Raw genomic sequence first — 105,048 nt, forward strand, 5'->3', positions numbered from 1 at the left:
AACATCCCGGTTCGTTCGCCGAGGCGATCGCGCGCCTGCGCAAGCAGTTCCCTGACGTCCCGGCGGACGATGTCGCGGCCGCGGTCGAGGCCGTCCGGCCCGAGTTCGAGCCCAACCCGATCCGGGATTTCGTGCCGCTGTTCGTGGAGCGCGGCGCGAAGGACCGACTCCGGGGCCGGGTGCCCAGCTGACGCCGCCCCCTCCATCACGATTCGGTCCGACCGCTTGCACGGCCGGGCTACCTCTGGTGGGGTCCGTAGATGGTTGACTGTGGCGATGGATGACGCTCAGTACGGCCCGCATCGGTTCTCGGGTGGTGGCGAGGAGACGGATGCCTTCCGCGGTGCGACGTTCCGGGTCGCGGATCTTCGCGAGGCCCGCTTCACCGACTGCGATCTGTCCGGGGTGAAGATCGTCGACGGCTGCCTGGTCGACGTCGACATCTCCGGGTACGTCGAGCGGCTGCTCGTCAACGGAGTCGACGTGACCGGGTACGTCGACGCCGAGCTCGACCGCCGGCATCCCGAGCGCGTCCAACTCCGCGAGATCCAGGACGCCGACGGCTTCCGCGCGATGTGGGACACGATCGAGAAGCTCTGGTCCGACGCCATCGCGCGCGCCGGGCGCCTGCCCGAAGCCGCCCGGAACGAACGCGTCGACGGCGAATGGTCCTTCGCCGAGACCTTGCGCCACCTCATCTTCATCGTCGACGCCTGGCTCAGTCGCACGGTTCTCGACCAGGAACGCCCGTACCACCCGCTCGGCGTCGTCCAGTCCTGGTACGCCGACCAGGATGCGGTTGCCCTAGGCATCGACCTCGGGGCGGCTCCGGCGTACGACGAGGTCCTCCGGATCCTCGCCGACCGGATGGCCCTGGTCCGCCGTACCGTCGATGCCCTCACCAACGCCGACCTCGGCCGGACCAGCAACCGCAACCCGGCTCCCGGCTACCCCGACGAACCCTTCGCGGTCGCCGAATGCCTCGCCGTACTGATGGAAGAAGCCTGCGAACACCACCGCTTCGCAACCCGCGACCTCACGACACTCGAAGCCCGGTCGGGTCGTAGCGGCGGCGAAGGGTGAAGGCTTTGGGGGATGGGCCCCAGCGGCGCAGGTAGTCGAGGCGGGCCAGGGCGGTCCTCGACGGTCGGGGGCTCGCCGGCCGGCAGCCACCAGAGTGCCGTCGACGGCTGCTGCACCTTCTCGAACCAGCGGCTCCGCTTCAGCACGAAGCGGCCGTGCGCGCTGCGATAGACGAACGCGTGCAGGTCCTCGTACGACGACCACACCGACAGGTTCACCACCTCCCGCGCACCACCGGGGCCGTGGGTCAGCACATGCCCCTCGGCCGCTGGGAGTCGCCAGACGAAGCCCGCGCTCTGGTCCGCCAGCCGGTTGACCGGATCCAGCGCCGCGACGAATTCACCGACGAGAGGCGAGCCGGCCTCCGCACGCATCCTCGCGACATTCACCTGAGCAAGGTTGAACTCCACCAGATCCCTTCCGCCGATCGGTTCACCGATCATGCCAGCGGAAGTCGCGGCTCACCGCTCAGCGGTCGGATGGGAAGATGATCAACCACCAAGAACCGCTGAGCTGTGCGGCCGGTTGCGGGGTTCGAGCGGCTTCTGGCCGCCGCTCGGCTCGTGGTGTTCCGGAGACTTCGGCGCCGGGCACACCGGTCCGCGACGAATCGGTCCCCCGCCGAGTCTTCGGCTCTTCCACTGCTTCTCGTCGTAGTCGTAGTACGTGTCGACACCACCGACGGTCATCATTCCTCCAGCCACAACCCGAATCCCACCTCGGCTGCTGACTGCTCAACAGGCCCACCCGGGGCAAGCTTGCCACCCTTGCGGTATACCGCACTAGTCCCCTGTGGCACTCAACCGGATTACGGACTCCGCTCGGTCGTCGGAGTCTTACTTCGGCAACTTGCGGGTGTCGACCAGGCGCTGGGCCACGTCGCGGAGCTTGGTGTTGGTGTCCTGGGAGTAGCGCCTGAGGATCGCGAACGCGCGATCACCGTCCACGCCGTACCGCTCCATCAGGATGCCCATCGCCTGCCCGACCAGCTTGCGCGCGTCGACCGCCTGAGCCAGGCTCGCCTCCTTGCGCGCGGTCGCCACCGCCACCGACGCGTGCCTGGCCAGGATGTGCGCGACCGCCTCGTCGTCAGCGTCGAACGCATCCGGGGACGTGCTGTACAACCCCAGTACGCCGACTGTGCCGGCCGCTGTCGTCAGGGGAACGTCCAGAACGCTCCGGACACCCAGCGACAGCACCTTCGCCGCCCAGCCCGGCCATCGCCCGTCCGTCGCGGTGTCTCGCACCAGCAGAGTGCTGTGCTCCTGCATTGACACCACCAGCGGACCTTCACGACTCGCCATCTGCCACTGGTAGATCTCCCCGACCACCGGGTCCGTCACCGCCGGAACCTCAGGCTGACCGCGGGCGGCCAGCGCAACGCCGGCGTGCGAACAGCCCAGCGCCTGCAGCGCAAACTCCACGACCGCCTGCACCGTCTCCTCGACCCCCGCCGAGTCATGCAGTTCCAGCGCCAGGCGGGCGAACCCTTCAGCCACCGCGTCCGTGTCCGGGGCGAGCCCCGATCGGGCAGGTCCCCGGTCGAGGACGCCTGCCTCCTCCGCGTCATCCACCTCACCGCGTTCCATGGCCCTTATTTTGCCCCGAGGTCCCACCCTCAGGCCAAGACCACACCAACACCGTTCGACGGTCGATCACGCGCTGTCAGTCTTTGAACGCGTCCTTCGCCTTCTCGCCGGCCTGCTTCAGGTCGGCCTTCGTCTTCTCTGCCTGCCCCTCCGCCTGCAGATCGCGATTGTCGGTCGCGTCCCCGGTCTTCTCCTTGACCTTGCCCTTGGCCGCCTCGGCCGCGTTCTTCATCTTGTCTCCAACACCCATCGAACTCTCCTCCTCCAGGCTCCGGACTTTGTCGCGCTCCGGGTGCCCCGGATCCGGCGATCCATGCACATCCGGCCGGGGATCACAGGATGTAGCGGTCGCCCGGCCGGATGATGCGCAGCCAGCGGGAGCCGTGCGGATCCACGTCGAGGCAGATGACGCCGTCTTCCTCGACGTCCGTGGTGCCGTCGCGCAGGAGGTCGACCGCTCGTACGCCGACCCCCGCGCCGGCCACCGCCAAGGTCACCCGAGCCGGTTCCACCCCGAAGTTGTGGAGGGCAACGATCGTCCCGCCCTCATGGTCGGATCGATGCGCGAAGACCGACGGCGACTCGTGCTCGAGGACCGTGCATTGCCCCCACGACAGCTCAGGACACTCCCGATACCGCCGGATCAGGAGCCGCATCCAATTCAGCAACGAGTCCGGATCACGCCGCTGCGCCGCCACGTTGACATGCTCAGGACCGAACTCCCCCTCGGTCACCGGAGCGGCCAGCGCAGAAGGGTCCGCGGTCGAGAAGCCGCCGTTCACGCCGGCCGTCCACTGCATCGGTGTGCGTACGGCGTTGCGCCCTTCCGCAGCGAGGTTCTCCCCCATACCGATCTCCTCGCCGTAGAACAAGACCGGCGTACCAGGCAAGGAGAACAGCAGGCTGTACACCATCTTCAGCCGAGCAAGGTCGTTGCCCAGCATCGGCGGCAGTCGCCGGCGCAGGCCGCGGCCGTACAGCTGCATGTCCTCGGCCGGGCCGAAGGCGTCGAAGACCTCCTGGCGTTCGTCGTCGGACAGCTTGTCCAGTGTGAGTTCGTCGTGATTGCGGACGAACGTGCCCCACTGCGCCTCCTCGGGCGGATCCGGTCGCGATCGCAACGCCTGTACCAGCTCGGCCGGATCGTTGCGCGCCAAGGACAGGTAGAGCCGTTGCATCCCGATGAAGTCGAAACACATCGTCAGCTCGTCGCCGTCCTCGTCGCCGAAGAAGCGCCGTACGTCGTCATAGGGCAGGTTGACCTCGCCGAGCAGCATCGACTGACCACGCCGCCGGTCCAGGAACGCCCGCAGATCTCGCAGATAGTCGTGCGGATCCGGCAGACCGGACGCATCGAGCGCGCCGGCGGTGTCGAGCAGGAACGGTACGGCGTCGACCCGGAACCCGGACATCCCCAGCTGCGACCAGAACCCGATCACTCGCTCGATCTCCTCACGCACCTCCGCGTTGGCGATGTCGAGGTCCGGCTGGTGCTTGTAGAACCTGTGCAGGTAGTACTGGCCGGCCTGTTCGTCGTACTGCCAGAGACTGTCCTCCTGGTCCGGGAAGACGATGCCCTGGTCCGCGTCCGGCGGCGGTTCGTTCCGCCAGACGTACCAGCCCCGGTACGGCGATTGCCGCGAGGCTCGCGCGCTCTGGAACCACGGATGCTGGTCGGAGGTGTGGTTGACGACCAGATCGGCGATCACCCGGATCCCGCGGTCCTGCGCGAGCGTGATCAGCTCGACCAGATCGCCGTGCGACCCCAGCCGGGGATCGACCCCGTAGAAGTCGGTGATGTCGTACCCGTCGTCGCGGTCCGGTGTCGGATAGAACGGCATCAGCCACAGGCAGGTGACACCGAGCTCGGCCAGATGATCGATCCGCTGACTCACGCCCTGCAGATCACCGCGCCCGTCCCCGTCGGTGTCGAAGAACGTCTCGACATCGAGGCAGTACACCACCGCGTTCTTCCACCAGACGTCAGCAGTCTCCGTCAGCCGCATGCCTTCCCGTGCCCCGACCCAAACCCCGTGCATCCGGCCCGGCGATCGGGGTACCGGTCGGCCGAGTCCGGATCGAGTCGAGGAGGCGGAGGGCGTGACGGAGCAGGTCGTGGTGGTGACCGGCGCGAGTGGTGGAATCGGTCGCGCGAGTGCGATCGCGTTCGCCCGGCGGGGAGCCAAGGTCGCGTTGCTGGCGCGGGGCGAGGAAGGTCTCGACGGCGCGGCTCGCGACGTGGAGGCGGCCGGCGGGACGGCGCTCGCCATCCCGGTCGACGTCGCGGAATACGAGCAGGTCGAGGCGGCCGCCCAGCGCGTCGAGGACGAACTCGGGCCGATCGATGTCTGGGCCAACGTCGCGTTCACCTCGGTGTTCGCGCCGTTCACGCAGATCGAACCGAAGGAGTTCAAGCGGGCGACCGAGGTGACGTACCTCGGCTATGTCTATGGCACCCGCGCCGCACTGGACCGGATGAAGCCGCGTGACCGTGGGGCGATCGTGCAGGTCGGGTCCGCGTTGGCGTACCGCGGTATCCCGCTGCAATCGGCGTACTGCGGTGCGAAGCACGCGATCCAGGGATTCCACGACTCGTTGCGGTGCGAACTGCTGCACGACAAGTCCAACGTGCACGTCACGATGGTGCAGATGCCCGCGGTGAACACCCCGCAGTTCTCCTGGGTCCTGTCGAAGCTGCCCAAACATCCGCAGCCGGTGCCGCCGATCTTCCAGCCCGAGGTCGCCGCCGACGCGGTGGTGTTCGCCGCGGACCACCCGCAGCGCCGCGAGTATTGGGTCGGTATGCCGACCGTCGCAACACTGATCGCGAACAAGTTCGCCGCCGGCCTGCTGGACCGCTACCTGGCGCGCACCGGCTACAAGTCCCAGCAGACCGACTCGGTCTCCGACCCTGATCAGTCCGCGAACCTCTGGCACCCGGCCGACCAGAAGGAGGGCCACGACTACGGCACCCACGGCGTCTTCGACGACCGCTCGACCTCACGCAGCTACCAACTCTGGGCGTCCCAGCACCGCGGTCTGGTCACCACGGCGCTCGCCACCTGCACAGCAGCCGCGACCGCCGTCCTCACCGCTCGCCACTCCCGAAACCGCTGACGAGCTAGCTCACTCGGTACCGTCGAGGTCGATCGCGTTGCCGGCCACCGTGATCTCACGCGTGATGTTGCCTGGCTGCACGTACAGAGTCAGACTGGCTTCGCGGAGGCCACCGGCGGACGGCCGGAACTCCACCCGCACCGAGCATCCGGTCCCCGGCTTCAACCTCCCGTCGCACCGCTGGGTGATCAGGAAGTCGTCAGCGTGAGCCCCGCTCATCTCCCCGGTGGCGATCTCGACCGTCTTGGTCCCGGCGTTCCCGACACCGATCTGCTTGCAGATCTTCACCTCGCCCACGGCGATCTCGGGGCACTCCCGCAGGTCGGGCATCTCGATCTCGGCGCCGGCCTGCGAAGGCTCCGGCGGCTCCGGCGAGGCGGGCGGCTCCGACGGTTCAGGCACCGGCGTGGTGGGTCTCGTCGCCTGGCCGGCTTGCGGAGGGGTCGGCGTCGGCCCCCTTTTGGTGTACACGAAGGTGCCGGCGCGGTCCGAGGTCAGTGATCCGTCGCCCGCGATCGCCTCGGGCAGGGTGAACCCGCCGAGGCTGATCACGAAAGCGATGGCGGTCACTGACGCGATGCCGACGGTACGGATCAACCCTGGTCCCCGCGTGGTGAACATCGCCACCAGCAACGGGCTCAGCGCGGCGCCGATCACGGTCGCCATCCGTCCCGCGCCCAGCGCCGGAATGATCGCCGCGCACACGACGGACGACAGCACGCCGAAGAAGAGCGACGTAGCGCTGAACGCGTTCGTCTCTCTGAGCTGCCGTCTGATGCGATGGTTCTGCTGCGTTCCCATGTCCGTCTCCCCCCGGAAGTGGCCATGCCAACCGGAGGCAGAACCGCCGGATCTGATACCACCGCGCGGACAGGAATCCGCATGTATCCGGGCGCGACCTCGCGACTCTGGTTCGGGAGGGGAAGAGAACGAACCGGAGGGATCCAGTGACCACCACAGCACGTCCTGGCATTGCGCGGCCGCGGAACAAGGCCGCGATGAAGCCGATGACCCGGCGGATGATCGGCGCGATCAACTTCGCCGAGGCGATCATCACGCTGATCGGTCTGATCGCCGCGTACGGCATCGCCGAGCGGCTCGTGTCCGACCAGGAGATCACCGGGCCGGCCGGCATCGCGACCCGGACCGTGCACTGGTGGGGCCCGGACTTCACGACCACGTTGAACATGTCGCTGCTGATCGTCGGCGCGGCGGCGGGCGCCGTCGGCAGCGTCATCCATCAGAGCATGGTCTTCGCCCAGCGTGCCGGTCTGGAGACGCTGGAGCGAGGGTTCGTCTGGTGGTACCTGCTGCGTCCGGTCTGGTCCGCTCTGCTGGGCTCGGTGGTCGTCGTCGCCGTCAACACCGGACTGATCAGCATCGGCGACGACACGACCTCATCGGCCGGCGTGACAGTGCTCATGATGACGGGCTGCCTGGCCGGTCTGTTCACCGATCAGGCGATGGTACGGCTGCGTCCGCTGCTGGGCGTCACTCCGCCCGAGGACTCCCAGGTCCCGGACGAAGAGACGACCCCGAACGACGACCAGCGCTGACCACCAGGCAACCAACGACCCCGGGGCAACCGACTACTCCGGCAGCAGCACGGCTCCGACACCGGGTTGTGCTGCCTGCCGGGCCTCGGCGATGAGAGCGGCCGCCGCGTCCCGGCCGTTCTCGCCGGTTCGCGACATCCGCGCCGCGATCAGCCCGGCGACGAGCGGCGTACTGAACGACGTACCGCTCCATCTGGCCATACCGTGGAAGACCTCTTGCCGCGGCGGGCGTCCGGGACCCACGTGCGGCGGCTCGCGATACGTGTAGTTCCCGACCGGGAACGCGTTGACGAGGTCCTGCCCGGGCGCGTAGACGTCGACCCAGCCGCCGAAATCGCTGAAGCCGGCCCTTCCGTGCCAGTACGTGTTCAGCGCTCCGACGGACACGGTGTACGGCGCCGCGGCCGGCCAGAACGCCTTCCGGTCGGCATAGTTGCCCGCAGCAACCACAAAGGCGACCCCCTTGTGGTGGCTGAGCCGTCGTTCGTTGAAGACCCCGAAGGTGGGCAGACCGGTCGCGTCGTGGCAGTACGTGCCCGCTGACATGCTGATGATGTCGGGGTCGTCCTTCTCGATGATCTCGTCCAGCTTCGCGACCAGGTCGGACTCCACCACCGTGCCCTCGGGGCCGAACCCCTTCCGGACGCAGACCTCCGCGAGCGGGGCGACGGACCTGATGACTCCCGCGATGAACGTTCCGTGGCCGGCGTAGAACTCCAGGGTCGTGCCAACGATCCCGTCGTCGCCGTCCCCCGTCACCCCTGTCAGCCAGTCGCTGCGGTCCGGTGCCGTCGCATCGAAGCCCGTGTCGACGACGACGATCTTGACCCCCTCGCCGGCGGATCGATCCGCTGTGTACCCGGGGTAGGGGGCGCTTCCGCCCGGCACCGGCTCGGGCTCGGTCGCCGGACACCCGGCGCCGTTGCCCCGGCCACCGGTGATGGACACGAGATGATTCGGCGTCCCCACCCCCGGACCAAGCCCGGTGACGAACAACGTCTGCGGCACAGTGCCCGGCGGCCGCTCACCTTCCTCTGATCCCGCACTCTCGGCCGGCGTCTCCACGTCGCCGGGCTGGTCCGCCGGGCGGTTGATGGTGACTTCGCCGCCTTCCCGGAGCAGCTTCAGCGTCTCGAGCGTGCCGAGCTGCGGGTTGAGCTCCGGGTTCAGGCGAATCAGCCGGATGCCCGCGATCACCGGCTGCGACACGGGCTCCCGGTCACCAGAGGGCAGCAGGTGCAATTGCTCCAGAATCCTGCGCACATGCTCGAAATGCTCTTCCCGCACCAGAATCGTGCCGGCCTCGTAGAAGAAGTCGATCCCGGAATCGGTACCGGCTCCCCGGCCCGGCTCCAGTTTTCGCGGATGCTCGGATTCGCGGTCGAAACGGCTGAGAATCAGGGCACGTTGAGCATCCTCCGGTGTGTCAGGCACCGCTGTTGCTTCCTCAGTGCGACCTTCCGGACTCGTTGCGTCGTCTTGTGACATGACCCCTCCCGATTACGCAGTGAGTTTCTTAGACTCCTTGAATGTCAGCCGGTGACCGTCACGACGATCCCGACCGACTCCTGCCGCTGGCGGTGTCCCGCCCGTCCGAGGCCCTGGCGGCAGCCGCCACGGTGCTGGCGGAAACTCCCGACCCGCGGACCGCATCGATCGCTCGTCAGGCGCGGGCGATCGTCCTGCGCGACTCCGGCCACCAGGCCGAAGCGGTCACCGAACTCCGCCGCGCGTTGCGCCTGGCCAAGACCTCCACCGAGCCCGAACGCATCGCGGACGTCCAAGCAACCCTCGGCCTCACGCTCGGCCTCGGCGGCAAGCACGTCGAAGCGCTCAACCTGTTGGAACAGGCGATCGCGAACACCAAGGGCGCTGCCGCGGGAAGGGCCTTGACCCGACGTGGATACCTGCTCCGAGTCCTCGGACGGTACGACGAAGCGCTCTCCGACCTCCGCCAGGCCGTCATGCTCCTGCATCGCGGTGGCGACCAGGTCTGGGAGGCTCGCGCACGCACCCACCGATTCCTGGTGTACGCCGCCCTGGGACAGGCTGCCCATGCCGACCGGGACCTGGTGGTGGCCGAGCAACTGTCGGCTGCCAACGGCCAGGAACTCGAATCGGCCATGCTCGTGCACAACCGCGCCGACGTGGCGTTCCAGGCAGGCGACCTGCCCGCGGCGCTGGGCTTCCTCGACGAGGCCGCGGCACGTTACACGGCATTGCACACGGAGTGGCCGAGTCTGGCGATCGACCGCTGCGCCGTACTGCTCGCCGCCGGCCTCGCAACCGAAGCTGTCGCCACGACCGAACAGGTCCTGCGCGACCATCTGCGTCGCGATCCGGGCGGGACCGGGACCGCCGAACTGCTGTTCGCCGTGGCACAAGCCGCACAGGCCGCCGGACGACCAGCTCTCGCCGAGGAACGTGCTGTACAAGCCGGTCGGCTGTTCCGCCAGCAAGGCCGGAAGGGCTGGCTTGCGCGGACGACGTACCTCACGCTCCAGGCGCGGTACGACGCCGGTCAGCGTGGCGATCGGCTCTGCGCCGAGGCCCAGCGGCTGGCCGATCAGCTCGATGAGTTCAGCTCCCCGGACGCACTCTCGGCACATCTTCTGGCCGGCCGCCTCGCTGCAGACCAGGGACGCGGGGCGGACGCCGAACGGCATCTCGCCCTCGCAGCGCGCTTCCGTCATCGCGGTCCGACGTTCGGGCATGCGGCCGGCTGGCTGGCCCACGCGCTGCGGGCCGAGGGACGTGGCGACACTGCTGCGACCCTGATCGCCTGCCGGCACGGTCTCGATGCCGCGGCCGATCATCAACGCTCCTTGGCCGCACCAGAGTTGCGTGCCCACGCTGCGACGTACGGCGTCGAACTCGCTGCCCTGGCGCAGCGTCACGCCGTACGACGGAACGACGCGCGGATGCTGTTGCGCTGGAGCGAGCAATGGCGCGCCGGTGCGCTCGCGTTGCCGCCGGTCCGCCCTCCCGACGATCCCGAACTGGCGGCCGAGCTCACCGCGCTGCGCAACGTGGCTCGACGCGTCGAGGCCGCTCAGCGGGCCGACGAGGACACCGATCGACTCCAGCTCGAACGGAGCCGCCTCGAGTCCTCCATCCGGTCCCGCACCAGGCGGCTCAGCAACAGTTCCGGCACCTCGACCGATCCGCGTCGCCGTGATGACGCGGCTGACCTCGGCACGCTGATCGACGGTCTGGGCGAACATTGCCTCGTCGAGATCACTGCGCTCGACGGCGTGCTCCATGCGATCACGGTCGCCGGCCGACGAGTACGCATGTATCCGATCGGCCCGGTCGAGGTCGCCGTACGGGAGCTCGATCTCGCACTGTTCATGCTGCGCCGGCTCGCGCACGGTCGCGCGCACTCCGGAGCCGTCGAGCGAATGGACGCGGTCGGTCTCCGGCTGCAACAGGTCCTGCTGGGACCGGCCGCCGCGGATCTCGGCGACGGACCTGTCCTGATCGTGCCGCCGGCGGCTCTGCATGCGGTGCCCTGGGCGATGTTGCCGACGTTGAGACCGGCCCCGGTCGTCGTCGCGCCGTCGGCGTCGATGTGGTTGCGGGCCGGGCGCCTGCACCCGCCGCGAGAACGCCGCGTCACTCTCGTCGCAGGACCTGGTCTCCGCAGCGGTGACGACGAACTGCGGCAGATCAGAGGCAACTATCCGACCGCGGACGTCCTCGCCAACGGGGAGGCCACTGCCGACAAGACCTTGGCCGCGTTGGACGGCGCCTGGACCGCACACATCGCGGCCCACGGGCGCTTGCGCCGCGACAACCCGTTGTTCTCCGCGTTCACTCTCGACGACGGGCCGCTGACTCTCTACGACCTCGGCAGACTCCGCCGCGCGCCGCTGCGATTGGTCCTGTCCAGTTGCGAGTCCGGCGTTGCGGCTCCGATCGGTGCGGACGAGCTCCTCGGCGCTGTGTCCGCGCTCGTCCCGCTCGGTACGGCGAGCCTCCTGGCCAGCGTCGTACCGGTCAACGACACCGCCACCGCTGGGTTGATGGTCGATTTCCACCAGCTCTTGCGCGCTGGGGACTCCTTCGGCGTCGCCCTCCAGAAGGCCCGGGCCGGCGTCGGCGACGACCCGATCGCCGTCGCGACTGCCCTGTCCTTCGTGGCTCTCGGCCGCTGACTCGGTCACAGGTTGACCCATGAGGTGATCACCGGGCTGCCGTCGACCGACCGGCACCGGATCCGCACCGGCCCGCTCCGCCTCCTGTCGACCAGGAAACGTCCGAGGTCATCCAGCGGCAAGGTCTCGCGGCGGCCATCGCCGTACTCGAGCTCGCAGCCCTCCGGCGATGCACCGATGACCTGCCCGATGACAGTCAGCTCACCGTCGTCCGGCACGATCTCCAGCTCGACCCGGACACCTCCACCTTCGAACGACAGCAGGCGGTCCGAGGCCTCCGTACGCCGTACCGCGTCGTACTCCGGGGTCGACCCGGCGGAGTCTGCGATCAGCTCGGCCAACTGCCCGTCGAGGTCGTGCAGGCCGATCGCTTCGCGCGCAGCGGCGGTGATGTCGCCAGGCATCGGGTCGGCCTCTGCCGCGACTCGCTTCAACCACGCCAGCAGTGCGTCGTCATCATGGTCGGCGTTCATCTCACTGATCACCGCCAGGCTCCGCGGCCGTGGACTCGAACGGATACGGGTCGGCCGCCATGATCTCGCGCAGCGCCGCGAGACAACGCTTACGGGTCGGCCCGATGCTCCCGACGGGCATGTCCAGCGCCGACGCCACCTCGGTGTAGCTGGGCGGCGGATCGGTCATCAACACCCGCAGCAAGGTCTGGCAACGCGGCTTCATCGAGCGGAACGCCCGCCACAACGCGGCATCCTGCTCTCTTCGCAGCAGCGCGTCGTCGAACGGATCGGCGTGGTCCGGCAGATCGTCGAAGATCTCCAGCACCACCACCTTGGACCGGCGCCGCAACGCCGCCAGGCATTCGTGCCGCATCGTGGTGGCCAGCCAGCTTCCGATGCTCTCGGGCTGCCGAACGGTGTCGACACGCTCCATCAGCCGGAGCCAGGTGGTCTGGACGGCGTCCGCCGCATCGTCCTGGCTCAGCCGCATTCCGCGGGCGATATGCCACAGAAGATTGGTGTAGCGATCCGTCAGTGTCCGCCAGGCGACTGGGTCGGCGGAACGCACCAAAGCGACGAGCGCCTGATTGTCGGCATGCCGTTGCTGGTCCATCGCCCGCCCCCCACGGCATTCTCGCCGAGGTGGGCGACGCAGTCCACAGCCCGCACGCCTTTCGCGGTTCCTGCCGTGCGCCGGGAGTAAATGGGTGGTGAAAGTACCTGTCGCCATCTCCGCCTCCTTCCGATCGACGTGATGCCGACAAGAGCCCGGGACCCGGATTCTGATACCGAAAGGTATTTACCGCGCCGGCCGATTCTCTGACCTCAGAACGCACTGCGGAGGGAGGAGAAATGACTACACCGAACGGGAATCCCGGCCGCGAGAGCTGGTGGACCCGCCTCGGCACCTTGGGCCAGACCCTGACGGCCCTGATCGGGCTACTCGCCGCCCTGATCCCGATCCTCGCGAAGACCGGGCTTCCCGGTCAGGACGGTGACGTCACCAAGACCGACGCGATCGTGACGACCGCGCCGTACGTGCCGCCGCGCACGTCACCGCCCACGTCGCCGCCCACATCACCGCCCACATCGCCGAACCCACCGCCCACCCGGACGACGACACCGCCCGAACAGCCCCGTCCGATCAATCTCACCGTCTCCGACCAGCTCACCGAAGGCGCGCTGGAAGAGGTCATCGTCATCAGCCTCGAAGGAACCCGGGTCGCCACCCTGCACGCCACCAGTGCACAGCCCGTGGTGAGCCGGCGAGTCACCGCAACGAAGCCGGGAAACTACAGCTACGTGGTCGACGCCGCCATGACGGTGTACGACGAGATCGGCGACGTACAGGTCATCGAGGCCACCGGCCGCGGCAGCGTGATGATCGACGAAGGAACCCGCCTCGACGTCTACGTCCACCAGGAACCCAACGGCCTCAGCCTCTCCCTGCAGTCCGCCGCCCCCTGACGGGCATGCTGGACTTTCCGGGGTGGGCGCAGTTCCCTTGGAGGGTGGATCGGGTCGATCGGGGGTTGCATCGGCGGCACGAGGAGTTCCTCGAGGGTGGGGAGCGGCACGTGCGGGGGCTTGTCGCGGCCTCCTGGGGGCGGTCCATCGCGGCAGGGCTGGATTCCGCTACGGCGGCGCCGTTCGCGTTCCGGGCCGACGAGTTGGCGGCGTACCGGGCCGAACATCCACTCGCTGCCGTCTTCCCGATGCTGTACGACGTACTGGGCCGGGCCGCTGAGGACAGTGACAGCGTGATGGCGATCGGTGACAGTGACGGACGGCTGTTGTGGGTGTGCGGGCGTCCCGATGTACTGCGCGCCGCGGACGGCATCCACTTCAGCGAAGGCGCGTGGTGGGCCGAACGACAGGTCGGCACCAACGCCCTCGGTACGTCGCTGGAGGTCGCCGGGCCGGTCCAGATCCGATCGGCGGAACACTTCACACTCCTGGTCCAACCGTGGTCGTGCGCCGCCGCGCCCATCTACGACCCCGAGACGCACCGAGTGCTCGGCGTCGTGGACGTCACGGGCGGCGCCGATGCCAGCTCGCCCCAGTCGCTGGCCCTGGTACGCGCCGCCGCCCGCATGGCCGAGGCCGAGCTCGGCCGGTTGACGATCCTTCGCAGGATCACCGGCGACTCGGGCCATCGAGTGCACATCTCCGCCCTGGGCCGACCGGACGCCGAGGTACGCGTGGACGACCGCGACCTCCGGCTCAGCCGGCGGCACAGCGACATCCTAGTTCTGCTGGCCGAGCACCCTGAGGGCCTCAGCGCGGAGGAGTTGTCGGACGCGCTCTACGGCGCAGCGGATCACCGGTCCTCGTTGCGGGGCGAGGTCACCCGGCTCCGTGCCCTCCTCGGCGCCGACATCGTCGAGTCCCGTCCCTACCGGCTGCGCCGGGACATCGCCGCCGACTGGCTCGAGACCGCCAACGACCTCGATTCCCACCTGCTGTCGTCAGCGCTGCGGCGGTACGTCGGCCCGTTGCTGCCGCAGTCCGACGCCCCCGGTGTCGTTGCCTCTCGCAACCGTCTCGAGAACCGGATCCGGGCCGCCGTACTGCAGACACAGGACGTCGACCTGGTCGTGGCATGGACTCGTTCGTACGCCGGGGTCAACGACCTGGCCGCGTGGGAACGCCAACTGACCTTGCTGTCGCCGACCTCTCCGCTGTGGCCGGCGGCCCAGTCCGAGGTACGACGCCTCCGGACCGACTACGGCCTGAACGCTGCGGGGACCGAGGGCTGACCACCCCCGATCCCCGGCGAACGTCAGAACACGCGGATCGCGATCTCGGCCGGTGCGGACAGCAGACCGTCGATCTCGTCGTCCAGCTTGACCAGGGTGACCGAGGCACCGGCCATGTCCAGCGACGTGCAGTACTCCCCGACGTAGTTGCGCCGTACGTTGATGCCCCGGTCGGTGAGCACCTGGTGGGCGCGGCCGTAGAGCAGGTACAGCTCGCTGATCGGGGTTCCACCGAGGCCGTTGATCATCAGCGCGACGTTGTCGCCGGACTCGTACGGCAGGTCGGACCGGACCGCCTCGAGCATTTGATCGATGATCTCGTTGGCCGACGCGAGCTTCTCCCGACTACGCCCCGGCTCGCCGTGAATACCGACGCCCATCTCCATCTCGTCGGCGCCGAGGTCGAAGAGCGGGGAGCCCTTGGCCGGCGGCGTACAGGCCGTGAGCGCCATCCCCATCGTCCGGGTGACCGAGTTGACCTTCTCGCCGATCCGGACCAGCTCGTCCAGATCCGCGCCCTGTTCGGACGCCGCGCCGACCGCCTTCATGACGAAGAAGTTGCCGGCCACCCCGCGCCGGCCGACCGTGTACGTCGAGTCCTTGACCGAGACGTCGTCGTCGATGATCAGCGTGCGGACATTCAGACCATCGGCCGCACTCATCTCCTGCGACATGTCGAACGCCATCCGGTCGCCGGTGTAGTTGTTCACCAGCAGCAGCACGCCCTTCTGCGACGCGAGCAGCTTGGTGGTCTCGTACACGTACTCCATCGGCGGCGCCGCGAACACGTCACCCGGACAGGCGGCGTCGAGCATGCCCTTGCCGACCGTCATCACGTGGGCCGGCTCGTGCCCGGACCCCGATCCCTGGACGATCGACACCTTGTCCTCGCGCGGCGCGTCGGTCCGCATGATCAGGTTGTACTCCGGGATGTACTTCAAGGTCTCCGGGTTGGCCAGCGCGATCCCCTGCAGCATCTCCGGCACGTAGTTCTTCGGATCGTTGACGAACTTCTTCATCAGGACTCCCTCCCCTTCCAGTTCTTCGCGATCTGCTCCATGAGTACGGCGACGGCGGTGGCCCCGGCGTCGACCGATCCACGGCTGCGCTCGCCGGTATAGGCGGCGCGGCCGCGCTTCGCGACCATGTCCACCGTGGCGTCGGCGGCTGACCGGGCGGCCGCCGCGGCCCGGTCGACGATCTCGTCACTGCTCGCCCCCGCGGCGAGCGCCTCCTCGATGGCGTCGGTCATCGGGACCAGAGCGTCGAGCAGCGTCTTCTCCCCCAACTCGGCCCCGCCGCGCGCCATGATGCCCGCGACCGCCGACCGCAGCATCGCCACGACGGTCGCGCCGTCCAGGGAGGTCGCCGTACCGGCGGTCATCCCCGCGCGCAGGAACCCGGTCCCCCAGATCGGGCCGGACGTCCCGCCGATCCGCGACGTCACCAGCATCCCGACCTTCTTCAGGAAGGTGCCGATGTCGGTCCGGTCCATGTCGGCGTACTGCGCCTGCAGCTTCTCGAAGCCGCGGGCCAGCGAGTACCCGAAGTCCCCGTCGCCGACCACCGAGTCCAGGTCGCCGAAGTACTTCTCGTTGGCGAGGCAGGTGTCGATGATCGTCGTCATGACGAGGTCGACCTCGTTCCAGCTGTCCGTCATGTCTGCCCTCCTTGGGTTTCGTCGTGCGGTGGCCGGCCGGCCAGGCGGGAGAGCTCGGTGAGGCTGAGCGCATCGACCGGTTCGATGTCCCAGGGATCCGCGAGAACCTCGAGCCGCTCACCGCCCGGGTCGCCCAGACTGGTGACAACGAGCGCTGCCCCGGTGAAGTCCTCGTCGCGGGTATAGCCGCTGACGGTCACGACCGTCGCCAGTCCGGCGCCGCCGGCGGCGAGCAGTCCGTTGTGCGAGTCCTCGACGACAAGGGTTTCGGCCGGATCCAGCCCGAGCTCCTTGACGGTCAGCTCGTAGACGGCCGGATCGGGCTTCTTCCGCGGTACGACGTCACCCGCGAACACCGGAATGGTCTCCGCCACCTCGGCACCAACAGCTCCGGCAAGAACGGCGCGAACTGACGGCTCAGCCGACGTAGACGCCACCGCGACTGTCCACCCGGCCGCCAGTGCATCCATGATGATCCGTCGTACGCCGGGACGCGGTGGGATGACCCCAGCGGCGACCAAGTCGGTGAACGCCTTCGTCTTGGCCCGGTGCCACGTCGCCACAACCTCGGCACGCTCCTCGGGCGTCGCAGGCGACCCGGCCGCGCGCCACACCTCAGGGTCGTCCAACACCGTGGCCAGACGCTCCTTGCCGCCGCCGATCCGCAGCAGCCGGCCGTACTGCTCGACCGACCATCGCACCGGCAGCCCGAACTGTTCGAACGTCGCGTTGAACGCCGGCAAGTGCCCGTCGCGTTCGGTATCACCCAGTACGCCGTCGCAGTCGAAGATGATCGCGGTCATGCCCGGCCGCCGCTGCCGAAGATCTCGATGTGCTCGGCGGCCATGGACTTCACAGCCGCGTGGATGTGGGTGAACAACGACGGCGGGTCCCATTTGTTCGTGGCCCGCGCCTGCTCGAGGTGCTCCAGCGACGACGTCATGTAGGCGACCTTGAGAGCCGTCGAGATGTTCACCTTCGAGCAGCCCCGGCCGATCAGGTCCTGGAACTGCTCACGGCTCAGCCCAGAACCACCGTGCAGCGCCATCGGGATCCCGGTCGCCGCCACGAGGTCGGTGATCCGCTGGTAGTCCAGGTCCGGCAGAGAGTGGTAGATGCCGTGGGCGTTGCCGATCGCCGGGGCGAAGACGTCGACCCCGGTCGTCTCCACGAACCGCGTGGCGATCTCGAGGGACTGACGCGCCGACTCGGTGTCCGATCCCACTCCGTCCTCGACACCGGTGATCCCCTCGATCTCGCCCTCGACATGAGCGCCGTACGTCCTGGCCTCGGCAACGACCTCGACGGTCTGGCGCTGGTTCTCCTCGACCGGGAGTGCCGACGCGTCGAACAGCACGGAGTTCCAGCCGGCTGCGAGGCACGAGCTGATCACCGCACGGTCCGGGCAGTGGTCGAGATGCAGAGACACCGGCACGGGCACCGGGGCGACAGTCGCGTCGAACATCGCCTTGAGGACGTCGCGGCCGACCGCTTTCACGGTCTTCACCGACGTCTGGACGATGAGCGGCGAGCGCAGCTCCACGGCGGCGTCGACGACGGCACGCAGGCTCAGCTCGTCCACCACGTTGATCGCGGGAACGGCGTACCCCTTGGCCAGAGCCTCGTCGACGAGTTCCTTCAGGGGCGCGACGGGCATGATCCCTCCTCTCGGCGGCAACGCCACCGCTCCCTGCCAGCCTGCCTCGCCGAACGCTGCAGAAGTGCTGCACGCCTAGGCGTAGGTACTGCGCTTGAGGCGGCGCTGGGCGATCAGGCTGGCGAGAGCGAGGACAACGGTCAGGGCGGTGTACGACGTGACCGCGGGAACCTCACCGATGGGGCCTGCCAGCTGGCCGGCGACGACCACGGGAATGCCGAGCGCGAGGTACGACACCAGGTAGATGCCGGCGATTACGCCGGCGCGCTGGTGTGGGGGCGCGAGCGGGAAGATCAGCTGGAGGGCGGCCGTGAACGCCGCGCCGAAGCCGACACCGGCGATGGCTTGCCCGATGATCATGACGGCCAGACTTCCGCCCAGGACGCCGGTGATGATGCCGATGGCCCCGACGATCGATGCGTAGATCCCCCACGTCATCGCCCGCCGCGAGTCGACGCGGGCGAACGTCAGCCCGACCACAGCGGAGGTGGCCGGCGCGACGAAGCCGGCCAAGCCGTTGAGAAGCCCACTGTTCAGGTGGAAGACGCTGCGCACCATGCTCGGCGCGAGCCCGCCCGACAGACCCGCGAGCATCCAGACCGCGGCGACCACAGGCGCGGCCGCGGCGAACTCCCGGCGGGTCGCCGGCGGAAAGGCGATGCGTGGGACCAGCGAATGCAACGCCCCGGGGACCCGGGTGACGGTCTCCGGCGACAGGACCACCACGATCGTTCCGAGGATCGTCACGATGGTCAGTACGACGAAGATGATCGAGTTCGCTGCCGGCGTGAGCTGGATCGCGAGACCGGCCAGCAAGGAGCCGAAGCCAAGACCTCCGGTCAGTCCGACACTGCCCAGGATCGTGCCCAGCCGTTTCCGGTTCGGCGCCGCGAGTTCCACCAGCGCTGCGGTGAAGGCGGCCGTCGCCGCACCACTGGCGACGCCTTGGATGATCCGGCCGGCGATCACCCAGCCCACGCTCGAAGCGGCGAGAAAGGTGAGGTTCGAGGCGATCTGGATGACCAGGGCACCGATCAGCACCGGACGCCGGCCGATGTGGTCGGACAGCGAACCAACGGTCAGTACGGCGGCGAGGAAGCCGACCGCATAGACCGCGAACGCCAACGCCAGGAGGGACGGCGAGAAATCCCACCGCTCCTTGTAGAACACCAGCAACGGCGTCAGCGCCCCGGCCGCGAGATACAGCGCGGTGAAGGTGATCGCCGCACCTGCCATGGCGAGGCCGGCAGGGATGGTCGGCCGCCGGCGGACAACAGGCCGCTCGGCCACCACGTGAGAGGATGACATCGGAAACTCCTTGTAAAGGACGAGGTATGGCGATCACGTTCGAAGGGGTGCTGGCCGATCGGAGCACCTGGACACTCGAGAACTGCTCGATCGCGATGACGATGGATCTGATCGGCACCCGGTCGTCGATGGTGATCCTGCGCGAGGCCTTCTACGGCACCACGAGGTTCGACGACTTCACCCGGCGTACGCGGCTGACCGACGCGATCGTGGCCGCCAGGCTCAAGGACCTGACCGAGATCGGCCTGTTCAGCCGGCGGCCGTATCGCGAGCCGGGCCAGCGGACCCGCTCCGAGTACCTGCTGACGGACAAAGGCCGGGACCTGTTGCCTGCGGTCTTCGCGCTCATGCAGTGGGGGAACAAGTACGTGCAGGACGAGGAAGGCGGGCCGCTGAGCCTGGTCGAGCGAGGCACCGGCGAGCCGGTGATCATCGGCCCGCGGACCGCGTCCGGCAAGAACCTCGAGCTCGAGGACCTCGCGATCGTCGCGAACGGCGACTGGGCCGGCCCACGGGACAGCTGACGATCAGTCGGTGATGACGACGACGCCGCTCGGCTCGCGCAGTGCCTGCACTGTGCGCTCCGCGGCCCGGTCGATGTGAACCCGCGGCTCCGCGGGCACCTGCTTCTCGTTGTACGTGCCCGGCCCGTAGAACTGTCCATAGCTCAGGACGACGCCACCCTCGGCGAGAACCGATCGCTCCAGCTCCGCGACCGCCAGGGCATCGGGGCCGTCGGGTAGCTGCCAGGCGACGGTCTGGGCCAGGATCTTCGGCGACCCGGTCCGCCGCCCGGCCTCGATCAGGTTCTGGTTGCCCTCGGTCCGGATCCTGGCGTTCAGCTCCGCATGCGCGCCGATCCGCGTCGCATCGTCCGGCAGGTCGGTCAGCTCGTTCAGGATCACGTCCGGCTTGAAGTCATCCACCGCCTGGATCAGCGCGTCGCGATCGAACACGTCGCACAGGATCGGCTCGGCCCCGAGTCCCTTCACCAGTTCGGTCTTCGCGACCGATCGCGTCATCCCCCCGACCACATGTCCGTCGGCCACCAGACGCGGAATCAGCGCCCGCCCGATCACACCCGACGCTCCGGCAAGAAAGATCCTCATCGCTCCAGCTCCCATCCATCTTTGTTCTGGATGTTTTATATCCAGAATCTGTTCCTGACACTAGAAGCTGACTATCGAATCGTCAAGTCAGATGGTGTGTGACAGGGCTAACGCAGCACGAACCCGGTGCCGAGCGGATCGCGCGGATCCAGTGTGAACGTGGCCTGGCCGGTCTCGTACGCGGCGCCGGTCACTTCGGTGACGACGGCCTGATGACCGTCGGCCTCGACGTGCTCGACAACCCGGCCGAGGAACGTCGTACCCACGATCGAATCATGCTCGAGGGTGCGGCCGATCGGCAGCCGGCCGTCCTCGGCCAGCAACGCGATGCGTGCGGAAGTGCCGGAACCACAGGGCGAGCGATCCAGTTCACCGTCCGCGAAGATCGTGACGTTGCGCTGGCGCGGACCGTCCTCGGTCCCGCCGAGGTCGTCGTACAGGATCGTGCCGTAGATGCCGTCGAGGCGGCTGTCGGTCGGGTGCCGCGCCCACTGCGTGTCGTTCAGCGCCCACTTGATCTCGCGCCCGACAGCGATCAGGTCGGTGCTGTTCTTCGGCGTCACCTCGAGGCCGACCGAGGACGCGTCGACGGATGCGTAGAGGGCGCCGCCGTAGCTGATGTCCGCCCGGACCTTGCCGCGGCCGATCGCGACTTCGATGCCCCGGGCAACGACGTACGCCGGGACGTTGCGGAACGAGACCTGCTCGACCTCACCGCCCACACAACTGACGCGGGCCAGGACGCGGCCCGAGGGTACGTCGATCACCACCTCGGTGTCGCCGTCCGGTGCGGCGGGGATCTGTCCGGTCCGGACAGCCCACGCGCCGAGCGCGATGGTGCCGTGGCCGCACGCCGTCGAGTAGCCGTCCTTGTGCCAGAACAGGACGCCGAGGTCGGCACCGTCGTCATCGGGCGGCACCAGGAATCCGCCGTACATATCGGCATGCCCGCGCGGCTCGTTCACCAGAAGTTGCCGCACCGCGTCGACCTCAGGCGACGTCTGCGCGTACGCGCGGCGTTCCAGAATCGTCTGTCCCGGCACATCGGGAAGGCCGCCAGTCACGATCCGGAACGGCTCGCCGGCCGTGTGGTAATCGGTCACGCTGACTCGCATCCCAGCTCCCAACCACCCGGTGGCATGTGCCACCTATTTTACTGATCGGGGTCAGCGGGACTTCCAGTTGTCGGCCAGTGCGCGACGTTCGTCTGCGGGGATGGTGGTCCAGCGGACTCCGCGGATCGCTCCCTCGACGGCAAGGACCGCGTGGGTGCAGTCGTGGAAGCCGCGGGCCTCCAGCCGGCGGCCGACCTCGAGCGAGCCGAGTTCGCTCAGTTGGTCGACGGTCTCGAGTCCGAGTGCTTGCAGTTCTCCGGCCAGGACGGGGCCGATGTTCGGCGCCGAGGTCAGGTCGCTCATGCCCATTTCTCCAATCCGAACAACTCGATGGCATCGTCGAACGCATCCGCCAACCGGGCCAGGCGATCCGGGTCAGCGTCAACCGCCCGCAGCCGCACCGGTCCCGCCAACGGAATCTCGGCCAGCAACTCCCGCCCCGCGTCGGTCGCCGCGACGTTCCGGCGACGCCCATCCGACGGATCGGGCTCCACCAGCACCAACCCGCGCCCCGCCAGCCGATCCACTGCCTGCCCCAGAGTCGCCGGATGCATCACCAACCGCCCCCGCAACTCCTCCATCCGCCAACTCTCCTGCTCACCAACGATCCGCAGCATCGCCAACTGCTCCCCCGTCAGCCCGTACTCCCGCCGCACATCCCGCCCGAACGCCCCCAAAGCCAACTGCAACCGATACCAAACCCGAATAACCCGCAGAGCGTCCGCCGAGACCACTCTCAGATATTATGCACCACATAATATCTGCGCAAGACCTCCGACGGCGGGTCGGGTGGTCGACCCTTCGGCGGGCAGGATGTGGTGGGTTCGCGATGGAAGGGATGCGTGGGATGAAGGGCAAGTGGGCTGGGCTGCTGGCTTTGCTTGGTGCTGCGTGGATGCTGTTCTTGTTCTTCAACTCCGCCGATGTGAAGTACTCCGGGTTCGACGGCGATCCGGTGGGCGTCAAGTGCCCGGCGCTGGGCCGCCTCAGTTCCGAGACGCAGGACCTGGACGAGCCGCTCGCTGAGGACGAGTCCGACGCGTTCTCGGCGTACATGGACAAGGTTCGCGCGTCCGACGAGCCCCCGGAATACCAGCAGAAGCGGGAGGTCGATGCGCGGCAAACCATCCTCGCCGACTGCCAGCAGGCCCGCACCGACCGCGTGGCCCTCCTCATCCTGGTCACCTTCGCGACCGGCTTGCTCACGTTCGCGCAGGTCCTGCGCTCCCGCCGCAAGTCAGTCGACGAGTGACGCCGCGGCGGCCGACGGCGGCCAGTGCGCCATGGTGACGAGGTCACGGCTCGCCTGGCTGCGGATCACGGCGTGGCTGGTCGATTGGCTGTGCATTCTGGTACTGGCGTTGGCCCTGGTTCCGATCGGGTTGGCGGTGCGCGGGCTCGAGCTGCCGGTCTGGGCGCTCAACCTCGGCTCGTTTCTGCTGCTGGTTCTGCCCGCCACACTGTGGCTGGCTTGGCGGGAGTCGGCGCGTGGGGCTACGCCCGGCAAGCGGCTGCGCGGGCTGATGGTGGTGTCGGTTCGGACTGGCCGGCGAGTGTCGTTCGGGCGGGCGCTGGCGCGGAACGTTCTGAAGGTGACCGTGCCCTGGGAGCTCGGCCATACGGTCGCCTATGGGTTCGCCACCGAGGCCGAGCCCGGCGGTTGGCTGATCGTCGTGAGCATTGTGCTGTACGCCGTTGTCCTGGTCTGGATCGCAGGGTTGTTCGCCCGCGTGTCGCCGTACGACGCGATGGCCGGCACTCGCGTGACCCTAACGTCTAATCATCCTGCTACTAGTTAGATTGGTCGCTTGTGATCCCGTGATCTAATGCCTAGACTGCCCGCATGCCCATTATGCCGACGATCGATGCGATGCAGGATGCCGGGTTCCCGATGGGTGGGGAGCCGCTCGCGGCGCTCGATCTCGTGGATACGGCGATCCTGGTCGTCGACCCGCCACGCGACCTGCTGTCGGAGCGGCCCGACGCCTGGTGGGAGCTCCAGTCGGATCGCCTCCCGAGCGGCCCCCGCCCACCCGATGCCGCGGTACTGCGCCTTCGGTCCGCGATCCGCGACCTCTTCGACGCACACCTCGAAGGCCGCGCGCCGCAGGCGACCTCAGGAGCCGACGTCAACGCGTACGCCGCCGCGGTCCCGACGAGCCGACAACTCAAGCTGGGGCCCGATGGACCGGTGGCGGAGACGCGGTGGCACACCGAGCTCGGCGGGAACGCGATCCTCGCCGCGCTCGCCCGCGAGGCGATCGATCTGCTATCGGACGCCGATCGGCTGGCAACGCTGCGCCGATGCGCGTCGTCGTCGTGCTCGATGCTGTTCCTGGCGGAGAACAAGCGCCGGATCTGGTGCTCGAGCGCCGGCTGCGGGAACCGCGCCCGCGCGGCACGGCACTACCACAAGACCCACCGGGGATCCGGAGACGCACGATGACCGCCGCACCGAAGCCGACCACTGGATTCCACGAGGGCGAGTTGGCTGTGCAGGCGCGAGCCGGACTGCGGGACGCAGCATCGCGCCTGGAAGGCATGCTCGCACCGGTGTCGCTGACAGGCGGCCGGGCCGCGATCCTGGCGTTGCAGTCCTTCGCGGTTCTCGTCGCGCGCGACGAGCAGCACCGGCTGTGGGCTTCCCCGTTGGTCGCCCAGCCAGGGTTTCTCGCGGGTCAGGGCCAACTGTTGCTGGTGAAGACCAAGCCCGCACCGGCGGACGCATTGCACAATCTCGCGCCGGACCAGTCAGGAGGCGTACTGGCGATCGACCTCGAGCGTCGCCGGCGAGTCAGAGTCAACGGCTGGATCACCGACGTGGCCGAGAACGGTCTCACCCTCGATGTCCGCGAGGCGTTCGGCAACTGCCCGTCGTACATCCAGCCGCGACAGATCACGCAAGGCCCTTCGCGGCCGGTCAGCCCGGCGCATTCGGCGCTGACTGCGCGCGGCCAACTGACGGACGAAGCGCGCCGGATCATCACGACTGCGGACACGTTCTTCCTGGGGACGGAACACCCCACCCGCGGAGCGGACGCCTCGCACAAGGGCGGCTCCCCCGGATTCGTGCAGGTCGACGGCGCCGACGTGATCTGGCCCGACTACGCGGGCAACAACATGTTCAACAGCATGGGGAACCTCGCCGTCGATCCCACGGCTGCGCTGCTGTTCATCGACTTCGAGAGCGGCGACGTACTCCAGCTCACCGGGAGGGCAACTCTAGAGTGGGCATCTAACGATGCTACGGGCAACGACTTCGCCACTGGTCGCTCGGTCCGTTTCCACGCAGCCGCCGGTGGGCTGTGGCCGTCCGCCATCACCCAGCAGATTGCTTGACCGATTCGATCAGCGCGTACGACGTCTTGGCCGCGGCCTCCGGATCGCCGTCGCGGATCGCCGCCAGCAACGTGAAGTGGGCATCGCGGACCATGGGGTCCTCGGGGATGGTGGCGGTCTGGTGGATCGAGTCGGTCAGCACTTCCGCAAGAGCGTCGTACAGACGGAGCAACAGCGGGTTGCCGCTGGCCTCCACCACACCTCGATGAAAGCCCGCGTCCGCGGCAACGTAACCGGCCAGATCGCCGGCTTCATGCGCAGCGCTGCGCGCCTCGAGTGCCGCGTCAAGCCCGGCGACTCCATCGGGTAGCTGGGCGGCCAGCCGCGCGGCCGCGGCCTCGATCCCGGCCCGCGCATCGAGGACATGCGTCAGTGACGCCGACAACTCGTCGCGGACGAGAACACCGCTGATCTCATTGGTCGCGCGCACGTACGTGCCGTCGCCGACCCGCGGCTCCAACAGACCGGTCAGGCTCAGCGACCGCAACGCCTCGCGCACGGTTCCCCGGCTGACCCCCAGCTCGACGGCGAGCTGGTTCTCGCCGGGAATCCTGCCCCCCACCGGCCACGTGCCGGACTCGATCAGCCCCCGGAACTGCTCGGAGACCTGCAGCACCAGCGGCACCTGACGCACCGGTCCACTCAATGACACCGCGACAACCTCCGTTCTCCGCCCAGGCTACAGTGTAAATGTAGGACATCTAGTCAGGAGTGAGGATGTGCTGAAACCGCCGGCCGAGCCGCCGTCCGGACGACGGGCCGCCCTGCTGACCGCGACCGTCTTCCTGGTGGCCCTGTGCCTGCGTCCGGCGTTGACCGCGGTCGGCCCGGTGCTGCCGCAGATCGGTGCCGACGAGCAACTCGGGGAGGGAGCGCTCGGCCTGCTCGGCACGCTGCCGCTCATCGCCTTCGGACTGGCCTCGCCTCTCATTCATCGACTTTCCCGGCGCCACGGGATGGAGCGGGCCGTGTTCGTCTCGCTGCTCGTCCTCGCGGTCGCCAGCGTCGCCCGGTCCTACACCGGGCTGCCCGGACTGTGGCTCGGCACGATCGTGGTCGGTGCCGCGATCGCGGTCGGCAACGTCCTGGTCCCCGTCATCCTCAAGCGCGACTACGCGGGCAACGTGTCCCGCGCGACCGGGGTGTACACGGCCTTCATCACCGGCGGCGCCGCGATAGCTTCGATCTCGGCCGTGCCGATCGCGGACGCGGCCGACTGGCGGCTCGCGCTGGCGGTCTGGGGAGGTCTTGCCGCGGTCGTCGCCGTGATCTGGCTGCCGAGGCAGTCCGCGTCCGTGCCGATGCCGCCGCCGGACCTCGACGAGGGCGCTGCCCCAGTGAGTGTCTGGCGGCAGCCGATGGCCTGGCTGATCACCGCGTTCATGGGCCTGCAGTCGACGAGCTTCTACCTCCTCGTCAACTGGCTGCCCACGATCGAGATCTCGACCGGTGTCTCGGAGCGGACCGCCGGCGTCCATCTGTTTCTCTTCCAGTGCTTCGGCCTCGTCGGCGGACTGGCGATTCCCCGGCTGCTGAAGCATCCGACCGATCAACGCGCCGGCACGATCACCGCCAGCGTTCCGATCCTCGTTGCCCTGCTCGGAATCCTGCTGGCGCCAGGTCTGATCGTCGTCTGGGTCGTCCTCGCCGGGCTGGGCCAGGGCGCTGCCCTGGTCGCCGCGCTCTCCCTCATCAGCATCCGTGGCCGCAGCCACCACGAGGCGACCCAGTTGTCCGGTATGGCGCAGGCCGTCGGCTATCTCCTCGCGGCCACCGGCCCTGTCATCGCCGGCTTCCTCGCCGAACGCACCGGCAACTGGGATGCAACGCTCATCCTGTTCGCGACCCTGGCCGCCGTACAGATCGTCATCGGCATCATCGTCGGCCGCGACACCCGTACGGCGTGACGCTCGAAGGCCCGGGTCACGCACCCGGGCCTTCGAGTCCGTCGGTCAGCGCACGGGGACCAGGTCGAGCACCGTCTGGTCGACCGAGTTGCCCGCCTTGTCCGTGATCGCGGCACGGACCGACAGGGTGTGCCCGGGCAGCAACGACCACGGAGCGATCATCGTCCGGTAGCCGTCCTTGGTGCGGAGCAGCGGCGCCGGCGTCCAGTGCTTACCGCGGTCGGACGAGATCCACAGCCGGGCCGACTTGACCGGTGCGGTCGTCGCACGGTCCTGGGCTCCGACCCGCAGATCGAACACCATCGGCCGCCCAGCGGGCGCGCTGCCGTCCAGCGAAACGTACGGGTCGTAGTCGAGCCTCAGCATCGACGGCCGGATCGGGTTCGCCCACTCCGCCGGTGGGGTGGCCGTGAACTCCCAGGTCGTCTTCGCCTCCGTGGAGCTCGGGAGCTGATCCGTCTTCCAGCTGTGCTCCACTCGATAACGCGCCGTACCGCTGGGGACCTGGAAGAAGCCCGACGTGTTCTTCTGTTCTCCGAGCTTGACGCCGTTGCGATAGAGCGCGAGCCGTACGTCGTCGATCAGCGCGGTGTCGACAACACCCAGGTGGCCGGGATCGGCCACGCCGACCTGGATGTTGAAGTCCCCGTTGAAGATCTCGCCGATGTTCAGCTGCGGATGCATCGCCGTACCGAAGACCGAACGCACCTTCTCGCCGGGCTTGTAGGTTCGCTCCGGGTTGTCGCAGACACCGGCGGTCCCGGTGGCCGGTGAATCCAGACACTGCCACCACTGGATCCCCGGGCCCGCGGACAGCATCTCCACGCGGTGGGAGGGCGTCTCGACGGTCTGCCAGAGCTCTCCGCCGAAGGTGGTCACCGAGCTTCGGACTCCGCGGCCGAGGCCCGACTCACCGCTTCCCCAGACGCCGCCGAAGGTCGTGTCGACCCGGGCCATCGCGCGGACGGCCTTGCGGTCGAGGTTCTTCGCCAATGGCACGGTGAATCGGTTCGCGCTCTGGTAGACCTGGTACAGATCCGGAGCGTCGTGGCCCGCCTTCTTGGTCGAGTCCAGCCGCCAGCGGGTGACGGCTTCGACGATCCCGTCCTTGGTTGCGCCGGTCGGTTGCACGTACACCTTGCCGGCGGCGATGTCCGCGACCGGCGGATACACCTCCTCCGCCTGCCACTTCGCCGGATCCGACGCGCGCAGGGCGGTGACTCCGGCCTCGGTCGCCTTGGTCGGCTGCCCCTCGACCACGGGCACGTTCAGGCGCACCGTCTTCCGGGCGTCCAACGTGAAGTCGGTGTCTTTCGCGACCGTGAAGTCCGTACCGCCGGTCATCGCGACGGTGTCGCCAGTGGTCACGAAGGTCCACATGCTCCACTCGCCTGGCGAGATCCGGCGGGTACTGCGGCCCTGGTCGTCGAGCGTGAACTGGACGAAGTCCCCGTTGCTGCCGTTGAACCCGTTCACCCACCCGCCGGACACGGCCGTGCCATCACGGTCGAGCACCTGGACGGAGACGTCGTACGCCGGCGGCTCGTCGTAGGCGTTCAGGGCGAGGCGCAGGAGTTCCTTGCCGTCGGCACCGAGCAGGTCGACCGAGCCTTGCCACATGGCGTCGGCGACGGTCGCCGGGTCCAGAGTGACGGTCAGGCTCGCCGTACCGCCGGCCGGAACCGTCAGCGTGGCCGGGGACACGACGACGGCTGCGTCGGGTGCCGTCGTGGTGTTGCCCGACAGCACCTCGTGGTCGGCGGCCGTGACTGCCAGCGGCTCGCTGCCCGGATTGGTCAGCGTGACGGTGCGGGTCTGCGGGGCGTCATCGGGATGGCGGATCGCGCCGAAGTCGACGACGCCGACGTCAGCGGACAGGCTGTTGGAGGTCGCGGTGGCGAGGTTCAGCCGCCCGCTGCCGGACCACGAGGTGTACGTACCGGTGTCGTCCACGGCGCTGCTCAGGCGCGCCTTGAGCTGCTGCCAGGTCAGTTCGGGGTGCTGCTGGAGCAGCAGGGCCGCCGATCCGGTCACCTGTGGCGTCGCTTGGGACGTCCCGGAGTACGCGACGTACAGGTCGCCGTCGCGGGCACCGGCCCGGGCACCCAGGATGTTCACGCCCGGTGCGGACACCTCTGGCTTCTGCACGTACGACCAGGTCGGACCCTCGCTCGAGAACTGCGCCTTGTGGTCGGTGGCGTCGACCGCACCGACGGTGAGGGCGGACGCGGCGGTCCCCGGCGACTCGATCGAGAACGGGGTGGGGAGGAACGACCCGCTGTTGCCGGCAGCAACTACGAACAGAGCGCCGGTCTTGTCGGTCAGCCGGTTGACCGCGTCCGCCATCAGGTCGTCGCCGAAGCGCGGCGCCCAACCGCCGAGGCTGACGTTCACCAGGTCCGGGTGCTGGTCGGCCGCCCACTCCAGTCCGGCGATGACGCCGGACTCGCTGCCCTCGTTCGCGGCGTTGAGGACCTTGCTGGAGATCAGTTCGACGCCGGGCGCGACACCCTGCCGGGCGCCGTCCGATCCCGCGCCGTTCCCGGCGACCAGCGACGCCACGTGAGTCCCGTGGCCCAGGTCGTCCTGGGTGCCTTCGCCGGTGAAGTCGGCGGTGGCCGTCACCTTCCCGGACAGGGCCGGGTGATCCGCATCGATGCCCGAGTCCACGATCGCGACCTTGACGCCACGCCCGTCGAGTCCGCGGTCCCAGGCGGCCGGTGCCTTGATCTGGTCCAGGTAGCCGTCCCGCGGCGCGGCCTCGACTGCTGTCGTCGACTCGCCGTGCACGGCCGCATCCAGCCAGATCTTGGCCGGCCTGGCCGCCCTCGCCGTGGTCAGCGATGCACCGAACGTCGTCGTACGGGACTTCTCGATCCGGCCGGCCGTCGCATCCACACTGGCCAGTTCGCGGGTCGCGGTGAACCCGTTGCTCGCCATCGTGCGCTCACCAGCACCCTGGCGCACAATCACCGGCAGGTCCGCGCGGTGCGCGTCGTCGTACTTCATCTCGACCAGGCCGCTCACGTCGAACAGCGCAGGATCGAGTACGTCGGGCACCAGCGTCGCGACGTCATGCGGTACGACGCTGATCCGGCCGTGGTCGTTGCGGACGGAGAACCCGTTGGTCCCGCTCTTTCCGTCACGAGAGCGGACGTTGACGCGCGGCGTACCGCTCTTGTCCGGGGTCAGCGTGACGCGGTCACCTGTCAGCAGGGTGACAGTGGCCGGGCCGGACAGCGCTGGGGCGGCTGGTGCGGCTCCGGGCGGTGGCGGATTGGCGGCGGACGCGAGGCCCGGAACGGTCACCGCGGACAGCACCAGCGCGCCGGTGAGCAGCAGCGCCATCCGGGTCGGAAGTGGTTTCGACAAGGCCACGAGGGCTCCATCCTTGCTCCAGGCACCGATCTGGTGCGTCCTGATGCACCTGTCGTATCCGATCTCTCACCACTCCGGCCACGGACCACCGTGACAAGTCCCGGACATGACGGAAACCGGTCAAGCCGTCGAGCGGCCGGGCTGGGCGTCGATCCAGGCGCGGAGGCGGCGGGAATGGCGGGCCATCAGGTCGGGCTGGGCGAGCGTGGAGGCCAGGACAGCGGCGCCTTCGTAGGCGGCGACCAGGTCGATGGCCAGGTCGCGGGCATCGCGGCGTACCAACTGCTGGAATTGTCGCTCGGCCCAGCTGATGAGGAGCTCCATCAGGTGGGTGGCGAGAGGATTCGTGCCGTCGGGCCGCTTCGAGAGCTCAGTGGCCAGGGTGCCGTAGGGGCAGCCGTAGAGAGCGGTCTCATCGGCTCGGTCGGCCAGCATGTCGACGAGGGCCTTGAGTCGCGTCTTCGGGGTGCGGTGACGGGCCTCGATCTCGGCGAGTGTCGCTTCCAGTTGCTCCGCGCGGGCCTGGACGACGGCGCCGACGATGTCCTCCTTCGTCTTGAAGTAGTAGTACACGTTCCCCAGCGGTACGTCGGCCGCCTCCGCGATGTGCGCCAGCGTCGTCGGCGCCACTCCCTGGCGGTACACCATCTCCGCCGCGGCGGCCACCAACCGCTCTCTTTTCCCCGGTCGCGTCTGGCTCATGGTCCCGAGTATAAGAAACTGTCGGAGGCGAGTTCTAGGTTAGTTACCTAACTAACTCGCCGGTCCGCCAGGGACCGGTCCGATCGAAGGAGACAACCATGCAACGCACCGCCGTCAACCCGTGGAACTGGTCCGTCGGCCTGGGCTTCGACCAGGCCCAGCTCGTGGAGAACCGCCGCCGTGAGCTCATCTGCAGCGCCCAGGACTCCGTCGACGCCAACGGCAACGCGCAGCACCCGGGCGACATGGCAGCCCAGCTCCGGCTTGCGCTCGACAACCTCGAAGCGGTCCTGGCCGGTGCCGATATGACGGTGGCCAACGTGGTCCGGCTCAACATCTACACGACCGACGTCGGCGAACTACTCCAGCAGTTCGGCGTCCTGGCCGAGCGGTTCGCCGGCACCCCCGACCGCTTCGCCAGCACGGTCCTTGGCGTCGCGGCCCTCGCCGGCCCGGACCTCCTGGTCGCCCTGGAGGCCACCGCCATGGACTAGCGCGAGAGGTCCAGGAGTTCCAGTACGCCGTTGACGTGCGCCTCGGCCTGGGCCCGTGAGGGCGGAGCGTCCAGGCCGAGGAGGCGGCGCCGGTGGGGCTCGCCGAGGAGGAGTGTGAAGAGCTCCTCGGGGCACGGGACGAGGTCGCTCAAGGCGTCGATGTAGTGCTGCGGGCCTGCCGCGTAGAACCCTGTGGCCAGATCCGGGAACTGGTGCGCCTCGGCGATCACCATCCGGTGCAGACCGACGGCGACATCCGAGTGCAGGGTGATGACGAGGCGGACGGCCAGCGCGTCGAGGGCGTTCGCACCGGGCGTCCGGACCTGTCGGTCGACTGGCTCCGCCTCAGGTAGGACTTCGCGGTTCAACCGGGCGACCGCGGCGGTGAAGACCTCGGTCTTGTCGCCGACGTAGCTGTAGATCGTCCGCTTGGTGACCTTCGCCTCCGTCGCCAGCCGGTCCAGCGAGACACCGCCGTACCCGTGCTGGAGGAACAGCCGGACGGCCGCGTCCAGGATCTCCTCCCGCCGCTGCTCGCGTTCGGACTCGGTCGGCCGTCCACGTTTGCGCGGACCACCGTCGGCAGCTCTGGTCATGGCGCTATCCTCCTTCATGACAGAATGACACGATCTAGTATCATTATCCTCGTGAGGAGAGCCGACACGATGTCCGCACCGCCCGACCTGCTGGGCCACTACCGGCAGATGCTGCTGATCCGGCGCTTCGAGGAGCGGGCCGCCCGGGCCTACACCGAAGCCAAGATCGGCGGCTACTGCCATCTGAACCTCGGCGAGGAGGCGACGGTCGTCGGGTTGATGAGCGCGCTCGACCCGAGCGACTACGTCTTCACGAACTACCGCGAGCATGGCTACGCCATCGCACGCGGCATCGACCCCGGCCGCGTCATGGCCGAGCTCTACGGCCGCAGCGACGGCGTCTCCAAAGGCTGGGGCGGCTCCATGCACCTGTTCGACGCCCAGGCCCGGCTGCTCGGCGGGTACGGAATCGTCGGCGGCCAGTTGCCGCTGGCAACCGGGGCGGCGCTGGCGATCGCCTACCGCGGCGGGCCGGAGGTGGTGATGTGCCACCTGGGCGACGGTACGACGAACATCGGTGCCTTCCACGAATCGCTGAACCTGGCCGCGCTGTGGAGACTCCCCATCGTGTTCGCCGTGGTGAACAACCAGCTCGGCATGGGCACCACCGTCGAGATGTCCTCTGCCGAACCCGAGCTGCACAAGCGTGCCTCGGCGTACCGGATGTACGGCGAACGCGTCGACGGCAACGATGTGGTCGCCGTACGGGATGCGGCCGTACGTGCGGTCGCGATGGCACGTGAAGGGCGGCCGGTGCTGCTGGAGGCTGTCAGCGGGCGGCTGCGTGGGCATTCGGTGGTCGATCCAGCGGCGTACCGCTCGAAGGAAGAGGTGGCTGCGCTCAGGACCGCGGATCCCGTGCTCGCGTTGGGCGATCAGCTGCGTGATGCCGGGACGTTGAGCGCCGAGGACCAGGAACACATGGAGCAGTCTGTCGCGGAGGAGGTCGGTGCGGCGGTCGCGTTCGCGGATGCCAGTGCACCACCGGACGTGAAGACATTGTTCGACTACAACTACGCGACACCGGTGCCGAACGATCTCAAGCGACTGCCGGGGCAGCCTCTCTTCGCGGTGGCCGGCGCATGACCGTGATGTCCTACCGGCAGGCGATCAACGAGACCCTGCGCGCCGAGATGCAGCGCGACGACCGCGTCTTCCTGATCGGCGAGGAGATCGGCGTCTTCGAGGGGTCGTACAAGATCACCGCTGGGTTGCTCGCGGAGTTCGGCGAACGACGGGTGCGGGACACGCCGATCTCGGAGGAGGGGTTCACCGGCGCCGCGATCGGTGCGGCGATGCTCGGGCTCCGGCCTGTGGTCGAGTTGATGACGATCAACTTCTCGTTGCTCGCGCTCGACCAGATCGTCAACCATGCGGCGAAGATCCACGGCATGTTCGGTGGTCAGCGCAGTGTTCCGATGGTGATCCGGACGCCCGGTGGTGGCGGTCAGCAGCTTGGCGCCACGCACTCGCAGAACGTCGAGCTGTACTACGCCTTCGTGCCGGGATTGAAGGTCGTTGCCCCGAGCAACCCAGCTGATGCGAAGGCGCTGCTGCTCGCGGCGATCCGCGATGACGATCCGGTCCTGTTTCTGGAGAATCTCTCGCTGTACAACACGAGGGGCGACGTACCGGACGACGACGTACCGGCCGAGATCGGGCGTGCGGCGGTGACCAGACCCGGCAGTGACATCACGGTGATCGGTTACTCGCGGATGGCGTCGCTCGGTCTGGCCGTGGCGGAGGAGCTGGCTGCTCGGGAGGGGATTGATGCCGAGGTCATCGATCTGCGCAGTCTGCGTCCGCTGGATCGGGAGACGATCGTCCGGTCGGTCCGAAAGACGCACGCGGCGGTGGTGCTGGAGGACGACTGGCTGACGTACGGGATCGGCGCGGAGATCGCGGCGACGATCTCGGACGGTGCGTTCGACCAGCTTGACGCACCGGTACGCCGGGTTGCGATGGCCGAAGTACCCCTTCCGTACGCCAAGAGCCTGGAGAGCGCCGCCCTGCCCTCGGCGGGCGATGTCGAGACGGCGATCAGACAGACCCTGGCCGCGGTCGGCCGGCTGCGCTGAGAGGAGACACCATGAGCACGATTCTGATGCCACGTTTGTCGGACACGATGGAGACCGGCGTCGTCGTCACCTGGCACAAGCAGACCGGCGACATGGTCGAGGCCGGCGAGATCCTGGCCGACATCGAAACCGACAAGGCCGTGATGGAGTACGAGGCCTACGAGTCCGGCGTCCTCGGCCGGATCCTGGTGGCCGAGGGCGAAGAAGCCGCCATCGGCCAACCGATCGCAGTCCTCGGCGACGAAGACATCGAAGGCGACGCGGCCACACCGGACGCGGCTGCGATGTCCCGATCGTCCACGCCGGCCGCGCAGTCAAGCCCCGTCGCGGACGCGGCACAGCCCTCCGTCGCGGATGCGGCACAGCCGTCCGACGCGGTGCCGGCCTCGGGGCCGGCGATCGAGCGGATGCCCGCTTCTCCCTTGGCGCGGCGGGATGCTGTGGAGCTCGGGGTGGACCTGACGCAGGTTGCCGGGACCGGGCCTGGTGGGCGGATCATCCGCGCGGATGTCCGCGCGGCCGCCGAGACACTCCAGCCGACAGAGACAGCCGAGTCGGCACCAGCCGTCTCCCAGGAACTGAGCCCTGGCGAGGAGGTCCCGCTCAGCTTGCTGCGCAGGACGAGCGGCAAACGCCTGGCCGACAGCGCCCGGACCGCACCGCACTTCTACCTGACCGCGAGCGCCGACCTCGAGAACCTCGTCGACCTGCGGTTCGAGCTCAACGCACAACTGACGGAGGCCGGACGGCAGAAGGTCAGCATCAACGACCTCGTCATCCGCGCCTGTGCACTGACACTGCGCCAGCACCCGGACGTCAACTCGTCCCTCTCCGGCGATAATCTCCTACGCCATCACGACATCAACGTCGGCGTAGCAGTCGCGATCTACGACGGGCTTCTGGTCCCCGTCATTCGCAACGCCGACCACAAGTCGGTCGGCGTGATCGCAGAGGAGTCCGCGTCCCTCGCCGTACGAGCGAGAGAACGCCAACTGACGAGCGATGAGATGGCCGGCGGGACGTTCACCATCAGCAACCTCGGGATGTACGGCGTCGAGCAGTTCACCGCCATCATCAATCCCCCGCAGGCCGCGATCCTCGCGGTCGGCGCCTCCCGCCGCGAGGCCGTCGTCCTCGACGACGGATCCCTCGCCGCCCGCACCAGGATGCGCTACACCCTCTCCGCCGACCACCGAATCCTCAACGGAGCGGACGGCGCCAGCTTCCTCGCCGACCTCACCAAACTCCTGGAGAACCCCTGGCTCATCATCGCCTGAGACGCGTGACCACACCTTCGCCGCCTGTGATGTACGGATCGACAGGTAGTGCACCTGCGAGACACCGTACACAGACCGTCCCCACGCTCAACTGCACTACCTGTCGACCCGACACCTCCTGTCCAGCTGCACGCCTCAACGCGTCAGACGACCAGCTAGCGCACGTTGAGGGTGTATTCGGTGAGGGTTGGGTGGGGTGGGAAGGCCGTTCGGGTCTGCCGGCCGGTCGGGTGCCAGCCGAGCTTCTCGTAGAAGCGCCTGGCCCGAGTGTTCTCGGTGAAGACCCGCAGCCGCAGAGTCCCCAGCGTGGAGGGAAAAGTGGCGAGCAAAGCGTCGTGCAGGTACGTCGCCAGCCCTGAGCCCCAGGTATCGACGGCGGTACCGAAATGGAAGACCTCGTCATCCCGGCGGGCCGCGAATCCGGTGATCCGGTCGTCCTGATCACAGGAGACGTAGACCGCGATCGACGGGTCGGCGAGCTCGACCGCCCAGCGGTCCAGGATGTCGGCGCGTGGGAACGGATGCGTCTCCTGCGGGAAGATGTGACCCAGTCCTTCCACCGCGCCGCGTTCCTGCAACTCCACCAACTCGGGCAGATCGGACTCGTGCGCCTCCCGGAAGACCCAATCCATCCTTTAGTGTCCCGGGCCGATGCCGGCGGTGCTCTCGCGGACCACCAAGGTGAAGGGTGCTCGGAGTCGGACCGGATCTTGGCCCGGCTGCTGGTCGCGGAGGGCCTGCAGGGACAGCCGGGCGATGGCGACGCGGTCCGGTGCGACGGTGGTCAGTGTCGGGAGCGTGGCGAGGTCGTACGGAATGTCGTCGAAGCCGACGACGGCGACCTGCTGTGGCACCTTCAGTCCGCGCAGCATCAGGGCCCGGATCGCGCCCATCGCCAACCAGTCGGTGCCTGCGAAGATCGCGTCCGGAGCGGGATTGCCGGCGTCGAGCCAGCGACCGAGAGTCAACTCGGCGTCCTCACCGCGGACGCCTCCGGCCGGGAGCACGATGTCCTCGTCGACGCCGATACCCGCCGCCACCAGGGCATCGCGATAGCCGTTGGTCCGTCCGTCCGCTACCCCCGGCCCAGGCACCAGCGCCATCACCCGGCGCCGCCCCATCGCCAGCAGATGCTCGGTCGCCACCCGCCCGGCCTCACGGTTGTCGATCCCGACGTGGTCGGCGCGGTGGCCCTCACCGGCCTTCTCACCCAGCAGCACCAGCGGCAGCGCGGGGTCACGCCGCTGCACGTCCTCCGGACTCAGGCTCAGCGGGCTCATGATGATCCCGTCGAGGCGGGCCGGATGCCGGTCGGTGAGCAGGCCGAGCTCGGCCTCGCGGCGGCCACCGGTCTGGTGGAACTGCACGATCCAGCCGAAGGTCTCCGCCTCGTCCAGCATCCGCGCCGCGAGCGAGGCGAAGTACGGGCGATCGAGCTGGGGCACCGCGAACGCGATCACCCCACTGCGGCCCTGGGCCAGGTTCCGGGCGGCGATGTTCGGCCGGTAGCCGAGCTTGTCGATCGCAGCGAGGACCCGCAGCCGCGTCGCCTCGCGGACGTGTTCCGACCCGTTGACGACGTTCGACACCGTCTTCATCGATACGCCGGCCGCCTCGGCGACGTCGATCAAACGAGGCCTCATGGGTGGTAACGATCTCACTTCAAGCCGGTGTGTGCCATTCCGGCCAGGATCCGCCGCTGGAACACCACGAACACCACCACGACCGGGACCAGCGTGACCACACTCATCGCGAACAGCGCTCCCCATTCCGAACTGCCGGTGGCGTCGAGGAATCCGCGCAGAGCCACCGGAACCGTCAGTTTGGTCCGCGTCGACAGGTAGATCAGCTGGCTGAAGAAGTTGTTCCAGGTCCAGATGAAGGAGAAGATCGCGGTCGTCACCAGCGCCGGGGTCAGCAGCGGCAGGATGATCCGCCGGTAGATGCCCCACGCCCCGCACCCGTCGATGCGGGCGGCGTCGTCCAGCTCGACCGGGATCGACCGGATGAACTGCACCATCAGGAACACGAAGAACGCGTCGGTGGCCAGGAAGCTCGGCACGATCATCGGCCAGAACGTGTCGATCCAGTTGAGGTTTCGGAAGATCGAGTACTGCGCGATCAGCGTGACGTGACCGGGCAGCATGATCGTGGCCAGCATCAGCGCGAACAGCGTCTTGCGCCCGATGAACTTGAGCCGCGCGAAGGCGTACGCCGTGAGCGAGCAGGTCAGCACGTTCCCGATCACGACCGCGGTGCAGATGATCAGCGAGTTGGCGAGGTACACCCCGAAGTTGACGCCGGTCGAGTGCCAGCCCAGCGCATAGTTGCCCAGGGTCGGGTGCTCGGGCACCAGGCCGGCATCTTTGAAGATCTCGGTGTTCGGCCGCAGCGACGCGGTGATCATCCACAGCAGCGGATACAGCATGATCAGCGCGCCGACGGTCAGACCGGCGTGTGCGAAGACGCGGCGAGTTCTCATCGGCGGACCCCTTCGTCTCCGTAGAACACCCAGGTGCGGCCGAGGACGAAGTTCAGCCCGGTGAACACCGCGATGATCAGCAGCAGGACCCAGGCCATCGCGGCGGCGTACCCCATCCGGAAGTTGCCGAACGCCTGCTGGTACAGGTACAGCGTGTAGAACAGCGTCGAGTCCGACGGCCCGCCCTTGCCGCCGCTGATGATGTACGCCGGGGTGAATGCCTGGAACGCACCGATGATCTGCAAGACCAGGTTGAAGAACACAACCGGCGACAGCAGCGGCAGTGTGACCCGCCAGAACCGCTGCCACCTGTTCGCGCCGTCCATCTCGGCCGCTTCCATCACGTCCTCCGGGATCTGTCGCAGCCCGGCCAGGAAGATGACCATCGGAGCGCCGAACTGCCACACTCGCAGCACGATCAGCGTCCACAGCGCCGTACCCGGCTCGGAGATCCAGCCATGTCCTTCGATGCCGAACAGGCCGAGCACGTGGTTGAGCAGACCGTCACTGCCGAAGATCTGCTGCCAGAGCAGGGCGATCGCGACACTGCCGCCGAGCAGGCTCGGCACGTAGTACAGGGCACGGTAGACGGCGAGACCACGCAAACCACGGTTGAGCAGTACGGCGATCGCGAGGGCGAAGGTCATCTCCAGCGGCACCGACACCGCGACGTACAGGAACGTCACCCGGAGCGAGTGCAGGTAGCGGGCGTCGTGGAACAGCGCCGTGTAGTTGTGCAGTCCGGTCCAAGCCGGGGTGTTGAACAGCGCATAGTCGGTGAACGAGTAATACAGCGACAACACCATCGGGCCGACGGTCAGACCGAGGACGCCGATCAGCCAGGGCAGGAGGAACAGGTAGCCCGGGACGCTCTGGCGCAGACGCGTTCCGAACGAGTCGGCAGCGGATCGGCTCACTGGCCGAGCGTCTTCCCTGCCAGCTCGACGAACTCACCCGCGCCGGACGCGGGCGTGGCCTTGCCGAAGCCGATGTTCTCGGCGATGCGACCGAAGCCGGTGAGCAGCTCGCCGTACCCCTTCGGCCAGGGCGGCGGCGGCGGACCGACCTTGCCGGCGAGGTCCTCGACGTACGCGATGGCCCGGGCGCCGGCCGAGTCGGCGTCGGCCGAGACCACGTCGCGCGCCTTCTTCGACGGCGGTACGCCGAGCAGGATGCCGATGGTCTTGATCGCGGTCTCGTCGTTGAGCAGGAACCCGATCAATTTCGCGGCGTCCTCGGGGTGCTTGCTCGCGGCGGAGATGCACCACAGGTCGAGGGCCTTGATGAACTGGCCCTTGAGGTCGCCGGCCTTGTCCTGGGGCACCGGCAAGACCGTCAACGGGCTCTTGACCAGCGGCTGGTAGAAGGTGACCTGCTGCACCCAGCCGAACTGCAGCGGGGCCTTGCCGGTCGCCACCAGGGACTTCTCGATCGCGGTCGTCTCGCCGCTGACGTTCTGCGGCGGGGCTGCCTTCGCCTTCCGCAGGTCCGCCCAGTACTGGAACCACTCCTGGACCGTGTCCTTGCTGGTCGCCAGCTTCGACCCGTCCTCGGCGAACGCCCCGGTCCCGTGCTGACGGGCGAACACCTCGAACAACTGGAAGTTGCCGGCCTGGTCGCTGGACCCGAACGCGCCCTGCACCGATCCCGCATAGTCCTTCGCGAACTCGGCGAACGCGTCCCACGTCCACCCCTGCTTGGGGACGCTGCCGCCGGCCCTCTTGACCGCGGCCTCGTCGACGTACATGGCATAACTGATCGAGCTCTGGCCGATCCCGAAGTTCTTGCCGTCCGCGGTGCCGCTCCCGGCCACGTCCGGGTCCAGTCCGGAGGTGTCGATGCCGAGCGATCCCAGGTCCTTCAGGGCACCGCGACCGGCGTAGTCGCTGAAGTAGCTCATCGACATCCGCAGTACGTCGGGCGCGTTGTTGCCCGAGGTCTGCGTGGCCAGCTTGTCCCAGTAGTCGTCGAAGGGCGCGCTCTCCGGGGCGAAGTCGGCGCCACCGTTGGACTTCCACGCGTTCAGTGCCTTGTTGATCGCCTTGGTCACGGGGTCGGGCCCGTACCACGCGACCCGCATCGGTCCCGGCTTCGCGGAGCAGCCGGGCAGCATGGTGGCGGCGGCCGTGGCGGCACCGAGACCCAGCAGGGTACGGCGGCTGAAGGTGGACGGATTCATGTCAGTTCTCCCTGCTCGTCGGCGTGGTGGAGTGGGCCCAGCGCCAGTTGTGTTCGAGGCGAAGCGGGACGTAGTTGCCGGTCGGCAGGTCGTCGGTGAGTCGTGCCTGCCAGCGGGCCAGTTGGTGCAGCAGCCGGGCGCGGACGGCCAAGTGCTGCTCGTTCTCGAAGAGGTTGTCGAGCTCGGCCGGATCGGTGGCGAGGTCGTACAGCTCGCCGGCGAGATCGGCGTGGACGATGAGCTTCCATCGGCCGCTGCGCAGCATCCGAGCGGAGCCGGACTGGGTGACCGTGTTGAGTTCGTCGAACGTCGGGCCGTCGTACGAGAAGTGCAGCGGTGGGCGGTCAGTGACGTCGCGGGCGCGTCCGCCGAATCCCTGCTCGGCGATGATGCTGCCGAACTCGGCTTCCGGCGCCTCCTCGCCGTAGGCGAGCGGCAGCAGGCTCCGGCCCTGGACGCCCTCAGGCAGAGGCTGACCGACTGCCTCGCAGATGGTCGGCAGAATGTCGACAATCGACACCGGCTCCTCGCGCCGCTGAATCGCGACACCGTCCCCCGCGACGATCAACGGGATCCGCATCAGGAACTCGGAGAGCCCGGCGCCCTTGCGCTGCAGGCCGTATTCACCGACGTAGTCGCCGTGGTCGGCCAGCACGATCGTCAACCGCGGACGCGTCCGCTGGGCGAGACCCTCGTGCAGCCGCTGGATCTGGTCGTCCAGCAGTCGCAGCATCCCGAGGTAGTTGGCAGCGTACCGACGCCATCCCGCGTCGTACCCGGGCCGCTTCTCCTCTTGCAGCCGGCGCAGCCACGCGTAGCTGCCGCCCTTGGCCTCGGCGCCTACCGGGCCGGTGATCCGGTCCGGGACATCGTCGGGCGCGACCATCGAGAAGTACGGCTCCGGCACCTGGTACGGGTTGTGCGGCTCGGGATACGACACCCAGAAGAGCCCGGGCTGGTCCGGATCGGCAGCGTCCACGGCGGCCAGTGCGTCAGTGGTGATCCGGTAGGGCAGTTGGCACCGCAGCTCGTACGGCGTGGGCTCCTCGGAGACGCCGTGGTCGAGTCGCTCGAGCCACCGATCGAAGGCCTTCTCCTGCTCGTCGCGCTCCGGACCGTGGGTGTGGAAGTAGGGACCGTTGTAGGTGTCGAAGTCGCCGGCGCCTCGCGGCATGTGGGGCTTGCCGGCGAAGTGCAGCTGGTACTCCGCCGCCCGCAGTACATCGACGAGGTCGCCGGCGAACCGGGCGTGGGCGGGTGTGCTGTTCTGCCGGACCTGGTGGGCGCTGGGAAAGCGTCCGGTCAGCAGGCTGGTGCGGGCCGGGACGCAGGCGGGCGCCGAGGTGTAGGCCTGGGTGAAGTCGGTTCCGCCGGCCGCCAGCCGGTCGACGAAGGGCATGGTGTCGACCGGGTAGCCGCTCCGGCGGGTGAATCCGGCGCGTTGCTGGTCGGTCATCACGATGACGATGTCGGGACGCATTCCCTGGTCTCTCCTGGTCGGCCGACGACATTTGTACAGCGCTGTAATACAGCGCTGCAAAGATTGGCGTACGCCGCCTGCCCGCGTCAAGGGCCGACGACGGTGGCCACGATTCGGTAAGGAGGTTGCTTAACCGGTCGGCGCGATGGTCGACTAGGCGCGTGACGGCGACGGAAGGCCCGGTCTCGGGAGTGCAGCAGGATGCCGGGTTGTCGTACCGGACCCTGATCTGGCTTGCGGTGGCGACGTTCTCGATGGGGATCGACGGCTACGTGCTGGCCGGGTTGCTGCCCGCCATCGCCGGCGATCTGGAGGTGAGCGCGGCAGCCGCGGGGCAGTTGGTCTCGGTGTTCGCACTGACCTCGGCGCTCGCGGCTCCGGTGCTCGGGACTCTCACCAGCCGATGGGAGCGTCGTACGACGATCGCGCTGTCGCTGGCTGTGTTCGTGCTCGGCAACCTGGTGGTCGGTCTCGCGCCCAACTACGCGACCGCGCTCGGCGGCCGCGTGATGGCTGCGCTCGGTGGGGCGCTGCTCAACGCCGCCGTGACCGGGTACGTGATCGCACTCGCGCCACCGCAGCACCGCGGCAAGGCGCTCTCGTTCGTGCTCGGTGGCTGGATGACCGCGACCGCGCTCGGCGTACCGGTCGGCCTGGCGCTCGGCCAGACCAGCTGGCGATTGCCGATGCTCCTGGTCGCGGTGGTCGGCACGATCGCGTTGGCCGGAATCATGCTCAAGCTCCCGCGCCTGCACCTCCCGGCCGGGACGCTGGCCGAGCGTCTGCGTCCACTCGGCCAGCCGCGGCTGTTGGCGGGTCTGCTCGTCACCACCGGCATCCTGTGCAGCAGCTACACCTGCTTCACCTACGCCACGCTGATCTTCGCTCCGACCTTCCGGCTCGACTGGGTGATCATCGTGGTCATGTTCGGGTACGGCGTGGCCAGCATGCTCGGCAACGCGGTCACCGGCCGGCTGACCGACCGCTTCACGCCACTGCGCGTCCTGACCGTCGTGCTGATCGGACTGCTCCTGAACTCGGTGCTGGGGATGCTGACCTTCCTGACCGTGCCGCTCGCGGTGACCGCGTTTACCGGCCTGGTGTGGTTCTTCGCCGCCGGCGTCGGCAACGGCGGAGCCGCCGTACCTCAGCAGGCACGGCTCGCGGCCCTCGCCCCGAACTCGGCTGCCATCGTGATGGCCTTGAACGGCAGCGCCATCTCGCTCGGTTCCGCCCTCGGCAGCGGCCTCGGCGGCGTCTCGCTGGCCGCCGGCGCCTCGCCGTACGGACTCCTCGGCATCGCAGCCATCATCCTGGCGATCACGCTCACCCTGCACCTGCTCGTTGCGAGGGCCCGGGCCTAGCCACTCAGGACTCGTCGGTGCCGGCAGTGTTCAGGCGGTGCATCGTCTGCTCGTCGAGGTGGAGGTCCACGGCGCCGAGCTGCTCGTCCAGCTGGGCGACCGTTCCGGCCGCACTGACCGGGATCACCGCCGGGTCGCTCTGCATCATCCAGGCGAGGACGACCTGGTTCGCGGTGGCGCCGGTCTCGGCTGCGACCTGGTTCAGGACCTCGAGGCGGACGGCGCTCGTGGGGTGGTCGTAGCCGCGTTCGAACGGCCGGTCACTGCGGGTGTAGGCGCCACGCAGCAAGGGCTTGTAGCCCAGCAGGGTGAACTCGGGCTCCGACTTCGCGTAGTCGATCAGCTCGGGCGTGACCACGTCGAACCCGGTCCGCTCGGGCCGCGGCCACAGGTACGTGTGAAGTTGCTGAACGCAACTGTACGCCGGAATTCCGGCGGCACGCGCCAGCTCGCGGGCACGCTCGATCCGCCACACCGGGGTGTTGCTGCACCCGATGGCGCCGACCACGCCCTCCTTGACCAGGGCCCCGAACTCACCGACCGTGTCGGCCAGATCCGGCTCGCGGTCGTCCCAGTGGGCGTAGTACAGATCGATGCGGTCGACGCCGAGCCGTTCGAGGCTGCCCTGCACCGCACGACGAACCGCCTTGCCGGACAGGCCCTCCCAGTTCTCCATCGCCGGATCGCCGGGCGCCTTCGTCGCGTGTGCGCCGGCCTTGGTGGCGACGACGACCTGGTCCCGCACCCCGCGGCTGCGGATCCACCGGCCGATCACGACCTCGCTCTCGCCGCCGAGACCGCCGTCGGCCCACTGGCCGTAGCTGTTGGCCGTGTCGATGAACGTCCCACCGGCCTCGAAGAAGCGGTCCAGCAGCGCGAACGCCGTCGTCTCGTCCGTCTCGGTCCCGAACGGGATCGTCCCGAGGCAGAACTCGCTGACCTCCACCCGCCCGTCGCCGTCACCCAGCCACCGTGTGCGCATCACAACTCCTGTACGAGGCGGGTCCTTCCCACCACCGGCGCCCAACGTACGGCGGGATCGGCCGGAATCCGCGGCCAATCAGCGGGCGGATTCGCGGACCAATGCGCACGTCCGGGCCAACGATCCGATCGCCGCATCGACATCGCCGTCGGCCAGATTGCCGTAGCCGAGCACGATTCCGCCCGAATCGTTGCCGGCCCGGACCTGGTACTGGCTCAGTGCGACGAGCCGGATCCCGGCACGCCGCGCTGCCGCCACCACCGGACCTGCCGCGAGCTCGTCCGGCAGCCGGGCGATCAGGTGCAGCCCGGCCGCCGCTCCGTCGATCGACCAGCCCGGCAAGTCCCGGCGTACCGCTGCGACGACTTGCTCACGCCGGCTCTGATAGCGCCGGCGCAGTGCCCGCAACTGACGGTCGTAGGCACCCGCGCGCAGCAGTTCCGCGAAGGTGGCCTGGTCGAACGTCGACGGACCCGGACCGATCGATCGGGTCAGCGCCTTCCGCCACGGCCCGCGAACGACGTACCAGCCGAGGCCGATGGCCGGGGACAACGTCTTGCTGACGGAGCCGAGCAGGACGACCTGCTCGGGCGCCATGCCCTGCAGAGTGGTCACCGGATTGCGGTCGTACCGGAACTCGGCGTCGTAGTCGTCCTCGAGGATCAAGCCGTTCGTACGCCGGGCCCACTCGATCAGCTCGAGCCGCCGGCCTGGCGAAAGCACCACACCGGTCGGGAACTGATGCGCGGAAGTCACCACCACGGCCCGCAGGTCCTGCTGCTGCACCAGCGCGTCGACCCGAAGGCCCTCAGAGTCGACAGGCACCGGCACGGCCTGTACGCCGGTCCCTTCGATCACGTCGCGAAGCCGGGTCCAGCCCGGATCCTCGATCCCGATGCGGTCGACACCGGCGGCCCGCAGATCCGCACACAGCTGGGCGACGGCGGCACGCACCCCACTGCGGATCACCACATCGCCTGCTGCGGCGACGGCTCCCCGGCTGCGTTGCAGATAGTCGGCCAGCAACTCGCGCAGGGGCAGGTACCCGGCCGCATCCGGATGCCCGAGGTCGGCGGTCGGCAACGCGCGCGCGGCCTCGCGGGCTGCCTCGCCCCAGCGGGCGCGCGGGAACGCACGCAGATCGGGAATGCCCGGCGTCAGGTCGAAGCGGTAGGTGCTGCCCCGGTCGACCTCACCTGTCCTCTGGACGGCTCCCGTCGTACGACCTGACCAGCTGACCCAGGTCCCCGAGCCGACCCGCGTGGACAGGTAGCCCTCGGCGACAAGCTGGCCGTACGCCTGCGTGACAGCCCACCGGGAACATCCGAGCTGTTCGGCCAGTTCACGACTCGGCGGCAACACCGAGTCGTGAATCAGACGCCCCGACCGGATCGCACCGCGAAGGCCGCGCTCCAGCCGCCGGTGCAGCGGGCCTTCCCCGTCCAGCACCAACGCCGTCGTCCAGGCTGTCCGGGTCGTCACCGACGTCAGCGGTTGAAGCCTGAGAGCAGGTTGTACGGGTACACCGACGGCTTCTCGCTGACCTCGGTCAGGCGGGCGAGTTGCTCGGCGTCGAGCGACCAGCCGGCCGCACCGACGTTGTCGGTGTAGTGCTCGAGGGTGCGCGGACCGATGATCGGTGCGGTGACAGGATCGGTCTGGATGAGCCAGCGCAGCGCGACCTGCGCAACGCTGCGACCGGTGTCCGCCGCGATGGCATGCAACGCGTCCAGGACGTTCCAGGTGCGGTCGTTGTCGTAGTAGTCCCAGGCCTCGTAGAGCCCTTGCTTGGCGGCCTCCGCGACCCGGGTCCCCTCTGGCGGCGCCTCCATGCCCCGGTGGAACCGGCCGGACAACCAGCCGGCACGCAGCGGACTCCACGGCATCACACCAAGTCCCTCGTTGCGGCAGATGGCGAGCAGTTCCCACTCGGCTTCGCGGTCGAGCAGGTTGTACAGCGGCTGTAGTGCGCTGTACCCGTTGATCCCGGCCTGCTTCGCCACGTCCACAGCCTTCTGGAGCTGCCAGCCGGTGACGTTGCTGGCGCCCAGGTACCGAACCTTGCCCGACGACACCAGTACGTCGAGCGTCGCCAGCGTCTCCTCGATCGGTGTCGCCGTGTCCCACACGTGGGTGTAGTACAGGTCGATGTAGTCGGTGCCCAGCCGGCGCAGGCTGGCGTCCACCCCGGCAAGGATGTGCTTGCGGCTGAGGCCGTCGTCGTTCGGGCCGTCGCCCATGCTGCCGTAGACCTTGGTGGCGATCACCAGTGAGTCGCGGTCGCGGCCCTTGAGCCAGCGGCCGAGCACGGCCTCCGACTCACCGGCGTTGTACACGTCGGCGGTGTCGATGAACGTGCCACCGGCCTCGACGAACTCGTCCAGGATGCGCACGCTGGTCTGCTCGTCCGCCGGGCCACCGAAGTGCATCGCGCCCAGGCACACCTCGCTGACCTTCAGGCCGGTCCGGCCCAGATTGCGGTACTCCATCGTCCTGTCCCTTCGTTGCAGCAGCCGGATCCGCTATCCGTGATCGACGCTGACCACGATCTTGCCGACCTGACTGTTGGATTCCATGTGCTCGTGGGCCCGAACGACCTGCTCGAGCGGGAACACTCGATCGACCACCGGGCGGAATGTGCCCGCCAGCAGGCCCGACGAAACAAAAGCAGTTGCCCGGAGCAACCGCTGCGGATCGCGGGTGATCTCGTGCACCGTGTAGGTGCGCAGATTCAGCGCCGGCATGCCCAGATCGAAGCCCGGGTACGGCGTCGGTTGCCCGCTCTGCGCGCCCCAGAGGAACAACGTACCGCCGGATGCGACCACGCGCGCGAGATTTACGACCTCCGGCCCGGCCACCGCGTCGAACACGTACTCCGCGCCGCGGCCCGCGGTCAGGTCGAGAACGCGCCCGGCCACGTCCTCCTCGTCCGAGACGATCACCTCGGCCGCGCCCTCGTCGAGCAGTCTCTGCCGCTTGGCGCGGGTCCGCGTGACGACCAACGGCGTGGCGCCGACGCGGTTCGCGGTCTGGATCGCCGCGAGACCGACGCTGCTGGACGCCGCGTTGAGGACGACGGTCTCCCCCGCACGCAATCCGGCGATCTCGACCATCGCGCCGTACGCCGTGAGGTACGGCATCCACACGGCTGCGCCGGCGACGGCATCGATGCCGTCAGGTCGATTCACCAGCGCGCTCGCGGGGACGACCGCCTGCTCGGCGTACACGCCGTAGTCGTTCTGCGAGAACGCCGGGATCACGCTGATGGCCTGGCCAGACGCGAATCCGGTAACGTCCGGGCCGATCGCCTCGATCACGCCCGCTGCCTCGGCGCCGAGCCGGGACGGGAACTGCTTCACCGGCTCGATGTACTGGTCCCGGCGGAACAGCACCTCGGCCCGGTTGATCCCGATCGCGTCCACCCGGACCCGCACCTCACCGGGACCCGGCTCGCCCGGATCGACGTCGTCCAGCCGCAGCACCTCCGGCCCACCGGCCTGATGGAACCGCACCGTCCTCGCCATGCCATGACCTCCCGCTCGAATAAGTTCGATCACCGTCAAACTTGGCGATGATCATACTATTGACCTCATGGGACGTACGCCGCAGCACCCGGAGGTCTCCGATTTCGACGTCCAGCGGGTGCTGGAAGCCTTGGTCGACCCGGTCCGGCGCAGCATCGTCACGCAGCTCGACGCGCTCGGCGCGGACATCAAGTGCGGCGGCTTCGACCTGCCGGTCGGCAAGGCCACCGCCACCCACCACTTCGGCGTCCTGCGCGAGGCCGGCCTGATCCGCCAGTACTACGTCGGCACTCTGCGGATGAACTCGCTCCGCCGCGCGGACCTAGACCAGGCCTTCCCCGGCCTGCTCGACGCGATTCTTGCCGCCCAGAAGCAGCCGGCCTGACCAGCTCGTCACAACCACCCCGCGCGGGCGGCGTACAGCCCGGCCTGGAATCTCGTGTCGGCGCCCAGGGTCGACATCAGCGTGGCGATCCGCCGCCTGGTGGTGCGATGGCTCCAGCCGAGGTGGTGCGCGATGGCCTCGTCCTTCAGCCCACTGGCCAGCAGGGCCAGGACCCGCCGGTCGTTGTCGCTCGGCTCGGCGACGCCGTCCTGCTCGATTGAGCGCAGCGGCCCGGCCGCGGTCAGCGGCGTCGCCTCCGCCCAGAGCTGGTCGAAGACGAACAGCAGGACGTCGAGCAGACTGCACGGGTGCACCACGATCGCGCCGGCGATGTCCCGCTGCGCGATCGACTGCGGGATGAAGGCGACCTTGCGATCGAAGGTGGCCAGCTTCAACGGCAGCTCCGAGGTGACCCGGGCCTGCTCGCCGGCGGCGACGTACCGCAGGATCGCGGTCACCGCGTTCGGCGACTGTTCCAGCGCGGCCCGGGCGTAGATCGCCCGGCAGGTCACCCCTCTGGCCAGCACCTCGAACTCCGCGTCGTTCGTGACCGGCCCCGCGTCACCGGCGTACGGCGGGGTGTCGAGCACCTGCACCTCCTCCATCGCCCCGCGCTGCAGCTGATCGAAGCGGCTCAGGACCGTGTCGGCCCCGGTGACCACCTCGATCAGCTCGGTCGGCGCGGCATTGCCGCCGGAGCGGAACTCCGGGACCCAGGACGCGGCCAGCGCCCGGATCCGCTCGAGCTCGGATTCCTGCCGGCGCACCAGTGCCTCGATCGCCGCATCCGGTGCCACCGGCAACAATCGCGGCGTCGGCAACGGAGACCGGCTGACCAGACCCGACTGCTCGAGCACGGTCACCGCGCGGCGCACCCGGCCGGCCGGCGCACCGATCCGGTCCGCCAGCCCGGTCACCGTGAGTCCCGGTGAGCGCAGCAGGATCCGGTAGGCCCGCTCCTCGAACTCCTCGACGCCGAGGATGACCAGGTTCGCCGCCGCCTCCGTCCATGGTGATTGCACGTTCCGGCGCCTACCCGCCCGGCTGGACCGAGCACGGTCCTGCCTTGGCCAGCAGGAGGTCTCCGGTTGTCGTCTGCTGCGGCCGTACCTTGACGACGCCCGCCGCCGGCAGCCAGCCGGGCGCGGCTGCACTCACCTGGACGTGCCCGTCCGCCTTCAGCCAGTACGAGTACCGTCCGTCCTCGTCCGCGACCAGATGCACCGCGTCATGCCCCGTGCCGATCGTTAGGGCTGCTCCTGGCAGGGCGGACGTCTGACCGGTGCACCGATCCTTGCCGGTGACGGTTCCGGTGATCTGGCCCCAGTCGGGCGGCGCGACCGCATCCATCGTCACGGTCAGCGGCGCGTTCCGGAACGGAGTGTCCTCCATCAGCAGCAGCCGTGCGCTCACTTCGCGCGGCTGGCTCGTTGCGGGGGTCCGGGCGTCGAGAGTGACCCGGATCCGTGTCGACTGCCCCGGTGTGAGGGTGCCGGCCGGCTTGTCGGCCCTCAGCCACGGCACATCCCGGCCACCGGGTGCGCACTGGTCGTTGCCGGTGAGCTGCTCGACGTACGGCTTGGCGCCGAGGATCCCCTCCGCTCCGCCCACCTTGAAGAATCCGCAGGCGCCGGCGACCCGGGTCACCGCGAACTGGGAGTTGGGCAACGACCTCCAGCTGTCCGAGGCCGGGCTGTAGGCGAAGCCCAGGTTGCTTCGATAGCCGGACACCATCCCACCCGAGAGCAGGAGCTCACCGTTGGCCGCGGAGTACGCGGCACCCCAGACCGTTGCCGGCAGATCGCTCAGCCGCAGCCAGCGGTTGGTCACCGGGTTGTAGCTGTACGCCGTCCGGAGCGCATGATCGACGCCCCCGTTGTCCCCTCCGGCGCAGTAGATGCGCTCACCGATGGCACCACAGTGCTGCCAGGACACCGGTTCCGGATAGTCCGCCGCTCGCGTCCAGCCCTTCGAGACCGGGTCGTAGACCATCACACCGCGGCTTCCGTGCGCGTCGTCGGCGTTCGTGCGCCCACCGATGACGTAGAGCTTGCCGCCCAGGACGGCGGATGCGGCCGCGGCCGTGCCGATCGGGGCGTCCGGTCCGGACAACCACTTGTCGGTCGCGGGGTCGTAAACCGTCAGCCGTGAGGCCGGGGCGCCTCCGCGCGGCCAGCCACCCACGACGTACAGATTGTCGCCGACGAACCCACCGGCAGGTCGCTCCAGCGCATCGGTGGTCCGCGCGATCTCCTGCCAGGTCTTGGTCTTCAGGTCGTAGACGTAGTTGCGTTGCTCGGTGTGGTTCAGGTCGGCGACGCCGCCGACCTTGTACAGCTTCCCGTCGTGGTACGTCGCCAGTGCATCGAAATCTCCCTCCGGCAGGTTGGTCTCCTGCTGCCAGGGCGCGATCTTCGCACCCGTCGTCCGCGACGCCGCCGCTTGACTGGTTGCCTGCAACGGACCGCCGTCGTCCAGACTCAGGTACCGCCGTTCCGCAACAGTGGAGACGGCTGCCGCCTTCGTCTCCGGCTTGTCCTCGAACGGCGTCAGTTCGTACGTCGCCCGGCCGGTGCCGACGTTCTTCACCGTCAGCTCGATCGTCCGCCGGTCGCCGATCCGCACCGACTGGGTGAGATCCTTCGTCGTCACCTTCAGTTCGGCCATGCCGAGCGCGAAGTCGGCCCGGACCACCGTGTCCGGCCGGACGTCGACAGTCCGCGTCCTGGCCTCGTACTGCCCGGCGTCGTACTGCGCGCTGAACCGCTGCCGGCCGATCGGCGCGAACATCCAGTAGAAGCCGTCGCCGAGGCTCGGGTCGGCCGGTGTCGGTCCTGCGGTCGCGACATCGGCCGGCCGGGAGAGATTTCGCACGGTCGCATCGTCGACGGCCCGGCCGAATCTGTCATCCGTCACGTTGCCGAGGACGAGACCGCCGGCCACCGGAGCGCACCTGGTCGTCCCGATCACCACGTCGTCGATCTGCAGCCAGCCGTTGCCGGAGACCTCGGTGCTGTAGCGGAACCGGGCCTGGACCTTGTCATGCCCGGCGGCCGTGGGGACCGGCACCTGCACAGGCCGTGGGCCCCGCAGGCTCCCGTTCTGGTGCCAGACGTTGGTCCAGGTCGCGCCGTCGTCGACGGACAGGTCGACCTCGACCGCGGCCCGGGTGCCGAGCACGTCCGTCCGGAACGCGATCACCGGCTGGTCCTGCGAGCTCAGGTCGACACTGGGCGAGATCAGCCGCGAGTCCTCCAGCCGCTTCCCCGAGCCGCTGTCGATGCTCGCGAAGCCGCCGGACCCGCCGGTCAGGTTCGTGTTCTGTCCCGGGTCGTCGAACTCCCAGCCGTCGCCGATCACCGTCTCCTGCGTCCAGCCGGCCGGGATCGACGTACCGTCGAACGATTCGGCGAGCCCCTGGTGCTCGCTGTGGTAGCCGGGCGCCGTACAGGGAGCCGCGATCACAGGTACGGCGAAGTCCACCGACTGGTCACCCTGGACGAGGACCTTGCGGGTCATCGCCTGGTAACCGGCCGCATCCGGATCCAGCTCGATGCGGTACGTCGACCCCACCGGCAACTGGATGCGGTACGAACCATCCACCGGTGACGTGTAGATCGGCGCCAGCGGCGTACCGGCGACGGTGAGAGCGGCGTACAGCGGCCAGCCGTGGCCGGAGCCGTCGGTCACCTTCCCACGAACCGTTGCCATCGGCACCTGGGTCAGCGTGGCATCGCGCACCGTCCGCTGATCCTTCGTCACCACTACGTCGTCCGCGGTCGCGTTCTCGAAGCCGAAGGCCGAGACCGCCAGGTCATAGGTGCCAGCTCTCACCCGGACCTCGAAGGTGCCGTCGGCTGCGGTCGTCGTGCGTCGCTCGTACTCCGCGGCGGTGGCGACCACTGTTGCGTCGGCGACGGGCTTCCCGGCGTTGTCGGTGATCCGTCCGGCCAGCGTCCCGGTGTCACCCCGTGGCGAGGCCTCGACCGCGGCCAAGGCGTTCAGGCGGCCCTCTCCGAAGGTGTTGTTCCGTTGGACGGTACCGCCGCAGGACAGGTCACCGGTGTCGACAGCGGTCTGGTTCAGCAGCTCACGCGTGCCGTCGATGTCCCCGATCAAGGAGGGCGCGGCGGACCACATCAGAGCGACCGTGCCAGAGACGTGTGGTGAGGCCATCGACGTACCCGTGCCGGTGCCGAAGGCGCCGCCCGGAACCGACGAACCGACGGCGACACCAGGGGCGGCGATGTCCGGCTTCACCCGGCCGGACACCCCCGGACCACGGCCGGAGAAGTCGCCGATCGCACCGGCCTCGTCGTATCCGCCGACCGCATACGTCGATCCGCCGTCCGCCGGCGAGGCGGTGGTGTCACATCCGGCCCGGCCGTCGTTGCCGTTCGAGAAGACCGCGAAGATGCCGGAGGCGTTCCACGCCGCGACCACGTCGTCGTAGAAGGGATCCTCGACGGCGCGATTGTCGTCCCCCCACGAGTTGTTGAGGACGTTCGGCCGCAGGTCGGCGCGCGGGTTGGCGCCGGACAGGTCGGTCGGCGCGAGCATCCACTGGCCGGAGGCGAGCAGGGCGCCGAGCGAACACCCTCGCTCCTCGTCCTCGCACCCCTTCGCGGCGATCCACCGCGCGTCCGGCGCGACGCCGATCTTCCCGCGCGGCCCGTCACCGCCGACCATCGTGCCCATCGTGTGGGTGCCGTGCCAGATGTTGTCGCAGGGCGCCGCCGACGGGCAGATCTGGGACGGGTCGAACCAGTTGTAGTCGTGGTCGAAGACCCCAGGGCTCAGCGTGCCGCGGTAGGAGTTCACCAGCGCCGGGTGATCGAACTGGACGCCGGTGTCGATGCTGCCGACGACGATGCCCTGGCCACGATCGTCCAGCTCCGACCAGACCTTGTCCGCCTGGATGTCCGCGAGTCCCCACTCGACCGCTGCCGCCGTCGCCGCCTTCGGTTCGGCGGACGGCGCCGGTTCGGTCAGGTCGTAGGCCGGAGCCTCCTGCAGTCCCACCACCTCTGGCCGGGCCGCGAGCGACTGCGCCAGCGCCGCGGATCCGCCCTTCACCAAGATGGCGTCGGTGATCCAGAACGGCGTGTAGTCGTTGCCAGCGGCATCGAGCGCCGCACGGGCGTCGCGCTGCCCGCTGGCCGCGGCCTGTTGCAGCTGCTGGACGACGTACTCGCCGCGCTCGTTCCAGTCCTTGATCGTGGCCGCCTTGCTCAGGTCGGCACGGTCGGCGAACCGGACCATGAAATCGCTCGTCCTTCCGGCGACCAGCCCCGACCGCAGGCTGGACGACACCTTGTCCTGCCAGGGCGCCGGAGGCGGTGGCGCGGCGGACGCCGCCGTCCCGGCCGGAAGCATCAGCAGCCCGGCCAGGACGGCCAGCACGACGCCGAGCACGGTCCGGCGTCGTCCGGATCCAGAGACCACAGGGTGCATGCGGAACCCTCCCCAGGATGGTGTGCACCGGGATCCTCACCGTCCCAGCACGACGTCCAGCAGTGTTGTCAGGGCTGCGTGGGGCTGTCCAGCATGCTCCGTGGCCTGATCTGGCCACGGCCAGAACTGGCCGCGGCCAGCTACGAATTCGAGCGGCGGACGGCGATCGAGGTCAGCACACTGGTCGGCACGGCAATCAGCACGGCCCACGCCAACCGGTTCACCTGGCCGGCCTTGCAGGTCTCCACCGCGGTCGGATCGAGGACGCCGCGAACGGGAATGGCACCACCCGTCCGTAGCACCGACTTGCATTCGGTCAGCGGTCCGCCGCCGTTGCTGGGCCAGCTGTTCTTGCTGCCCGAGGCAGGTGCGCCCAGCAACAACCACAGAACGGCGGCGATGCCGGCAACCGACAGGACCCACACAATCGCTCGTTTCATGGCCACGACCCTAGGTGAGACCGGCGGTCAACTCGCAGGACCTCCCCTTGCCTGCGGCAACCATTGCTCACGACCGGGCGGCGATGGCACGCAGGCCCTCGACCAGCGGGATGGTCGGGCGGCCGATCAGCTTGTGCAGCTCACCGGTCGCGTCGGCTGACACGCCATGGGAGACGTCCGCGTCCAGCTGGACAAGGAAACTGACGGTCTGCTCGTCGACACCGTTGGCTCGCAGCGCCTCGGCGTGCTCCTCGGACGAAAGGTCCTGGTAGACCACGGGCTTGCCACTCACTTCCGCGATAGCGGCCGCCAGCTCGGGATAGGTCCACGCCGTGTCGCCGGCCAGCTCGTAGGCCACGTTGTCGTGGCCGTCGGTGCTCAGCACGACCGCGGTCGCCTCGGCGTAGTCGAGGTGATCGGCGCTGGCCACCCGGCCCTCGTGCACGCTGCCGATCATCACCCCGGTCTCGGGCGCCGAGGTCAGGAACGGGACGTAGTTCTCGTGGTACGAGTTCATCCGCAGCATCGTGTAGGTCAGGCCGGACTCGCGGATCAGCTGCTCGGTGGCCTTGTGCTCGGTCACGATGAACGTCGGGCTGGTGTCGGCGTGCGCGGCGCTCGTGTAGACGAGCCGGGAGACGCCGGCCTGCTGGGCGGCACGGATCACGTTCTCGTGCTGGACCATCCGCTTGCCGAACTCGTTCCCCGAGATCAGCAGCGCAACGTCGACACCGTCGAGGGCGGCGTCGACCGCCGCACGGTCGTCGTGGTCGGCGATCCGGACCTGGACCTTCTTCGCCTCCAGTGCGGCCGCCTTGGCCGGGTTCCTGGCGAGGGCGACGATGCGCTCGGCCGGGACACGGGCGAGCAGTTGGTCGACGACCAGAGTGCCGAGGGCGCCGGTCGCGCCGGTGACAGCGATGAGATCGGACATGATGGGTTCCTCACGTGACGGCCGATGCCTGGACGCATCAAACTTGTTCGTAGTACGAACTGTATTAGTTCGTACTACGAACTGCAAGCCTGAATCCAGGAATTCAGGCTTGCTCCATGAAGACCACCGGGACCTCGTTGTCCAGGACGACGCGGCCGAGCAGACCGGCGAGCGTGTCGCGCTCCGCCGCGTTCAGGCCGTCCGGCAACCGGTCGATCCGCCGGCACGTCTCGGCGTAGAACTCTTCCGCGACATCTTGCCCGCGCGGGGTGAGCGCGACGCGGACGGCCCTGGTGTCACGCGGATCCGGCTCGCGGCGTACCAGACCGTTGCGCTCGGTGCGGTCGACGAGTCCGGTCATGCTGGACTTGGCGAGCCCCAGCATCTGACCCAACTCACCCATCCCAAAAGGCTGGGCCATCAGGACGCAGAGCAGTTGCCCCTGCTGCGGGGTGAGGCCGCGTTCACGACTCGCCTCGGCGTACACCGCATTCACCAGGAACGCCGACCGGACGAGTCCGGCCACCACTCCGATCTTGCCGTCCTCATTCTTCGCCACCCTGCCAAGTTATCATTCGCGCCCACAGAAGTTCGCGACACGAACCATCACGGACGATGCAGGTCCTGGAGGATCTGATGCACCTGATCGCACCGCCCGAGCGGCGGCGGGCGGCCGGTGCCGGCGAGGTCGACACGTCGTGCGGACCCGACGCATGTCTAGGGTTGGGCCGCATGGTGCTTGATGAGGTCGCGCGGGCGTTGATCGATGGGGACAATCCGGCCGTGCTGGCCACGACGAACGCGGATGGGAGTCCGCAGACGTCGGTGGTGTGGGTCGGGCGCGACGGTGACGACGTACTGATCTCGACCGGACAAGGCCGCAAGAAGGACCGGAACGTGCGGCAGGATCCGCGGGTGAGTGTGATCGTCATCGACAAGGACGACCCGCTGCGGTACGTCGAGATCCGCGGCACCGCGGCCGTCTCCCCCGACGTCGACCGCGAACTCGCCCAGCAGCTCGCCGAGAAGTACGAAGGCGAAGGCGCCGGCCAGGAGTACGTCGACCTGCCACCCGAGGTGATCCGGATCGTCATCCGCGTCACCGCGGAGAAGGTCCACGTCCGCAGCTGACTCAGTCCCAGCCTTGACGGCCGGCTTGCAGACCGGCCTGGAAACGGCTGGTGGCGCCGAGCTGGTCCTGGACCTGGGCGATCCGCCGCCGCAGGGTTCGGCCGCTGATGCGGAGCTGACGTGCGATCGCTTCGTCCTTCATCCCGCTGGCCAGCAGGTTGATCAGGTTGGTGACCGGATCGGCATTGGCTGACTCGGTCAGACGTAGCGGTGTGGCCTGCCCCCACAACTGGTCGAACAGGACCTGGAGCGCACTCGTCAGCGCCGAGTCGGTGACCACCACGGCCCGCGCCTGCCCAGGCCGTGACGGCCCATCGCCCGCGAGCGGCAGGATCGCCGTCGTCCCGTCGACGATCAGCAGCTTCACCGGCACCTGCGGAAGCACCCTGGCCTGCTCGCCCCGCTCGGCCATCGACGTCAACCGCGCGACCCAGCCGGGATGGTCCAGCACCTCGGCCGCATAGATCGCCCGGAACCTGACCCCGCGCTCGAGCAGCGCCAGCTCGGCACTCGACACCTGATGGCTGCCGTCCGCGACGTACGGCGGGGTGTCGGTGCCGACCGCCTGCACGGTTGCCCCACGCAACATGTCGTCGATGCGCGCCTCGATCGCGTCCCGCCCGACGGCGATCTCGATCAGGCGGCTCGGCTCGGCCTGCAACTGCCCGGCGCTGAATTCGCGCGCCAGCTGGTCGGTCATCGCCGCCACGCCGTCCAGCGCCGCCCGGCGTTCCCGCACCAGCATGCCGAGCCCGGACCGCGGATCGACCGGCGCCGGCGCAGCCTCCGAGCCGCCGCGGACCAGCCCCGCCTCGGCCAGCCGGGCGACGGCCTCCTCGACCGTTGCCAGCGGCATCTCCAGAGACTCACTGAGCTGCTGCACCGGTACGCCGGGATCCCGCAGCAACTGCCGGTACACCTGTGCGTCCTCCGCGGACAGTCCCACCGCTTCCCAATCAGCCACGGGCTGAGCCTAGGCGCGGTCTGATTGGCCGGTTTGGGCGGATGGCCGGATCCGGCGCCGCAGGGATCGAGCCAGGGCTTAGCGTGTGCCAGGAAACTGTCGTCGTCCGAGGAGTGAACAGTGCGTCTGCATGCCGGTCGTTCCGCGATCGCCCTGATCGGGGCACTTGTTACCGCACTTCTCGTCGGCTCCGGAGCGGTCGCGCAAGCAGCCGGGACCGAGCAACCGGCCGTGACCGATCCAGTGTTCGCGCCTCAGTCGATCGTCTGGCCCACCCCGACCGACGGCTACCTGCTCGGCGGCAGCGACTGCGGTACGACGCCCTGCCCGGCCGAGGTGAAGGCCACCCACGACGGCGGCAAGACCTGGACCACCGTCGGACATACTCACAACGAGCTGGCCCGCAGCGGCGAGCCCGGCATCACCAGCCTGCAGTTCCTGGATCGCAAGAACGGGTGGGCTTACGACCCGTACCTCGAAAACACCACGGACGGCGGCCGGACCTGGACCAAGGTCGCTGTACCCGGCGACGACGCGAGAGTGGTTCAGTTCCTCGCCTCGGCCGACGGGACGTACGTCCTCACCAGTGGCTGCCCGATCGGTAGCGGTGTCTGCGACGACCGGCCGCTCAAGGTCTGGCGTGCACCGGCCGGGAAGTCGACCGGCTGGCAGCGGATCGACGTACCGGTAGCGGCGGGCGACCACACCTGGCTCGCGGCGAACGGCTCGACGGTCTACCTGCTGGCCTCTCCCGGGGCCGGTGTGGCCGGACGGCTGACCACCCTGCGGCAGGGCAAGGTCCGAGCGACCGGCCCGGCCGCCTGCGCGGACCAGGAGGAGGCGACGATCACCGGCTTCACCTCCAACGGAGCCGACCGTGTCTTCGTGCTGTGCATGGCGTTCTACGGCCAGGGCCACTCGGTGAAGACGCTGATGTCCTCCGGTGACGGCGGCAGAACCTTCCGGTACGACGAGCTTCCCGGCGACCGTGGCCTGGCCGACGAGCTCACCGTCGCGCCCGACGGCGCCGTGATGGTGCCGACCATCACCGCCAGCCAGGTGTACAACCGCCCGGCCCTGTCGAAGTCGTGGCGGCTCGACACCACCTGGCTCGAGAACGGCGGTGAGGTCCTGCACAGCCTGGTCTTCCAGAACCCGACCACCGCCTGGATGATCGAGGCCCAGGCGATCTACGGTCAGCAGTCCCGGCTCTGGGTGACCCGCGACGCCGGGCAGAGCTGGCAGCAGGCCGAGGCGCCGGGCGCCACGACGACCAAGACGGCGACGAGCAAGGACGTCCAGGAGACGCCGAAGGTCGAGGCGAGCTGCGACCAGAAGGTGGCGCCGGGGACGTTCAGGTGCTTCGCGCAACGACGTACGGACCTGGGCTTCCGCTCGCGCTCGGCGACCGAGACGCCGGCCGGCTACAGTCCCGCTGACCTCGCAGCGGCGTACAGATTGCCGTCGAGTGCGGGCAGCAGACAGCGGGTCTACATCGTCGACGCGTACGACAGCCCGACGGCGGAGTCCGACCTCGCCGTCTACCGGCAGCAGTACGGGCTACCGCCGTGCACGACCGCGAACGGCTGCTTCCAGAAGCTCAACCAGGACGGCCGACCGAGCCCCCTGCCGGCGCCGTCGCGCTCGTGGGCCGGTGAGATCTCCCTCGACCTCGACATGGTGTCCGCGGTCTGCCCGCAGTGCGGGATCACGCTGATCGAGGCGAACTCGCCGACCGAGGACATGCTGACCGCGGTCAAGACTGCGGGCGACCTGGGCGCGAAGTTCGTGTCGCTGAGCTGGGGCGGATCCGAGACGGGCAACCTCGTCGACCTCGACCGGGAGTACTTCCTCCCCCGCGGCGTCGTCTACGCGGCGTCGACCGGTGACTACGACTACGACGCGGGTACCTCGTACCCGGCCAGCTCGGCCGCGACGACCGCCGTCGGCGGTACGACGCTGACCAAGGACGACTCGGCCCGCGGCTGGACCGAGACGGTGTGGAACAGCTTCCCCGGATTCGGTACCGGCTCGGGCTGCTCGGCCGAGGTGGCGAAGCCCAGTTGGCAGTCGGTCATCCCGGTCGCGGTGTGCCCGAAGCGCGCGGTCGCGGACGTGTCCGCGGTCGCCGACCCCGCGACCGGTGTCGCGGTCTACCAGACCACCGGCGGTGAAGGCTGGGCCGTGTACGGCGGAACCAGTGCGGCGGCCCCGATCATCGCCGCGATGTACGCGCTGGCCGGCGACCCCGCGCCGGCGTCGTACCCGGCCAGTTACCCGTACGGCCGGACCGGCAGCCTCAACGATGTTGTCCAAGGCAACAACGGCGAGTGCACCCCGGCTCCGCTGTGCACCGCGCAGGCCGGCTGGGACGGCCCGACCGGCCTCGGTACGCCGATCGGCACGCAGGCGCTCACGTCACCGACGCAGTCGAACCGGATCACCGTGAACGCACCGACACAGCAGTTCAGCACCGTCGGCGACCTCGTTCTGCTCCCGGTCCGGGCGTCCGACTCCGGCCACCGGCTGGTCCGCTTCAGCTCGACCGACCTGCCGGCTGGTCTCCGCCTCGACGCCACCACCGGCATCATCTACGGCCGACCGACGCAGCCGCAGACCCACTCGGTGACGGTGACCGCGAGCGACTCGACCGGTGCCCGCGGCAACACCGTGATCAACTGGGTGGTCAGCACCCGCGACGGTTCGCGCGGCGTGGCCAACGGCGACTTCACGGCCGGAACCGGCGGCTGGTCGCAGACCCCGGACGTGATCCGCGCGGACGGTCAGTACGCCGACGCCGGTCTGGGCTACGCATGGCTCGGTGGTTACGGCACGACGCACACGGACTCGCTGAGCCAGCGCGTCACCGTACCGCTCATCGGCCGGCCCAGTCTGCGGTTCGCCCTGCGGGTCGACAGCGACGACACCTCGAACCACGACGTGCTCCGCTTGGCCGTCGACGGACATCCGGTCCGCACTTACACGGCTGCGCAAAGCGGTCCGAAGTACGTCGGCCAGTCCGTGGACCTCACGCCCTATCGCGGCCGGACCGTGACGCTGCAGTGGACCAGCACCGAGGACGATGCCAAGGCGACGAGCTTCCTGGTCGACGGCGTCAGCGTCTCGCGCTGACGAGTTGTCCCCAGGCGTGTACCCGTACTGGTCCGGCCTGCTGGCGCAGGCGGGCCGATGACCGGCTACCGTCGCGTGAGCATCGTCGTCCTCGCCAGGAAGGGTCGCCCGTGACCGATTACCAGGAAGACAACCGCGGTCGGTTTCACTTCAGTCCTCGGCGTGGGTGGATGAACGATCCGAACGGGATGCTGCACTACCGCGGCACCTACCACTTCTACTTCCAGCACGCGCCGAACAGCCTCGTGTGGGACACGATGCACTGGGGCCACGCGACCAGTCCCGACATGGTCCACTGGGAGCAGCAGCCGATCGCGCTCGATCCTGCCGTGCACCCGGGCGAGCTGTGGTCGGGCGGCGGCGTGGTCGACGTACGGAACACGTCCGGGCTGAAGGACGGGGACCACGATCCGATCGCGGTCTTCACCGGGACGCAGGGTGTCCGGATGTTCTACAGCCTCGACGGCGGCATGACGTTCACGGCGTACGACGAGGGCCGGGTGATCGCGCAGCCGAGCGGTCACGAGAGCCGGGACCCGAAGGTCGTCTGGCACGAGCCGAGTCAGACCTGGGCGATGGTGGTCTGGTCCGACGACAACGGCAACGGCGCGGACTTCTTCGCGTCACCCGACCTGCGCACCTGGGAGCGGACCGACCGGTACGTCACCGACTGGCTGTTCGAGTGCCCGGACTTCACGCCGATGATGCTGGACGGCGTCGTGACCTGGGTACTGCGCGACGGCCGCGGATCGTACGTCGTCGGCGACTTCGACGGGCGCGAGTTCCGGACGGACTGGACGGAGCCGTGCACGATCACCGTGAACCCTGGCGGTGCGGGTGGTCACTACTACGCGGCGCAGTCGTTCGACAACGGGCCGGACGACCGGGTGGTGACGATGGCTTGGCAGGGCCTCAATCGCGGCTCGGTCTGGACCGGCAACGCGAGCTTCCCGGTGCAGCAGCGGTTGGTCGCGACTCCGGACGGTCCCCGCGTGTTCAGCCTGCCGGTCGACGAGATCGCGACGCTGCGCACGTCGACGACGTCGTACGGAGCTCAGCACGTCACGCCGGGAGCCCCGCTCCTGACCGATGTGGACGCCACGAGTTACGAGCTCGAGGCAACCTTCGACGTGTCCGGTACTGCGGATGGTTCGTTCGCGTTCCGGCTGCGGACCGGTGCCGCCGGGTCATCCGCTCGTGAGGTCACGTACGACGTCGGCGCCGGAACGCTGGACGGAGTGCCGCTGTCGCCGGCCGCCGACGGCATCCTCACCATCCGTCTCCTGGTCGACCGCGGCCAACTCGCGATCTTCGCCGCCGACGGCGCCTACTACGCCTGCTACAACGTCGACTTCGACACGACCTCGACGGGTAACGGGTTGCAGTTGACCACCACTGCCCCTCTGATGCTGACGTCGCTGACCCTCCACCACCTGTCCTCCATCTGGCCCACCTCCGGGTGACACCGGGCGTAGTACGTACAGTTGCGCGGGTGAGGATTTCGCATGTCGTGTGGGACTGGAACGGCACTCTGCTCGACGACAACAACGCCGTACTGGCCGCGGTCAACGCGGTCTGCGTCGAGTTCGGCCGGGCGGATCTGACCTGGCCCGAGTGGCAGGCGGTCTACGCACGGCCGATGCGGGTCTCGTACGAGCAGATCCTCCAGCGTCCCCTCGACGACGAGGAGTGGGCGCGCGTCGACAAGCTCTACCACGAGCGGTACGACGCTCTGCTGCACACGTGTGGCCTGGCAGCAGGAGTCCCCGACGAGCTACGGCTGTGGGGCGAGAGTGGGCGGACTCAGTCCTTGCTGTCGATGTGGTTCCACGCGCGGCTGACACCGACGATCGACCAGTTCGGGCTGACTCAGTACTTCAGTCGGGTCGACGGTCTGGTCGGCGACGTCGGTGGCGGTTCGAAGGCCGACAGTCTGATCCGCCATCTGGAGGCTCAGCACCTGGACCCGGCCGACGTCGTCCTGATCGGCGATGTCGTCGACGACGCCAATGCAGCCGCGGCTGCCGGCGCCCAGTGCGTCCTCGTGACCACCGGTGCGATGACTCGGACCGCGTTGGAGACCACCGGCCTTCCGGTCACCAACTCCGTCACCGAAGCCCTGCGCCTGATCGAGTCCTGAGCGTCAGAGCCCGACCGCGCCGTCGAGCTGCTCGCGGAGGAGGTCAGCGTGACCGTTGTGCCGCGCGTACTCCTCGAGCAGGTGCATCAACACCCAGCGGAGTGAGACCGGACCCTCACCGGGCTCGTCTCCGACGACATCGAGATCCGGCGCCGCCGCGACGAACTTGTCCGCGAACGCGACCTCGGCCCGCCACGCATCCCAGGCCTGATCAACCATCGCCGCGTCCGCACCCGTGACGTCGAAGGCGTCCGGTACGTCGAACAGCGGCGGGGCTTCCTCCCCTGCCATCACTCGGCGGAACCAGAACCGTTCAGTCTCGGCCGCGTGCCGAACCAGCCCGAGCAGCGACAACCCCGAACGCCGTACCGCGCGCTCTCCCAACTGCTCCGGCTTCAGATCGGCGCACTTGAGTTCCAGCGTCTCCCGATGCCACTGCAGGAACGCGAGCACCGTCTCACGTTCCTGCGCACTCGGCGGACGTCTACTCCGCGAATTCACCACCCCCGGATCCTACGTCGTGGCTACTATCTGGCCATGCGTGAAGGGGTTCGGATGTTGTTGGTGGCTGCGCCGTCGTTCCGGTCGATGGTGTTCTCGGACGAGAGCGTCGCGCGGCTGGAGAAGCTCGGTGAGCTTGTGCTGCTCGATGATCCCGGTGACGCCGAGGCGCTGGTGGGCGCGCTGCCCGGGACCGACGTACTGATTCCCTCGTGGGGTGCTACGCCGCTGACTGCTGAGGTGCTCGCGCACGCGTCGCGCTTGCGGTTGATCGCGTACAGCGCGTCGTCGGTGAAGCACTTCGTCACAGACGAGGTGTTTCGGCGCGGCATCCGGATCACGCAGGCCGGGCAGGCGATGGCGCGGCCGGTTGCCGAGGTCTCGCTGGCGTTCACCCTCACGATGCTGCACCGGATCCATCGGTTCGACCGCGCGATGCACAGTGGCGCGGCGTGGGTGGGCGCGATCGACACGCCTCCGCAGCACGGCATCACAGGCTCCCGGATCGGCGTCGTCGGCGCCTCCCGGACCGGCGTCGAGTACCTCGCGATGGTCGTTGCCCTCGGCGCCGATGTCGTTGTCTACGACCCGTATCTGACCGACGAGCGCGCGACAGAGCTCGGCGTACGGCGGATGGACCTGGACGAACTGCTGCGGACCAGCCGGGCGGTTGCTCTGCACGCGCCGACGCTGCCCGAGACGCGCCAGATGATCGGGACACGCGAGCTGGCGCTGATGCCCGACGGCTCGGCGCTGGTCAACACCGCGCGCTCCTGGCTGGTCGACTCGGATGCGTTGCTCGCCGAGCTACGGACCGGGCGGATCGACGCGGCCCTGGACGTGTTCGACGAGGAACCGTTGCCGCTGGACAGCCCGCTCAGAGGGCTCCCGAACGTCGTACTCACCCCGCACCGGGCCGCGGGCACGGTCGAGTGCTACCTCGAGATGGGCACGATCGTGGCGTCCGAGATCGAGCGGTACGTCGCCGGATCCCCGTTGCACTACGAACTCACTGAAGCTGCCCTCGCCCGGATGGCCTAAGAGGGCCAGCGCGCGAGCACCTCGTCCGCTACCTCGTCGATCGTGCGCCCCGCTGTTCCGACCGAGTAGTCGCTGACGTCGTGAGCGGCGAGCTGGGCGGACAGCTCGACTGCACGGGCAACCAGCTTGGCGACGTCGGCGCCACTCTCTCGACCGCGGCCGAGAATCCGCTGCGCCAGCTCATCGTCCGGCGCCTCCAGCCGGCAGATGACCACCGCTCCGCCCGTGGCCACCTCCAGCAGCTTCCGCTCGCCTTGGTCCTCCACGACCCCCGCGATGATCAGCCGACGGCTGCCGGCGGCGCGGTAGTTCGACCACACCGCCGCCAGGTTCGTCGCCTTCAGCCGCGCTTGATGCGGGTCGTCCTCCGGAGCCGGCCAGGCCGCACCCATCAGATCGAGATCCACGAACGCCGGATCCTGCCCGAGGTCGGTACACCGATCGAAGACCCGCCAGCCGACCGTCGTCTTCCCGACCCCGGGCGGACCCGAGAGCACCAGCGCAGACACCAGGGTCATCCGCAGACCGTTGCGGTGCCGACAGCCAGAGCCTGGCGGTGGAGGTGGTCGAAGTGGTGCTCGAGCGAGCCGGTCGTCGTTGCTACCAGCAGGGAGATGTCGCAGGCCAGGCCGGCGTGCCGGAAGTGGTCGACGCGGACCAGTTCGGTGAGCAGACCCGTCGTCAGCTCGTCGAGCTCCTGACGTACGGCGTCCAGATCCGGCCCGGACGTCGGAGCGGATGACGGATCGGCGGCCCACTTGGCCAGCAGTCCGCGCTGCACGACCTTGCTGGCCTCGATCTGCGCCTGGAAGAAGTCGGCCGTCGAGTCCGGGTCGATCCCCAGCTGTACGGCGGACTGCCGGACCGAATCGATGATCTGCTGCTCCCTGACCGGGTCCTCGACCGGCTTCCCACTGAAGTACTTCGACGCGGCCACCTCGTCGCCCACCTCGATCCGGCGGATAACCAACTCGGTCAGGCCGTCGAGACGCACCGGAGTCTTGTGAAGCCCGGCCGCCCGCGTCGATCCCTGAACCGGCACCGTGGCAGCCGGGCCCGCGAGGGCCGGCGCTCCGGCCTGCGTCACTCCGACCACCCCGGCCACGATCACGCCGCTGATCACCCTGCGAAGCACTCTCCACACCCTTTCCCCGAGCACGCCGACCCGACCGCCGGCGCGCCTCCTCGATGTCGGTCGCTGACGTTACCCGGGGTGCGGTCCAGGGCATCCCGAGTGGCCAGTTGTCGCCAACAGCCGCCCATCCGAGCGGTGGTCGTCGCCGAACCAGGGGCATGGGTACCTCGCGAGGTCGGCAGGCAGCAGGCGCGGTTGGCGGAGTCGTCGCGGCCGGCGCCGCCCTGTCGTTCGGGTACCTGGTGGCCGCCGTCACCGGCGGTCCGTGGCCGGTCGACGCCGTCGGCGTGCAGATCATCGACTGGTCCCCCGGCCCGGTCAAAGACTTCGCCGTCCGAGAACTCGGCACCGCGGATCGTCCCCTGCTCCGAGCCGGCATCTGCGTAGTCCTCGCGTTGGTAGCCGCCGCGGCCGGCGCCATCGGCGCTGGAGGATGGGGTCGGGACGCCCGGCGACCAGGACCTCCGAACCGGTCGGAGGCTCGGGACCGACGGCGACAGGCGGTGGCGGTTGGGATCGCCGCAGGGCTTGGCGTCGTTGGGGTCGTGTTCGCGGCGTTCGGGCGTTCGGCTGCGGCCGGCGTCGTGGATCGGTTGCTGCCGGCAATTGTCACGTTGGTGGTTGCGGTGCTGGCCATGGCGCTGGTTGTTCGGTCGCCACGACCGAAGACCGAGGCGGAGCAGCCGGAGGGGTTCGATCGGCGGCGGTTCCTGGTGACTGTGGCTGGGTTGGCTGTGGCCGGGGCCGCGGCGTGGTCCACGACGAGGGTCGCGTCGTTCGGGCCCGGCGATGCGGTGCGCGCCAAGTTCCGCGTGCCGACACCGGCCGATGCGGCGGGTCCACTCCCCGTCGGCGTCCAGGCCGACGTACCTGGGGTATCGCGGTTCGTGACGCCGAATGCGAAGTTCTATCGGGTCGACACCCTGCTCCAGGTCCCGCGGATCGACCCGGACGACTGGGAGCTGCGGATCCACGGCATGGTGGACAAGGAACTCCGGCTCTCGCTCGGCGACCTGGTGGACCGGCGGCTGATCGAGCGCGACATCACGCTGACCTGCGTGTCCAACGAGGTCGGCGGCCCGTACGTCAGCACCGCGCGCTGGATCGGCGTACCGATCGCCGACATCCTCGCCGAGGCCGGTGTCCGGAACGGCGCCGACGCGGTGAAGTCCACCAGCATCGACGGATTGACCATCGGTACGCCGCTCAGCGCGCTCACCGACGGACGGGACGCGATCTTCGCGGTCGCGATGAACGGCGAACCGCTCCCGTTCGAGCACGGGTTCCCGGTGCGGATGGTGGTGCCGGGTCTGTACGGCTACGTGTCGGCGACCAAGTGGATCGTGGACTTCGAGGTCACCCGGTTCCAGGACTTCAGCGCCTACTGGACCGACCGCGGCTGGTCCGTCGAGGCACCGGTCAAGACCGCGTCGCGGATCGACGTGCCCAAAGGGTTCGCCACGATCAAGGCGGGACCGGCGGTCGCTGCCGGCGTCGCGTGGGCGCAGCAACGTGGCATCCGCAAGGTCGAGGTGCAGGTCGACAACGGCCCGTGGCAGGAGGCGACCCTCGCGGCCGAGGACACCATCGACACCTGGCGGCAATGGACCTTCCGCTGGGACGCGACGCCCGGCAACCACAAGCTCACCGTCCGGGCGACCGACGGCGACGGCAACCTGCAGACAGCGCAGCGGGCCGCACCGCGTCCGAACGGTTCCAGCGGCCTGCACAACACGGTCGTGATGGTCGAGTAATTCCCACCCATCCGGGGCCGCAGCGGCACCGAAGTACCGCTGTCAGTGTCCCCTTCGAGAAAGCGAACCCGTCATGCCCAAGTACCTCGTCCGCGCCGGTCTCGCCGCATCCGCACTGGCTCTCGTCCTCGCGACGGCAGCGTGTGGAAGCGGCGACGACAACAACAGTTCCGCCGCCTCCTCAGCGAGCACGCCGTCGGCCGGCAAGTCGATGGACAGCAGCTCGGCCGGCCTGGTCGGCCCCGGCTGTGCCGACTACGCGAAGGCGAACCCGAGCGGTGCCGGCTCGATCGACGGCATGGCCGCCGCCCCGGTCGCGACCGCCGCGTCCGGAAACCCGCTGCTGACCACCCTGGTCTCGGCCGTGTCCGGGAAGCTCAACGCGAAGGTCGATCTGGTCTCGACGCTCAACGGCGGCGAGTTCACGGTGTTCGCGCCGGTCGACGACGCGTTCAAGAAGATCCCGGCGGCGACCGTCAACACGCTCAAGACGAACGACGCGCTGCTCACCAAGATCCTCACCTACCACGTGGTGCCCGGGCAGCTCGACCCGTCCGCGGTGGTGGGCACGCACGCCACCGTCGAGAAGCAGGACCTCACGGTCACCGGCTCCGGCGACAGCCTCAAGGTCAACAACGCGTCCGTCATCTGTGGTGGGGTGAAGACGGCCAACGCTACGGTGTATCTGATCGACTCTGTCCTGATGCCACCTGCGAACTGACCGTGACCGAACCGACTGCACTGCCCTGGCCGGCCGGGCCGCACACGCGGCCCGGCGAGGTCAGCGACGGCGATCTCCTGGCCCGTGCCGCCGGCGGCGACACGGCAGCGTTCAGCGCGCTGTACGACCGGGTCACGCCCTGGGTGTTCGGCCTGGTACGGCGGATCCTTCGCAACCCGGCCCAGTCGGAGGAGGTCACCCAGGAAGTGATGATCGACGTCTGGCGGACGGCCACCCGGTTCGACCCGCACCGCGGCTCCGCGCACGCGTGGATCCTGACCATCGCGCACCGCCGGGCCGTCGACCGGGTCCGGTCCGAGCAGGCGGCCGCCGACCGCACCGAGCTGATCGGCGCGCGATCGGCCGAGGTCGACTTCGACCAGGTCGCCGACACCGTCACCACCCGGCTCGAGTCCGAGCAGGTACGGCGCTGCCTGGACACATTGACCGACCTGCAACGCGAGTCGATCACCCTGGCCTACTACAACGGCTACACCTATCCCGAAGTCGCGCAGCGGCTCGATGCCAAGCTGCCGACCATCAAGGCCAGAATGCGCGACGGCCTGATCCGTCTCCGCGACTGCCTCGGAACCACAAAGGGGCGTACGTCATGACCGAATCCGACGTGCACACTCTGACCGGCCCCTATGTCCTCGACGCGCTGCCCGAGGACGAGCGGACCTTGTTCGAGGCGCATCTGGCCGGCTGCACCTTCTGCGCCACCGAGGTCGCCGAGCTCCGCGAGGCCGCGGTCAAGCTCGCCACCCAGGTCGCGGCCCCGCCGCCGCCCTCGCTCAAGCCGAACGTCCTGGCCGCGATCGACCACGTCCGCCAGGTACCTCCGCTCGTCGCCGGACACCGCGGCGCACCCGCGCCCAAGCGGTTCACCCGTCGTTCCGTCCTCACACTCGCCGCGGCCGCGCTCGCCGTCGCCGGTGTCGGCGGAGTCGCCGTCGACCAGTACCGCGAGAAGACCGACGCGGTCCAGGCCAACGACCAGATCGCCGCCGTACTCGCCCAGCCCGATGCGCGAACCGTCCGAGGCCCGGTCGCCGGTGGCGGTCACGCCACCATCGTCATGTCTCCCAGCGCGGACGAGGCGGTCGTCGTACTGAACGACCTGCCCAGGCTGCGCGCGGGCCGGACCTGGCAGCTGTGGATGATCGACCCGTCGAAGACGGCCCACTCGGTCGGCCTCGCCGCCGGCGACACCACCCGGGTGCTCGACGGCTCGGTCACGGGAATGATCGCTTTCGGCCTCACGAACGAGCCCGCAGGCGGCTCCGCGAAGCCGTCCCAGCCGGCCGCGGCAACGATCCCGATGACCTGACGACGGGTACTGTCGCCGCATGGACGAGGCTTCGGCTGAGGTGCAGGGTCGGGTCAGGGACAGTTTCGAGCGGCAAGGGCTGATGCATCACCTCGGCGCGCGCCTCGCACTGATCGCTCCGGGGCGGGTGCACATCGTGCTGCCGAGCCGGCCCGAGGTCACGCAGCAGCATGGCTACTTCCACGCCGGCGCCACCAGTTCGATCGCGGACAGCGCCGGTGGGTACGCCGCCTTCACGCTGTTCCCGGAGGACAGCTCGGTACTCACGGTCGAGTACAAGATCAATCTGCTCGCCCCGGCCGAAGGCGACCACCTCGAAGCCGTCGGCACCGTGCTGAAGTCCGGACGTACGCTCACCGTCTGCCAACTCGAGGTGTTCTCGGTCCAGGACGGCCGGCGGACGCTGGTGGCCACCGGTCAGCAGACGCTCATCCAGGTCGCGGCCCGCCCTGAACGCTGAGCGACGCTCGGAAATTCCTTCTCATCGCACCGATGAGTCCGGCGGTCGCGCGCGGTCTACCCAGGTGACAGCAATTTCCCTGGAGGACTTGTGCGGACGACGACTCAACAACGATGGGTATTGGGGCTGGCCTCGATCGGCTCGGTCATGGTGGCCCTTGATGTCCTGGTGGTGGCGGCTGCGCTGACCACCATCCGGGCGGATCTCGGCGCCACGGCCGAGCAGCTCGAGTGGACGGTGAACGCGTACGGCCTGAGTTTCGCGATGCTTCTGATGACCGCCGCGGCGATCGGTGACCGCTGGGGCCGTCGGCGTACCTATGCCGGCGGTCTGGCGCTGTTCACGGTGGCATCGGTGGCCTGTGCGTTGGCCACCTCGCTGCCGTGGCTGATCGCGGCCCGCGCCCTCCAAGGCGTCGGCGCGGCCGTGGTGATGCCGCTGGCGATGGGGCTGCTCGGTGCGGCGTTCCCGCCCGAACGGCGCGGCTGGGCGACCGGCGTGTTCAGCGGAGTGACCGGCCTCGCGGTGCTCGGCGGCCCGATGATCGGCGGCGCGGTGACCGAGGGCCTGGCCTGGCAGTGGATCTTTTGGATCAACGTCCCGGTCGGCCTGATCGCGATCCCGCTGGTACTGCGGAACATCCCGGAGAGCAAGGGCCCGATCCGGCGACTCGACCTGGCCGGCGCCGTGCTGGTCAGCCTCGCGGTCCTCGGGCTGGTCTGGGGTGTGGTCCACGGTCAGGGCTCGGGCTGGTCGAGTGCCGAGGTGCTCGGGTCGTTCGCGGGCGGCGTCGTACTGCTCGCCGCCTTCGCCTTCCGGGAGAACCGGACGGAGCACCCGATGGTGCCACTGACGTTCTTCCGCAATCGAACCTTCAGCGCGGCCAACTCGGCCGGCTTCTTCCTCAGCGCCGCCCTGTTCAGCGCGGTGTTCTTCCTCTCGCAGTACATGCAGGTCGTGCTCGGCTCCGGGCCGTTCATGGCCGGGCTGAAGCTGCTGCCCTGGACTGCCACGCTCTTTATCGTCGGCCCGATCGCGGGTCGCCTGGTGGACCGCGTCGGTGAGCGGCCTCTGGTCGTGATCGGACTTGGTCTGCAGGCCCTCGGAATGCTCTGGGTCAGCCAGATCAGCAAGGGTTCGGTGCAGTACTACGAACTGGTCGTACCGCTCGTGATCACGGGCTGCGGCGTCTCGCTGGCGATGCCGGCCACGCAGAACGCCAGTGTCGGATCGCTGCCGCGCGAGTCGGTCGGAATCGCGGCAGGCATCTACAGCATGACCCGTCAGCTCGGTGGCGCCGCCGGTGTCGCCGTCCTCGGGTCCGTGTTCGCATCCGCCGGTGGGTACGCCGGTCACGGCTTCACCCGTGCCCTGGCGGGCTGCGGCGTACTGTCGTTGCTCGGGGCACTCTCGGGCCTCGGAATCACCGCCCGGCGGCGGACTGCCGGACCGGTCGCGCCCAGGGCTATGGAGGAGGTGGGATGAACCTCGAGGAGGAGTTCGCGCAGCATCGGGCCGAACTGGTCGCGCACTGCTACCGGATGCTCGGCTCGCTGCACGATGCCGAGGACGCGGTGCAGGAGACGTACCTGCGGGCCTGGCGCGGACACGCGGACTTCGAGGGCCGTTCGACGGTCCGGACCTGGCTCTACCGGATCGCGACCAACGTGTGCCTCAACCTCCTCCAGCACAGCAGCCGCCGGATGGTGCCGTCCGCGCTCGGTGCCCCCGGCAACGACCCCGACGAGCTGCATCCGTACGCACTCGAGGTGACCTGGCTCGAGCCGTTCCCCGACCTACTGCTCGGGTCCGACCCGGCCACCGTGGTCGGCGACCGGGAGAGCCTGCGGCTGGCGATGGTTGCCGCGATGCAGCACCTCCCGCCGCGGCAGCGCGCCGTACTGATCCTGCGCGAGGTGCTGACCTGGCCGGCGGCCGAGGTCGCGACCCTGCTCGACACGACCACGGCGGCCGTCAACAGTTCGCTGCAGCGCGCCCGGGCCGAACTGGCCCGGCTACGGCCGATCGAGGAGGACCTCAGCGAGCCGGACGAGCCGCTCCGGCGCGCGCTGCTCGATCAGTTCGCCGCGGCCATGGAGAACAAGGATCTGGTCGCGCTGGAAGCGCTGTTCACCGCGGACGCCCGGTGGGAGATGCCGCCGATCCCGACCTGGTTCAGCGGACGGAACGACGTACTGCGGCTGCTGGACTCGAAGCTGCGGCCCGGTCCGGATCGCCGGATCCTGGTCGAGACGTCCGCGAACGGGCAGCCCGCGTTCGCGCTCTACATCCGGGGTCGCGACGGGCTCTATCACGCGCATTCGATCAAGGTCCTGACCCTCACCAAGGCCGGTATCGCGGCCGTTCTCGCCTTCCACCAGCCCGCGCTGTTCGGCGCGTTCGGGCTGTCCATCATCCGCTGACACGGAGACACCGATGACTTTGGCAACCACTCTCCGGGCGCTGCACGTGCCCGGCACACCTGTCGTCCTGCCCAACGCCTGGGACGCGGCCTCGGCCCGGATGGTCGAGGCCGCAGGCTTCCCGGCCGTCGCGACCAGCAGCTTCGCCACCGCGACGATCCTCGGGTACGACGACGGCGAACACGTCCCGGTCGAGGACGTCCTGGCCGCGACGACCCGGATCGCGCGGTCGATCGCGGTGCCTCTGACGGTCGACTTCGAGCGTGGCTACCGCCTCGCCCCGGCCGAACTCGTCGAACGGTTCACCGCGACCGGTGCCGTCGGCCTCAACCTCGAAGACTCCGATCCCGCCACCGGCGCGATGATCGATCCGGCCGAACAGGCGGACTTCCTGGCCGCGATCCGGGCCGAAGCCGGCACCGAACTGGTGATCAACGCCCGGATCGACGCGTTCGTGCGCCGCGCCGGTTCACCCGAGGAGCAGTTGCGGACCGCCCTCGACCGCGCCGCCCGTTACCTCACCGCCGGCGCCGACTGCGTCTACCCGATCGGGGTCGGGGACCTCGACCTGATCGCCACGCTGACCAAACAGATCCCCGGCCCGGTGAACGTCGGCTACGGCCAGGGCGCCAACTCCCTGGCCGACTACACCGCGGCCGGTGTCGCCCGCATCAGCTTCGGCCCCATGCTCCAGCGCCACCTGTACAGCAAGCTGTCCGACTCGATGCTCCCCGCGCTCATCGCCGACCGGAATCCGTTTGCCGACCACACTCCGTGATCAGGTGTGTGGAATCCGGCCGATCGGGTACGGCGGGATTTAGGTAGTGCCAGCAACCATCGACAGAACGGGGAAAGACGATGGGCATGTTCGACAACCTGAAGGACAAGGCCACCGAGGCCGTCGACGAGCACGGCGACAAGGTGAGCGAGGGCCTGGACAAGGCCGGCGAGTTCGCCAACGAGAAGACCGGTGGCGAGTACGGCGAGAAGATCGACCAGGGCACCGACTTCGCCAGGGACCGGCTGGACGGGCTGGACGGTCAGAACGACGACATGCCGGACAACGAGTCCTGAGCACTCCGACTCGAGCAAAGGCCGAGCGGCCGCGGACCGACGTCCGCGGCCGCTCGCGGTCGGCTGCAGTTGCTTCGCAGCCTGCCGTCAGTGCCAGATGACCGCTTCGATCTCGCGCCGGCGTTCGGAGAAGAGATCGTGATCGGCGGCCTCGCGGAGCAGGGCGCGGAGATCGGTCTCGAAAGCCGGCCGCTCGGCGCCGAACAGAGCAGGTGTTGACCCCGAGAGGGAGAACACGGCAGCGACGAGGTCGTCGACGGTGCGCTCCTCCACCTCGTCGCCACCGACGATGATCCGGGTCGGACCGTCGTACCCCGCGCTGCGCATGATGTCCTCCTCGCCGCCGCGGGTGCCGGTGGGTAGCAGGCTCTGCCCGGCGCGGCGGACAGGACCCAGGTAGCGGGCGACCAGCGCGTCGATGCCGTCCCACGGCGGGCGCGGGTGCGGGAGTTCGTCGTCGCCTTCGACGCCGCGATGCGTGGTGGCACCGACATGGACCCAGGCTCCACCTGGCTCCAGCACGTCGCGCATCCGCTCGGCGACGAGTGCCTGCTTCATCCAGTGGAACGACTGCGCGAACGTGACCACCCGGAAGCTGCCCAGCTCCGGCGAGATCTCCTCGGCCAGGAGCTTCCGCCACCGGATGTTGGTGATCCCGGCTCGCTCGGCGCGACCGGCCGCCACCGCGACCATGTCGCCGTCCGCGTCGACACCGACCGCCTCCTCGAACAGCGGCGCGAACAACAGGGTCAGCGGTCCCGGCCCGCACCCCACATCGAGCAACCGGCCGCTGCCGTCGAGGCCGAGCTCGTCGCGCACCGCGTCCGCAAGCCCAACGGGGTAAGCCATCCGGCCGACCGCGTAGTGCTCGGCACTACCGGCGTACAGGCTCTCGTCCCAGGTCCAGTTCCACTCGCCGGTGTCCACCGCTCGAGACTAATCGAGGAGTGGTGACCACGCGACCGTGATTCGGTCGAGCGATGGCTCAGGTCGTGTGAATCGGCACCGGGCGAACGCCGAGCGAGCGGACCGAGTCGTCGAGCAGCTGGTTGCCTCGGGCATCGATGGTGCAGCGGGCCGGATCCGGGTTTCCGGACGGCACGTCCTTGACGCCGACGACGAGGTCGTCGATGAGATTGGCCGGGAGCTGGTTCAGGTAGGTTGCCGCGGCCGCGACGCATTCGTCCGGTGTCGGCCGGCGGGTGCTTCCGGTGGCGACGTACTCGCGCGAATGCAGTTGTGAGCAGTTCACGGCGGTCTGGGTCCGGCGGTCGAAGCAGCGCCGCCAGCCGGCCGCGGTTCCCTGCTCCAGGACGTTGCGAGCCGAGCCCATCTGGTCGTCAGCCGTCTGTACGGCGCAGACTCCGCCCGGCGCCGTGGCGGCTCGCGGGGTGACCACGTCGATCGTCGGCGAACCACCCAGGAACCGTACGACGGTCGCCTGATCGCAGTTCGTTGCTCCCAGCAACTCCTCGAACCGATGCTTCTCCCGGCAATCGACCGGTTGCTGCGAAGCCGACCAGCACCGAGGCCCGGCAGGAGTCGTCGTCACCGGACTCTTCGGCTGCTCAGTGGTCGTCACGGACGACGACGGAGCGACACTCGGCCCGGCCGCCGGCCCCGCTCCCGGCCCCGACGGGTGGACGTTGCCGAGGATCATCACGACCACCGACAAGAAGTAGCAGACGACCGCAGCAGTCACCGGAACCTTCCGCAAGCGCGGATGAGTGGACCAGATCCAGTACGCCAGCACCACTGCCGCCGCTCCCAGCAGGATCAAGGCGGCGGCGGCGATCTGGGCCCAGATCGCGTCGGTCGCGTCGATCACCGACGGTACCGCGAACGCCAGCGGCACCCCGAGCGCAACCGGCAGGCCGGCCGACGCGACGAAGGGCCAGAGCTTCGTCGCGTCGCCGGAGGTGGGCTGCGTGTTCAGGACAGCACCATGTTCATCAGCACGGCCTCCACCTCACCGCTCTGGCAGCCGTCGGAGTCCTTCAGCGACAAGATGATCTTGAGCGCGTTCACCTTCTGTACCGGCAGGTCGAAGGCCGCTATCTGGTTCAGTTTCACGGTCTTCTGGTCGATGTACTGACTGTTGCCATCGACGCGAACCTGCAGGATCTGCTCCGAGCTCTCGGACGAGTTGCTCTCGCCGAACTCGAGCTTGATCTTGCTGAAGTTGTTCGCCAGCCGAAGCTCGAGAACCTGGCTGTACGAGTCTCCGCAACCGTTGAGGACGCCGCCGATCCCCGTCGCCTGTTTGCGGTCAGCGACGTCGTACCGGCCGTCGCGCCAACCGTCCGGGGACTTGAAGATGCTGCTCAGCGTCAGGGGGCGGTTGGCAGCCTCCGGCGGCAGCACAGCAGGCTTCTCGCTGTCTTCGGGCTCGGTCGGTTCCTCACTCGGCGGATCAACGGACGGCGTGTCCGTCGGGACTGTTTCCGTTGGGGTGGTCTCGGTTGAGGTCGGGGTTTCGGTGGGTGTCGGTGCGGTGGTCTGGGCTGCGACCGCACCGGTGTTCGGCGAGTCGTCGCCGCAGCCGGTCGCGGCCAGGCCGAGGAGCAGCACCGTAGCCAGGATGCGCAGCTTCATGGCCGCCTCCGGAATGCGTCGGATCCGGCGGACTCGGTCATCCTGGGCAGGACACCGACCGCGTACGCGATCGCCAGCAGGATCCCCACCGGCAGGAACAACAGACCGAAGACGAGACCGCTGACCCAGTAGGCGCGGTTCCGGTCGGCTTCGACCCAGGCGTACGACGGGCGTCGTACGGCATCGATCACCGCGGCGATGGTGATCAGGTAGCAGACAACGATGAGTGCTGTCAGCATCGGCGTCACACCGTCCGCGGGTAGGCGGTCGCGGGCTTGGCCTGCCATGACGTCGGCATCGCGTAGACCGCGAACTTCTTCGGTTGCGGCCGGGCGAGCTCGGGCGACTCGGCGAGTTGCCGGAAGCCGGCGAGTTCGTCGTCGGTCAGCGTCTCGTGCGTCGTGCGGTACTGCACAGCGCGCAGCATGATCGCGCGGGCGACCGCGCCTGAGTCGGTCTCCTTGGGCAGATTCAGGTCGACCACGAGCAGCCTGGACGGATCCGCCGTACCGTCGCGAACGACGAGCCGCAGTACCTCCTCGTCGAGCCAGCCCTGCTTCGGACTGAAGCCGACCGAGATCAGCCACGGGTAACGGATGTGCCCGACCAGCGCGGTGCCGCGGCTGCGGCGCGCCGCCCTGAGCTTGCTGACCGCGTTGAGCATCAGCGCCGTACCGGGACTGCCGACCCAGCCGCCGCCCTTGTCGTACTTCGAACACAGCAGGATCACTCGTGCGTCGGTGATGATCACCTCGGCCCGGATCTCCCGCACCTCGACAACGGTCCGGGCCTTTCCGCCACCAACGTCTCGCACCGCAATCGCCCGCGCCACCAACTGCTGCGCCGAACCCCCGTCCAGCAACTCCTGGTTGACCTTCCCACCCCCATCCAGCCCAGGAAACATCGTCTCGTCCCCCGCCTCCCCCACGCCCCTGACACAGAGCACATCAAACGTCATACATCCCCCCTCATCAGTAGTTCAGGTGTGAATCTCGTTGCTGATGGCATCGAAATCGGAGCAGTGCTCGTCCCCACCATCGACTGCTGGTCTTGTGCCGATTCATCTCTCCCCCTCGCAGCTGTGACTCGGCTGCCGTTCCCCCGCACCGACGCTACGGGCCGGCGGGTACGGCGAGGGACCTCCGAACGGAGGTCATTGCCGGTTGAGGTTCGGTCGCTCTGTGTTGTTGACGGTCGCGACTCCGGCGGGCAAGGTATTGCTGCGGCAGGGAACCGCATGGGGGGATGTTGATCGACACAAACAGGCTTCTCGCTGATGCGAGGGCCTCAGTTTCACGCGCGCCAGTGCCTGCGGATCTGGCCTTGGAACGCGGCGCTCCTGATCGCGCACTGGACCGCTTCGCGGCCGTCTACGGCCTCGCTCTGCGGCTCGGAACCGTCGGCCTCGGCGCCATCGCGGCCGTCTTGAGTCTCGCGCCACCGGTCGCACCGCGCTGGCTCGTGCCGGTCCTCGGTGGACTCGCCGTGTGGTGCCTGCTCTTCCTGTCGGTGGTGGTCCGGCACGGACTGACGCACCGCCTGGTCGTTGCCGACAGCCTCATCGTCTGCGCGATCCTCCTACTACAAGGCCATCTGGTCTCAACCGCCGAGCTTCCGAACAGCTCGGCCTGGCTGCTGCCGATCGCCACCGCCGCGGTCCTGCTGGCTCAGCTACGGCTCCGCCCGGCCGTCGGCGTGCCGATCGGCGTACTCATCAGCGCCGCCCACGCCCTGGGGCAAGCACTTGCGACAGACTTCCAGCCGTCGATGCTCATCGGCGCCGGAATCCTGGTGATCCAGACCGGACTGGCGGCCGCCACAGTCCAGCTCGTACGTCGTGCCGGACGCGCCGCCGAGCTCGAGTGTGAGCGCCAAGCCCTGCAGGATCGGGAGGCGCAAGTGGCAGCGGCCCGACGCGCCGACGAGCGCGAACACTTCCGCCAACTGCACGACACCGCGCTCGCGACGTTGACGATGGTCGGCTCCGGCTCGGTCCGATCGGGCTCCGCGATCCTGCACGCCCGCGCCGCGTCCGACGCCGCGGCATTGCGCGCACTGTCCGCCGGGCCGTCCCGGACCGATCGGCAGGAGCGGCTCGACGACAGGCTGCGCTCCGTCATCGAGACTGAAGCCGCCGACCTGGACGTTGCCGCCGCGCTGCCCGTGGTGTCCGTCCGCGCCGACGTCGCCGCCGCCATCTCGGCGTGCGTCGGCGAGGCGCTGCGCAACGTCGTACGGCATTCCGGAGTCGACGCCGCCAGCGTCGGAGTCTCGGTCGACCGGGCGGGACGGCTGCGCGTCGACATCCGCGATCGCGGCCGCGGCTTCGACGTACGGGCGATCGGCGCGCACAGCCGCGGTGTGCGGGAGTCGATCCTGGGGCGGATGGCGGACGTCGGCGGAGTGGCCGAGGTCTTGTCGATGCCGGCCGGCGGTACCCGGGTCGTCCTGCGGTGGGGTGACGGTGACCGGCGAGGGTGATCAAGCGGCGAGGATCCGGTCCGGCCTCGCCCGCGCACTGGACATCAGCGTCGTGGTCATCGTCGGCGTCTGGCATGTCGTCTACGTCCTGCCGTCACTCGTCCTCAGCGCCGGGCTCTACCGCGCGACCGGCGCGGAGCTCATCGCCTGGGCGCTGCTGGCGGCTCTGTTGGTGCATGGCTCGATCAGGCTGCTGACCGGCCGACCGGCCTTCGCTCACTGGTGGCGGTCGGCGGCGGCGGTGATCGCCGCGGGCGCGCTCGCGGTCGCGATGGTTCCCGGCGACCAGATCACCGGCGCCGCGAACTGGGCCTTCGGTGACGTCGTGCTGATCGGTGTACTGCTGATGCTGCGCGAGCGCCTGATCGCGTTCGGCGTGGTCTTCCTCGCGAACATCCTGCTGAACCTGTCGGTCCTGCTGCTCACCGACCACCACATCGACCTGACCGTCATCGCGCGCTTCCTGGTGATCGCCTGCGCGGGCGGCGTACTGGTCCCGTCGGCTGTGCTGCTCGCGGCGCGCGCGCTCGACGACGCGGCCGCGGTGGCGGGATTCGCGACGGCGCAGCGAGCCGAGTCGAGTGCGGACCGCGAGGTGGCCGACGCACTCCACGAAGCTCGCAGGGACCGCTACGAGTCGCTCCGTGGCCAGGTCGCGCCGCTGCTCGACGGCCTCGCGGACGGGTCGCTCGACCCGGACTCGCCCGACGTACAGCGCCGCTGCGCGATCGAGGCCGCCCGGCTCCGGCGGCTGTTCGCCGAGTCCGACGACGTACCGGATCCGTTGCTGCACGAGGTGCGGGCCTGCGTGAACGTCGCCGAGCGCCGCGGCGTACTGGTCGAGCTCGCGACGGCCGGCCCGTTGCCGGAGCTCCCACTCGAGGCTCGCCGCATCCTCACCGAGCCGGCGATCGAAGCACTCGTCGCGTCGAGCACCTGGGCCCGCGTCACGGTGTACGGCGGCCCGGAAGAAGTGATCGTGTCAGCGGTCGGCGACCAGGTCGGACGACCGGATCCCGTGTGGCTGGAGGCCCGATGGCAACATCAGTGACGGTGGCCGTGGTCGACGATCACCCGGTGGTGATCGAAGGAGTCCGGACCTGGATCGGCCAGGACGCGGCCGCTCGGGTCCGGATCGTCTCGGCCGGACCGGACCTCGACGCGGCGGTCAACGGTGCCGGTCGGCACGCGGACGTGATCCTGCTCGATCTCGAGCTCGAGGGGCGGCTGATGATCGACGCGATCGCCGGGCTCGCCGACGGCGGACGCCGTGTCATCGTGTTCTCCCAGCACTCCGGCGAGGAGATGGTGCGCGCCGCCCTCGACGCCGGAGCCATTGCCTACGTCACAAAGCAGGAGGGACCGCGCCACCTGGTCGATGCGATCGTTGCGACCGGGCACGATCGGCCGGCCGTACCTCCGGCGATGGCCGGTGTGATGGTCGCCGATCAGCGACCCCGGCTCGCGCCGCAGGAACGGACGGCATTGCTGCTCTGGTTCCAGAGCCGGTCGAAGGCCGCGGTGGCCGAGCGGATGGGAATCCGCGAGACGACGGTGAAGCAGTACATCGACCGAGCACGGATCAAGTACGGGCAGGTCGGTCGGCACGCCGCAGGCAAGGCGGCCTTGCTCGCCCGCGCCATCGAAGACGGCCTGGTCCGCCCGGACGAGATCGACGACCTCTAGCCCACCAGGCTCCGCAGGCCGGCGAGCTTGCCGGGGAACTCGGTGAGCTGCTTCGTGACGGCCTGCTCGGGGTCGGTCATCCAGCGGGCGGCCGGGATGTCCCCGAGGCAGACCAGGACGTGCTCGAACAGGATGTGGAGGTCGTGGCGAGACTCGCTCAGGAACAGGTCTTGACCGGGCCAACTGACGTCGCCGCCTGCGGCTGTGTACGCCGTCAGGATGCTTGTGATCGGCTCTTGCTGACCGGCCGCGAAGATGTAGGCGACGCGGGCGGCCTCCAGGGCAGCGCTGTCGACTCGGACGCTGTCCCAGTCGACCAGGACCGGACCATCCTCGGTGATCACGAGGTTGTGGGTCTTGAAGTCGCCATGGGTCACGACACAGTCCGGCGCGAGCTCGCAGACGTTCTGGATGCGGTCGGTCAGGTCGAGGATCAGAGGCAGCCGGTCCCACGCCAGGTCCGCCCACTCCTTCCCGCGCTCCCCCGCCGCGGTGAACCACTTCTCCCAGTCGGCGCGCGGGCGGAGCGCCGTACGCCACCAGTCGGGCAGGCCGGACGCGCCCAGCGGTTGCAACTGGTGGACCTTGGCCATGGTGCGGCCGAGCCACCCTGTGATGTCGTCGTCCGCGGCCAGCGGGCGGTTCTCGATCCAGCGGTAGACGCGGAAGAGACGCTCGTTGATGCGGGTGATCCAGCCGAGCACGGGATCGACCGGGGCGATCGGCTCGGCCTGGTCGATCCCCGCGGCCAGCGCCCGGTTCTCGAACGCCATCGCCACTGCGAGCTGATCGGTCAGACCGCCGGGCGTGAACTGCGCGGTCGAGGACCAGTACCCTTTCACGAAGTAGCTGCCGGTCACAGTCCCGAGCCGCCACGTGTCGGTGTCGCCGCGTCGTACCAGGACCAGCTCGCCGACTGGCTCCCCGAGTGCGAAGGCCTCGGCGATCACGTCAGCGGTCGGTGCGTACATGTCCTCACCAACGTCTCCGGCCGACCCATCGTGCCCGGACGGAGGGCCGAGGGCGACGGGGTGACTGCGGCCGGTGAACGATGGGTTGTCGCGACAGAAAACTGTCCAGGAGTACTTCGATCCGGAGGGCTTCGCGTCGTAGGCTGCGTGGCAGCGCACCGTCCGGGCGCCGCAGGGGGGAACTGCTATGAGTGAGTTTTGCCTGCCTTCGGGCGTGGGGAAGCAATGAATCCGCTGGGGCGGATGCTGGTGTGGATCTCCGGCGCATCGGCCGGACTCGGGGCGGCGTTGGCGGCGACGATTCCGTTCGACGCGGATCTGATCGACATCTCCCGGCGCGGCGGGACGCCGGGGGCGTTTCACGTGGCGGTGGATCTGGCCGATCCGGCGTCCTGGCCGGTGGTGGCCGAGGACTTCGATCGGCGGCTGTCCGGGTTCGACGGGGACACGGTGGTGTTCATCCACAACGCCGGCACGCTGGCCCCGCTGGGGTCCGCCGGCCGGGTCGACACCGAGGAGTACACGCGCAACGTGCTGCTCAACTCCGCCTCGGCGCAGGTCCTCGGCCAGGCGTTCCTGCAGGCGGTCGCCGAGAAGCCGTACAACCAGCACCTGATCATGGTGTCCTCGGGCGCGGCCAAGCACCCGCACGAAGGCGAGTCGAGCTACTGCGCCGGCAAGGCCGCGATCGACCAATGGGTGCGAACGGTCGGGCTGGAGCAGGACCGCCGAAGTCCGGGCTGCCGGGTGATCTCGGTGTCACCCGGCGCCGTCGACACCGCTATGCAGGCCGAGCTGCGAGCCACCACCGAAGAGCAGGTGCCGGACGCCCGGCGCTTCCGCGAACTGGACGCACAGGGTCTGCTCGCCAAACCGGAAGACGTCGCCCGGTCCATCTGGTCGCTGCTCGACCGCGATCTACCCAACGGCACCGTGCTCCACATCAGCGACGTCACCTGACGACTGCACCGAGCGGGCCAGCCGGTGCACCTGGGGACGGGTCGCCGGGTACAGCTCGCCGTACGTCTGGAAGAGGGTGGCGTAGACGGACGTGGTCGATGGATCCGGCTGGATCGTGTGATCCAGCCGGGCCCAGTCCGTCTCCGGTGGCACGAGGCCGACCCCGATCGCCGCGAGCAGTGCATCGCCGTACGACGCTCCGATCGTCTCTGCGGGCACCTGCTGGACCAGACCGCTCACATCACTCACGATCTGCGTCCACAGTCCGCCCTGCGTGCCGCCACCGACCGCGACGATGCGGGTCGGCCGCCCAGCCGCCTCCTCGAAGGACTCCACGATCTGCCGCACGCCACAAGCGATTCCCTCGTACGCCGCCCGCAGTAGATGGCCACGCCGGTGGCGCAGAGTCAGTCCGGCGATCACGCCACGCGCGAGTGGGTCGTAGATCGGCGTCCGCTCCCCGCTGAAGTACGGCAGCATCACCAGGCCCTCGCTCCCCGCGGGAACAGCGGCGGCCTCGGCGACCAGCGTCTCGAACGGCACGCCACCGGTCAGGTCCTGCAGCCAGGTGGTGATCGTGCCGGACGTCGCCATCCCCGCAGCCAGTGTGTGGGTTGACTGCTCGACCCCAGAGGTCGTCCAGAGCCCGCGCACACTCGTCGGCGCAGTCAACACCTGCACGAAGAACATGGTGGAGCCGTACATCAGCATCAGGTCGCCAGGACGTCGTACGCCGACGCTGAAGGCCTCCGCCCACGCATCGACGGTGCCTGCGACGACCGGAGTCCCTTGGGCTAGTCCAGTCGCCGCAGCCGCGGCCTCATGGACCACTCCGACCTGCTCCGAGGGCCACACCAAGCGTGGCAGTGCCAGACCTGGCAGGACCTGCTCAACCCAGTCGGTCGCCCAGACCTGCGTGTGGATGTCGTAGAAGGGGTCGCACTGGCTGGCGGTGTGGTGGTCGAGCACCCACTCACCGGTCAGCCGGGCCACGACGTACGTGTGCGCGCTGAACCACCGGTCCTGTGGTCGCCAGGCCTCGCCGGCCTCCCGGCGCAACCACGCCAGCTTCGGACCGATCGCCTGGCTGGACAGGTCCTTGCCACAGCGTTGCAGGATCGCGTCCGCGCCGAGCTGTGCGGTGATCTCGTCGATCTCCACCGTCGCGCGGGTGTCGACGCCGTACAGGATGGCCGGCCTTCGCGGGTGGAGTTGCTCATCGGTCTGGACGACGCATGGTCCGAGGCCGGAGATGCAGACGGCATCGATCCGGGCGTCCGGATGCGTCGAGGTCAGCTCGCTCAGCACCTCCGCGACGTCACCCCACCAGTCGCGTTCGGCGTCCATCTCCGCCCAGCCCGGCCGCGGCAGATTCGGGGCGTGGTCTCGTCGCGCGACGGCTCGTACCGTCCCGTCGATGGTGGTCAGGACGGCCTTGGTACTGCCGGTGCCGATGTCGACTCCGATGACGAGGTTCACGCCTCCACCCTCCGTCGCGCCGGCGCGACGGTGCAAGACGGTACCTGGCGACCACCGGCCGACTCTGATCTTGTTGGCTCCATGAGTTCAGTGGAACTGGATGCCCGGGGCATCCACATCGACGGCGAACCGCGGGTCGTGCTGTGTGCGTCCCTCTTCTACTTCCGGCTGCCCCGGGAGCAGTGGCGGGCGCGACTCGACCAGGTCCGGGCCTCGGGGTACACCTGCATCGACGTGTACCTGCCGTGGAACTTCCACGAGCTCGCGCCCGGCCGGTGGTCGTTCGAGGGCCGGCGTGATGTCGCCACCTTCCTGGATCTCGCCCACGAGGCCGGGCTGCACGTGATCGCCCGGCCCGGGCCGTACATCTGCTCGGAGTGGGACGGCGGCGCGCTCCCGGCCTGGCTCGGGCTCGACCCGTCGCTGCGGATCCGCGACAACCAGCCCGGCTTCCTGGCGGCCGTGACGGCCTGGTTCGACCAGGTGCTGCCGATCCTGGCCGCTCGCCAGCACGGCGCTGGTGGCTCCGTGATCATGGTCCAGTTGGAGAACGAGTTGGACTTCTTCGACTGCGAGGACCGGCCCGGGTACATCACCGCGCTGCGGGACCAGGCGGTTGCCCACGGCCTCACCGTGCCGCTGATCGCCTGCGCCGGCCAGGGTGATCTGTTCGGTGCCACCGGCAACGTCGCGGACGTCGTACCGGCGTGCAACTTCTACCCGAACGACGACTCGCCGGACATCGAGGCCGAGGTACGCCGGTACGCGGACCTGCTCTCGGACCGCGCGCTGCCGTTGCTGATCACCGAGACGAACCGGCGGCATCGGACCCTGAGGCGGCTGCTCGCCAGTGGTGCGTCGCTGCTCGCGCCGTACCTGCAGGCGTCCGGCTGGGACTTCGGATACACCCCATCGAGCGGGAACTGGGGTAAGCCGGGCAACTTCATGAGCCATGGCTACGACTTCGGCGGGTACGTCTCGTCGACCGGAGTGGAGCGGCCTGAGTACGCCGAGGCGCAGTTGCTCGGGCGTGTGATCGATGCACTGGGATCGCGGCTGGCGCTGGCGACACCGGGGGCTCCTGTTGAAGTGACGACCGACTTCCCGACGAGCTCGGCACCGGCGGCATTGGACTTGGATGGCGGTGGACAGTTGGTCGCCGTACCGAATCTCGGCCGCAGCGATGGGCGAGCGCTGGTCAACGGGGTGTCGGTGGCGGTAGCGGCGGACTCTTGTCCGTTGATGCTGATCGACGTCCCGCTGGGAGACATGATGTTGGGCTTGGCATCGGCGGATGTGGTGGAGCTGGCGGACGACGGCCTGGTGTTCTGCTCGGCGGTGCCGGTCACTGTTGTCATTGGCAATAGCTCGGTGGAGATCGCGGTCGGGTCGACCGAGCTCGTCGACGGCGTCAGCGTCACCGTGCAGCCGCGAGCCGCCGAGGTCGTACCTCCTGAGAGTCCTTTGTCGCAAGAGGTTTCCGCTGTGCGACGACGGGCCACGGCAGCACCGGAGACACCAGCGGGCAAGCACGAGCTGGCGCCGACGCTGGAGTCGCTCGGCGTCTATCGCGGCCGGGGGATCTACACCACCACGGCGGCGCTGACCAACGAACTGCTGCTCGTGGGTGCGGCCGACATTGTCGACCTGTCGATCGGCGGCCGGCTTCACACGTTCGCGGGATTCGGCGCGACCCGGCGGATCGACGTTCGAGGGCTCAGCGGCGAGATCCGTGCCACCGTGGAGATCTGGGGTCACGCCAACTTCGACGACGCCCGGTTGCCGGCACTCCGGCTCGGCGCGCTGCGTGGTCTGGGCAGTCTCTGGACGGTCGTCGGAACCGAGGATATCTCGGCGTTGTGGACGGTCGATGGCCACTGGGCGGGCGACCCTGCGCCGACGCGAGTTCTGACTGGCTGGAGCAGCACCCGTGTGGGTACGCCGGTCACCTACACGCGACGAATCTCGGCCGAGACCACGACCGCTTTGCACCTGCACGGCGCCCACGCACCGGTCGCCGTGTCCGTGGACGACGGTGAGCCGATCACGGTCCACGCCGAGAATCCTTGGATGCTGCTGCGGGCCGGGACCAAGCAGATCTCGGTCACCGTGCCGCATGACCCGAGTGGTGGGCGTCTCCGCGCGGAGTTGCTCAGGCTGGAGCCGGTGACGGGCTGGACGTGTGCTGTGCAGGACGACGAGCTGCTGACTGCCTTTGCCGGTCGCGGTGGGCCGGGGCAGGACGTCGTACTGCCGATGGCTGTGCGGCTGGGTGAGGAGGCGTGGCTCGAGGTGGATCTGCCGGCTTCCGAGACCGGCTATCTGCTCCGGCCGGAAGGTGTGCAGGTGCGGGTGACCGCGTGGTCGTCCGGCGAGTGCATCGGGAGGGTGTGGACAGGCGAACGCCCGGCCTTCGCCGGCGGAGATCCTGACGTGCTGTGGATCCCACCGGGTTGGGCCGGGCTCACGCTGCTCGTGACCGGAGTGGCCGGTCCAGCTGATCCGGAACTGCGCCGGCTCAGGCTCGACTCGGCAACCTAGGCGGCCTTGGCGAATTGGGTGGTGTAGAGCTCGGAGTAGAGGCCGCCCGCGGCCAGGAGTTGGTCGTGGGTGCCGCGTTCGCGGATCCGGCCCTCGTCCAGGACGAGGATGACGTCGGCGTTGCGGATCGTCGACAGCCGGTGCGCGATCACCAGCGACGTACGCCCGACCAGCGCGTTGGCGAGCGCGGCCTGGACCGCGGCCTCGGATTCGGAGTCGAGGTGGGCCGTCGCCTCGTCGAGGATGACGATCGACGGCGACTTGAGCAGCAGCCGGGCGATAGCGAGCCGCTGGCGTTCACCACCGGACAACCGGTAGCCACGGTCGCCGACCACGGTGTCTAGGCCGTCAGGCAGGCTGTTCACCAGGGTCGCGATCTGCGCGGCCTCGAGTGCCGTCTGCAGCTCCGCCTCGGTTGCCTCCGGGCGGGCGAGCAAGAGGTTGGCGCGGATCGTGTCGTGGTACATGTGCGAGTCCTGGGTCACCACGCCGATGACGGATCGCAGTGAGCTCTGGGTCACCTCGCGGACGTCCCGCCCACCGACCAGGATGGCGCCGTCGGTCACGTCGTACATCCGGGACACCAGGGACGAGAGCGTGGTCTTGCCGGCGCCGGACGGACCGACGACGGCGACCAACTGGCCGGGTTCGACGGTGAAGCTGACGTCCTTCAGGACCTCTTCGCCGGTCTCGGCGGACAGCGTTGCGACCGACTCCAGCGAGGCGAGCGACACCTCCGCGGCCGACGGGTAGTGGAACGAGACGTGGTCGAACTCGATCGACGGTTCGACCGTCGGCGGCAGTTCCTTCGCATCCTTGCGGTCGGCAACCATCGGCGGGAGGTCGAGCACCTCGAGCACGCGCTCGAAGCTGACCAGCGTGGTCATCACGTCGACCTGGAGATTGGAGAGTGCGGTCAGCGGGCCGTACAGCCGGGTGAGGTAGGCGGTCAGGGCAACGACCGTGCCGATCCCGAGCGCCCCTTCGACCGCGAAGACCCCGCCGACGCCGTACACCAGGGCGACCGCAAGGGCCGCGACCAGGGTGAGCGAGACGCGGAAGACTCCGGCGTACATCGAGGTGGTGACGCCGATGTCGCGCACCCGCGCGGCCTTGCCGGCGAAGTCGCGGGACGAGTCCTGCGTCCGGCCGAACACCTTGGCCAGTACGGCGCCCGCGACGTTGAAGCGCTCGGTCATCGTCTGGGCCATGGTCGCGTTCAGCCGGTAGGTCTCGGCGGTCGCCTCGCGCAACCGGCCGGCGATCAGCCGTGCGGGCAGCACGAACAGTGGCAGCAGGACGAGGGCGAGCAGAGTGATCTGCCACGACATGACGAACATGGCGCCGAGGACGAGAACGACGCTCAGCACGTTGCTGACCACGTTCGACAGAGTCGAGGTGAACGCCTGCTGGGCGCCGAGGACGTCGCCGTTCAGGCGCTGGATCAGCGCACCGGTCTGGGTGCGGCTGAAGAAGGCGACCGGCATCTGCTGCACGTGATCGAACACGGCAGTGCGCAGGTCGTAGACGAGTCCTTCGCCGATCCGGGACGAGAACCAGCGCTCCGCCAGCGTGATCGCGCTGTTGGCGATGGCGAGCAGCGCAACCACGAGGGACAGCCACACCACCACCTCGGCGTGGCCCGGGACGATGCCGCGGTCGATGATCGCGCGGAAGAGCAAGGGGGTGACGGCGCCGGTACCGGCGTCGAAGGCGACGAGGACGAGGAACACGGCCAGAAAGCCGCGGTAGGGACGGGCGAACGTCATGATGCGGCGCAGGGTGCCCGCAGTGAGCTTGTGGTGGCGGACGGAGGAGTCCTTCAGCAGCGATCGCATGGCGCGACCGCCGCCGGCTCCCGCGCCCGGAAGTCCGGAGATCTGTGACATCTGAGCCTCTCGGTCGGGGACGATATATACTGAGGTTAACTCACTATGAGCTAAACTCACAAGTCCCGCCCATCCCGGCTCACCACTAGGCTCAGTTCGTGCATGCACCGGAAGACACCGCTGAACAGATCGCGGCCCTGCTCGAGGGCATCGTTCGCCGTCAGCGCCGCGCGACCAAGGACGGCGTGGGTGAGAGCGTCACCCACGGCCAGTTCCGGGTGCTGCGCACCCTCGACCAATCCGATCAGGCCCTCCGCCTGAGCGAGTTGGCGACCCGGCTCGGCATCGTCCCGCGCTCCGCCACCTCCGTCGTCGACGACCTGGAGGCCGCCCACCTGGTCGCCCGCCACCCGGACCCGGGCGATCGCCGCGCCACCCTGGTCACCCTCACCCCCGCCGGCACCGAGGTCCTCACCACCATCCGCCGCACCCGCCGCGACGCCATGGTCACCCTCGTCGCCCGCCTCACCCCCGAAGAACAATCCACCCTCCACCACCTCCTCACCCGCCTCGCCCAGGACTGACCACCTACTCGCGGGCGGCGCTGAGGTGGGTGAGGACGGCGAGGACCCGGCGGTTGTTGTCCTGGGTCTCGGGGAGGGAGAGTTTGATGAAGAGGTGGCGGACGTGGGCCTCGACGGTGCGTTCGCTGAGGTAGAGGCGTTTGGCGATGCCGGTGTTGGTGAGGCCCTCGGCCATCAGTTCGAGGACGTCACGTTCGCGGTCGGTCAGCGCGGTGAGCGGATCGCCCTCGCGGCGGCGGGCGACCAGGCCGGCGACGACCTGGGGTCGAGGGCTGAGCCGCCTCGGGCCACCCGTTCCGCCGCGGCGAGGAACTCCCCGACGTCGAGCACGCGGTCCTTCAGCAGGTACCCGAACCCGCCGAGGGACACGAGCTCGACCACGTGCGCCGTCTCGATGTGCTGAGACAGCAGCAGTACGCCGATCTCCGGGTGCGCGGCCTTCAGCTCCTTCGCCGCCCGGGCGCCTTCGTCGCTGAACGTCGGGGGCATCCGGATGTCCGCCACGACAAGGTCCGGCCGGTACGACGTCACGGTCGCAAGCAACCGGTCCGCGTCTCCGAGGGTCTCCACCACCTGGTGACCACCATCGACGAAGAGCATCGCCAGCCCTTCCCGCAGCAGGACCTGGTCCTCCGCGATCACGACCCGCATGGCAGTTCCGCGACGAGGGTCGTACCGGCGCCCGACCGGCTCTGGATGCGGAAGGTGCCACCAAGAGCGGCGACTCGATCGGCCAGACCGGTGAGTCCGGTACCGTCCCGGGCCGCTGCCCCGCCGCGGCCGTCGTCGTCGACCGTCACGACCAAGTGGTCGCCGTCGCGACAGGCCCTCAGGGCGACGCGGGTCGCCTCGGCGTGTTTGACCGCGTTGGTGAGACCTTCACAGCAGATGAAGTAGGCGGCTGCCTCGACACCGGCATCGAGTCGCTCGGCGGGCACTTCCACGATCACCGGCAGCGGCGCCCGGCGTGCGAGGTCGTGACACGCAGGCCCCAGGCCGGCGTCGAGCTGCGTAGGCGGCAGACCGCGGGCGAGCTCGCGCAGCTCGTCGATCGCGACGCTCACCTCCGCGACCGCGCCGTCGAGGGTCGACCCGGCCGCCTCCGGCGACGACCCGAGCTGATGTTGCGCGTGCCGGAGCGCGAGACCAATGGACACCAGTCGCTGCTGGGCACCGTCGTGCAGGTCGCGTTCGATCCGGCGGCGCTCGGCGTGGCCGGCGGCAACTATCCGCGCCCGCGACGCCTTCACCTCGGTCAGCTGCAGCCGCAGTTCGGCGCGCAGCCGAGCGATCTCGACGGCCAGCCCACTGTCTTCGACAACCCGGCGGAGCAGCTCCGGCCCGAGGCCGGCGGGACTGTCGTGCAGTACGACGCCGATCCGCTGATCGCCACGCTCGAGGATGATCCTGGCGCGGCCGTCCTCGACATCGCGGTCGGCACCGTCCAGGTCGACGTACCGCCGGCTCTCCGGCAGGAAGACGAACAGGTCGAGGCCGGGGTCGGCGAGGATCTCGCGCAGCACGGTCCGCACCTCCTCGGGCGCCCGGCGGCCGGCCCGGACGGCGTCGAGGAAGTCCGCCATCCGGTGCAGGGCGTCGTACCGGGACCGGTTGAAGCGGCGGTCGACCAGGTCCTGGAGGCGTCCGCGCAACGGCCGGAACAGGATCGCGCACACCACCGTCGCCGTCGCCGTGGCCCAGGCCGAACCACGGCCCAGCAAGGTGCCGAGGGCAACGATCACGACGAGGTACGTCCAGTGCTCTGGCCGCCGCGGTCGCGATCTACGGCGTCACGCTGAGCCTGTTGTTCCTCGCGGTCTACACCACGCCAACGCAGCCGGGCGACCGTCCCAGCCGCCTCCGCGCGCACGTCGAGCAGTAGCCGACCGGAAGCTGCGTGGATTGAGGACTTGACTCAATCCACGCAGCGGACGGCGTTCGTCCTGCTTGGCTGGACGCATGCGTACACCGACAACATCGCCGGCTGAAGCCGCGCGGTTGATTCGTGCGGACCAGCGGTTGTTGCTGGAGCGGATCGACGGACTGAGCGAGGCCGAACTGCGGGCGCCGTACCGGGTGACTGCCGGGCCGCTCGGGCACTTCTGCGATTCGCTGCACGACCTGACCGCGCACATTCTGATGTGGGACGAGATCAACCTCGCTGTGCTCTGCGACGCCAAGGCCGGGCGGCTGCACTGGAGTCTCGACCCGCGGTGGGAGACGGCGGAGATCGGCAGCGCCCTCAACGTCGGCGGCGTCGAGGCGGGCCGGCACATCCCCTCCGACCTGCTCCTGCACCGCTTCCACAGCGTCGGCGCGGCGCTCCTCGCCGAGATCGAGCAGTACGACGACGCGTCGTGGGCGGATCCTTCGACGGGCGGTGGGTTCGGCGGCGGTATCGGAGCTTTGGCCGAGTATGTCTGCACCACCCCGGACGGTTTCCTCTTCGCGCATGCGGCTCGCCACCTCACCCCCGCGGCGGTGCCGGCGTGAGCACCATTGCCGAGGGCATCGAAATCGTGGATCTGCCCGCCTTCAAAGCCGAGACCGACGCACTGCTCGAGCGCTTCGCTGTCGAACCGGCCGGCCCCGAGCTCGATCCGTACCAGGCGCTGCTGCTCGATCGGCAGGAGTTCCCCGACCCAGAGCTGGCCGGCGAGCGAGACCGACGCACCAGTGCCGAGGACGTCACCATCGACCTTCCCGGGCGCACACTCCAAGCGCGGATCTATCGCTTCGCGGCCGGGCCGAGGCCCGTGCTGTTGTGGTTGCACGGCGGCGGGTTCATCGGCGGCGACCTGCGTGACATCGAGTACGCGACCTCCGGGATCGCTGCCGGAGGCAACGTCACCGTTGTTTCACTCAACTATCGCCTCGCGCCCGAAGATCCTTTCCCTGCAGGGCTCCACGACGTCCGCGACACCTTGGGCTGGTTGCGCGAGCACACCGCGGACCTCAACGGTGACGGCCGGATCGCGGTCGGCGGTCAGAGCGCGGGCGCGGCGCTTGCCGCTGGTGCCTGCCTGCTTGCACGGGACGAAGTCCAGCCACTCCCCGACCGGCAGATCCTGTGTTATCCCAGCCTCGACCACGACCAGGACACCGAGTCGGTGCGCCTCTTCGACGGCACGTTCCTCAGTATCGCCGCCGACCGGTGGTCCGCACAGCAGTACTTCCCGGACGGCGAGTTGCCGGCGACCGCCGTACCGCTGCGTGCTGAAACGCTGGCAGGCTTACCGCCCGCGCTCCTGCTCGGGGCAGGATGTGATCCGCTCCGGGACGACGCCCGCAACTATGCGAGTCGTCTCGCCCGGGACGGCGTACCCAACCGGTTGGTCGAGTATGCCGACACCATGCACGCATTTCTGAACTTCCCCGCCGTGCTGTCCGCCGGCCGGCACGCGGTGGAGCTCATCGGAGCCGACCTGCGGATGGCGTTCAGTGCACGCCGTTCATGAGCCGCCGGATCGGCTTCACCGCGATCAGGAGGGCAACACCGAGCATGATCGCCACCGCACCGATGACACCGAAGTACACCGACTCGTGGTCGGTGCTGTAGAACTTCGCCAGCACACCGGACAGCGCCGTACCGAGGGCCACGGACAGGAAGAACAACGCCACCATCTGGGTCCGGAACGCCTGCGGCGCGAGCTTGGTCGACAAGGACAGACCGACCGGCGAGATCAGTAGTTCGGCGATAGTGAAGACCAGCAGGATGCCTACGAGTCCGAGCAGCGGCGCGCTGTTCGGACCGCCGCCGGCCATCGTCAGGAACAGCAGGAACGCGATCCCCATCACCGCCAGACCGAGGCTGAACTTGACCGGCGTCGACGGCTGCCGCGGGCCGAGCTTCGTCCACAGCGCCGCGAACGCGCCGGACAGCACAATGATCATCACCGGGTTGATCGACTGCACCCACGACACCGGCATCTCCCAGCCGAAGATGTCCCGGTCCAGCCGCTGGTCGGAGTAGATCGTGACCACGGTGAACTGCTGCTGATAGAGCGACCAGAACGCGGCGCTCGCCACGAACAAGGGGATGAAGGCAAGGACCCGGCTGCGTTCGACAGCGGTCAGGCGCCCGCTGCCGAGGATGACGGCGAAGTAGATGACTGCCGCGACCGCGCTGATGACCGCGACGGCGGTCGCGAACCGCGACGCCGGCAGTACTCCGGTCAGGAGGACCACCACGACGACCACCAGCACGATCCCGACGCCGACGGCGACCCGCCGCGCCACGTCGGGCGTCAACGGGTTCGGCACCTCCCGTGCGACAGCGCTCAGCCGTCGGCGGCCCGCGCCGTACTGGACGAGGCCGAGGAACATCCCGGCCGCGGCCAGTGCGAAGCCGTAGTGGAAGCCGGCGTTCTCCTGCAGGAGACCGGTGAGCAGCGGGCCGGCGAGCGCACCGAGGTTGATGCCGAGGTAGAAGATCGAGAAGCCCGCGTCACGGCGCTCGTCGTCCGGGGCGTACAGCGTGCCGACCAGGGAGGTGGCGTTGGCCTTCACCCCGCCACTGCCGAGGGCGATCAGCACCAGGCCGACCGCGACGCCCACCAGGCCGGGGAGCAACGACAGGGCGATATGGCCGAGCATCACCACGACCGCGGCGTAGAACAGGGTTCGTTCCGAACCGAACACCCGGTCCGCGAGCCAGGCCCCGAGGATCGTGGACAGGTAGACGAGACCGCCGTACGCGCCGACGATGCTGGTGGCGGTCGTCTCGCTGATACCGAGCCCACCCTGGTCGGCGGGGTAGTACAGGTAGATGAGCAGGATGCCCTGCATGCCGTAGAACGAGAACCGCTCCCACAGTTCGACCCCGAAGAGGTTCGCGAGTACTGGCGGTTGCCCGAAGAACGTGCGTGTACTCCGGCCCTCGTCGGTGCTGGCCACTCAGCTCTCCCGTCTGTTGCTCCCCCAGATCTGCGGTCAGTGCTCGGCGCGATGTGTGAAGAACCTGGCCGGATCGCCGGCCGCGCGCGGACCGGAGGCGAGCCAGGCGGCGAACGCCTCGGGCTGCCGTCGCTCGAGCTCGTCCAGATACGCCCGGCGGACGTCGGCCACCCCGAGTCGCAGCTCGCGCCCGGTCGAACTCTGCAGTTGCTTGAAGCTCCGCCGCCATGCCAGGCAGAGCTCTTCGTCGGTCAGGTCGCGCAGCGTGGGCTGTACGACATCGACATCCAGCTGCACGATCGTTGCCTCGTCGATCGACTCTACTTCGGGATACCGCCCCGTTTCCGCTTCCCGCGCCGATTTCGGCATCGGCCAGACTCGTACGACGATCGGCGGCGACGTCGCGACCAGGAGTGCGAGCAGGACCAGCGTCTCGGCTCCCACTGCCGCGGCGTACCCGGAGATGGCCAGCACCAACAGCCCACCGAGCCCGGCCCAGCGTGGCGCCGCGCGGATCAGCTCCGCGGCCGGCAGCTCGCGCGCCAGCCCGAAGCTGACATAGACCGCGCCGACCGTGATGGTCGAGACCAGTAAGAAGACCAGATTGGTCGCCGGTGACACGAAGACAAGTGACGCGATGACGCCGATGGCGGCCAGCAGCCCTGCGGCTGTCCTCCAGATCTGGCTGTACCGCAGCCCGACACGCTCCAGCATGTGCTCCTGGTGCCCATCACGTCGTGCTTCCAACCGGCCCCGGCGGCGGGACGCTGCGCAGCGCCTCGATGAACGCCGCGGTGGCCGGTGGGTCCGGCGGATCGCCGTACGTCGCGAGGTAGATCCGGCGTACGACGGGCAGCTCGGTGGCGTGTACGCCCTCGGCGAGATGTGACCGCAACGCCATACCCGGCATGGTCGTGACCCCGAGCCCGGCGGCGACGAACGCTTGCTCCACGACGATGTCGTCGCTGGTGTAGGCGATCCGTGGCGTGAACCCGGCGTCGGCGCAGTGGCCGAGAAGCTCCCGCCGGCAGTTCACGCAGCCCGCGATCCAGGCCGAGTCCCGGTGGTCGGCGAGCGTCTCCCCGCTCCGGCTGCTGAGCAGGTACACCGGGTCGTCGAGGAGGTAGGTGTAGCGGATGCCGTCGTCCGGCGTGGCGTCGTCGTACCGGAAGACGATCGCGAGGTCGATCGCACCCTCGCGCAGCTGCTGGTGCGCGACGACGGGATGGGCGTCGGCGAGCTCGAGTTCGATGTTCGGGTACCGGCGGCCGATCTCGGCCGCGGCCGGTGGAACGAGCACGCTGAGCGCCGAACTGAACGAGCCCACCCGGACCCGTCCTGTCTGCAGTCCGATCCGTTCGGCCAGTTCGGCGTCGGCGGCGTCGACCCGGCCGATGATCTCCGCGGCGCGACGGGCGAGCAGCTCGCCTTCGGGCGTGAGGCGGATGCCCCGGCCGGCCTTCTGGACCAGCTTCGCGCCGGTCGCGGCCTCCAGCCGGGAGAGGTGATGACTGACAGTGGGCTGGGTGTAGTGCAGCGCCTCGGCCGCCGCGGTGACCGAACCGTGCGCGGCGACCGCGGCCAGCACGCGCAGCCGGACGAGATCGAGCATAGATCGATCGTATCTATGATTCCGGGCTCGCATTGGCATTGGACGCATACTTCCCGACCCGGCAGGGTGGTGCGTAGCCGAAAGGAGATCCCCGTGACCGGCACAGTTGTCTGGCACATGACCATGTCCCTCGACGGTTTCATCGGAGACCGCGACGACAACCTCGACTGGAGTTTCGGCGGGACCGAGCCGTCCGCACTGGCGGCCGAGGTGATCGCCACCACCGGCGCCTTCCTGTGCGGCGGGCGCCGCATCGACCTCGTCGGCGAGAACCGGCCGTACGGCGGTGTGTGGAGCGGAGCGGTCCTCGTCTACACGCGCAAGGACCCGGCGACCAATCCGATCCCGGAGTTCACCTACGTGTCCGGCGACATCCGCGACGTGGTCGCCGACGGCCTGAAGGCGGCGAACGGCAAGAACCTGGTGGTCACCGGCGGAACCGTTCCACGCCTGAGCCTGGACGCCGGCCTCGTCGACGAGATCGTCCTCCACATCGTCCCCGTCCTCCTCGGCGAAGGCGTGCGCTTCTACGACAGCCCCGGCGTCGAGCCCACCAAGCTCGAGGTCCTCACCCAGGAGCGCATGAACTTCCGCTTCAAGGTCCTCAAGTAGTGGCTGCACGAGTCGTCGTCCTCGACGCCATGGGCGTGCTGTACCGGCACGGGAACGTGGTGAGCGGCGTCATGATCCCTTACCTTCGCGACCTCGGGTGCACGGCGGGCGAGGACGAGATCCGCCGGCTGTACCGGCACTGCACACTCGGAGAGTTGTCGACGGAGGACTTCTGGGCGGCTCTCGGTGTCGGACACTCGGCCTCCGACGTCGAGTACTGCGGCCGTCATCAGCTGACCGCCGGCACGGTCGACACGCTGCGGTCGCTCCGTGCAGCCGACGTGATTGTGCTGGTGCTGACCAACGACGCTGGGCCGTGGTCCGCCCACTTGCGCAGGCGTTTCGGGCTCGAGCCGTACGTCGACCACTGGTTCGTCAGCTCCGAGATCCGTGCCCGCAAACCCTCGCCTGCGGCGTACGACGCCGTGCTCGCACATCCGGGGGTCGAGGCGGGGAGCACGGTTCTGGTCGACGATCGGCCGACCAACCTCGCGGCTGCCCACGCCGCCGGCTTCCGTCCAGTGCTGTTCCACAGCGAGGACACCGCCGCCAACCCGGTCCCGGACCTCGAGGCCACGAGTGCCCGGAGCATGCCGGATCTGCTCGACATCCTGCTTGCTGCGACTCACACCCCGGCGGTCTGATCCGTTCCATCCCTATGACCGACAAATATGCACAGCGAGTGGCCAAGGCGGACTGGGATGCGGTGACCGCCGGGGTGAACGATCTCGGGTGTGCGTTGCTGCCGCGGCTGCTGACGCCCGCGGAGGCGACCGGGATCGCGCGACTGTACGACGACGTACAGCGGTTCCGGGCCACGATCGACATGGCGCGGCATCGGTTCGGCGAGGGACAGTACCGGTACTTCGACCGGCCGTTTCCCGAGGCGGTGGAGGCGTTGCGGCAGGCGCTGTATCCGCGGTTGTTGCCGATAGCAAGGGATTGGTACGGCAAGCTCGGCCGGGACGCGGAGTGGCCGGACACGTTGGACGAGTGGCTGGAGATGTGCCACCAGGCGGGGCAGACGCGGCCGACGCCGATCCTGCTGCGCTACGGCCCGGGCGACTGGAACGCGCTGCACCGCGACCTGTACGGCGACAAGGTCTTCCCGCTGCAGGTCGTGATCAACCTCAACGACCCAGGCGTGGACCACACCGGCGGCGAATTCCTCCTGGTCGAGCAACGCCCGCGCGCCCAATCCCGCGGTACGGCGACCCTCATCCCCCAAGGCCACGGCCTGGTCTTCACCACCCGAGACCGCCCGGTCGCGTCAACTCGAGGCTGGTCCGCCTCCCCCGTCCGCCACGGCGTCTCCCCCATCCACACCGGCCACCGCCACACCCTCGGCCTCGTCTTCCACGACGCGACCTGAGCCCACCCGTGTGGGTGCCTCCGGGGTCGAGTAGAGGATCTCGCGGGCCTGTTCCGCGGCTCGGGCGATGCTTTCGCCGACGAAGTCGACGAAGCGGGCGATGTTCTCGAGGCGACCGGCGGCGGGGGTGCCTGGGCCGAGGACGCTGACGCCCTGCCGTGCCGTCTCGGCGAGCCGGGCGTGAGAGCGGGCGCTGGCGATCATCGACTGGTACCAGACGTCGGCGTCGACGACGTACCGCTCGCGGCGGCGTTCGTCGCGTTCCCGGCGGATCAGCCCCTGACTCTCGAGGAACGCGCTCGCCTTGGAGACCGATGCCGGGCTGACCTGGAGACGCTGGGCGAGCTCGGACGCGGTGAGGCTGCCCTCGTCCGCGATGGTGAGGGCCGTCAGCACCCGCGACATCATCTTCGGCAGGCCGGATTGCATGACGAGAGTGGTGAAGGCCTCCTCGTACTCACGCACCGCCTCGGCATCACGTCCGTGGCCCTGCGGAGGCGCCTGCTGCCCGCGTGGAGCGGCCTGCCTGCGCTGGTGGGCGCGGCGTTCGGTGGCGCGGTGGGCCAGGTCGGCACGGTAGGCGGTCGGACCGCCGTTCCGCATCACCTCCCGCGTGATGGTCGAGGTCGGGCGATCGAGACGCCTGGCGATCTCCGCGTAGGCGAGCCCGTCGGCCAGCCCCAGCGCGATCTGCTGGCGGTGTTGCTGGGTGAGCCTGCCTCCCGGCATCGCGATCTCCCTCCAGGATTCGCTGACGCCGAAACAATAGCGTTCACTCTCCTTCCAATGCAACGATCTCACTCCTCGGCGTTGCATTAAAACCACAACTGTTGCAACGATATTCGCGCTCTGACCTGCATGAATGGCGATTCTTCGCAATGATTACATTGCTAGATCCTCAAACGCAACGTAGCGTTTCTGGTGTCAGAAACCACCGGTCCAGGAGGACAGCACGATGCAGAAGTTCGACACCCCCACCACGATCTCCGCCGTCCTCGACATCCCGGCAGGACGCCTTCAGTTCATCGCCGCCGACCGTTCCGACACCACGGTCGACGTCCGGCCGTCGAACGCCTCGAAGAGCCGCGACGTGAAGCTCGCGGAGCAGACCACGGTCGAGTACGCCGACGGCGTACTGCGGATCGAGGCCCCGACGACCACCCAGATCCTCGGCAGCTCCGGGTCCATCGAGGTGACCGTCCAACTCCCCGCGGGCTCCGGCGTCGAGGCCAAGGCGGCCAGCGCCGAGTTCCGTGGCGTCGGACGCCTCGGCGACGTCGCCTACGACAGCTCGCACGGCGCGATCAAGATCGACGAGGCCGCGAGCCTCCGCCTGGCCACCCAAGCCGGTGACGTCTCGGTCGGCCGTCTGAACGGCCCCGCCGAGATCACCACCGCGAAGGGCGACATCACGATCGCCGAGGCAGTGCGCGGCGACGTCGTACTGCGCACCCAGGTCGGCAACGTGTCGGTCGGTACCGCCGCCGGAGTCTCCGCCTCTCTGGACGCCGGCACCACCGTCGGCCGGATCCAGAACTCGCTCAAGAACACCGGCGATGCGACCGACCTGACCATCCACGCCACCACCACCCAGGGCGACATCACCGCCCACAGCCTCTGAAGCGCACCGATCACCGACAAGGAACCCAGAGAATGACCACCACGCAGGACTACCAAGCCGCCGAGCAGCTCCTCCGGCGACCCGCCCGCCCCGGCGAGCTCGTCGTCGGCGACAAGGTCAGGCCGCAGTGGATCGACGGAGGCGCCCGGTTCTGGTACGCCGTGAGCAACGGCGCCGGCAAGCGGTTCGTCTTGGTCGACCCGGCGGCGGGCACTCGCGAACCGGCCTTCGACCACGCTCGCATCGCCGCCGCGCTGACCGCCGCCACCGGGCAAGAGGTCGACCCTGAGTCCCTTCCGTTCATGGGCATCGCACTCGCAGGAAACGCCGTCGAGTTCGACGCGTTCGGCGAGTACTGGCGCTGCAGCCTGGACACCTACACCTGCGAGCGGGCGGAGTTCACGCCGCCGGGCAACCCGCTGGAGGTGCCATCGCCGGACAACAAGGTCGCGGTGTCCCGGAGGGGGCACGACCTGTGGGCGCGCTCGCTGTCCGACGGGCGCGAGTGGGCGCTGACCACCGACGGCGAGCCCGACTACCAGTACGGCGCCGGCCCGGCCAGCACCGGCAACAGCACCCTGCTGCGCAAGATCGGTCTGCCGTACATGCCGCCCGCGGTGGCCTGGTCGCCGGACTCGACGAAGGTGCTGGCGCACCGGACCGATGAGCGCAACGTCCGGCAGACCCACCTCGTGGAGGCCCGGCCCGCCGACGGCAGCGCACCTGTCCTGCACACCCAGCGGTACGCGTTCCCCGGCGACGAGCACATGCCGCAGGCCGAGCTGGTCGTACTGGACGTTGCCGAGGGCACCGTGGTCCGCGCACAGACCGCGCCGCTCCTGATGCCGCAGGTGTCGCCGATCATGGCCAAGTGGGCGTGGTGGGCTCCGAACAGCTCCGCGGTGTACTACCTCGACCGCCCCCGCGACCTGCGCACGCTCACTCTGTACCGGCTGGACCCGACCACCGGCGAGGTCACCACGGTGGTCAGCGAGACCGGGGACACCAGGGTCGATCCCAACCAGTGGCTGTTCGAGCCACCGATCGTGCAGGTGCTGGGCGACGAGGTGCTGTGGTACTCGCAGCGAGACGGCTGGGGCCACCTGTACCGCTACGACCTGCACACCGGCGAACTGCTGGGGCAGGTCACCTCCGGGCACTGGGCGGTGCGGCAGATCCTGCGTGTCGACGAGGCCGAGCGAGTGGTGTACTTCGTTGCGTCCGGGCTGGTTGACGACGATCCGTACCGGCGTACGGTGTGCCGCGTCGGTCTGGACGGCACCGGCTTCGCCAAGGTCACCGACGACGAGTTGGACCACGTCGTCACGCTTGCCGCCAACCCGGCGTACTTCATCGACTCCGCGTCCACCGTTGACGTCGCACCAGTGTCGCGCGTCGTTGACTGGACCGGGCGGGTGGTGGTCGAGCTGGAGCGCGCCGACATCAGCAAGCTCACCGCCAGCGGCTGGACGGCGCCCGAACGGTTCCGCGTGAAGGCGGCCGACGGGGTGACGGACATCTACGGCGTGCTGTACCGGCCGCGGGCGTTCGACCACGCGCAGCGGTACCCGGTGGTGGACACCCTCTATCCGGGCCCGCAGGTCAACCGGGTCGCGCCGAGCTTCGACCCCGGTGGGATGGGCCTCGACGCGGAACCCCTCGCGGCGCTCGGCTTCGTCGTGATCGCGCTGGACGGCCGCGGCACTCCTGGGCGGAGCAAGTCTTTCCACGATGCCTCGTACGGTCACGTGGCGGACGCGGGCTCGCTCGCCGACCATGTCGCGGCGCTGCAGCAGTTGGCCGAGACCCGGCCGTGGATGGACCTGGACCGGGTGGGCGTATTCGGTCACTCTGGCGGCGGGTTCGCGGCTGCGCGGGCGATGCTGGACTTCCCCGAGGTGTACAAGGCCGGCGTCGCCATGTCCGGCTCGCACGACCTTCGCTACTTCAACCTGGGCTTCGCGGAGACGTACGACGGTGCCGACAACCCCGAGGCTTGGGCTGCTGCCTCGAACGTGGATATTGCGGACCGGTTGGCGGGCAAGCTCCTGCTCATCCACGGCGAGATGGACGACCAGGTCCACCCGCACCACACGCTCCGACTGGCCGACCGACTCGTTGCCGCAGACAAGGACTTCGAACTGCTCATCGTCCCTGGCGCCGAGCACACCCTGATCGACTGCCTCGCCTACGTCCGCAAGCGCTCCTGGGACTTCCTGGTCCGCGAACTGACCGGCACCCAACCCCCCACCTACCGCCCCGCCCCCATAACCCTCACCCCAGAACTACTAGCCGACCTCTTCACCTGAGCGCTCCTGTCGATGGGAGGGGTGCCTGGGCATCCCTCCCGGGTTCAGGCCGGGGCGAATTCTTCTGTTTCTACTCGGGTTCCGCGGTCGTGGGAGGCTATGGCGGTTTGGGCCAGTTGGAGGGCTCGGCGGCCGGCGGTGGCGGGGATGGGGGGTGGGGCGCCGGTCTGGAGGGCGGTGATGATGTGGTCGACGTGACGGTCGAACGTGGAGTGGAACGAGCGGGCCTCGTCGTTGAAGTAGCCCGCTTCCCACACACTGCTCGTCTCGTCCCCGGCCCGGGACAGCGTAAGACGCCGTACCGTGTCGTGGATCGTCAGACGACCCGCGGTGCCGTTGATCTCGATGAGCTGGCTGTCCGGATAGGCGTACGACGAGTCGTAGCTGCCGAGAATGGTGCCGACGGCATCGTTCTCGAACCCGAGCGCCAGCGCCACCGTGCTGTACGCCCCGTACGTCTTGCGAGTCATCTGCGCCGCGATCGACCGGATCGGCCCACCGAGATGCTCGAGCATGTCGAACCCGTGGCACTGCGTCTCGATCAGGTTCGCGTGCGGCGACTCCCCGTAGTTCGCCTCGCCGCCGAACCGCCAGGTGAGGAAGATCAAATCGCCGAGTACGCCGTCCTGGATCGCCCGCTGCGCGCGGACGACGGGCTCGGCGTACCGGTGGTTGAAGTTGATCCCGAAGAAAATCCCGCGGTCCTCGGCCCGGCGCAGGAGCTCGTCGGCCTCGGCCAGGTCGAACACCAGCGGCTTCTCGACCAGCAGGTTCGCGCCCGCGTCGATCAGCGCGAGCGTCGGCTCGAAATGCCCCTCGTTGGGCAGGCAGACGGTGACCAGATCCGGCCGCGTCTCCTTGAGCATCGCGCCGAGATCCGTGTACGGCGCCGTCCGGTACTCCGCCGCCCGTTCGGCCGCACTCGACGGGGTCCGCGCCGCGATCGCGACCAGCTCACAGTCGCTCCGGCCGGAGAAGATCCGGGCGTGCTGCCGTCCCCAGCCCCCGGCACCGACCACCGCAACGCGCACCGTCATTCGATCTCCTGGGTGATGACGACCTTGCCGGTCTGACCGGAGAAGAACAGCTCGAACGCGTTGCTCAACTCGCTCACCGGCAGACGATGGGTGATGACCTTGCCGATGTAGTCCGTCTGCGCGCGGAGGAGTTCGAGGTTCTCGGGCAGTTCGTCGTACCGGAAGTACTCGCTCCCCAGGACCGCTCGCTCGGGCGCGATCAGATCGCGCGACACGTCGAGCGACAACCCCTCGCCATGACCGACACAGATCAGTCCGCCCCGGCGGCTGCTCGCGGCGAGTGCGAGCTCGCGCGCCGCCTGCCGACCGGAAGAGTCGAAGCTCACGTCGGCGCCCGCGGCGATGATGCCGTCGCGGTCGTCGGCCGCGAAGCTGACCGCACCGAGACTCTCGGCGAACGTGCGCCGCCAGTTGCTGACGTCGGAGACGAACACCGGGAAGTCGGTGCCGAACCGGACCTTCGCCATCACCAGCAGGCCGAGACCGATCGGTCCGGCTCCCGCGACGAAGATGCTCTCGATGTCGGGGCGGATCCGCTGGGCCCGGCCGAGCGCGTGCGAACTGGTACCCATCACGTCGAGCAGCATCGTCGCGGTCGCCAGGTCGAGCTCGTCGCCGATCGGGAAGAAGTTGCTCTCGTGCACGACGGCGTACGGGCCGTAGCCGCCGTCGGTGTTCTGGCCGACGTCGCCGCGCTTGGCGAAGCACTGGTTGGTCGCGCCGACCCGGCAGCTGCGGCACTCGCCGCAGAAGTCCATCAGGTAGACGACGCCGCGGGTGCCCGGCGCGGTCGTCGTCCCGGGACCGGCGTCGGCGACGATGCCGGCGGCCTCGTGGCCGGGGACGATCGGGCTGCCGTCGTAGTACTCGTGCCGGTCGGTGCCACAGATGGCGTTCGCGGCGATCCGCAGCCGCAACTCACCAGCACCTGGTTCGCGGTACTCGTGGTCGGTCCACTCGATCTTCGCGTCACCCCGGAACCGGGGGACGACGGCGGGGACGGGCATGCCGGACTCCATTCCTCAGTAGTCAGCCGGCGAGGGACTCGCAGATGTCCCAGGCGGATTGGCGAAGAAGCGCGGCGGTGTCCGCGTCGAGGCCCTTCACCGGTACGTCGATGCCCACCGGGTCCTCGTTCAGCAGGGCGACGAGAAACACGCAGGCCGCGAGGTAGCTCCCGGCGAGCGCCGGGTGGCTGTTGTCCGCGTCGTGCAGGGCGGGTTCGTCGTGGGTGCTGAGGAAGCGTTCCCACACCATGCCGACCGGGACGAGGGTCGCACCGAGCTCCACCGCACTTGCGGCGTACGCCGAAGTCAGCGCCTCCTGCGCTTCGGGAGCGTTCCGCCGAGCCCACGTCAGATAGAGCGCGGTCCGCGCACCGGCTTCCTTGATCGCCGCGTCGAAGTCCCGCACGCTGTCCCGCATCCGCGCCGGACTCTTGACCGGCAACGTGCTCTGCTCCTGCAGTACGACGGTGTCGAACGACCCACCGGCGATCGCCTCGAGCGCCTTTCCGGCGTTCAGATGCTGCCGCAACGACGCACCACCGGCGGAGATCAGCTTGTGCTGGACATCGATCCCCCGCGCCCCGGCCAGGCCCTTCAGCAGTCCGGGCAGGTTGTTCCGCGACGTGAAGCTGTTCCCCACGAACAAGATGCGCACGAGAGGGACGCTACTACGCTGGGGCGATGGCTGAGCTGCGGATCGTGTCGGTGAGTGACGATGACACCTTGCTGGACTGGCAGCGGGTGCACAACGAGATCATCCCGACGGCGCCGCTGTCGGTCGACGACGTGCGGGGCCGGGTGACACGACACGTGCTCGAGGTCGCGTACGACGGCGATCTGCTGGTGGGCAACTCGACCGTGCGACCACCGTCGGAGGAGACGGCTGCCGCGACTGTGATCGCCCGAGTACTCCCGGAGTACCGGCGGCGTGGGTTCGGCGAGGCGATCTATCAGCGCTGCCTCGAGCGCGCCCGTGAGCTGAGCAGTGATGGCATCGAGACACACATCCTGGCCAGCAACGAGGACGGGCTGCGGTTCGCCAAGGCGCACGGATTCGTCGAAGTGGAGACGTACCTGCTGCCCGGCGACACTATTCCGTTCGTCGAACTACGACTCGATGAGTGAGGATGCGATAGTGCGCTTCTCGATCAACATTCCGAACTTCGGCGACTTCGCCGACGCCCACACGGTCGCGCGGGTGGCCGCCGCGGCCGAGGAGGCCGGCTGGGACGGGCTCTTCGTCTGGGACCACGTCGTCCACAGCAAGGAACGGCGGAAAGGCCAGCCCTTCGGGGACCCGTGGATGCTGCTGACCGCGGCCGCGCTGGCGACATCGCGGATCAAGCTCGGTCCGCTGGTGACGCCGATCGCGCGGCGACGGCCCGAACAGCTGGCGCGGCAGGTCGCGACGCTCGACGGGATGAGCGGCGGCCGGGTGATCTTCGGCGCCGGCCTCGGCGGCCCGATCGACGACGAGTTCGGCAGCTTCGGCGACGAGACCGATCCGAAGGTGCTGGCCGCGCGACTCGACGAGGGCCTCGACGTACTCGCCCGGTACTGGTCCGGCGAGACCGTGAACCACCAGGGCGAGCACTACCGGGTCGATGACGTCACGTTGCTCCCGGCAACGGTTCAGACGCCGCGGCCGCCGGTCTGGCTCGCCGGGTACTGGCCGCGCAAGGCTCCGATGCGCCGCGCCGCCCGCTGGGACGGAGCCGTACCGCTGTTCCGCAGCGCCAACCACGGCGAGGCTCCTCCGGTCGAGGAGGTGCGCGACCTGATGGCGTTTCTCCGCGACCAGGGCGCCGGCGCGACCACGCCGTACGACGTCGTCGTCGGCGGGATCAGCCCGGCGGACCCGGCGCGGTCCCGCGCGCTGATCGAGCCGCTGGCCGAGGCCGGTGCGACCTGGTGGGACGAGCGCCAGCTCCTCGGCGGCACCGACTTCTACCGCCTGGACCCGGTCCTGCGCCGCATCGAGCAGGGTCCGCCCAGCCTGGGCTGACTGCGAGAAGGGCGCTATACCTATCCTGGCTGGTATGAGCGAGGAACATCCGTCCTGTTGTGCGCCGTCCCGCCCGGTGGTGGGGATCTCGGCGCCGCCTCCCGTACCGGCCGCCGAGCCCGGGCGGCATGAGGTCGAGCAGGTGGCGCTGGCGGGTGGCGAGTTCGCGATGGGTGACGGGACCGGCGACGGCAACACCGGTGATGGCGAGGTGCCTGTCCATCAGGTGCAGCTCCAGCCGTTCAGCATCGATGCGACGAGCGTGACCAACCAGGACTTCGAGCGCTTCGTCGAGGCGACCGGGTACCGGACGGAAGCCGAGACGTTCGGCTTCTCGGCGGTGTTCCATCTGGCCTTGCAGACCGAGCCGGCGGAGTTCATGGGTCCGGCCTCGGGTACGCCGTGGTGGGCTGGGGTGCGCGGCGCCGACTGGCGTCATCCGGGCGGGTCGTTGTCGGATCTGGACGGGCTCGACGACCACCCGGTCGTCCATGTGAGCTGGAACGACGCGGTCGCGTACTGCTCGTGGGCCGGGCGGCGGCTGCCGTCGGAGGCCGAGTGGGAGTATGCGTCCCGCGGCGGACTCGAGGGCGCCCGGTACCCGTGGGGCGACGAGCTGATCGGGCCTGACAGAGAGTGGCGCTGCAACATCTGGCAGGGCGTGTTCCCGGAACGCAACGATCTCGAGGACGGCTACCTGACGACCGCGCCGGTTCGCACCTTCACGCCGAACGGCTACGGCCTGTGGCAGACGGTCGGGAACGTGTGGGAGTGGTGCGCGGACTGGTTCGGCCCGCGGTATTACAAGTTCACCCCCGGCGAGGACCCGCGCGGCCCGTCCCTCGGCGCCGCCCGGGTGATGCGCGGCGGCTCGTACCTGTGCCACGACTCGTACTGCAACCGCTACCGGAACTCCGCCCGCTCGTCGAACACCCCCGAGTCGTCGATGGGCAACGCCGGCTTCCGCACCGTCGCGCTCACACCGCCGGCCTAGTTGTACCCGGTCATGAGGTTGGTTGCAGTCTGGTGATGGGTGGTCGGCCGCCGAGTGCGGTGTGTGGGCGTTGAGTGTTGTAGTGGTTGAG

General features: G+C 68.9%; 106 protein-coding genes and 2 pseudogenes. 49 read left to right on the plus strand and 59 right to left on the minus strand.

From position 1 onward, the window contains the following. On the plus strand, positions 1-191 hold a 191-nt coding region (locus AB0I34_RS31865; protein WP_360452264.1), incomplete at its 5' end, for a three-helix bundle dimerization domain-containing protein. An 85-nt stretch (positions 192-276) separates the two neighbouring features. Next, positions 277-1,083, plus strand: coding sequence for a DinB family protein (locus tag AB0I34_RS31870; protein ID WP_360452266.1), 807 nt, complete (start codon positions 277-279; stop codon positions 1,081-1,083). Between the two features lie 65 nt (positions 1,084-1,148). On the opposite strand, the pseudogene AB0I34_RS31875 reads toward AB0I34_RS31870, so the two are convergent. The 5 genes and pseudogenes from AB0I34_RS31875 to AB0I34_RS31895 form a co-directional block, all read right to left on the minus strand. Continuing rightward, positions 1,149-1,526 (minus strand): annotated as a pseudogene (locus tag AB0I34_RS31875) (DUF3291 domain-containing protein); the annotation flags it as partial. A 48-nt stretch (positions 1,527-1,574) separates the two neighbouring features. Continuing rightward, on the minus strand, positions 1,575-1,772 hold the full coding sequence (locus tag AB0I34_RS31880) for a hypothetical protein (protein WP_360452268.1): 198 nt from the start codon (positions 1,770-1,772) through the stop codon (positions 1,575-1,577). A gap of 147 nt (positions 1,773-1,919) precedes the next feature. Further along, positions 1,920-2,672, minus strand: a complete 753-nt coding sequence (locus tag AB0I34_RS31885) for a GAF and ANTAR domain-containing protein (RefSeq protein ID WP_360452270.1) — start codon at positions 2,670-2,672, stop codon at positions 1,920-1,922. 76 nt (positions 2,673-2,748) lie between these two features. Then, a complete protein-coding gene (locus AB0I34_RS31890) occupies positions 2,749-2,922 on the minus strand; it encodes a CsbD family protein (RefSeq protein WP_360452272.1) in 174 nt (57 codons plus the stop codon). 82 nt (positions 2,923-3,004) lie between these two features. Next, a complete protein-coding gene (locus tag AB0I34_RS31895; RefSeq protein WP_360452274.1) occupies positions 3,005-4,678 on the minus strand; it encodes an alpha-amylase family protein in 1,674 nt (557 codons plus the stop codon). A 94-nt stretch (positions 4,679-4,772) separates the two neighbouring features. On the opposite strand from AB0I34_RS31895, the gene AB0I34_RS31900 reads away from it, so the two are divergent. Then, complete coding sequence (locus AB0I34_RS31900; RefSeq protein WP_360452276.1) at positions 4,773-5,789, plus strand: SDR family oxidoreductase; 1,017 nt, start codon at positions 4,773-4,775, stop codon at positions 5,787-5,789. A 9-nt stretch (positions 5,790-5,798) separates the two neighbouring features. On the opposite strand, the gene AB0I34_RS31905 is transcribed toward AB0I34_RS31900, so the two are convergent. After that, on the minus strand, positions 5,799-6,590 hold the full coding sequence (locus tag AB0I34_RS31905) for a hypothetical protein (protein ID WP_360452278.1): 792 nt from the start codon (positions 6,588-6,590) through the stop codon (positions 5,799-5,801). Between the two features lie 146 nt (positions 6,591-6,736). On the opposite strand from AB0I34_RS31905, the gene AB0I34_RS31910 reads away from it, so the two are divergent. Further along, positions 6,737-7,345: a hypothetical protein gene (locus AB0I34_RS31910; protein WP_360452280.1), complete on the plus strand. Its 609-nt coding sequence runs from the start codon at positions 6,737-6,739 to the stop codon at positions 7,343-7,345. 33 nt (positions 7,346-7,378) lie between these two features. Here AB0I34_RS31910 and AB0I34_RS31915 read toward each other — a convergent pair whose 3' ends face one another. After that, positions 7,379-8,779, minus strand: coding sequence for a S8/S53 family peptidase (locus tag AB0I34_RS31915; protein ID WP_360452282.1), 1,401 nt, complete (start codon positions 8,777-8,779; stop codon positions 7,379-7,381). 95 nt (positions 8,780-8,874) lie between these two features. On the opposite strand from AB0I34_RS31915, the gene AB0I34_RS31920 reads away from it, so the two are divergent. After that, a complete protein-coding gene (locus AB0I34_RS31920) occupies positions 8,875-11,502 on the plus strand; it encodes a CHAT domain-containing tetratricopeptide repeat protein (protein WP_360452284.1) in 2,628 nt (875 codons plus the stop codon). 5 nt (positions 11,503-11,507) lie between these two features. On the opposite strand, the gene AB0I34_RS31925 is transcribed toward AB0I34_RS31920, so the two are convergent. After that, complete coding sequence (locus AB0I34_RS31925) at positions 11,508-11,987, minus strand: hypothetical protein (protein ID WP_360452286.1); 480 nt, start codon at positions 11,985-11,987, stop codon at positions 11,508-11,510. Beyond that, the gene (locus AB0I34_RS31930) at positions 11,977-12,570 is read right to left on the minus strand and encodes a sigma-70 family RNA polymerase sigma factor (protein ID WP_360452288.1); all 594 of its coding nucleotides are present in this window, start codon (positions 12,568-12,570) and stop codon (positions 11,977-11,979) included. The genes AB0I34_RS31925 and AB0I34_RS31930 overlap by 11 nt, the downstream gene beginning before the upstream one ends. 239 nt (positions 12,571-12,809) lie before the next feature. Between AB0I34_RS31930 and AB0I34_RS31935 the strand changes: the two genes are divergently transcribed. Both AB0I34_RS31935 and AB0I34_RS31940 read left to right on the plus strand, forming a co-directional pair. Next, positions 12,810-13,424, plus strand: a complete 615-nt coding sequence (locus tag AB0I34_RS31935) for a hypothetical protein (RefSeq protein ID WP_360452290.1) — start codon at positions 12,810-12,812, stop codon at positions 13,422-13,424. Between the two features lie 44 nt (positions 13,425-13,468). Next, positions 13,469-14,716, plus strand: a complete 1,248-nt coding sequence (locus AB0I34_RS31940; protein ID WP_360452292.1) for a GAF domain-containing protein — start codon at positions 13,469-13,471, stop codon at positions 14,714-14,716. Positions 14,717-14,739: 23 nt separating this feature from the next. Here the strand turns inward: AB0I34_RS31940 and dhaK are convergent, their stop codons facing one another. The 5 genes from dhaK to AB0I34_RS31965 form a co-directional block, all read right to left on the minus strand. Further along, complete coding sequence (gene dhaK, locus AB0I34_RS31945; protein ID WP_360452294.1) at positions 14,740-15,735, minus strand: dihydroxyacetone kinase subunit DhaK; 996 nt, start codon at positions 15,733-15,735, stop codon at positions 14,740-14,742. Continuing rightward, the gene (gene dhaL / locus AB0I34_RS31950) at positions 15,735-16,376 is read right to left on the minus strand and encodes a dihydroxyacetone kinase subunit DhaL (RefSeq protein WP_360452297.1); all 642 of its coding nucleotides are present in this window, start codon (positions 16,374-16,376) and stop codon (positions 15,735-15,737) included. Before dhaL ends, dhaK begins: the two co-directional genes overlap by 1 nt. Beyond that, the gene (locus AB0I34_RS31955) at positions 16,373-17,179 is read right to left on the minus strand and encodes an HAD-IA family hydrolase (RefSeq protein ID WP_360452299.1); all 807 of its coding nucleotides are present in this window, start codon (positions 17,177-17,179) and stop codon (positions 16,373-16,375) included. Before AB0I34_RS31955 ends, dhaL begins: the two co-directional genes overlap by 4 nt. After that, complete coding sequence (locus tag AB0I34_RS31960) at positions 17,176-18,033, minus strand: class II fructose-bisphosphate aldolase (protein WP_360452301.1); 858 nt, start codon at positions 18,031-18,033, stop codon at positions 17,176-17,178. Before AB0I34_RS31960 ends, AB0I34_RS31955 begins: the two co-directional genes overlap by 4 nt. A gap of 75 nt (positions 18,034-18,108) precedes the next feature. Beyond that, positions 18,109-19,341, minus strand: a complete 1,233-nt coding sequence (locus AB0I34_RS31965) for an MFS transporter (protein ID WP_360452303.1) — start codon at positions 19,339-19,341, stop codon at positions 18,109-18,111. A gap of 26 nt (positions 19,342-19,367) precedes the next feature. On the opposite strand from AB0I34_RS31965, the gene AB0I34_RS31970 reads away from it, so the two are divergent. Beyond that, positions 19,368-19,865: a helix-turn-helix domain-containing protein gene (locus AB0I34_RS31970; protein WP_360452305.1), complete on the plus strand. Its 498-nt coding sequence runs from the start codon at positions 19,368-19,370 to the stop codon at positions 19,863-19,865. Positions 19,866-19,868: 3 nt separating this feature from the next. Here AB0I34_RS31970 and AB0I34_RS31975 read toward each other — a convergent pair whose 3' ends face one another. From AB0I34_RS31975 to AB0I34_RS31990, 4 genes are all read right to left on the minus strand, one after another. Beyond that, positions 19,869-20,450: an NAD-dependent epimerase/dehydratase family protein gene (locus AB0I34_RS31975; RefSeq protein ID WP_360452307.1), complete on the minus strand. Its 582-nt coding sequence runs from the start codon at positions 20,448-20,450 to the stop codon at positions 19,869-19,871. 107 nt (positions 20,451-20,557) lie between these two features. Further along, positions 20,558-21,565, minus strand: coding sequence for a proline racemase family protein (locus AB0I34_RS31980; protein ID WP_360452309.1), 1,008 nt, complete (start codon positions 21,563-21,565; stop codon positions 20,558-20,560). A gap of 51 nt (positions 21,566-21,616) precedes the next feature. Continuing rightward, positions 21,617-21,868 carry a TfoX/Sxy family DNA transformation protein gene (locus AB0I34_RS31985; protein WP_360452311.1) on the minus strand — a complete coding sequence of 84 codons (252 nt, stop codon included), beginning with the start codon at positions 21,866-21,868 and terminating at the stop codon, positions 21,617-21,619. Continuing rightward, complete coding sequence (locus AB0I34_RS31990; RefSeq protein ID WP_360452313.1) at positions 21,865-22,248, minus strand: MarR family transcriptional regulator; 384 nt, start codon at positions 22,246-22,248, stop codon at positions 21,865-21,867. Before AB0I34_RS31990 ends, AB0I34_RS31985 begins: the two co-directional genes overlap by 4 nt. Before the next feature lie 146 nt (positions 22,249-22,394). Between AB0I34_RS31990 and AB0I34_RS31995 the strand changes: the two genes are divergently transcribed. Genes AB0I34_RS31995 through AB0I34_RS32010 form a run of 4 tightly spaced genes read left to right on the plus strand, consistent with a single transcriptional unit; the run spans position 22,395 to position 24,904 of the window. Beyond that, positions 22,395-22,817, plus strand: coding sequence for a hypothetical protein (locus AB0I34_RS31995; protein ID WP_360452315.1), 423 nt, complete (start codon positions 22,395-22,397; stop codon positions 22,815-22,817). A 31-nt stretch (positions 22,818-22,848) separates the two neighbouring features. Next, complete coding sequence (locus AB0I34_RS32000; protein WP_360452317.1) at positions 22,849-23,364, plus strand: RDD family protein; 516 nt, start codon at positions 22,849-22,851, stop codon at positions 23,362-23,364. Positions 23,365-23,408: 44 nt separating this feature from the next. Next, positions 23,409-24,011 (plus strand): ABATE domain-containing protein, encoded by a 603-nt coding sequence (locus AB0I34_RS32005; protein ID WP_360452319.1) that lies wholly within the window; start codon positions 23,409-23,411, stop codon positions 24,009-24,011. Beyond that, positions 24,008-24,904: a pyridoxamine 5'-phosphate oxidase family protein gene (locus tag AB0I34_RS32010; protein WP_360452321.1), complete on the plus strand. Its 897-nt coding sequence runs from the start codon at positions 24,008-24,010 to the stop codon at positions 24,902-24,904. Before AB0I34_RS32005 ends, AB0I34_RS32010 begins: the two co-directional genes overlap by 4 nt. Here AB0I34_RS32010 and AB0I34_RS32015 read toward each other — a convergent pair. Continuing rightward, positions 24,885-25,538 (minus strand): FCD domain-containing protein, encoded by a 654-nt coding sequence (locus tag AB0I34_RS32015; RefSeq protein ID WP_360452323.1) that lies wholly within the window; start codon positions 25,536-25,538, stop codon positions 24,885-24,887. The two genes, AB0I34_RS32010 and AB0I34_RS32015, sit on opposite strands and share 20 nt — an antisense overlap. Before the next feature lie 85 nt (positions 25,539-25,623). Between AB0I34_RS32015 and AB0I34_RS32020 the strand changes: the two genes are divergently transcribed. Next, positions 25,624-26,811, plus strand: coding sequence for an MFS transporter (locus tag AB0I34_RS32020; RefSeq protein ID WP_360452325.1), 1,188 nt, complete (start codon positions 25,624-25,626; stop codon positions 26,809-26,811). 45 nt (positions 26,812-26,856) lie between these two features. Here the strand turns inward: AB0I34_RS32020 and AB0I34_RS32025 are convergent, their stop codons facing one another. Both AB0I34_RS32025 and AB0I34_RS32030 read right to left on the minus strand, forming a co-directional pair. Then, positions 26,857-30,183, minus strand: coding sequence for a S8 family serine peptidase (locus AB0I34_RS32025; protein ID WP_360452327.1), 3,327 nt, complete (start codon positions 30,181-30,183; stop codon positions 26,857-26,859). A gap of 126 nt (positions 30,184-30,309) precedes the next feature. Beyond that, positions 30,310-30,891, minus strand: a complete 582-nt coding sequence (locus AB0I34_RS32030) for a TetR/AcrR family transcriptional regulator (protein ID WP_360452329.1) — start codon at positions 30,889-30,891, stop codon at positions 30,310-30,312. A gap of 98 nt (positions 30,892-30,989) precedes the next feature. Here AB0I34_RS32030 and AB0I34_RS32035 point away from each other — a divergent pair, with 98 nt between their 5' ends. Then, on the plus strand, positions 30,990-31,385 hold the full coding sequence (locus AB0I34_RS32035; protein WP_360452331.1) for a RidA family protein: 396 nt from the start codon (positions 30,990-30,992) through the stop codon (positions 31,383-31,385). On the opposite strand, the gene AB0I34_RS32040 is transcribed toward AB0I34_RS32035, so the two are convergent. Then, positions 31,382-31,981, minus strand: coding sequence for a TetR/AcrR family transcriptional regulator (locus AB0I34_RS32040; RefSeq protein WP_360452333.1), 600 nt, complete (start codon positions 31,979-31,981; stop codon positions 31,382-31,384). The genes AB0I34_RS32035 and AB0I34_RS32040 overlap by 4 nt on opposite strands. 51 nt (positions 31,982-32,032) lie before the next feature. On the opposite strand from AB0I34_RS32040, the gene pdhA reads away from it, so the two are divergent. The 3 genes from pdhA to AB0I34_RS32055 are packed head-to-tail and all read left to right on the plus strand — an operon-like array spanning position 32,033 to position 35,336. Beyond that, on the plus strand, positions 32,033-33,067 hold the full coding sequence (pdhA, locus tag AB0I34_RS32045; RefSeq protein ID WP_360452335.1) for a pyruvate dehydrogenase (acetyl-transferring) E1 component subunit alpha: 1,035 nt from the start codon (positions 32,033-32,035) through the stop codon (positions 33,065-33,067). After that, the gene (locus tag AB0I34_RS32050; RefSeq protein WP_360452337.1) at positions 33,064-34,059 is read left to right on the plus strand and encodes an alpha-ketoacid dehydrogenase subunit beta; all 996 of its coding nucleotides are present in this window, start codon (positions 33,064-33,066) and stop codon (positions 34,057-34,059) included. Before pdhA ends, AB0I34_RS32050 begins: the two co-directional genes overlap by 4 nt. 11 nt (positions 34,060-34,070) lie before the next feature. Next, entirely contained in the window at positions 34,071-35,336 is a 1,266-nt protein-coding gene (locus AB0I34_RS32055) for a dihydrolipoamide acetyltransferase family protein (protein WP_360452339.1), read from the plus strand. Positions 35,337-35,491: 155 nt separating this feature from the next. Here the strand turns inward: AB0I34_RS32055 and AB0I34_RS32060 are convergent, their stop codons facing one another. Genes AB0I34_RS32060 through AB0I34_RS32085 form a run of 6 tightly spaced genes read right to left on the minus strand, consistent with a single transcriptional unit; the run spans position 35,492 to position 41,477 of the window. Then, the gene (locus tag AB0I34_RS32060) at positions 35,492-35,968 is read right to left on the minus strand and encodes a GNAT family protein (protein ID WP_360452341.1); all 477 of its coding nucleotides are present in this window, start codon (positions 35,966-35,968) and stop codon (positions 35,492-35,494) included. Between the two features lie 3 nt (positions 35,969-35,971). After that, entirely contained in the window at positions 35,972-36,979 is a 1,008-nt protein-coding gene (locus tag AB0I34_RS32065; RefSeq protein ID WP_360452343.1) for a LacI family DNA-binding transcriptional regulator, read from the minus strand. A gap of 14 nt (positions 36,980-36,993) precedes the next feature. Next, entirely contained in the window at positions 36,994-37,818 is an 825-nt protein-coding gene (locus AB0I34_RS32070) for a carbohydrate ABC transporter permease (protein ID WP_360452345.1), read from the minus strand. After that, positions 37,815-38,735 (minus strand): sugar ABC transporter permease, encoded by a 921-nt coding sequence (locus AB0I34_RS32075; RefSeq protein WP_360452347.1) that lies wholly within the window; start codon positions 38,733-38,735, stop codon positions 37,815-37,817. Before AB0I34_RS32075 ends, AB0I34_RS32070 begins: the two co-directional genes overlap by 4 nt. Further along, entirely contained in the window at positions 38,732-39,997 is a 1,266-nt protein-coding gene (locus AB0I34_RS32080) for an extracellular solute-binding protein (RefSeq protein WP_360452349.1), read from the minus strand. Before AB0I34_RS32080 ends, AB0I34_RS32075 begins: the two co-directional genes overlap by 4 nt. 1 nt (position 39,998) lies before the next feature. Further along, positions 39,999-41,477, minus strand: coding sequence for a sulfatase-like hydrolase/transferase (locus tag AB0I34_RS32085; protein WP_360452351.1), 1,479 nt, complete (start codon positions 41,475-41,477; stop codon positions 39,999-40,001). Positions 41,478-41,638: 161 nt separating this feature from the next. On the opposite strand from AB0I34_RS32085, the gene AB0I34_RS32090 reads away from it, so the two are divergent. Then, positions 41,639-42,841, plus strand: coding sequence for an MFS transporter (locus AB0I34_RS32090; protein WP_360452353.1), 1,203 nt, complete (start codon positions 41,639-41,641; stop codon positions 42,839-42,841). A 4-nt stretch (positions 42,842-42,845) separates the two neighbouring features. On the opposite strand, the gene AB0I34_RS32095 is transcribed toward AB0I34_RS32090, so the two are convergent. The 4 genes from AB0I34_RS32095 to AB0I34_RS32110 form a co-directional block, all read right to left on the minus strand. Next, the gene (locus tag AB0I34_RS32095) at positions 42,846-43,823 is read right to left on the minus strand and encodes an aldo/keto reductase (RefSeq protein ID WP_360452355.1); all 978 of its coding nucleotides are present in this window, start codon (positions 43,821-43,823) and stop codon (positions 42,846-42,848) included. 78 nt (positions 43,824-43,901) lie between these two features. After that, complete coding sequence (locus AB0I34_RS32100) at positions 43,902-45,305, minus strand: PLP-dependent aminotransferase family protein (RefSeq protein WP_360452357.1); 1,404 nt, start codon at positions 45,303-45,305, stop codon at positions 43,902-43,904. A gap of 5 nt (positions 45,306-45,310) precedes the next feature. Next, positions 45,311-46,312 carry an aldo/keto reductase gene (locus AB0I34_RS32105; protein WP_360452359.1) on the minus strand — a complete coding sequence of 334 codons (1,002 nt, stop codon included), beginning with the start codon at positions 46,310-46,312 and terminating at the stop codon, positions 45,311-45,313. 33 nt (positions 46,313-46,345) lie between these two features. Then, on the minus strand, positions 46,346-47,347 hold the full coding sequence (locus tag AB0I34_RS32110; protein ID WP_360452361.1) for a zinc-dependent alcohol dehydrogenase family protein: 1,002 nt from the start codon (positions 47,345-47,347) through the stop codon (positions 46,346-46,348). A gap of 67 nt (positions 47,348-47,414) precedes the next feature. On the opposite strand from AB0I34_RS32110, the gene AB0I34_RS32115 reads away from it, so the two are divergent. Next, complete coding sequence (locus AB0I34_RS32115; RefSeq protein WP_131517352.1) at positions 47,415-47,732, plus strand: helix-turn-helix transcriptional regulator; 318 nt, start codon at positions 47,415-47,417, stop codon at positions 47,730-47,732. A gap of 8 nt (positions 47,733-47,740) precedes the next feature. On the opposite strand, the gene AB0I34_RS32120 is transcribed toward AB0I34_RS32115, so the two are convergent. From AB0I34_RS32120 to AB0I34_RS32140, 5 genes are all read right to left on the minus strand, one after another. Continuing rightward, entirely contained in the window at positions 47,741-48,754 is a 1,014-nt protein-coding gene (locus tag AB0I34_RS32120) for a winged helix-turn-helix transcriptional regulator (protein ID WP_360452363.1), read from the minus strand. Positions 48,755-48,764: 10 nt separating this feature from the next. Further along, positions 48,765-53,186, minus strand: coding sequence for a S8 family serine peptidase (locus tag AB0I34_RS32125; protein ID WP_360452365.1), 4,422 nt, complete (start codon positions 53,184-53,186; stop codon positions 48,765-48,767). A 140-nt stretch (positions 53,187-53,326) separates the two neighbouring features. Next, complete coding sequence (locus AB0I34_RS32130) at positions 53,327-53,626, minus strand: hypothetical protein (protein ID WP_360452367.1); 300 nt, start codon at positions 53,624-53,626, stop codon at positions 53,327-53,329. A gap of 67 nt (positions 53,627-53,693) precedes the next feature. Then, a complete protein-coding gene (locus tag AB0I34_RS32135) occupies positions 53,694-54,560 on the minus strand; it encodes an SDR family oxidoreductase (protein ID WP_360452369.1) in 867 nt (288 codons plus the stop codon). Positions 54,561-54,663: 103 nt separating this feature from the next. Next, complete coding sequence (locus AB0I34_RS32140; protein ID WP_360452371.1) at positions 54,664-55,119, minus strand: MarR family transcriptional regulator; 456 nt, start codon at positions 55,117-55,119, stop codon at positions 54,664-54,666. Between the two features lie 56 nt (positions 55,120-55,175). On the opposite strand from AB0I34_RS32140, the gene AB0I34_RS32145 reads away from it, so the two are divergent. Then, on the plus strand, positions 55,176-55,691 hold the full coding sequence (locus tag AB0I34_RS32145; RefSeq protein ID WP_360452373.1) for a PPOX class F420-dependent oxidoreductase: 516 nt from the start codon (positions 55,176-55,178) through the stop codon (positions 55,689-55,691). 1 nt (position 55,692) lies between these two features. Here AB0I34_RS32145 and AB0I34_RS32150 read toward each other — a convergent pair whose 3' ends face one another. Beyond that, positions 55,693-56,655: a winged helix-turn-helix transcriptional regulator gene (locus AB0I34_RS32150; RefSeq protein WP_360452375.1), complete on the minus strand. Its 963-nt coding sequence runs from the start codon at positions 56,653-56,655 to the stop codon at positions 55,693-55,695. A gap of 120 nt (positions 56,656-56,775) precedes the next feature. Between AB0I34_RS32150 and AB0I34_RS32155 the strand changes: the two genes are divergently transcribed. The 3 genes from AB0I34_RS32155 (at position 56,776) to AB0I34_RS32165 (ending at position 61,927) form a co-directional block, all read left to right on the plus strand. After that, on the plus strand, positions 56,776-59,787 hold the full coding sequence (locus AB0I34_RS32155; RefSeq protein ID WP_360452377.1) for a putative Ig domain-containing protein: 3,012 nt from the start codon (positions 56,776-56,778) through the stop codon (positions 59,785-59,787). A gap of 110 nt (positions 59,788-59,897) precedes the next feature. Further along, positions 59,898-61,250 carry a glycoside hydrolase family 32 protein gene (locus AB0I34_RS32160; protein ID WP_360452379.1) on the plus strand — a complete coding sequence of 451 codons (1,353 nt, stop codon included), beginning with the start codon at positions 59,898-59,900 and terminating at the stop codon, positions 61,248-61,250. A gap of 29 nt (positions 61,251-61,279) precedes the next feature. Next, positions 61,280-61,927, plus strand: a complete 648-nt coding sequence (locus AB0I34_RS32165; protein WP_360452381.1) for an HAD hydrolase-like protein — start codon at positions 61,280-61,282, stop codon at positions 61,925-61,927. Between the two features lie 3 nt (positions 61,928-61,930). On the opposite strand, the gene AB0I34_RS32170 is transcribed toward AB0I34_RS32165, so the two are convergent. Further along, positions 61,931-62,431, minus strand: coding sequence for a DinB family protein (locus AB0I34_RS32170; RefSeq protein WP_360452383.1), 501 nt, complete (start codon positions 62,429-62,431; stop codon positions 61,931-61,933). Between the two features lie 33 nt (positions 62,432-62,464). Between AB0I34_RS32170 and AB0I34_RS32175 the strand changes: the two genes are divergently transcribed. Continuing rightward, positions 62,465-63,469, plus strand: coding sequence for a hydroxyacid dehydrogenase (locus tag AB0I34_RS32175; RefSeq protein WP_360452385.1), 1,005 nt, complete (start codon positions 62,465-62,467; stop codon positions 63,467-63,469). Here AB0I34_RS32175 and AB0I34_RS32180 read toward each other — a convergent pair. Further along, positions 63,466-63,987 carry an AAA family ATPase gene (locus AB0I34_RS32180; protein ID WP_360452387.1) on the minus strand — a complete coding sequence of 174 codons (522 nt, stop codon included), beginning with the start codon at positions 63,985-63,987 and terminating at the stop codon, positions 63,466-63,468. The two genes, AB0I34_RS32175 and AB0I34_RS32180, sit on opposite strands and share 4 nt — an antisense overlap. Next, on the minus strand, positions 63,984-64,604 hold the full coding sequence (aroQ, locus tag AB0I34_RS32185) for a gamma subclass chorismate mutase AroQ (protein ID WP_360452389.1): 621 nt from the start codon (positions 64,602-64,604) through the stop codon (positions 63,984-63,986). Before aroQ ends, AB0I34_RS32180 begins: the two co-directional genes overlap by 4 nt. A gap of 158 nt (positions 64,605-64,762) precedes the next feature. Here aroQ and AB0I34_RS32190 point away from each other — a divergent pair, with 158 nt between their 5' ends. The 9 genes from AB0I34_RS32190 to AB0I34_RS32230 all read left to right on the plus strand — a co-directional run bounded on the left by AB0I34_RS32190 (position 64,763) and on the right by AB0I34_RS32230 (position 72,366). Then, positions 64,763-66,358 (plus strand): molybdopterin-dependent oxidoreductase, encoded by a 1,596-nt coding sequence (locus AB0I34_RS32190; protein WP_360452391.1) that lies wholly within the window; start codon positions 64,763-64,765, stop codon positions 66,356-66,358. Between the two features lie 73 nt (positions 66,359-66,431). Beyond that, positions 66,432-67,079 carry a fasciclin domain-containing protein gene (locus AB0I34_RS32195; RefSeq protein WP_360452393.1) on the plus strand — a complete coding sequence of 216 codons (648 nt, stop codon included), beginning with the start codon at positions 66,432-66,434 and terminating at the stop codon, positions 67,077-67,079. Between the two features lie 2 nt (positions 67,080-67,081). After that, entirely contained in the window at positions 67,082-67,693 is a 612-nt protein-coding gene (locus AB0I34_RS32200) for a sigma-70 family RNA polymerase sigma factor (RefSeq protein ID WP_360452395.1), read from the plus strand. Then, positions 67,690-68,409, plus strand: coding sequence for an anti-sigma factor (locus AB0I34_RS32205; RefSeq protein ID WP_360452397.1), 720 nt, complete (start codon positions 67,690-67,692; stop codon positions 68,407-68,409). The genes AB0I34_RS32200 and AB0I34_RS32205 overlap by 4 nt, the downstream gene beginning before the upstream one ends. Positions 68,410-68,428: 19 nt before the next feature. Then, complete coding sequence (locus tag AB0I34_RS32210) at positions 68,429-68,869, plus strand: PaaI family thioesterase (RefSeq protein ID WP_360452399.1); 441 nt, start codon at positions 68,429-68,431, stop codon at positions 68,867-68,869. Between the two features lie 90 nt (positions 68,870-68,959). After that, entirely contained in the window at positions 68,960-70,354 is a 1,395-nt protein-coding gene (locus AB0I34_RS32215; RefSeq protein WP_360452401.1) for a DHA2 family efflux MFS transporter permease subunit, read from the plus strand. Then, on the plus strand, positions 70,351-71,292 hold the full coding sequence (locus AB0I34_RS32220) for a sigma-70 family RNA polymerase sigma factor (protein ID WP_360452403.1): 942 nt from the start codon (positions 70,351-70,353) through the stop codon (positions 71,290-71,292). The genes AB0I34_RS32215 and AB0I34_RS32220 overlap by 4 nt, the downstream gene beginning before the upstream one ends. Before the next feature lie 13 nt (positions 71,293-71,305). Continuing rightward, positions 71,306-72,070 carry an isocitrate lyase/phosphoenolpyruvate mutase family protein gene (locus tag AB0I34_RS32225; RefSeq protein ID WP_360452405.1) on the plus strand — a complete coding sequence of 255 codons (765 nt, stop codon included), beginning with the start codon at positions 71,306-71,308 and terminating at the stop codon, positions 72,068-72,070. A gap of 80 nt (positions 72,071-72,150) precedes the next feature. Further along, complete coding sequence (locus AB0I34_RS32230; RefSeq protein WP_360452407.1) at positions 72,151-72,366, plus strand: antitoxin; 216 nt, start codon at positions 72,151-72,153, stop codon at positions 72,364-72,366. Between the two features lie 87 nt (positions 72,367-72,453). On the opposite strand, the gene AB0I34_RS32235 is transcribed toward AB0I34_RS32230, so the two are convergent. From AB0I34_RS32235 to AB0I34_RS32255, 5 genes are all read right to left on the minus strand, one after another. Further along, complete coding sequence (locus AB0I34_RS32235) at positions 72,454-73,293, minus strand: class I SAM-dependent methyltransferase (protein ID WP_360452409.1); 840 nt, start codon at positions 73,291-73,293, stop codon at positions 72,454-72,456. A gap of 58 nt (positions 73,294-73,351) precedes the next feature. Then, positions 73,352-74,194 (minus strand): hypothetical protein, encoded by an 843-nt coding sequence (locus AB0I34_RS32240; RefSeq protein WP_360452411.1) that lies wholly within the window; start codon positions 74,192-74,194, stop codon positions 73,352-73,354. Positions 74,195-74,298: 104 nt separating this feature from the next. Beyond that, entirely contained in the window at positions 74,299-74,961 is a 663-nt protein-coding gene (locus AB0I34_RS32245; RefSeq protein WP_360452413.1) for a hypothetical protein, read from the minus strand. Beyond that, positions 74,958-75,200: a hypothetical protein gene (locus tag AB0I34_RS32250; protein ID WP_360452415.1), complete on the minus strand. Its 243-nt coding sequence runs from the start codon at positions 75,198-75,200 to the stop codon at positions 74,958-74,960. Before AB0I34_RS32250 ends, AB0I34_RS32245 begins: the two co-directional genes overlap by 4 nt. Positions 75,201-75,205: 5 nt before the next feature. Next, the gene (locus tag AB0I34_RS32255) at positions 75,206-75,919 is read right to left on the minus strand and encodes a hypothetical protein (protein WP_360452416.1); all 714 of its coding nucleotides are present in this window, start codon (positions 75,917-75,919) and stop codon (positions 75,206-75,208) included. Positions 75,920-76,266: 347 nt separating this feature from the next. On the opposite strand from AB0I34_RS32255, the gene AB0I34_RS32260 reads away from it, so the two are divergent. The 3 genes from AB0I34_RS32260 to AB0I34_RS32270 are packed head-to-tail and all read left to right on the plus strand — an operon-like array spanning position 76,267 to position 79,128. After that, positions 76,267-77,442, plus strand: coding sequence for an ATP-binding protein (locus AB0I34_RS32260; protein WP_360452418.1), 1,176 nt, complete (start codon positions 76,267-76,269; stop codon positions 77,440-77,442). Beyond that, positions 77,426-78,493: a hypothetical protein gene (locus AB0I34_RS32265; protein ID WP_360452420.1), complete on the plus strand. Its 1,068-nt coding sequence runs from the start codon at positions 77,426-77,428 to the stop codon at positions 78,491-78,493. The genes AB0I34_RS32260 and AB0I34_RS32265 overlap by 17 nt, the downstream gene beginning before the upstream one ends. Beyond that, positions 78,478-79,128 (plus strand): response regulator, encoded by a 651-nt coding sequence (locus tag AB0I34_RS32270; protein ID WP_360452422.1) that lies wholly within the window; start codon positions 78,478-78,480, stop codon positions 79,126-79,128. Before AB0I34_RS32265 ends, AB0I34_RS32270 begins: the two co-directional genes overlap by 16 nt. Here AB0I34_RS32270 and AB0I34_RS32275 read toward each other — a convergent pair. After that, positions 79,125-80,099, minus strand: coding sequence for an aminoglycoside phosphotransferase family protein (locus AB0I34_RS32275; protein WP_360452424.1), 975 nt, complete (start codon positions 80,097-80,099; stop codon positions 79,125-79,127). The genes AB0I34_RS32270 and AB0I34_RS32275 overlap by 4 nt on opposite strands. A gap of 225 nt (positions 80,100-80,324) precedes the next feature. On the opposite strand from AB0I34_RS32275, the gene AB0I34_RS32280 reads away from it, so the two are divergent. Further along, positions 80,325-81,059, plus strand: coding sequence for an SDR family NAD(P)-dependent oxidoreductase (locus AB0I34_RS32280; protein ID WP_360452426.1), 735 nt, complete (start codon positions 80,325-80,327; stop codon positions 81,057-81,059). On the opposite strand, the gene AB0I34_RS32285 is transcribed toward AB0I34_RS32280, so the two are convergent. Beyond that, complete coding sequence (locus AB0I34_RS32285; RefSeq protein WP_360452428.1) at positions 81,018-82,538, minus strand: FGGY-family carbohydrate kinase; 1,521 nt, start codon at positions 82,536-82,538, stop codon at positions 81,018-81,020. The genes AB0I34_RS32280 and AB0I34_RS32285 overlap by 42 nt on opposite strands. A gap of 81 nt (positions 82,539-82,619) precedes the next feature. On the opposite strand from AB0I34_RS32285, the gene AB0I34_RS32290 reads away from it, so the two are divergent. Continuing rightward, complete coding sequence (locus tag AB0I34_RS32290; protein ID WP_360452430.1) at positions 82,620-85,079, plus strand: beta-galactosidase; 2,460 nt, start codon at positions 82,620-82,622, stop codon at positions 85,077-85,079. Here the strand turns inward: AB0I34_RS32290 and AB0I34_RS32295 are convergent. After that, a complete protein-coding gene (locus AB0I34_RS32295) occupies positions 85,076-86,917 on the minus strand; it encodes an ABC transporter ATP-binding protein (RefSeq protein WP_360452432.1) in 1,842 nt (613 codons plus the stop codon). The two genes, AB0I34_RS32290 and AB0I34_RS32295, sit on opposite strands and share 4 nt — an antisense overlap. Positions 86,918-87,066: 149 nt before the next feature. Between AB0I34_RS32295 and AB0I34_RS32300 the strand changes: the two genes are divergently transcribed. Beyond that, a complete protein-coding gene (locus AB0I34_RS32300) occupies positions 87,067-87,492 on the plus strand; it encodes a MarR family transcriptional regulator (RefSeq protein WP_360452434.1) in 426 nt (141 codons plus the stop codon). A 4-nt stretch (positions 87,493-87,496) separates the two neighbouring features. On the opposite strand, the pseudogene AB0I34_RS32305 reads toward AB0I34_RS32300, so the two are convergent. Both AB0I34_RS32305 and AB0I34_RS32310 read right to left on the minus strand, forming a co-directional pair. After that, positions 87,497-88,143 (minus strand): annotated as a pseudogene (locus AB0I34_RS32305) (response regulator transcription factor). Then, on the minus strand, positions 88,131-89,234 hold the full coding sequence (locus tag AB0I34_RS32310) for a histidine kinase (protein ID WP_360452436.1): 1,104 nt from the start codon (positions 89,232-89,234) through the stop codon (positions 88,131-88,133). Before AB0I34_RS32310 ends, AB0I34_RS32305 begins: the two are co-directional and overlap by 13 nt. 217 nt (positions 89,235-89,451) lie before the next feature. On the opposite strand from AB0I34_RS32310, the gene AB0I34_RS32315 reads away from it, so the two are divergent. Both AB0I34_RS32315 and AB0I34_RS32320 read left to right on the plus strand, forming a co-directional pair. Continuing rightward, on the plus strand, positions 89,452-89,985 hold the full coding sequence (locus AB0I34_RS32315; RefSeq protein WP_360452438.1) for a hypothetical protein: 534 nt from the start codon (positions 89,452-89,454) through the stop codon (positions 89,983-89,985). Continuing rightward, positions 89,982-90,950: an alpha/beta hydrolase gene (locus AB0I34_RS32320; protein ID WP_360452440.1), complete on the plus strand. Its 969-nt coding sequence runs from the start codon at positions 89,982-89,984 to the stop codon at positions 90,948-90,950. The genes AB0I34_RS32315 and AB0I34_RS32320 overlap by 4 nt, the downstream gene beginning before the upstream one ends. Here AB0I34_RS32320 and AB0I34_RS32325 read toward each other — a convergent pair. The 3 genes from AB0I34_RS32325 to AB0I34_RS32335 are packed head-to-tail and all read right to left on the minus strand — an operon-like array spanning position 90,931 to position 94,000. Beyond that, complete coding sequence (locus AB0I34_RS32325; protein ID WP_360452442.1) at positions 90,931-92,388, minus strand: peptide MFS transporter; 1,458 nt, start codon at positions 92,386-92,388, stop codon at positions 90,931-90,933. The genes AB0I34_RS32320 and AB0I34_RS32325 overlap by 20 nt on opposite strands. Before the next feature lie 36 nt (positions 92,389-92,424). After that, a complete protein-coding gene (locus tag AB0I34_RS32330; protein WP_360452444.1) occupies positions 92,425-93,102 on the minus strand; it encodes a hypothetical protein in 678 nt (225 codons plus the stop codon). Between the two features lie 16 nt (positions 93,103-93,118). After that, positions 93,119-94,000 (minus strand): LysR family transcriptional regulator, encoded by an 882-nt coding sequence (locus AB0I34_RS32335; protein ID WP_360452446.1) that lies wholly within the window; start codon positions 93,998-94,000, stop codon positions 93,119-93,121. Between the two features lie 93 nt (positions 94,001-94,093). Between AB0I34_RS32335 and AB0I34_RS32340 the strand changes: the two genes are divergently transcribed. Genes AB0I34_RS32340 through AB0I34_RS32350 form a run of 3 tightly spaced genes read left to right on the plus strand, consistent with a single transcriptional unit; the run spans position 94,094 to position 95,984 of the window. Beyond that, on the plus strand, positions 94,094-94,612 hold the full coding sequence (locus AB0I34_RS32340) for a dihydrofolate reductase family protein (RefSeq protein WP_360452448.1): 519 nt from the start codon (positions 94,094-94,096) through the stop codon (positions 94,610-94,612). Then, complete coding sequence (locus tag AB0I34_RS32345) at positions 94,612-95,256, plus strand: HAD-IA family hydrolase (RefSeq protein WP_360452450.1); 645 nt, start codon at positions 94,612-94,614, stop codon at positions 95,254-95,256. The genes AB0I34_RS32340 and AB0I34_RS32345 overlap by 1 nt, the downstream gene beginning before the upstream one ends. Before the next feature lie 14 nt (positions 95,257-95,270). Beyond that, positions 95,271-95,984: a 2OG-Fe(II) oxygenase gene (locus tag AB0I34_RS32350; protein WP_360452452.1), complete on the plus strand. Its 714-nt coding sequence runs from the start codon at positions 95,271-95,273 to the stop codon at positions 95,982-95,984. Here AB0I34_RS32350 and AB0I34_RS32355 read toward each other — a convergent pair. Beyond that, a complete protein-coding gene (locus AB0I34_RS32355) occupies positions 95,883-96,713 on the minus strand; it encodes a helix-turn-helix domain-containing protein (RefSeq protein ID WP_360452454.1) in 831 nt (276 codons plus the stop codon). The two genes, AB0I34_RS32350 and AB0I34_RS32355, sit on opposite strands and share 102 nt — an antisense overlap. 226 nt (positions 96,714-96,939) lie before the next feature. On the opposite strand from AB0I34_RS32355, the gene AB0I34_RS32360 reads away from it, so the two are divergent. Both AB0I34_RS32360 and AB0I34_RS32365 read left to right on the plus strand, forming a co-directional pair. Then, positions 96,940-97,605 (plus strand): DUF4097 family beta strand repeat-containing protein, encoded by a 666-nt coding sequence (locus AB0I34_RS32360; RefSeq protein WP_360452456.1) that lies wholly within the window; start codon positions 96,940-96,942, stop codon positions 97,603-97,605. Between the two features lie 32 nt (positions 97,606-97,637). Next, positions 97,638-99,914, plus strand: a complete 2,277-nt coding sequence (locus AB0I34_RS32365; RefSeq protein WP_360452458.1) for a DPP IV N-terminal domain-containing protein — start codon at positions 97,638-97,640, stop codon at positions 99,912-99,914. A gap of 44 nt (positions 99,915-99,958) precedes the next feature. Here AB0I34_RS32365 and AB0I34_RS32370 read toward each other — a convergent pair whose 3' ends face one another. Genes AB0I34_RS32370 through AB0I34_RS32380 form a run of 3 tightly spaced genes read right to left on the minus strand, consistent with a single transcriptional unit; the run spans position 99,959 to position 102,613 of the window. Then, positions 99,959-100,951: a Gfo/Idh/MocA family oxidoreductase gene (locus AB0I34_RS32370; protein WP_360452460.1), complete on the minus strand. Its 993-nt coding sequence runs from the start codon at positions 100,949-100,951 to the stop codon at positions 99,959-99,961. Continuing rightward, positions 100,948-101,958 (minus strand): alcohol dehydrogenase catalytic domain-containing protein, encoded by a 1,011-nt coding sequence (locus AB0I34_RS32375; protein WP_360452462.1) that lies wholly within the window; start codon positions 101,956-101,958, stop codon positions 100,948-100,950. The genes AB0I34_RS32370 and AB0I34_RS32375 overlap by 4 nt, the downstream gene beginning before the upstream one ends. 22 nt (positions 101,959-101,980) lie before the next feature. Further along, entirely contained in the window at positions 101,981-102,613 is a 633-nt protein-coding gene (locus AB0I34_RS32380; protein ID WP_360452464.1) for a hypothetical protein, read from the minus strand. A 26-nt stretch (positions 102,614-102,639) separates the two neighbouring features. On the opposite strand from AB0I34_RS32380, the gene AB0I34_RS32385 reads away from it, so the two are divergent. Genes AB0I34_RS32385 through AB0I34_RS32395 form a run of 3 tightly spaced genes read left to right on the plus strand, consistent with a single transcriptional unit; the run spans position 102,640 to position 104,957 of the window. Then, on the plus strand, positions 102,640-103,083 hold the full coding sequence (locus tag AB0I34_RS32385; RefSeq protein ID WP_360452466.1) for a GNAT family N-acetyltransferase: 444 nt from the start codon (positions 102,640-102,642) through the stop codon (positions 103,081-103,083). Continuing rightward, positions 103,076-103,963 (plus strand): LLM class flavin-dependent oxidoreductase, encoded by an 888-nt coding sequence (locus AB0I34_RS32390; protein ID WP_360452468.1) that lies wholly within the window; start codon positions 103,076-103,078, stop codon positions 103,961-103,963. Before AB0I34_RS32385 ends, AB0I34_RS32390 begins: the two co-directional genes overlap by 8 nt. A 34-nt stretch (positions 103,964-103,997) precedes the next feature. Then, on the plus strand, positions 103,998-104,957 hold the full coding sequence (locus tag AB0I34_RS32395; protein ID WP_360452470.1) for a formylglycine-generating enzyme family protein: 960 nt from the start codon (positions 103,998-104,000) through the stop codon (positions 104,955-104,957). Positions 104,958-104,967: 10 nt separating this feature from the next. On the opposite strand, the gene AB0I34_RS32400 is transcribed toward AB0I34_RS32395, so the two are convergent. Beyond that, a partial coding sequence (locus AB0I34_RS32400; RefSeq protein WP_360448981.1) for an integrase core domain-containing protein occupies positions 104,968-105,048 on the minus strand: 81 nt, incomplete at its 5' end.

Origin of the sequence: Kribbella sp. NPDC050281 (assembly GCF_040655855.1) — a bacterium.
Lineage (GTDB): Bacteria > Actinomycetota > Actinomycetes > Propionibacteriales > Kribbellaceae > Kribbella.

Excerpts from the sequence above, each read along its gene's own strand:
- AB0I34_RS31870 (WP_360452266.1), top strand. The coding sequence starts at position 277 with ATGGATGACGCTCAGTACGGCCCGCATCGGTTCTCGGGTGGTGGCGAG.
- AB0I34_RS31880 (WP_360452268.1), bottom strand. The coding sequence starts at position 1,772 with ATGACCGTCGGTGGTGTCGACACGTACTACGACTACGACGAGAAGCAG.
- AB0I34_RS31885 (WP_360452270.1), bottom strand. The coding sequence starts at position 2,672 with ATGGAACGCGGTGAGGTGGATGACGCGGAGGAGGCAGGCGTCCTCGAC.
- AB0I34_RS31890 (WP_360452272.1), bottom strand. The coding sequence starts at position 2,922 with ATGGGTGTTGGAGACAAGATGAAGAACGCGGCCGAGGCGGCCAAGGGC.
- AB0I34_RS31895 (WP_360452274.1), bottom strand. The coding sequence starts at position 4,678 with ATGCGGCTGACGGAGACTGCTGACGTCTGGTGGAAGAACGCGGTGGTG.
- AB0I34_RS31905 (WP_360452278.1), bottom strand. The coding sequence starts at position 6,590 with ATGGGAACGCAGCAGAACCATCGCATCAGACGGCAGCTCAGAGAGACG.
- AB0I34_RS31920 (WP_360452284.1), top strand. The coding sequence starts at position 8,875 with ATGTCAGCCGGTGACCGTCACGACGATCCCGACCGACTCCTGCCGCTG.
- AB0I34_RS31930 (WP_360452288.1), bottom strand. The coding sequence starts at position 12,570 with ATGGACCAGCAACGGCATGCCGACAATCAGGCGCTCGTCGCTTTGGTG.
- AB0I34_RS31935 (WP_360452290.1), top strand. The coding sequence starts at position 12,810 with ATGACTACACCGAACGGGAATCCCGGCCGCGAGAGCTGGTGGACCCGC.
- dhaK (WP_360452294.1), bottom strand. The coding sequence starts at position 15,735 with ATGAAGAAGTTCGTCAACGATCCGAAGAACTACGTGCCGGAGATGCTG.
- dhaL (WP_360452297.1), bottom strand. The coding sequence starts at position 16,376 with ATGACGGACAGCTGGAACGAGGTCGACCTCGTCATGACGACGATCATC.
- AB0I34_RS31955 (WP_360452299.1), bottom strand. The coding sequence starts at position 17,179 with ATGACCGCGATCATCTTCGACTGCGACGGCGTACTGGGTGATACCGAA.
- AB0I34_RS31960 (WP_360452301.1), bottom strand. The coding sequence starts at position 18,033 with ATGCCCGTCGCGCCCCTGAAGGAACTCGTCGACGAGGCTCTGGCCAAG.
- AB0I34_RS31965 (WP_360452303.1), bottom strand. The coding sequence starts at position 19,341 with ATGTCATCCTCTCACGTGGTGGCCGAGCGGCCTGTTGTCCGCCGGCGG.
- AB0I34_RS31970 (WP_360452305.1), top strand. The coding sequence starts at position 19,368 with ATGGCGATCACGTTCGAAGGGGTGCTGGCCGATCGGAGCACCTGGACA.
- AB0I34_RS31975 (WP_360452307.1), bottom strand. The coding sequence starts at position 20,450 with ATGAGGATCTTTCTTGCCGGAGCGTCGGGTGTGATCGGGCGGGCGCTG.
- AB0I34_RS31980 (WP_360452309.1), bottom strand. The coding sequence starts at position 21,565 with ATGCGAGTCAGCGTGACCGATTACCACACGGCCGGCGAGCCGTTCCGG.
- AB0I34_RS31985 (WP_360452311.1), bottom strand. The coding sequence starts at position 21,868 with ATGAGCGACCTGACCTCGGCGCCGAACATCGGCCCCGTCCTGGCCGGA.
- AB0I34_RS31995 (WP_360452315.1), top strand. The coding sequence starts at position 22,395 with ATGGAAGGGATGCGTGGGATGAAGGGCAAGTGGGCTGGGCTGCTGGCT.
- AB0I34_RS32000 (WP_360452317.1), top strand. The coding sequence starts at position 22,849 with ATGGTGACGAGGTCACGGCTCGCCTGGCTGCGGATCACGGCGTGGCTG.
- AB0I34_RS32005 (WP_360452319.1), top strand. The coding sequence starts at position 23,409 with ATGCCCATTATGCCGACGATCGATGCGATGCAGGATGCCGGGTTCCCG.
- AB0I34_RS32010 (WP_360452321.1), top strand. The coding sequence starts at position 24,008 with ATGACCGCCGCACCGAAGCCGACCACTGGATTCCACGAGGGCGAGTTG.
- AB0I34_RS32030 (WP_360452329.1), bottom strand. The coding sequence starts at position 30,891 with ATGAGCCAGACGCGACCGGGGAAAAGAGAGCGGTTGGTGGCCGCCGCG.
- AB0I34_RS32035 (WP_360452331.1), top strand. The coding sequence starts at position 30,990 with ATGCAACGCACCGCCGTCAACCCGTGGAACTGGTCCGTCGGCCTGGGC.
- AB0I34_RS32040 (WP_360452333.1), bottom strand. The coding sequence starts at position 31,981 with ATGACCAGAGCTGCCGACGGTGGTCCGCGCAAACGTGGACGGCCGACC.
- AB0I34_RS32050 (WP_360452337.1), top strand. The coding sequence starts at position 33,064 with ATGACCGTGATGTCCTACCGGCAGGCGATCAACGAGACCCTGCGCGCC.
- AB0I34_RS32055 (WP_360452339.1), top strand. The coding sequence starts at position 34,071 with ATGAGCACGATTCTGATGCCACGTTTGTCGGACACGATGGAGACCGGC.
- AB0I34_RS32060 (WP_360452341.1), bottom strand. The coding sequence starts at position 35,968 with ATGGATTGGGTCTTCCGGGAGGCGCACGAGTCCGATCTGCCCGAGTTG.
- AB0I34_RS32065 (WP_360452343.1), bottom strand. The coding sequence starts at position 36,979 with ATGAGGCCTCGTTTGATCGACGTCGCCGAGGCGGCCGGCGTATCGATG.
- AB0I34_RS32070 (WP_360452345.1), bottom strand. The coding sequence starts at position 37,818 with ATGAGAACTCGCCGCGTCTTCGCACACGCCGGTCTGACCGTCGGCGCG.
- AB0I34_RS32080 (WP_360452349.1), bottom strand. The coding sequence starts at position 39,997 with ATGAATCCGTCCACCTTCAGCCGCCGTACCCTGCTGGGTCTCGGTGCC.
- AB0I34_RS32085 (WP_360452351.1), bottom strand. The coding sequence starts at position 41,477 with ATGCGTCCCGACATCGTCATCGTGATGACCGACCAGCAACGCGCCGGA.
- AB0I34_RS32095 (WP_360452355.1), bottom strand. The coding sequence starts at position 43,823 with ATGCGCACACGGTGGCTGGGTGACGGCGACGGGCGGGTGGAGGTCAGC.
- AB0I34_RS32105 (WP_360452359.1), bottom strand. The coding sequence starts at position 46,312 with ATGGAGTACCGCAATCTGGGCCGGACCGGCCTGAAGGTCAGCGAGGTG.
- AB0I34_RS32110 (WP_360452361.1), bottom strand. The coding sequence starts at position 47,347 with ATGGCGAGGACGGTGCGGTTCCATCAGGCCGGTGGGCCGGAGGTGCTG.
- AB0I34_RS32115 (WP_131517352.1), top strand. The coding sequence starts at position 47,415 with ATGGGACGTACGCCGCAGCACCCGGAGGTCTCCGATTTCGACGTCCAG.
- AB0I34_RS32125 (WP_360452365.1), bottom strand. The coding sequence starts at position 53,186 with ATGCACCCTGTGGTCTCTGGATCCGGACGACGCCGGACCGTGCTCGGC.
- AB0I34_RS32130 (WP_360452367.1), bottom strand. The coding sequence starts at position 53,626 with ATGAAACGAGCGATTGTGTGGGTCCTGTCGGTTGCCGGCATCGCCGCC.
- AB0I34_RS32135 (WP_360452369.1), bottom strand. The coding sequence starts at position 54,560 with ATGTCCGATCTCATCGCTGTCACCGGCGCGACCGGCGCCCTCGGCACT.
- AB0I34_RS32145 (WP_360452373.1), top strand. The coding sequence starts at position 55,176 with ATGCAGGTCCTGGAGGATCTGATGCACCTGATCGCACCGCCCGAGCGG.
- AB0I34_RS32175 (WP_360452385.1), top strand. The coding sequence starts at position 62,465 with ATGCGTGAAGGGGTTCGGATGTTGTTGGTGGCTGCGCCGTCGTTCCGG.
- AB0I34_RS32180 (WP_360452387.1), bottom strand. The coding sequence starts at position 63,987 with ATGACCCTGGTGTCTGCGCTGGTGCTCTCGGGTCCGCCCGGGGTCGGG.
- AB0I34_RS32190 (WP_360452391.1), top strand. The coding sequence starts at position 64,763 with ATGGGTACCTCGCGAGGTCGGCAGGCAGCAGGCGCGGTTGGCGGAGTC.
- AB0I34_RS32195 (WP_360452393.1), top strand. The coding sequence starts at position 66,432 with ATGCCCAAGTACCTCGTCCGCGCCGGTCTCGCCGCATCCGCACTGGCT.
- AB0I34_RS32205 (WP_360452397.1), top strand. The coding sequence starts at position 67,690 with ATGACCGAATCCGACGTGCACACTCTGACCGGCCCCTATGTCCTCGAC.
- AB0I34_RS32210 (WP_360452399.1), top strand. The coding sequence starts at position 68,429 with ATGGACGAGGCTTCGGCTGAGGTGCAGGGTCGGGTCAGGGACAGTTTC.
- AB0I34_RS32220 (WP_360452403.1), top strand. The coding sequence starts at position 70,351 with ATGAACCTCGAGGAGGAGTTCGCGCAGCATCGGGCCGAACTGGTCGCG.
- AB0I34_RS32225 (WP_360452405.1), top strand. The coding sequence starts at position 71,306 with ATGACTTTGGCAACCACTCTCCGGGCGCTGCACGTGCCCGGCACACCT.
- AB0I34_RS32230 (WP_360452407.1), top strand. The coding sequence starts at position 72,151 with ATGGGCATGTTCGACAACCTGAAGGACAAGGCCACCGAGGCCGTCGAC.
- AB0I34_RS32245 (WP_360452413.1), bottom strand. The coding sequence starts at position 74,961 with ATGAAGCTGCGCATCCTGGCTACGGTGCTGCTCCTCGGCCTGGCCGCG.
- AB0I34_RS32250 (WP_360452415.1), bottom strand. The coding sequence starts at position 75,200 with ATGCTGACAGCACTCATCGTTGTCTGCTACCTGATCACCATCGCCGCG.
- AB0I34_RS32255 (WP_360452416.1), bottom strand. The coding sequence starts at position 75,919 with ATGACGTTTGATGTGCTCTGTGTCAGGGGCGTGGGGGAGGCGGGGGAC.
- AB0I34_RS32270 (WP_360452422.1), top strand. The coding sequence starts at position 78,478 with ATGGCAACATCAGTGACGGTGGCCGTGGTCGACGATCACCCGGTGGTG.
- AB0I34_RS32275 (WP_360452424.1), bottom strand. The coding sequence starts at position 80,099 with ATGTACGCACCGACCGCTGACGTGATCGCCGAGGCCTTCGCACTCGGG.
- AB0I34_RS32280 (WP_360452426.1), top strand. The coding sequence starts at position 80,325 with ATGAATCCGCTGGGGCGGATGCTGGTGTGGATCTCCGGCGCATCGGCC.
- AB0I34_RS32290 (WP_360452430.1), top strand. The coding sequence starts at position 82,620 with ATGAGTTCAGTGGAACTGGATGCCCGGGGCATCCACATCGACGGCGAA.
- AB0I34_RS32295 (WP_360452432.1), bottom strand. The coding sequence starts at position 86,917 with ATGCGATCGCTGCTGAAGGACTCCTCCGTCCGCCACCACAAGCTCACT.
- AB0I34_RS32315 (WP_360452438.1), top strand. The coding sequence starts at position 89,452 with ATGCGTACACCGACAACATCGCCGGCTGAAGCCGCGCGGTTGATTCGT.
- AB0I34_RS32330 (WP_360452444.1), bottom strand. The coding sequence starts at position 93,102 with ATGCTGGAGCGTGTCGGGCTGCGGTACAGCCAGATCTGGAGGACAGCC.
- AB0I34_RS32335 (WP_360452446.1), bottom strand. The coding sequence starts at position 94,000 with ATGCTCGATCTCGTCCGGCTGCGCGTGCTGGCCGCGGTCGCCGCGCAC.
- AB0I34_RS32350 (WP_360452452.1), top strand. The coding sequence starts at position 95,271 with ATGACCGACAAATATGCACAGCGAGTGGCCAAGGCGGACTGGGATGCG.
- AB0I34_RS32355 (WP_360452454.1), bottom strand. The coding sequence starts at position 96,713 with ATGCCGGGAGGCAGGCTCACCCAGCAACACCGCCAGCAGATCGCGCTG.
- AB0I34_RS32360 (WP_360452456.1), top strand. The coding sequence starts at position 96,940 with ATGCAGAAGTTCGACACCCCCACCACGATCTCCGCCGTCCTCGACATC.
- AB0I34_RS32365 (WP_360452458.1), top strand. The coding sequence starts at position 97,638 with ATGACCACCACGCAGGACTACCAAGCCGCCGAGCAGCTCCTCCGGCGA.
- AB0I34_RS32370 (WP_360452460.1), bottom strand. The coding sequence starts at position 100,951 with ATGACGGTGCGCGTTGCGGTGGTCGGTGCCGGGGGCTGGGGACGGCAG.
- AB0I34_RS32375 (WP_360452462.1), bottom strand. The coding sequence starts at position 101,958 with ATGCCCGTCCCCGCCGTCGTCCCCCGGTTCCGGGGTGACGCGAAGATC.
- AB0I34_RS32385 (WP_360452466.1), top strand. The coding sequence starts at position 102,640 with ATGGCTGAGCTGCGGATCGTGTCGGTGAGTGACGATGACACCTTGCTG.
- AB0I34_RS32390 (WP_360452468.1), top strand. The coding sequence starts at position 103,076 with ATGAGTGAGGATGCGATAGTGCGCTTCTCGATCAACATTCCGAACTTC.
- AB0I34_RS32395 (WP_360452470.1), top strand. The coding sequence starts at position 103,998 with ATGAGCGAGGAACATCCGTCCTGTTGTGCGCCGTCCCGCCCGGTGGTG.